The sequence below is a fragment of the Thalassotalea coralli genome (assembly GCF_055786205.1).
Genome location: NZ_JBVVBK010000001.1, coordinates 807,047 through 922,389, shown reverse-complemented (window position 1 = coordinate 922,389; position 115,343 = coordinate 807,047). Strand labels below are relative to the sequence as shown.

Below are 115,343 nucleotides of genomic sequence, written 5' to 3'. Positions count from 1 at the left end.
CAAGTTGCTTTTCTTCTTCACCAATTTCACCGTACATCCCTGAAAGTTGGATCCAGTACTCAGGTTTGCTGTATAAGCGCACCATAGTTTCCATTACTTCCGTCACTTTCTTAGGTTGTTGAAGTTCGTAGTAATTAGCACGTTGTAAAATCAACCAGTTTTCTTTTGGTTGCTCACCTTTTGAGCTAGCAACTTCAATGGCATTTTCTGTAGAGGTTAGCGACTCTTGATACTTTTTATCTTGATAGTACACACGAGCAAACAGCATATGTTGGTCTGCAGAAAGAGGCTTAGTATTTACTTCTTGCCACTGTTTTAAATACGCTAAAGTTTCTCCGTATTTCTCTAACTGCATCGTAAGTTGAGCTAAAGAGTAAAGCGTAGAGATTCGCAAGCTTTCAGGAATCGCTTCTTCTGCGACAACTTTTTCAAAGCTAGCAATTGCGTTTGGCATATCTTCATTGGCGTAGTACATAAAGCCATAGAAGTTCCATAACATAGCAACTTCATAGCTATTCATACTGTCGATACGAGACTTAACTTCGTCTAACACTTTCAAGCCACCAGGTGTATCCCCCGCATCGGCAATTTGCTGTGCTCTAGCAAATTGTGTGTAAACACGGTTTCGCATAGCCGGCACTCGCACCGTCTCTTTTTTCGACGATGCTTGCTCTTGAGCTTGAACCTGACCAAATTCAGGAGACACAACTGGCGCTAAATAAAAACACCCGATTGTTGCTACACATGTAAGAAGTTTTTTCATGCTATCTCCTAAATTATCCGTCAATTTCAAAAGTTATGCGGTTTTGAACACCTGCAACTTCTGTCGCAGTACCATCAACCACGCGTGGCTTGTATTTAAACTTTTTCGCTGCGTCTAATGCTGCGCGGTCGAAAATTCCTTCCGGCTGTGCTTCAACAACAAATGGGTCGCGCACTGAACCGTTTTTCGTTACCGTAAACTCAACGATTACATACCCTTCTATTCCGCGTGATTGTGCACGGCGAGGATAAATAGGCGCCACTTTTACGATAGGCAAATAGTCACCGTCAGCACTGTCTAGGCTTAAACCACCTGACAATCCACCTTCTGCTTGTATCTCAGCAGCAAAACTAGTGCTTACCGCGTTAGCATTAGGGTTAGCCTGTTGCATTTGCGGTTGTTGCATTTGTGGTGGCGGCTCTTTTGGCGTAGGTGGCTTTTGTGGCTTACGCTCTTTCTTTTGCACGACTTCATCACGTTTTAAACGGATGAAGTCAAGCACGTTACCTTTAGGCGGCTCAGTTAAGGCATTATTGCCGCCAGAGATAAGCTTTTGCATACTCCACAATAAACCGATAGTTACTATCACAGCAAAACCAAAAGCTGCTGCGTAGCGTCCTAGGTTATTCATCATCATGGTCTGTTACGCCTCTTCAGCCGCAATAGACACGTCAAATACACCCGCTGCACGAGCTGAATCCATTACTTTGATCAACACATCAGTCGTTGCTTTCTTGTCAGCTTGAATAACCACTGTACCTTGTGGGTTTTCCGCCTTTAAGCGTTCAATGTTTGCTTGAACCGCACGTACATCAACACGACGCTTGTTGATCCAGATTTCACCTTTGTCGCTAATACCAATTAAGATGTTAGCTCGTTCTTTTTTCACTGCAGTAGCAGCTTCTGGGCGATTGACTTCAATACCCGCTTCTTTCACGAAAGACGCAGTTACAATGAAGAAAATCAACAAGATAAAGACAACGTCTAGCATAGGCGTCATGTTGATTTCGTCTTGCTCTTCCTGCTCTTGAAGCACTTTTGCTAATTGAGAACGCATGTTTTAACCCTTTCTTAAATTTGTTTATTAGTGCGCCATTGGCAACGCATCTTCTAATTGCTCAGTTCTGCGTTTTGTTTTGCGCTGTAGCCAGGTCACAATGAAAACACCTGACAATGAGCCCACCATACCTGCCATGGTAGGAATAGTTGCTTTTGAAACACCTGAAGCCATTGAACGAGCATTTCCATGTCCTGAAATCGCCATTACATCAAATACTTCAATCATCCCTGTTACTGTGCCTAGTAATCCAAGTAAAGGACAAAGCACAACTAAACTCTGAATAAGTGCCACATTTTGGTTAAGCATTTCAGTCGCACGCGAGATATTAGCGTGACGAATTTGTTCGGCATTCCATGAGCCGCGTTCGCTGCGATTAAACCACTCATCCACAATGCTTTTCTTCACTGAGCGATATTGCACTAAGTAGAAGTACACTCGCTCAAAAATTAGCAACCACATTAGACAAATAACACCGGCAATGACGGTCAGTACCTGACCGCCAGTGTCAAGGAACTCACGAATGCTATTCATCAATTCGATGAATACAACCATGGTTATGCTCCTTTACGAGAAAGCTCTTCGCTTTCAGAACGCTCAGCAATGATGCCTGCGCTTTGTTGCTGAAGAATATTAATAATGCCGCGACTACGTGTATTCAGTAGCGTTGAGATAAATACCATCGGGATTGCAACAACTAGACCTAGTACCGTTGTAACAAGCGCTTGAGAAATACCACCAGCCATTAGTTTCGGGTCACCAGTACCGAATAGCGTAATTGCTTGGAAAGTATTAATCATACCCGTTACCGTACCTAGTAGACCGATAAGCGGCGCAACAACTGAGATGATCTTAATAATGGTTAAACGACTAGTTAACTTAGGTACTTCAGCTAAGATACGCTCAGAAAGCTTAAGCTCTAACGTTTCAGTATCTGCGTTTTTGTTTTGTTCTTTCACTAACATCACGCGACCTAATGGGTTGTCGTTACGTGCAACTTCTGATTTCAATTGACGCTTAACTTTGTTACCAATCAAGAACAACGCGATAAAGCGCTCAATCGCAATAAGTAAGCCGACTAAACCAATGGCTAAAATTACGTAACCAACAGCACCACCTTGGTCAACACGCTCTTGTGTATCAGGTGCTTGAACTAAAAGGCTCATGATTGAACCGCCTGTAGGGTCCATACCAAAAGCAACGGTTTTTCCTGGGTTGTTTGTTAAATCTTGTGCAGTTTCAAGAAAACGACTTGAAGGTTGACGAATTAGTTCTGCTACAGAGCCTGTTTCATCGATGTATTCAAAGTAACGACCTTCTGAAATCAAGTTAAAGCCACCTACACGAATCAACTCAGCTTGCTGCTTCGAACCATCTGCAGCAACGACTTCACGGGTAAACTTGTGAACTTTACCTGACTCTGTCATTTCTTGTTGAATAGCAAACCATAAGCGCTCAATCTCTTCGATTGATGCAAGCTTAGAGCTAGAACCCATGCTTTGAGCAAACTCATCTAAGAACTCTGTACGACCTGGGATTTGCGCTGAAATAACAGATGTTTGGAACTTGCTACGCGTATCACCAGATACTTGCTGTAACACACCAAATAATTCTTTTAGCTCGCCCATACGCTTGTTAAGGGCTTCAGTACGATTGCCAATTTCAATTTCATTATTTTGAAACTGACCTTCAAGCTGTGTACTTAATTTCACGGCATTATCGCGATTGTTACGTGCATCAGCTAGCATACGATCTTGCTCAGCTTTACGTGAGTTAAACTCAGCTTCACGTTGTTTGTTTTGAGCACTTTGTGCTACTTGGCCTTGTTTTAATTGGTTTAGCAACTCGTCAAGTGTGGTTGCTTCTTGTGCCGCAGCAAAATTGGTAACTACACCAAGTGCTACAACTGACATCAATTTATTTAATGCTTTCATTTCTACAACCTTCACTTATTCTGCAGAGTTTTGTTTAACTGGAACAACAATCATGTCTGGGGCAAGTTCTTTGCGTGCAACACGAAGAGCTTTTGTAATATCTGTGCGATATTCAGCACCTAATTCTTGCCATGAACGAGATTCTTGATCCCAAGCGCCCATGTGCTTTCCGTCACGAGTACGGTAAATGAAACTTACGCGACCAATGCGAAGAAAGTCGACATCGCGCTCTTGACCATTAACTTGTTGAAGTCCGGTATAAGCTTCTAATGTTCTGCCGTACTCTACTTCTACTTGGTAAGCTTCAAGTACACGACGGAATTTTTCTGCTACTGAAACATCAGCACGCTCTAACATTGACTGTAAGTCTGCAATTCGCTTACTGCGCTCTTCCGGAAGAAATGGCACATCTAGCTCAACAAATTTAGCGAGAGTATCTATCATGCGAGCCATTAGGGGTGAAACTTGGCGCTCCATCACACTAACCTGCTCCATAGAAACAGCTAGTTGAGATAACTCCTGTAATTGGTTATCCACTTGCTTTTGCATTTGTTGGTTGTAAACATTTAAGCCATCAATTTCTTTATTAACCGCTTTAAACTGTTGAAGCTTGGTTTGAATTTGTTCGTTGATACGATCAACACGTTGCTGAGACTTGTTTGCTGATTCGTTTATTTTTTTACCAGCATCCACTACCTTGTTTAAGTCAGCATCTTGCGCAGCAAAGCCAGCAAAAGACAAAGATGCCGCACTAAACAAGATGCCTGCCTGTGCCAATTTGGACAATTTCATAGATAAACCTTTATTATGTTTAATTCTGCATTGGTGCAGTTGTTCAAAAAGTTGTACTAATTACCAAGTAAAAACTTTTTGATTGCTAATTTGACCTGGTGAAAATTCTAAAGAGGAATTGTGACAGTTAAGTTTCAATAATATTGCAACTTTATTAAATGACAGAAACGTGACAAATTTCTTACTATAAAGCGAGCTGTAGCAAGAGTTTATAAAGAACTGAGCGATTTACCCTACTAGGAAATTATGACGGTTTTATGTACAACAAATGACAATATTCAAGTTTGCGATAAAGATAATTTTTTTATAAAAGTTGTGCGGATCGCTTAATAATTGCACATTTCAATAACAAAGCTTAAGCTTAGTAAATGGGCACAAGAATGTTTTAGCTGTTGAGGTATGTTGTTAAATAGTTGTCGTTTGTTTTTATTTATTGCTATCTGCTTAATTGGTTTTACTCATCAACAAGTAAAAGCACAAGAACTTCATTTCGCTTCAATTGAACAATTAACAGAGCAAGAAGTGGCGAGAATCGTTCTCCCTCAAATATATGCTCGTCTGAATAAAAATATCAGTATAACGCCATTACCCGCTGTGCGTGCTCAAGAAGAAGCTAACGCAGGAGTTAAAGATGGTGAAATTCTACGAATTTTTAGTTATGGCGCTGAAACACCTAATGTGGTGAGAGTTCCAACACCATATTATTCATTAACGACCGCAGTGTTTGCCCGAAAATCCAGCAAAATAGTAGTACGTAATAAAAGTGATTTAATTAACTATCGCATCGGTCGCGTAAGAGGCGTAAAGCACACTGAAAATGCCACTCAAGGTTTAATAAAAGTTTTCGATAGCCCAAATACTGCTTCTTTATTTTCTCAGCTTGCCCTAGGCAACATCGATATTGCACTAACGAATTATCAAGACGGGTTAAAACTAATAGAACAAAAACAGCTCGAAGACTTAACGGTAGTTAATCACGCTATAGCTTATGAACCTCTTTATCATTATGTTCACAAAAAGCACCAAGATATCGTTACTCCTCTAAATGAACTTTTAAAAGAATTAAACCACTCAGGCGAACTTGCAAAAATGATCAGCCAAGCAGAAAGCATTGTTTATTAACACTAGGCACAGGTAAACTTAGCTTTTTGCACTCGTATATTCGCAACAATGATAACCAACAAAGTCTTTATAATTGGCTTACCTCGTACCGGCACAACGAGTTTGTGTGCATTTTTACTAAATAAAGGGTTTACCGTTGCCCATACCGCTTATTGCCAACAAGCATTTGATAGCGCGCAAGTAATCGCTGACACCCCCATTTTTCATGATTTTGAAAAGTTAGATAGTTATTACCCGAATAGTAAATTCATCTATTTACAACGTAATATTGAGCAATGGCTGCCATCGATAAAACAGTTATTAGCAAGAATGCATGATAATTTATTAAGTGATTCGGGCGGGTTTAACCCAATTATTAAGCGCTGTTATTTATCACGGTTTTCACCCTTTAATTTAGAGAATATTAGCAGTGATACTTTCCTTCGCGATATTTACCAATGTCATCAAGCAGAAGTTCAGCGATATTTTAACGGTAGAGGTTCAGACCTACTGACAACGGATATTTCTACCAGTACTTCAGTAAGCGATCTTTGCGAGTTTCTATCACTTCCAAAAGATAACGCCGCAGTTATGCCGCATATGAACAAAAAAGGAAAAGTGACCGCTTGGAAGGATATCAAGAGTGAACGAAAAATTGCCTCTACACACAAAGGTCGTCCAACCCAGTTAGATTATTTAATATAACAAAAAGGCCCGCTTAAAAAGCGAGCCTTTAATAGTCTTAAGAAAGAGTTTAGAAATCGTACTTATAGCTAATGCTAAATTCAGTACCTACTTCTTTTTGTCTTACAGCGATACCTGACTGAGTCACTTCGATATCTTGGTCTAGAATATTCTTAACCTTGAATTTCAATTGCGAATTAAAATCAGGGTAGTAAGTGTAAACTAAGTCTAGCGCGTGGAACGGTTGCTCCATCGCATCTTCACTACCACCTAGACCTGACGCTAAGATACGCTCACCAAATACGTTATAAACAAGAGAACCTGTATGGTTGCCATTGGCAGCATCATAGTTCAATTGAAGGTTTACCACATACTCAGAGTGACCCGTCATACGCTTAGTTGGGTTAGTTAAGTTACCCGCTAATGCTGGGTCAATTTCTACTTCTGAATCACTTAACGTGATATTACCTGAAGTGAAGAAACCGTCCGCTAAGTAAACTAAATCGTGCATCCACTCGAATTCTACACCGTAAACTTCAGCAGTTTCACCGTTAACAAAAGTCGCTGTATAGTCAGCATCACCTACTTGTAAAACTGTTTCAATTGGCGCAGCTATATCTTTGTAGAAGGCTGCAACTGTAAAGTTATCACCGTTATCAGAGTAGTGCTCGTAACGTAGGTCATAGTTTTTCATTGGGCTACTTTGTAAACCAATACGACCAACAGTGCGAATATCGGTTAACGGGTCGATATAAGCAACAGGTACAACTTCACGTAAGTCAGGGCGCACAATAGTTTCACCATAACTTGCTCTAACCTGATAGGTTTCGCCACCTAAATAAGTAAAGGCAAGTGATGGGAAGTAATCATCTGAAATAATACTACCGTCTTCAATTTTTTCTTCAGAGTAGAAAATATCTAAGTCTTTCTGATTGAAGATTAAGCTAGAAGTACCAATAGACGTTTGTTTAAACTCTTCGTAACGAATACCACCACTAATACGGATTTCGTTGTCGAGGATTAAATCAAACGCACCATATCCTGCGTCAATCTTCTGCGCAGCTAAGTAGTCATCTGCATCTGGTGCAGTTGGCTCATTAAAGTCAGTTAAGATACGGTACTGATCTAAAAATGAATCGGTTAAATATCCGCTATTTTCTAGTGGAGATTGAGAACCATCATTAATCGTAATAGCTGAACCTGTTTTGTTATCTACAGTAAAACTTGACGTGGTGTAATTACGCGCTCTATCCGAAAAATCGTAACCTGCTGAAAATTCTAACTCATAACCATCACCATAAATTGGTAAAGTAAAGTTACCACCGTATGACTTCACATGATCTTCCATATCTGTGTAGTTATAAACGGCACGGTTATCATCACCAGTAATACTAGAGTTCTGATAAACGCTATTTTCATAGTTGTCTCTAAATCTAAAATCTGCAGCAAAAGGAATTTCTGTTTTTGCTTCAGATTCCGTATATTGCCAGTCAAAACCTAACCCGTCTAAATCAACAAATGTATGCTGACCAATGACTTGGTTAACTTGCAATGTACGTTCTTCATAGTTAAAGCTATGTTTACGATCTGCTCGTCCATCCGTTGCGATAGCAAAAACGTTACTACCTGCAGGACTTTCTTGTAAAGACACTTCCACTTCATCTTCGTTATCAACTAGATACAAGTTGTTAAACTCTAATGAGTGGTTATCTAGCTTGTAACCAAAATTAAGTACTGCATTATATGTTTCGTTTTCAGTCGTAACTTGTGAATTCGTCACTGTAACGAAACAAGAGTTAGCAACGTCTTCAGAAGTCGCTAACGACGTAGAACAGTTTTCTTTAAGATCTTGAGAAATAACTGAGGTGTATTTTTCCGCAGAGTCCCACTCATTTTCGTAAGAAAATGATGCTAAAAACCCGATTCGACCACCAAAGTAGTTTTCGTCAAAACTATCGCCAATATGCGCTTTAACATTGTATGTTGGGTCTAAAGACTCTTCTTTGATCGCTAAATCACGAGGTAAAGCCATCAAAAGATCTTGGTTTATTTCGACCGCTTGCTGAGAAACTGTTTGACTATCCGTATTTTGTAAATTATCACGTTTAATAATGTTACTTGTCGAAAAGTCACCGCGATACTGAACAATTGCATCGCTTAGTTTCTGCGGTAAAGAACCGCCAGGACGGTTATAAGTATATCCATCGCTAGCGCTGGTATCTTTAGCAATACCCACTTCAATACTCGCGGTAAAGTCGCTCGGTACTGATTTGGTGCGGATATCGATTGAACCACCACCAAATGCCGCAGGCATGTTTGCAGAAAAAGCTTTCTGAACTGCCATACTTTCAATGATGCTAGAAGGAATAATATCTAAAGGAACAACGTTTCTCGTTAAATCTGGGCTTGGAATGTTAGCACCATTTAAACGAGCACTTGAATAACGCTCACCTAAACCACGAACGTAGATAAATTTGCCATCTACTAAAGTCAAACCAGTGACTCGGCGTAACGCTGATGCAGCATCACTGTCGCCGGTTCTCGACATTTGCTCTGAACCCAATATGTCAGCAACAAATGCTTGGTTTTTACGTTCTGCTACTACAGCCGCTGCGCTACCTTGAAGACGCGTTGCCTTAGCAACAACTTCTTCCATCGCTTGTTGCTCTTCTTCCTGAGCAATAGCCGCACCTGTATAGCTAAACAAACCTAACCCGACAGCAACAGCAAGCTTTTGGAGTTTATATTGATTTGTCATTTTAAAATCCTAATTCAGTATTCAATAAAAAGGCGCCATTAAGTGTGTTGAGGCGCCTTATTGACTATTTGTACTAAGTGATTAGTCGTTGTCAGCTGCTGCTACTGCTGCTTGAACCCACTTGTACCAAACTGAATCAGTGTCTTGGTCTGAAACTGCGCCGATGAAGTTAACTGTATCGAAGAAGTCATCGTTTAGAGCTGATAAGTCGTTTGCTGAAACAGTGATATCAGAAGTTGCAGTATCTGTAGAGAAACCGTCTGCTGATAATACTGCTGCGTTACCACCTAATAACTCAGTAGTACCTGAACGCTCGAACCATGCTTGAGGGCTCATATCTGCAGGCATTTGAGTCTCATCACGGAAGTTAGATACACAAGCTAGAACTGAGTTGTTGAACGTGATTTCGTCAGCGTGCTTTAAGCCGTCTGATTTAAATTCGATACAATCTGTTTCGTTAGTTGAGTTATCAGTTTTAATCGCTAGCGCATTGTAGTAGTTTGTTTTGATACCATCGTCAAACTTGAATGCTTGAGAAGGGTCACCTTCGCGAACTGCTTTACCGTCAGTTGTGATAACAGTAACGTTAGCAATTGTTGGGAAAGAAGCTGGAGCTTCGTCGTAATCAGCACCGCTGTTTTGCTCACCGTCAGTTTCGAAACCATTGTTACCTAAGTAAGCAGTCTCACCTGTACGTGTTGTAACAGTGCCGTGCTTAACAAAGATAAATTGTGCTTTACCCTGCCAACCTGCATCGATATCAACTGCGTCATCTTGTGTTTCAGTAACAGCGATGTGCTTGATAGTTGCTGCACCACCGAAAAATTCTACGCCGTCATCGAAACCTTGATGAATGTGAAGGTATTCAAATGAAGAACCTGAACCTACCGCGTTAAGTGTTAATGAGTTTAAGTCATCGCCTGGCTCGCTACCAATTTTAGGACCTGAACCTGCGTACCAGATTTTAGCGAACTTGATGTTACCGCTACCATCATCATTATTGTTACCACCGAAGTAGCTTAAGATACCTTCAGAGCCAACGTTACATGTGTTAGCCGCACGTTGCGCGTTAGTACATTGGTTAGTAACACCTTGACCATTGATGATAATTCCACCCCAGTCAGCGTATTGTGCGCCCTTACCTTCTAAGTCGTGACGGTCATATGCGAATGCTGAAGTAAAAGTAATTGGCTTCTCGTAAGTACCTACCGCTTGGATTTTTGCACCACGAGCGATACGAATAATCGCTTCACCTGATTTAAACGCGATAGTTGCACCTGGACGAACAGTCATTGTTGGACCATTTTCAGGAATAACAAAGCCTTCGTCTGTACGGCCATCTTTACCAATTAAAAGTGCGTCTTCGAATAAGTGAACACCGCCTTCTGGTAATTCTTCAAACGTTAGGTTTGAAGTGATTTCAATGTTTTTGCTAGCAAATGAATCGTTATATAAACAGTCCATGCCATCGTAAGTACCTTCTACTGTACCTGCATCAGTTTCGTATTTCGCACATTCAACAGGATCTGTAGTACCAGGGTTTGTTGTGTTGTTTGAATTGTTTACACTGTTATCAACACTGTGGTCGTTAACTGTAGGTTCAATTTTAATATCGCCACCACAACCAACTAAAGCTAATGCTAAAGCTACAGTACTTACCTTGAATAGTGATTTCATTTGCATCTCGTTTGCTCCAAAAGAGTATTTATTAATATTGTGTTTTGTTAGCTGCTGAACTTTTTCTTGTCTTTGACTTGTCAAAAAACTTTCATTCAGTCAGCTTGATTTAAAGTTGGGCATATCCTACGGAGCGAAAATGACAGAAATGTTTTAGAAATATGTAATTTTTGTTTCTCAAACATGACAACCAGATGACAACCAAGTTAGGCATTCTGTCTAAAATAAGGTACAGTGAATATTCGTATACCTTTTGTACGCCTAATTAAAATAATAATAAAAGCCTTGTTGGAAGTAGAAATGGCCGAGAACGTTACGTTAGATATAGAAGAGCTTAGAGTGGGCATGTATGTTCAAGATATTATTTTGAAAAACAGCCAACACAAAGTAAAAAACAAAGGAAAAGTGAATTCCGAGCGCACTATTGCTATGTTGAAAAAGCAAGGTGTGGCGCAAGTTGTTGTCGAGTTAACGGATGAACAAGTTGCAGAAAGGGAAAATGCAAAAAATAATCCGCCTATAGAAGAAGTATCTATTGCTGATGAATTCGAACGTTCATGTCAGATTTATGACGATGCCAGCGAAAAAGTGAAAGAACTATTAACTAATTCGGCGATGGATAAACCTTTAAGTCCAGAAGCAATGAATGTTCTTGCTGATGAGATTACCCAATCAGTTATGCGCAATGAAAATGCTATAACAATTCTTACCCGTATTCGAACCAAGCAACATTATCAATGGCAACACGCCATTAATTGTGGTGTGTTAGTGTGCGGCTTTGGCTTGTATATCGGCTTAAAAGAACAAACAGTGAAAGAAATGACATTAGGTGCGCTGTTACATGATATAGGTAATGCAAAAGTCCCTAGGGATCTGCTCGAGAAAAATGAAAAGCTCACTAAAAACGAAATGGACTTGATAAAAAAGCATGTTTTCTGGGGTATTGAAATGGCTAAGCGTGAAGGGTTCTCCAGCCCTGTAATTATCGACATGCTAGTAAATCATCATGAACGAATGGATGGTTCAGGTTATCCACGTGGCCTAAATAAATCTAAATTGTCGAAGCTTTCACGTATGACAGCTATTGTCGATGTATACGATGCAATGACAGGTGATAGAAGCTACAAAAAAGGTGAACTGCCAGGAACTGTATTACGCCATCTTTTGCAAAACCAAGCCCAATTTGACCAAGAATTAGTGCAACAATTTATTAAGTTTATTGGTGTCTACCCTGTTGGCTCACTCGTCATTCTCAGTAATGAAAAGCTTGCGATTGTTACAGAAGGAAACAGAGTTGAGCCGCTAAACCCAGTCGTTAAAGCAATATTTAGCTTAAAATTAGGGCAAAAAATAACACCGGCTGACATTGATTTAAGTACCAGTGATGAGAAAATTGTAGGAATGGCTGAAGCCGATGACTATAACTTAAACATGAACCACATCATTCGTACCATGTTTGGCTAATACTCCACTTTATATACTCCAAATAAACATTGATACTATGGAATTACAATCCCCTTCTGTTCGCTATCAAGCAAGTTACTGTGACTATATCGAATCGCTTGGTAATGAAGAACGCTACCCGTTTACCTTAGATTTACCTCATGAAAATTTTGACCAATGGTTAGCCACTGTTCAAGGTTACTCTCAAGGCCTTAATTTACCCCCTAATGCCGCAACAAACAGCACGCTGTGGCTAATAGAAGATAGCGAAATTATTGGTGTCACCAATATACGCCATCATCTTAACGATGCAATAAAGCACTGCGGAGGTCACATTGGTTTGAGTATTAAGCCAAGTCATCGCGGAACGGGTTTAGGTAAGAAGTTAATGAAACTGTCGATTGAGCGCTTGTTCTCACTTGGCATTAATGAGGTTCATGTTCATTGCTACAAACATAACCCAGCCTCTGCGCAAGCTATAGTTGCCAACAAGGGTAAACTGCATTCAGAATTAGACCTGGATGGCAATATTGTGCAACGGTTTATCGTCGTAAAATAATGCTCTAGCCGTAATCTACCCCGTAAACATTTCATGAGGTTCTTATTTTGCTGTATATATTTTCTGGTTTACCTGGCACGGGGAAATCGACCCTTTCACGCTACTTATCAACAACCATCGCAGGCTCATATTTACGCGTAGATACCGTTGAACAGCAAATGAAAGACTGCGGAAGTGGTAAGATATACGATCAAGGCTACAAGTTAGCTGCCGCTATCGCGACCGATAACCTATTATTAGGATTAAATGTTATCGCAGACTCTACCAATCCAGTCACAGAGTCTCGCCAGTTGTGGCATCAAGCAGCACGCAAAGCTGATGCAAAGTTTGTCGACATTGAAATTATTTGCTCTGACCAAACTGAGCATAAAAAGCGCGTCGAATTAAGAAAATCAGATATTCCAAATCTAACATTACCGAGTTGGGATTCAGTTATTAATCGAGAGTACCATACTTGGACAAGCAATAGACTCTTGCTAGATACTGCTGGAAAAACAATAGCGCAGAGCCAACAAGAATTACTAACGCTGTTAAACATTAATCTCTCGTAGCTCGCAGATGTTCGCTAGTGTGTTAATTCGATTTCCAAGCCTGTAATTTGCGATACAAGGTAGATGGGTTCACCTTTAAACTAACTGCCGCCTCAGAAATATTTCCATGACACGCATCAATTGCTGCTAATATCGCCCTCTTTTCGATATCCGCTAATGTACCTCCTTGATATGGTGCTTGATTATTAACAGACAAATCCGTGGATTCATTATTATTTGCTTCATGATTAGAATAAATAACAAGCTCTCCTAACCCTTGTTCCAGTAAGTCCTTACTTATTTCACTATTCGTCGCAATGATAACCAACTGATGTATCAAGTTTTCCATCTGGCGTACATTGCCAGGCCACTCATAAGTTTCAATGAATGTAGTCGCGGCTTGATCAAAGCCTTTAATATCTCTGTCGTGCTGTTGATTAAACTTCTGTAGAAAATGATTAGCCAACAACATGATGTCTGAATTTCGCGCTGACAGTTTTGGAATTTTTAGCGTCATCACAGCTAAACGATAAAACAAATCCTCGCGGAACTCACCAGATTGCGTCGCTTGGTGTAAGCTCATTGAAGATGCGGACACTAATTGAGCCTTTAATGGAAGAACTTCAGAGCTGCCCAAAGGCGTATATTCGCGCTCTTGAATAACTCTTAAAAGCTTTGCTTGAATTGGCAAAGGCAACGTGGTTACCTCGTCAAGAAAGACTGTACCACTTTTCGCTTGCGCTAGTAGACCATCAAAATCTTTATCGGCTCCGGTAAATGCACCTTTACGATGACCAAATAATTGCGACTCTAACAAATGCTCTGAGAAGTTAGCGCAGTTAAAGGCAACATAAGGGTGCTCAGCTCTGGTACTACAAGAGTGAAGCGACTTAGCAACCAGCTCTTTACCTGTACCTGTTTCACCATGAATAAAGATGGGAACATTAGCGTCGGCTACGGTTTTAATTTGCTCTTTCAACGATAAAATTTCAGGAGATTCGCCAATGAATTTAATGCCTGAATTGTCGTGCTTCACCTCTTGAGTTAAATGGGAAGCGACTAACTCACGAATTTCAGTATTTTTCCAAGGCTTACTTAAAAATTGTTGCACGTAGCCATGGTTAAAACCATCGATAACTACATCAAAATCTTGATAGGCACTCAACAACACCCGATGAATGTTGGGGTGAGACTGAGCGATTTTCCCTAAAAACTCTAAACCGGTCATAAATGGCATGCGTTGATCAGAAATAATCAGTACCGGCTCATCTTCTGAAACCGCTGTTAACGCACTTGAAGGAGATGAAAAGGTTTTAATTTCAACTGGAAGTGACATCAAGGTGCGATAAAGCGCTTGTAGGATCTGCTCTTCATCATCAACTAAATAAATTAAAGGCTGAGACATACTTATACCACTCCTTGTGGTTTGAGTTCAGATGTGACAAACATGATTAGCATGTCTTCTACGTTATCTTGGACTACATTCAACTTCTCTGCGATAGAAGAAGATATTTCAGTGCCTTGCGATAACAGCTTATGACCATTCGCCTTAAACAAGTCGCGCGCTAATATATCGCCAACATTAAGCTGCGAGCATGTTTTCGCTCTTTCTAGCTGAAACTGAGCTTGTTGCTCATAAATATCTCTAAAATGATGAAGTAATTGACTGTCAACCAGCTCTTTGCCCTCAGTTGCTAACCATGAAAAAGCGCGTTCTGCCGACATTGCGGTACCATTAAAGCGACCAAGAATAAGATCATCAAACAGAACAACTAGGCGAAGAATTTTACTCGCGTGTTTTAACGTTGCACTTTGATATTCGTCACAATCAGACTCTGTACTAAAATCACTATTGGCATAACATAAAATAATATCTGCGGCTTCAGTAAACATTAAGACACTGCGAAGTAGTAAGGAAGATTCAACCGCTTGTTTTTGATACGCAAAATATTGCTCAGGCAATTTGTCCGTATTTGCGTTTTCTTCTAACAATGAAAGGTTATTTTTCATGGCCAAACGATAAGTCAAACAAGCTAAAAATAAGTTGTTATGCTCTGCAGACAATAAGCCCGATTCTTCTGCAATTAACTTTGCTTGGTGCGCAATGCGAAACTCATGTCCCGAAACATCTTGTAAATGGTGAGCCGTCACTAAAGGTAAAAGACCGATACATTGCTTAATCGCTTCATGATTTTTTTGAAGTTGTTCCTGAGCAGCCACCTGCTCGTCTAACATTTTGTCAATCACCGACAACACGGTTTTTTGCTCTAAGCGAAGGTTTTCTTTTGCCTTTTGCAGAGACTTAATTTTCTCCGAACGTAACTGCTCAGTTTTGATTTCACTTGCAAGGGCCAACAATTTATCTTTTACATCTTTATTAGACCAAGGCTTGTTAAAATAAGCTGAAACATTAACCTTATTTATCACTTTTTGGGCAGCTTCTACATCAGCATAACCAGTAATTACGCAGCAACGTGTCGCTTTATTTTCATTTCTAATTTTTAAAAGAAAGTCTTCACCTGATATTTGTGGCATTTTCATATCCGACATCACAATATGTGTTGGATGAAGTTCAAAAAATTTTAGGGCTCGAAATGGGTCTGTAAAGCCAAAAACCTCAAAATCTAACGCTAATACCCTTTTAAGCGACTCAATAACTTGAGGTTCATCGTCTACAATGATAATACTTGGACGCATACAATCCTTTTTTACTTTTGAATAAGTGACTTAGCTCTGTCTATACTTAACAAAAGTATAGTGCAAATTATGGATGTCAATATGAAAGGCATGGTTTTTTTAGGTTTCGAGCAATTTGTTATAGATAAATATCAGCTATCAAGTTGGCAAACAGTGATAGACGAAGTAAACCCAGAGAGCCAAGGTATCTATCTGGCTAGCGATTTTTATCCTGACGAAGAGCTGCTCGCTTTGATTACGGCGTTATCTGGCCTAGTTTCAGTAACTCCTGCAGAAATCTTACGACAATTTGGTACTTTTGTGTTCCCAACCCTTTATGGCAGTATCGCAAACAGCTTGCCTGAACAAGATAACTTGTTTGATTTTTTGTTATCTGTCGACAGCGTCATTCATGTACAAGTTAAAAAATCAGATCCGCAAGCATATACACCAACCATGTTTCATGACCAACCAGATGAAAATACCCTACTACTGCGATACTTATCAAAAAGGCAATTATGTCATTTCGCAGAAGGATTAATTTTAGGGGCAGCAAAGCACTACGATACCCAGATATCCATTAATCAGCCGCAATGCACCCACCAAGGTGACGAAGAATGTCTCATCAAAATAGTGAAAAAATAGAACAATACCAACAAGAAATAGCTTTATTAAAAAAGGCGCTAAACAGAGAGCACAAAGCCAGAGAATTATTAGAGAATAAAATAGCAAACTTTGAACAGTCCCAGTTCGATATTAATAAGGAACTGCTAAGTTCGTACGAGAGTGCGAGAATTAGAGAAGTTCAATTACAATTTCTTGCCTTTTTATCAAAGGCAAATATCAGCGATAAATCGTTAAACGAGATTACTGTGTACTTCGCTGATAATATCCACCAGCTATTTAATGGTGTTCATTGTTTATTGGGCAACCAAGTTATCAATGGCAAAATACAATGGCAAATCAAGAAACCTAACCAAGACTGGCAACTAGCGAAACTTCCCGAAAGCTTCATCGCTCAACTCAATCAATCGAGTAAGCCCAACCAGTGGTTAAGATTTAGGTCTAACCAATTTTCTTATCTGAATGAGCATTACCCGAATCAAGTAGTGCTATCGGTAGAGTTTGATGTTAAACAACGCCAAAAAGTTTATATCGTGCTAATTTTAGAGCATTACTGCTATAGCGACGACTTTAAAGACACTCTACAAATCGCCGCTTCGCAATTTGCTAGCATGTTAGAAAAGCAAATTACCGATGCTGAATTAAACTTTAATTATCACAAGCTAAAGTCAACGGTAAAAACACTGAAGAAAACTCAGCGGCAACTTCTTCACTCTGAAAAAATGGCGTCTTTAGGCACTCTAGCAGCAGGTGTTGCGCATGAAATTAACAACCCGTTAAGTTACTTAGCGAGTAATTTAGAAACCTTACAAGAATATTTAAGCGTCATAAATAACGAGTTATCTGAAGTGAGCCAATCAAGCCAACGAGAGCTTTCTTCCAACATAGTGTACATACAAGATGACTTACCTAAACTTATCACCGCCTGTAGTGATGCAACGACCCGTATTTCTGAAATTGTAAGCAGCCTACGAACCTTTTCAAGAAAAGAAGATGACAGTGTCACTGATGTCAATTTAATAAAAGTTATTCATGCTGCCCTAGAGATCGTTAGCAACTCGTTAAAATACAACCATATTGTAGAAGAGAAATATCATCAAGAGGCGCTATTTTGTGTCGGGAATTTTGGTCAACTACAGCAAGTATTTGTTAATTTATTTGTCAATGCTAGCCATGCGATGCCTGATGGGGGCACCTTAAGAGTAACCAGTAGTAGTAATGAAGATCAAATAGTCATTACCGTATCAGACACTGGGATAGGCATGTCCAATGAAACTCAAAAGCACATCTTTGAACCTTTTTACACCACCAAGTCAGAAAATCAAGGCACAGGGTTAGGGCTTTCTGTTAGCTATGCAATTATTTCTAACCACAGAGCCTACATAGATGTAGAGTCTAAAGAAGGAGTGGGAACCTCATTTACTTTGAGGTTCCCAACGGATTAGAGAAAGGCGAATGAGCTGGCTATTTATAATGATGTTAGCTTAGGCGCCGGTTGATATATGTGAAATATACGATGGCGGTTTTCTGTCAACGCGTTCTGTGTCGGGTTTCTAAACAGGATAGAAATCTCAATTTCATCATCATTAAAATCAGAATCTTGGTCACAAAATATCATTGCACTAACAGGGTAAATACCTTTATCAAGTGTTACTTCGCCAGTATGAATACCGTTAGATGCTGAATTGCCCAAGAAACTAATGCGCGTATCAATAACTCGTTTTTTGTTGATAAAAAATCTTGAATAACATGAGCCAATTTTACTCATTCCTTTTTCATTGCGTTGCGCTGAATTTTTAGCGATATTAATTTTAATACCTACTTGATGACGCCCTTTCACTTTATTTGGTAGAAGCCCACTTAGCAAATACATGCTTTTTCTAGGCTCGGCAATTCCATATCTATGATGGCTGGTTAACGAAAAACGCGTTTCATTAAGAACAAAAGTACCTACATCATTTAAGGTGCTGGCTGACTCAATTGAGTCTGGCGCCGGATATACGCGGGTAATCCAACCAGGAAACAAGTTGTTGTTCTGCAATGCCTTTTGTTCCAACTGGCGATAATCGCCCTTATATGGATTTATTGTTCTTAACCACGAAAGCTCTTCTTGGAACTCAACCAATGTTTGATCTTTCGAAGCGATGGTTTTCTCAAGCTTAGCTTTCTGGGCAACAATATAAAAGCCACAACCAATTAGACACATTAACAAGGCAGCAAGTGTTATGTATAAGTACCACTTTCCTTTACGCGTTGCTGTATTGGTAATATATCTGTCTTTGCGATAACTACTAGATAAACTGCTCATCGTTCTTCTCCTGATTTCTTCTGGGCCGATTATTCTTGGCCTATCTTGCCTGCCGATAACTCTTGGCCTCTGTACCGTTGCAAAGAAAACACCAAATTAAATCATGTTAATTTTCATATAGTTACAAAATTCCTTTTCATCATTTTTGCAATTTGCAATGCAAAATAAATACACGATTTGCGTTTTTGCAAAAATCAAATGACAAGAACAAATAAAAGCCTTATTTTTCAAAACCTTATTTTTGGAATGCTGGTTGCAAGGTGTTTAGCGTAAAAGTTCATACCGAGCTAATAGGAGGCGAAGATGATTAAAAAACTATTAATCGCTGTGCTATGCCTGACGATAAGCAATTACAGTACTGCAATAGAAGTTGTTGACGTAGAACTGCAATTACTTATCGATATTTCGGGCAGCGTCGACAGCCAAGAATATGATCTACAAATGCAGGGCTATCAAGCGGCATTTGAGAGCGATACGGTCAGTAACGCTATCATCAATGGCCACCTTGGAAAAATAGCGGTACAAATGATTATGTGGTCAGGTAGAAACCAGCAGCAAGTCATGATTGATTGGACATTAATAGACAGCGTTGAAGCGTCAAACAACTTCGCCGCAACAATCGCTACTCTGGCACGTCCATTTGCAGGAATGACAGCTATTGGTAGCGCAATCGCCTACTCTTACCCGCAATTTGATACCAACGATTATCAAGGTACAACGCAGGTTATCGACATTTCGGGCGACGGTACCAGAAACTCAGGTTTAGCTAACGATGTTGCTCGCGACGCAGCTCTTGCAGCTGGCGTAGATACCATTAACGGTATCGTCATTACTCAAGATTCTAACGTAGTCGATCAGTATGCTGATACTGTTGTTGGCGGAGATACACCATTTCTTTTAGCGCCAGCGACCTTTCCTGACTTCCAATTGGCGATAGAAAACAAAATCGCAGCGGAAATAGCGGGAACGACACCACCGAATGCAGTACCTATTTCTGAGCCAGCTCACGTCACTGTATTAGCACTGTCAATATTAGTAATGTTTCGTAGAAAATTTGTGAAGTAATTTAGGGGATGAATCATGAGATATTTTAATCAAATCGTTGCAATCGCATTATTTGCTTTTACATGCCAACTACACGCTGGAGAAATTACCTTTGAATTTGGACAAGTGACTGTTGATGAAAACGCAGAACCAGTAGGTTTTGAAAAGACCTTATCGATTCCTATCACTAAGCAGGGTCAAAATGTCATGTATGGATTAATCGTTAAGAGCTCTTCTGATCGCGTATTTTCTTTAGACTCTGTACATACTTTGCCAACCCTAACAACACAAACGACTAAGTTGATCGGCAAAACCATCAATGTAAAAACACAAGCGGCGATATTTCTCCGCACTCAATCAAACGACATACCAGGTGAATATCTAATGGAAGTATTCATCGATGGAACGCTTCAAAAGACCTTTAAATATGAACTTGTTGCCAAAAATTAAAACAAAAAAGCCATGCAAAGCATGGCTTTTTTACATCACTCTTAAAATGACTAAGGCATCATAACGTCTTGATCAGCGCCTTCTTTTTCTACTACTTCAGGAATCAAATCTTCTTTTGAAATACCTAATAGTAAAGCTAAAGAGCTGGCAATATAGATAGACGAGTACGTACCGATGAATACACCAAATAATAACGCTGTTGCAAAACCATGAATTAATGCACCGCCTTTAAAGAACAAGGCCAACAATACCAAGATTGTCGTCAATGATGTGATAAAGGTTCGGCTTAGCGTTTGAGTTAATGAGATATTAATCACTTCCTCAGGTCCACCTTCACGGATCTTTCTGAAGTTTTCACGGATACGGTCAGAAACAACAATCGTATCGTTAAGGGAATAACCAATAACGGCTAAAATTGCTGCTAATACGGTTAAATCAAACTCTAGGCCTAAAACAGAAAACAAGCCTAGCGTTAAGATTACATCGTGAAATAGTGCAAATACCGCGCCTAACGCGAAACGCCATTCAAAGCGAAAGGCAACATAGATTAAGATACAAATAAGCGCAGTCAGCATTGCTAAGCCGCCCTGCTCTTTTAATTCGTCACCAACACTCGCACCAACGAACTCAATGCGTCGCATATCCACTTTTTGGCCAGTACCTTGAACTAATATATCTAATATTTGGTTACCTAGCATTTCCGCTTTGATGTCATCGCGTTGTGCTAAGCGAATAACAACATCACGAGAGCTACCGTAAAGTTGTACGACTGCATCTTCAAAGCCATTGCTATCCATTAATTGACGGATCTGACTTAACTCAGCAGGTTGTTCAAAACCAACCTCAATCAAGGTACCGCCAGTAAAATCTAAACCAAAGTTTATTTTATTGGTAAAGAAAGAAACAAAACACGCCATAATAACCAATAAGCTAAGTATCATGGCTGGTTTTCGTAACCGCATAAACTCTACGGTGTTTTTAATTAGAAAAAACTGCATGGTGTTACTCACTTATATTGGAAGTTTTTCAATGCGTTTTCCGCCCCATGCGCCATTTACAAGCACACGAGTTAACACAATCGCGGTAAACATTGACGTGATAATACCGATAGATAGCGTAATCGCGAATCCTTTAATCGGCCCTGTACCTACGGCATACAAAATAACTGCAGCAATTAAGGTAGTAATGTTGGCATCTAAAATGGTAGAGAAAGCCGCATCATAACCCTGATGAATCGCTTGCTGAACAGTTTTGCCATTACGTAGCTCTTCTCGAATACGCTCGAATATGAGCACGTTGGCATCTACCGCCATACCTACGGTTAATACGATACCTGCCATTCCCGGAAGCGTTAATGTAGCGCCAGGAATTAACGACATAATACCTATGATAAGTACTAAGTTAGCTGCAAGAGCAAAATCAGCAATGATACCGAATGCACGATAGTAGATCACCATAAAGACACATACTAAGGCGAAACCAATAACGATTGCCTGAATACCTAATGCAACGTTTTCTGCACCTAATGTTGGACCAACCGTACGCTCTTCTACAATTTGAATTGGTGCAATTAAAGCACCAGCTCGTAGTAGCAACGCTAAGTTATGCGCTTCAGGTTGAGAGTCGATTCCTGTAATACGGAAGCTCTTACCTAATCGAGCTTGAATGGTAGCTACTTGGATAATTTCCATTTTCTTTTCGAAAATAGTGTTACCTTTAGAGTCTTTACGATCTGTCGGCTTGTACTCGATAAATACGGTAACCATCGGCTTACCAATGCTGTTTTTCGTCGCATTGGACATTTTGCTGCCACCTGGTGAATCAAGAGTAATATTTACTTGAGGGCGAGAATATTCATCAAAACTAGAGCCAGCATCAACAATGTGATCACCTGTTAGCATGATGCGTTTTTTCACTAGAGACGGACGACCAGTGCGGTCATAAAGCAATTGTGAACTAGCTGGTACACGTCCATCTAACGCGCTTGCTAAGTCACCTTCTTCATCTAGCATTCTAAATTCAATCGTTGCTGTCGCGTTTAAGATTTCTTTCGCTTTAGCAGTATCTTGAATACCTGGAAGTTCGATGATGATGTTCTTCTGACCTTGGCGCTGAACTAAAGGCTCCGCGACACCTATTTCGTTAACACGGTTTCGAATAATAGTAATATTCTGCTGAAGCGCATATTCACGAATTTCTTTCAGCTTTTGTTCTGTCATCATAATAGACAGAGTCAGTGTTTCATCATTTTCAGTGAATAAGAAATCACGGTAGCGCTTAGAAAGGAAAGATTCACCAGCTTCCAAATCTTCTGCATTACGGAACTTAACTTCAATAGCTTCGCCAGCTTTTTTCACGCTGCGGTAGCGAATTTTTTCACCGCGTAAATCAGAACGAAAGTCGCCAACCATACCGTCTTGGGCTTTTTTAACCGCTTCGTTCATGTCAACTTCCATGGTGAAGCTTACGCCACCACTTAAGTCTAAACCAAGCTTCATTGGCACACCGCCAAGGCTCGCTAGCCAATCAGGTGTCGCAGGCGTTAAGTTCAATGCAACAGAGTATTGTTCGCCTAAATGCCCATCTAGCGTATCTCTTGCTTTTAGTTGATTTTCTGTATCGTTAAAACGAATCAGAATTTGACCATTTTCCAGAGCAATTTGACTGTAGCTAATGCCAGCTTCATCTAATTTTTTCTGCGCTGAATCCAACGTTTGTTGCGTTGTTTCTGCACCACGTAATCCCGATATTTGTACCGCTGGGTCTTCACCATAAATGTTAGGCAATGCATATAAAATGCCTACAGATAAAATGAAAACCACCAGTAGCTTTTTCCACAAGGGTGATTGATTTAACACAATTTCTTCCTATCGCATATAAAAAGACAGGTCCAAGACCTGCCTATAATATTCAGCCTAATTAAAGGTTTTTCATAGTGCCTTTTGGCAACACAGCAGAAACTGCTGCTTTTTGAACTGTTACTTCAGTGCCTTCATTAATGCTAATAACGATGAAATCTTTTTCATCAGACACTTTAGTAATCTTACCAACAAGACCACCTTGAGTTAGCACTTCATCGCCTTTAGACAGTGCAGACATTAAACTTTTATGCTCTTTTACACGCTTTGCTTGTGGACGGTAAATCATAAAATAGAATACGAAACCAAACACAAGAAGCATGATAATCATTTCCATACCACCACCTTGTGCTGGTGCTTGTGCTGCATGTGCAGTTCCAATTAATAAACTCATAGTTTCCTCAGTTTTCTAGTTGTTATCAAAAATTAAACTTGTTCGCTACCCGGAGCCAATGGAGGCACAGGTAAACCGCGTAGCGCATAAAATTCTTCTACGTAAGCGTCTAACTTACCTTGCTCGATGGCATCTCGCAATCCTTTCATCACGCGTTGATAAAAACGTAAGTTATGAATGGTGTTTAATTGAGCACCTAGTATTTCATTACACTTATCTAAATGATGTAAATAGGCTTTGGAGTAATTCTTACAAGTGTAACAATCACACGTTTCATCTAATGGGCCCGTGTCTGTTTTATTTTTCGCATTGCGAATTTTTACCACACCAGTGTTTACAAACAAATGACCATTTCGTGCATTTCTCGTTGGCATCACACAATCAAACATATCAATACCACGGCGAACACCCTCTACTAGGTCTTCAGGCTTGCCAACGCCCATTAAGTATCTAGGCTTGTCTTCTGGAATTAAAGGCGCAGTATGATCAAGAATTCGAACCATATCTTCTTTAGGCTCGCCGACCGATAAGCCACCAATGGCATAACCGTCAAAATCAATTGCTTTTAGCCCTTCTACAGAGACTTCACGTAAGTCTTCATACATGCCACCTTGGACAATGCCAAACAATGCATTTGGATTACCTTGATGGGCATCTTTGCTTCGCTGTGCCCAACGAAGTGATAACTCCATCGAGTCTTTTGCTTCTTGGTGAGTCGCTGGGTACGGCGTACACTCATCAAATATCATCACAATATCTGAACCAAGCTTCGCTTGAACTTCCATCGACTTTTCAGGTGTTAGCATGATTTTTTCACCATTAACCGGCGAGCTAAATTTCACGCCTTCTTCAGTGATTTTTCGCATCGCCCCCAAGCTGAATACTTGGAAGCCACCTGAATCCGTTAAAATTGGCTTATCCCAATTGATGAAGTCGTGTAAGTCACCATGCTGTTCAATGATGTCAGTGCCTGGACGGAGCATTAAATGAAAAGTGTTGCCTAAAATAATCTCAGCACCAATCTCTTCAATTTCCTCACTTTTCATGCCCTTAACCGTACCGTAAGTACCAACAGGCATAAAAGCTGGAGTTTCTACTGTGCCGCGAGCAAAAGTTAACCTGCCGCGCCTTGCTTTGCCATCTTTTACAATAAGCTCATATTGCATGGCTTTTTCTGAAGTTGTTGTCATTAAATTGTCCTCGCCTACCAGCTAAACAGGCCAGCGGCTAAAAGTCGAAAAGCTCTTTAAGCAAGCTTTTTCGTTAAAAACATGGCATCACCATAACTAAAAAAGCGGTATTGCTCTTCTATCGCATGCTGATAAGCAGCCATGATATGTTCGTAACCTGAAAACGCACTCACTAACATTAACAATGTCGATTCTGACAAATGAAAATTAGTTATCAGTGCGTCGACGACCTGAAACTCAAATCCTGGTGTAATAAAGATATCAGTATCGCCATAAAATGCCTGTAACTTACCATGCTCTTCCAGAGATATTTTGGCGGCACTTTCTAAAGAGCGAACACTTGTTGTGCCTACGGCAATCACTTTTCCACCATTGGCCTTTGTACGCTCAATTTGCAACACAACGTCTTCCGGCACTTCGACATATTCAGCATGCATAATATGGTCATTTATATTTTCAACGCGTACGGGTTGAAAAGTACCAGCACCGACATGCAAGGTAACAAACGCTAATTCTGCGCCCTTTGCCTTAATAGCCTCTAAAAGAGAATCGTCAAAATGCAATCCAGCCGTTGGCGCAGCTACAGCGCCAGGTACCTTACCATAAACAGTTTGATACCTTTCTTTGTCACTATCTTCATCAGGACGGTCAATATAAGGTGGTAACGGCATATGCCCGATACTTTCAAGCACCTGCAATACCGATTTATCACTGTGTATTTTAAGTTCAAATAGCGCGTCGTGACGTGTGATCATTTCAGCATCGACTTGATCTTCCAAACGAACAATAGTTCCAGGTTTGAGAGTCTTGCTTACCTTAACGTGAGCTAAGAAACGCTCGTCATCGAGAATTCTCTCTACTAATACTTCAACTTTACCACCCGTTTCTTTTTGGCCAAACATACGAGCGGGGATCACACGCGTGTTATTAAAGACCAATAGATCTCCGGCATTAATTTGCGCCAAAATATCGGTAAAATGTTGATCTTGATAATCACCTGTATCACCATTTACTACCATTAACCGACTCGCTGATCGCTCAGCTTTAGGGTATCGTGCAATCAACTCTTCAGGAAGATTAAAAGAATAGTCAGAAACGCGCTTCATAAAGTTAGAGTATTACTAAGAAAAAAACCGCGTAATTCTAAGGGTAAGCAGCCATTTTGGCAAGTAATCATCAAAGAATAACCAAGCTTATTATTCATACACGTGATAACCATTATTAACAAAAATTAATCTCGTTAGCTCTGCCAATGTTCTAACATAATGAAGAACCTCTGGATTATAGGAAGCCTATGACAAGTCCCTTAACTCAAGCCATCGCCAGAACCATTTTGAACGGTTTTGAACGACACATTCATCTGTTTTTACAAATAACTCACTCTGCTAAAGAACGATTCGAAAAAGCTGACTGGCAGGGCGTTCAATGTGCGGCAAAAGCTAGAACCGATTACTTTGATCTGCGAGTTGAAGAAACCTTGTCCAGCTTGAAAAACGACTTTGCTATTTCCTCGTTAAACGAAAAACTATGGCAAGATGTTAAAGCATTTTATATTCAGCTATTGCAATCTCACCCACAAGCAGAGTTAGCCGAGAGTTTTTACAATTCTGTTTTTTGTCACTTGTTTGAAAGAAGGTACTTTCACAACAGTTTTATTTTTGTCGAATCTCGTTTAGCAATAGAAAGCGCCAGCGAAGAAATTTATACCTGCTATACAATTCAACCACAAACAGTAAAACAAACGATAATCAGTGCGTTAGAAAGCTTTAGCTTCGACAGTCCATTTCCAAACTTAGACCAAGAGATAGATTTACTAGTACAAAAATTTATAGCGCTCAAAACTGAATCACCAATACGTTGGCGCAACCTGCAGTTACAGTTACTTAACTTTGTTTTTTATCGCAATAAGGGGGCTTATTTAATCGGTAAAATATCTTCTGATGAACACTCTACCCCATTTATTATCTCAATTGTTCATCGACAACCTCACGCACTTCATATCGACGCCTTGGTTACCGATACTGAGCAAATGGCCGTTATCTTTGGTTTTGCCCGCGCTTACTTTTTTGTTAATTGTCCTTACCCGACAGCCTTGGTGAACTTTTTAAAAGCACTTATCCCACATAAATCTCGGGCAGATCTTTATTCATCCATTGGCTTTCATAAGCAAGGAAAAACGCAATTTTATCGCGATTTTCTTGAACACTTAGAAAATTCAGACGATCAGTTTGTTTTGGCTGATGGGATAAAAGGAATGGTGATGTCGGTATTTACCCTCCCCTCTTATCCTTATGTGTTTAAAATTATTAAAGATGAGTTCTCGCCAAGCAAACAAGTGACCAAACAAGACGTCAAAGACAAATACCGTTTAGTTAAGCTCCATGATCGAGTCGGTAGGATGGCTGATACCATGGAGTATTCACATGTTGCTTTTCCAAAGAATCGATTTTCAATTGAGCTATTAACAGAACTTCAGCAAGTGGCAGGTAGTAACATTGTTATAGAGGATGAGCTTATTGTAATTCGTCATTTATATATAGAAAGACGAATGACGCCTTTAAACCTCTACTTAGCTTCAGCGAATAAAGAAGAAATAGAACAAGCCATGTATGGTTATGGTGAAGCCATTAAACAATTGATAGCCGCCAATATTTTTCCTGGCGATATGCTATTGAAAAATTTTGGCGTTACCCGACATGGTAGGGTTATATTTTATGACTATGATGAGATTAGTTATATGAACCAGGTACAATTTCGAGATAAACCTCAACCTGAAACCGAAGACCAAATTTACGCCAGTGAGCCGTGGTACAGTATCGAGCCAGGAGATGTTTTCCCCGAAGAGCTTGCCACCTTTGCTCTCGCTAACCCTGTTTATCGACAAGCTTTTATCCTGCATCACGAAAACTTGTTATCTGCCGCATACTGGCAAGAGCAACAAACCAACATTAAAAAGGGACTATTTCCAGATGTATTTCCATACCCAGATACCTATAAACTTCAATCTGTGCAATTAGCCAGCAACAACTGATGAGAAAAATAGCCAAATGCACATATTTTAATCGAACAAACAAAGTTGTTAAAATTATGCTTTACCTTTAATAAAGCATATGTATAATTCGTCTCCGTTGCAGGGGTATAGTTCCAATTGGTAGAACAGCGGTCTCCAAAACCGACGGTTGGGAGTTCGAATCTCTCTACCCCTGCCATTTTCTCTTCTTCCCTTATCTTTTTAAATTCAATTTAATCCAGATCACACTTTATATTGTATATACTCATTGCACTTACTTTGTTTTCATGTTTACATTGAAGGCCGCTTTGTATTAAATACATGGCTTGTAGCGTTAACATCAATGGTAAACAGCTTCCCTAGAAGCCTTTGTAAATAAGGAAATAATGATATTCCTTCTGTGATGTAGACAGTCAGGTAAGGTGGTATGCAAAAAGCACTATCTATAAAAACATTTATTTTTTTCTTCATTATCTCCTCAGTGGCTTATTTACCAAGTCTTGATGCGCAAACGCTCGCTATGCCTGATGAAAATAGCCAGCCAGATCTACGCTTCCAACAAATATTTTTAGACGACTCTTTTACACCGCAACAACAGCGCCGGTTAGGCCAAGCTTTTCTATTCGAATTAGACGAACAAAAATATCCCAGAATATACGCGTTGAGTTTAATTAAGCTGATGCATCTAGCGGCACATGAACAAGACATTCAAGCATTTGAAGAACTAAAGAAAAAAGTCAGTAAATTGTCTTTTTCCCCAGACGAAGACCGCACATTAAATTTCCTCAGCGACATTGCAGAACTTAAATTACGTAAACGCCAACAAATGTTTGTTCTAGCCATCAATTTAGCAAAATCTTTGCAAGGACAATTGTCAGCATTATTAAACCCTAGAATAAGCAACTTGGAAGAGGGACAAATTAGAGTAAGTCATAACGACATTGCTGACCTACACTATTTGTTAGGCCGAAGTTATTATATGACCGCGAATTATGCATCCGCTCACAAAAACTTGCTCATCGCTATGGGTGAATACGAACAGGCCAACAACCTTAAAGGTAGAGCTAGCATTTACGCCAACTTATCTTTGATTAACTGGGCACAACAAAACTTTGAAGGTGCACTAGACTTCACTGAAAAAGCGATAGAACTTTCTCAATTAGTCAATGATCAAACGAATTACTTAAATAACTTGCTTAATCAAGGCACGTATTACAAACACCTAAGACAGTTTGATAATGCCCTAGCCTCATTCAATAAGGCGCTAAACTATAGCTTAATAACACAGCACCAAGACCTTTATAGCCGATTGTTACTCGCAAAAGCTGACACCTTAAAACAAATCGGCGAGTATGCGTCGAGCCAGTCTTTAGTTTTGCAAGCGATAGCACTAAGTAAAGAGGCCGAGAACTTAGTTAATTTTCATATTGCAAATATCTCGTTGGGTGAGCTGTTGATGCAACAGCAGCAGTATGAACAAGCTTTATCACTGTTTTACGCTGCAGAAACTTACTTCCGAAGAAGCCGCCTAGTAAAGCAGGAATCTACGGCATTAAAAGCAATAAGCGATGTATACCGAGCACAAGGAAACTCTGAACAAGCACTGCAGTTTTATCAGCGCTACTCTAAGCTCAATATCGATATGTTAAAACGCGCTCAAAGTGCATCCCTACTCAGCTTAAGTGAGCAATATCAAGCCCAAAGCAGGGAGAAGCAAATTAAACTGCTTCGACAAGAGAAGTTGCTCGATCAAGAAAAAATTCAGCGTACGGAAAACCAACAACAATTTACCATTGCCGCAAGTTTAGGCATCGTCGTGATTCTGTTCCTAGTTTTTAGTCGACATTACAGCCGAAAAGAATCAAAAAAATTACAGGAACACAATGCTGAAATTGAGGCCAATGAAAAACAATTAATGTTGCTTTCTGAAGCCTTCAAAAATACCTCTGATGCTGTGTGGATTGCCGATGAAAACCAAAACATTGTTGCGGTAAATAACGCCTATGTAAAGCATACCCATAGAACCAGAAATCAAGTGCTCGGGCAAAAGATTCGTTTTGCACGAGTAAAGAGTCAGGACGCACAGCTGGTGGATCGTATCTTATTACAAGCAAAGTTGGCAGACACTTGGCAAGGCGAACTGTTTGAACAAAGATCAAACCAGGAAATATTTCCTATTGAGTTAGAAATTGAAACGGTTAAAAATCGCTTTGGTGAGCTAACACATTATTTAGGCTTTTTTCGCGATATTACTGATAGGAAAAAAGCAGAAGAACAACTTTCCAGATTGGCAACCCACGATGACTTAACGGGTCTTCCAAATAGGGCTTTATTAGAACAATTGATTCATCAATCTTGTCTAAACTCCAAGCATAATAATAAACTTCCAGCACTTTTATTATTTGAGATTAATAACTTCAAAAAGATAAACGACTCACTAGGTCATAAAGAAGGCGATAAATTAATTGGAGAAGTAACGACTCGACTTAAATCCAAGTTGTTCAACAAAGACGTTATTGCAAAAATTGGTCACGCTGAGTTTTGTGTTTTAGCAGAACTTAATGACCCGCAACAAAGTGCAGTTAGAATAGCACAAAAAATACTTTCTGCTTTTGACGCACCATTTGAGTTGAATAATACCCCTATTAACGTGAGCGCATGCATGGGGATTACTCTTTACCCTGAAGATGGTGACAATGCACAAGATTTATTGCGAAAAGCAGCGGTAGCCATGTTAGACGTGAAAAACTCTGAAAGTCAGCAGTATCGTTTTTTCGAGCCCAATATGAACTCTCGTGTTACCGAGCAATTGGACAAAGAACAAAAAGTATTGAATGCTATCAATAACGAATATTTTGATTTTCATTATCAGCCAATCGTTGATACCGCCACGTCTTCAATTGCAGGTGCAGAAGCTCTGATCAGATGGATTGAACCAAATGGCGAAGTCTATAGCCCAGCAGAATTTATTCCTATTGCAGAACAAGCTGGATTTATTGAACAAATTGATCGTATTGTTGTTAATAAAGTATTTCAACAAGTCGCTATTTGGCAAAAACAAAACTTTGAATTTGGCACAGTATCGATTAATTTGTCTGGAAAAATGTTCTTAGCCCGTGACGAACTGATCACTCTGTTACAAGCAAAACTAAGTCAATATAAAGTATCGCCTAAGTATATAAAGCTTGAGATAACCGAAGGCATGCTATTGCATGATATTCAACAAGCGATTTATACCATGAATGAAATTAAGTCCTTGGGCTTTCAATTATCGCTAGACGACTTTGGCACTGGCTTTTCTTCGTTGAACTACTTGAAGCAATTTCCCATCGATTTTCTCAAAATAGATCGAAGCTTTATTTCAGAACTACACACGAATGACATTGACCAAAATATAGTGCGTGCCATTATCAATATGGCCCACTCCCTTGACTTAAAAGTTATTGCAGAAGGTGTTGAGCTGAAAGAGCATGTAAATATACTTAGCTCGATGGATTGTCATCATTACCAAGGCTATTACTATAGTAAGCCCCTTGCCGTAAGTGAATTTGAACTATTAGTAAAATCACACATTAACGATACAGAAAACGAATCAATAACCGCAGTTTCGACTAATACCCCTTAACAAGTCACTTGGTGAATATTATACTGACCGTCGTTTAACTTAGGAGCCTTGCTTTGACTTTATCCGCAAGAAAATTTGGCTATTTGCAAGAAATGTCGATTAATCTATATCAGCGAACAGAACTTGCCAATAACGATACGGTTCAAAATGAACCTGATAATAGCCAAGTTCAGCATGACACTCCTAAGGTAGAAATTGAGCTTGCTAACCTCGTAAATCAGATGATATTCAAGGACATTCTCATCGCTTTAAACCTCGACTTAGAAGGCATTCATCAAGTTTCTTCAGACACTCTCGATTGTGGATCATTTATATGGAAATTTCATCACGAAAGTGAATGCTTGTTTGTTAACAATACCGTTGTCACGCCGCCGGTTCAGGAATTAACAGCTTCGCCGAACTTAAAACGAAAACTAATGCAAGGGCTATTCTCTTGGCAATAACCTTTTCTTCTGTCGACAAAAATAAACTCGACCAATTGATGGAAATCGAAAATAACTGCCACTCTCATCCATGGAGTGAGACTACATTTGCCAGTTGTATTGGTGGTCGTTATTTTGGCGCCTGTTTACACGAAAAAGAAATTATCAAAGGGTTTTATATCGGAGAATATATCGCAGGTGAAGCAACGCTTATGGATATATGTGTTGCCCCAAATAGCCAAGGGCAAGGGTTTGGTAAGCAACTGCTGAACCGCTTTACAGAAGAAGCTAAATCTCTAGGTGCTACTCGTCTTTTACTTGAAGTAAGAGCTAGTAATTTGTCTGCTTATTTAATGTATATTAATGATGGCTATGAAGAGATTGCCAGAAGAACAGGATATTACCCTGCAAAAACGGGCTACGAAGATGCTATCGTCATGCATAAGCAACTTTCATAACTATTACGCCAACCTTGGGTTACACTTTTAAACAAACCATTACGCCAATCGCCTAGTTACAATTTCCTTAATTATCTATTCTTGTGAACATTGAAAGGATAACTTGGGATATACATTTATGCGCGTTTCAACTGAAAAACAATTAGCGGCTAAACTAGCTAACAAAATGATAACAGAAATGATGGAATTAACACGATTATCAGCAAATGAATGCCATACTATTTTGTTACGTCAATTTAAACAAGAAACCGCACAACAGCCGATACTTGATGACCAAGAATCTCGTTTTATTGCTGCGATGTTCCATTAATAATTAGTTTCATTAATACAAACAAATTAACTCCCTTGTACGTCGAGGCTTGATGCAAACACTAGGATTATTGACGACAAAACGTACAAACGCTTAATCTCCCTTTGAAATTCCTTCGTTAATTGCTGCCTAATCTAGTAACTTTCGTTATAATGTGCGGCTAATTCAATCCACTATTTTCTTCATTAACGGGTACATTGTATGTCTGTACAACAACAGGAAGTCGATATTCGCCGTACTTTCGCGATAATCTCTCACCCTGATGCTGGTAAAACCACAATTACAGAAAAGGTTTTATTATTCGGTCAAGCACTGCAAAAAGCAGGCACTGTAAAAGGTAAAAAGTCTGGACAACATGCAAAGTCTGACTGGATGGAAATGGAAAAAGATCGTGGTATTTCGATTACCACCTCTGTGATGCAATTTCCTTACGGCGACTGTTTAGTTAACCTATTGGACACCCCAGGTCACGAAGACTTCTCTGAAGATACTTACCGTACATTAACAGCGGTAGATTCTTGTTTAATGGTAATCGACACCGCTAAAGGTGTAGAAGATCGCACCATTAAACTGATGGAAGTAACCCGTTTACGCGATACCCCAATTATTACCTTCATGAACAAAATGGACCGCGATACGCGAGATCCAATGGAAGTGATGGATGAAGTAGAAGACATTCTCAAAATAAAGTGTGCACCAATTACTTGGCCAATCGGAATGGGTAAAGAGTTTAAGGGCGTTTATAACATTTTAGATGACGAGACGATTCTTTATCAATCTGGTCAGGGACATACCATTCAAGAGAAGCGCATTATTAAAGGCTTAGATAACCCTGAGCTTGATGAAGCCATTGGTAATTATGCGGAAGATTTACGCGAAGAATTAGAGCTAGTGATCGGCGCTTCACATGAATTTAATCTAGACGAATTCCTTAAAGGCGAACTAACACCTGTATTTTTCGGAACAGCACTTGGTAACTTTGGCGTTGACCATATGTTAGATGGACTAACAAAATGGGCACCTACTCCATTGCCACGAAAAACAGATACTCGAGATGTAGAAGCTACCGAAGAAAAATTCACAGGCTTTGTTTTTAAAATTCAAGCGAATATGGATCCAAAACATCGAGATCGTATCGCCTTTATGCGTATTGTGTCAGGTAAATACGAGAAAGGCATGAAAATGCGTCAAGTACGCATCGGCAAAGACGTAAAGATAGCAGATGCTGTAACTTTTATGGCAGGCGATCGAGCGAATGTTGAGCAAGCTTTTGCAGGCGACATTATCGGTTTACACAATCACGGTAGTATTCAAATTGGCGATACATTCACTTCAGGTGAAAGTATGAAATTTACCGGTATTCCAAACTTTGCTCCTGAACTATTTAGACGCATTCGATTAAAAGACCCACTTAAAGCTAAGCAATTGCAAAAAGGCTTAATTCAATTATCTGAAGAAGGTGCGGTACAGGTATTCCGCCCGCTAAATTCTAATGAGATGATTGTTGGTGCGGTTGGTGTACTTCAGTTTGAAGTGGTCGTTCAACGATTAAAAACTGAATACAATGTAGACGCAATTTACGAACCTATTAGTGTTGCGACAGCTAGATGGTGTACCGCTGATGACGAGCGAACGCTAGAGCAGTTCCAAAAGAAAGCTTTCGATAATTTAGCATTAGATGGTGGTGATAACCTAACCTATATTGCCCCAACAATGGTAAACTTAAACTTAGCCCAAGAGCGCCACCCTGACATAAAGTTCCATCAAACTAGGGAACATTAGCAGGCTCGATAAAGTGTTGAATATAGGCGATTATCGCCCTTTATGTTCAACACTTTTACGTTTAACCTATGTGTTATACGTTTTATCTAAAAACAGATAGCACAAATAGGCAGCGCTTACATGATGCAAGCAGTTAATAGCAATGGAAGACCAATTAGGTAGAAGATTACATGAAAGTATTGCTGATAGATAATTCAGCCCAGCGTGTTACTCCGCTAAACGATTTATTTAAACAACAGCTTTGCCAAACTGTGTTGGTAAAAGACCCTGTCGCAGGCCTAAAACTTCTACAAAAACACAAATTTGATGTTGTCGTAGCCGCCGATAAACTTGCCAGAACTTCATTAGAGAACCTACTTAAAGCTATTGAGATTAAGTTCCCTTACTTAATACGAATTGCCTGCTTATCTGAATCTAACCCCGCAATAAACCCTATTGCACACTATATTTTTGAAGAGCCGATTGAGCCTTTTGACGTTATTAACACTGTACTTAACTTTCAAAAGAATCATAAGACGATTACCAAAGATGTTGTCGTTAAATCTGTAGCAAAAGTTAAAACGCTGCCTAGCCCGCCTAGGGTTTATATGCAGTTAAACGAGATCCTCAAAAACGCGAACACTGATTCAGAAAAGATTGCAGATATAATTACTCAAGATCCTAGCCTAGTTGCTAAAGTGTTGCAGTTTACCAATAATACGTTTGCTCAATCTGATAAGCCGTTAACCAGTATTAGCGAAGCTATTACCAAGATGGGTGTTGATACATTAAGTTGTATCGTCATGACCGCGGAAATGTTCTCTTATCAGCCAGACATCCCAAACTTTTCTTTGCCAGATGAACAAATGCATGCGTTAGCTACAGCGCGATTTGCAGCGTCTATGGTGCCGCCTCAACTGAAACAAGAAACATTATTGGTAGGCTTATTACACGATATAGGTAAGCTGGTGCTTTTTGAAATCGACAAAGCATTAACCCTTAAATACTTTGAGAATACCGCTCGCAGTAGCGGTGATATTCTGCTTGAAAAACGCATATTCTCAACAGATCACTGTCAAGTTGGGGCTTACCTGCTTCACGTCTGGTGTTTTCCTTATCACTTTATTGAAGCCATTTTGAACCATCACGATCCTAAGAAATTAATGAACAGTGAGTTTGGAATAGCTCAAGCAGTTTACCTAGCCAACACTCTATTAAATGGAAAAGATCCGCATCCAGAGTTTTTAGCTACTTATGAACTCACAGACAGGCTCGACAAGCTTAAAGAAAAAGCATTAAAGTTTAAGGCACTGTGACCTATTAATTGAAAAGGGAAAAGTTTTGTCGCTTCTTGCCAGTCAACATTTTACCGACACACACTGCCATTTAGACTTCCCTCCTTTAATCGGCGCCTTACCTTCGCTATTGCAACAATGTGCACAAGCGAATATCAGTAAAATAGTTATACCAAGTGTCTCTCCTGACAATTGGCAAATGATAATAGACCTTACTAAAACCCAAGGCTTCCCTGTCCAGCTTTATGCTTGTGCAGGTATTCACCCTTGGTATTTGCAAGATTTAGAAAACTCTAGTTTAGAAGAATTAGATAAGTTTATTGAAGCCAATCACAAATCATTGATTGCCATTGGCGAAACAGGCATAGACGGCAAAATCGCAATTGAGCAAGACAACTTAAGTAAGCAAAAAACCTATTTTCAACAACACATAGCCTTAGCCAATAAATACCAGAAACCATTAATTATTCATCACAGACGCTCACATAACGACATTATCGAAGTGATAAAGGCCTCTCCGGTTAAACACGGTGGTATCATTCATGCTTTCTCCGGTAGCTACCAACAAGGGAAAACGTATATCGATGCGGGATTTAAATTGGGCATTGGCGGTACGATAACCTACCCTAGAGCGAAGAAAACCATTAATGCGATAAAGCGTTTTCCGCTTGATGCTTTAGTATTGGAAACCGATGCGCCAGCAATGCCAATTGCAGGTGAGCAAGGTCTTGCCAACAGCCCAATTAAATTACTAGATATATTCGATAAGCTAGTCGAAATTCGCGCAGAGTTTGCAGAAGAACTAGCATCAGCGCTCGAACAAAATGTTAACCACGTATTTTTCCCCACTAACGTACAGTAATGAAACGTTATTTAATACGGAAACCTTGACGACTAAAGCGATTTAACCCCCGCGTTAAGAAAAAGCCAATGACACCAGCCAGTAATAACATGATCCTGACAATAGTATATTGATGCTCTCCATCAGCAAGCTGCTGCTTGGTCATTAATTCACGATTAACTATCAGTCTGATATAGCCATCGGAGCTTTCGGCACTTAAAGGTTTAATTGGCAAGATAAATGGCACAAAGTCACCTTTAGCCTCACTACCTTGACGCTCATTATAATTTACTACTACAGGCAGATAGTTTTCTGTGCTAACAAGCACTTGGCCTGTTTCATCCATAATAGCAACGTTTTCTATCCATGGGATTTGGACGGTTTGTTCTGCTAATTCAATTAACTTATCACGCTGTTTAAACGAAATAACGTTAGTGGCGATCGCTAACTGCGACAAAAACTGATGTGTCGTGTGCTTAAATTGCTTATTGGTAGAGTCTTGGTACAAGTTGTAGCAATACAGCCAGAGTTTTAAAACAACCGTTAATAGCACAATGGCTATAGCTAATTGCAATAATTTATTATAAACCGATGAAAGCTTAGGGTATAAAGTATCTTGAGTTTGTGGCATAAAAACATTCTCGCAGAAGTTAATGACACTATAAAGTGTTATACTCATTTTTCAAAGCTTTAAGGAAGCGCTTGGCGATGTTTGATCGCCTAGAAACAAATCAAGGTTTTATTGTGACAACGCCAGTGAAAATTCTTTCTTTATCTAATAACAGTAACGTTCAACTTTCCGATATATTTATTACAGAGTATGCCAACGGCCCGATAAATTGCCGTTTAACTGACACAGACTTCATTGTAAGTACCCAAAACGATGCAGTATCGCAAGCAGAGAACCAGCAAAGCTTTACTTTCGAGTCAATAGACGAGACAGCAGAACTTATTGTTTTTAATCATTTAACTTTAACTCAATTAAGTACACTTATTGAAAGCGCAAATGTAACCTTAGTATCGGTGACTGAATGTCGTCAAATTGCTAGCACAGCAAGTATTCGCTTTAGCGTTTATTGTGAAGATTTTAAAGAGAGCCAACAAGCGATTAACGCTTGGTGTATTGATAACCAAGTTGAAGCTGGATTAGTTACAAGAGCGCCTTCACTATCAACTCCAGGTCTATTGTTGATGGACATGGACTCAACTACCATAGAAATTGAATGCATTGATGAAATCGCAAAACTTGCAGGCGTAGGCGAACAAGTAGCTGAAGTAACGGAACTTGCAATGCAAGGAAAATTAGATTTTAGTCAAAGCCTTATTCAACGTGTCGGAACCTTAGCAGGCCAACATCAAAATATTCTTAGCCAAGTGCTAGACGAGTTACCTCTTATGCCTGGCCTCATTAAATTAGTCGAAGAATTAAAACAGCGGGGTTGGAAAGTAGCGATTGCTTCTGGTGGCTTTACGTATTTTGCCGACCACTTAAAAAACACTCTACATCTAGACGCAGCTGTTGCTAACGAATTAGAAATTAAAGAGGGAACGTTAACAGGTAAAGTACTTGGCAAAATAGTTGATGCACAAGTTAAAGCAGATACTTTACTTAAGTTACAATCGGAGTTTGAGATTAGTGACCAGCAAACTATTGCGATGGGTGATGGTGCTAACGATTTAGTGATGATGAAAGCGGCGGCCTTTGGCGTTGCCTATAAAGCGAAACCAATCGTCAGCAAACAAGCTGACATTGCAATTCATCATACAGGGTTAGATACCTTGCTTCACTGGTTAAAACTGTAACATCGCACCAGAAACTTATTAAACCGCTCGTTTTACATCAAGGCGTAGCGGTTTAATGCTTCTTCCGTAATATCAAATACTTGAACAACGCCTGCAACACTCCATATCTCTTGCTCTAACTGCTTTCCTCTGTGTATGGCATACGAACCAACGTAACTTAATTCAGGATTTAAGTGCTGCATATCTGGCTCATCTGTACGCGATAACATCACCTGCATACAAAAGAACTCGCCGCGCTTTAATGCCTTGGAAATGAACATTTTTTTCAAAATATCACTTTTTAATTCTGACTCAAGCTTAGTCGTTATCGCCTGATCGACAATTTCATTATCGGGGTTGATGGAAATATACAAGGTATCAACAATAGGAAAATCGTCTGGCTGTAACTTTTTCAAGGTACTATGCATTAAACTAGTTGCCTGTAAATTTGATAGTAAAGGATACAAATTCACATGATTAACCCGCTCACTAAACTGTTTACAGTATCGTAAAAACTTGTGCTCATTAACAGGCGCATTACAGGTCAGCTGCTCCATTTTATAACGGCTTCCACTTGTTTGGATGATCAAGCTCATCACTTGACTACTTCGACTATAAATATTTCTTAGTGCTCGTGCCAAGCCAGGACTTAACATCGCGTATTCATCAGGCGTAAGCTTTTCTCGATTCTTCTCTATAAGCGCCTTAAAAAAAGAACGTCCAATATGTTGATGTTTCTCAACGAAAACTCGTAAATTGAGGATTGTTTTAGCTTTATTAACCCGCATTACTTCATACGGCAACCCTTTTAGCTCGAATGCTGAAGTAATTTTTTGTAATTGTGGGAAGGTAACTTCTACGATATCCCCTTTCATGATTACGACAGACTTTTCCATCTGTAACTTTAATCCTGATGTTGAGAAATCTACCGAAACGCCATTCCAAGATACATCCTGAGCACTTACAACTGCTGGTGTTTTATATTTAAATCTAGGTTCTTGTCGTTGGTTATTAAAATTGATGCCAACATCATCGACAACTAATGGTTCCGCCGAACGTTTATGACCAAAATTTTTCAGTTTAGCAGTATTAATATCTTCAAAAGGCAAGCCTGAATAAAAGTTAGCGATATCTTGCGAATGAATTCGAGAAGCAACAACAAGCATGGTTAAGTTAGACAAGTATCCTTGCACCTCAGACGATACAGGTTGATCTAGGTGTGCATCCTTTTTAGCCAAAGTGTTGGCCAATGTTAACGGCGAATAGCCGTCTTCAGGATTCACATCTGAATACACTAACTGATGAACCGCGAAACTAGGTTTGTTTGCTGCAAATCCCAAAAACTGCGCTTTGAACAAAGGATCATTTGCCAACTGATAAGTATCAGCGGTATAAAAGTAAGACTTCCCTTGGCTGGTATGAATAAAGCTGTACACCAACAATGGGCGATTTTCTTTTTGAAAGGTTTTTAACCTTAATAAACGCTCGGTCGTAACCAAGTAATCTAATGTTGAACGCCTTTTCTCGTCTAACCAATACTGATAAACCGCTTGGCTATTATGACAGGTTAACGCATATCGAGGCTTAACACTGCCAGCCTTATCTTCCATAAAAATAGGAAGTTCATTAGATTTAGGTAATACAAAATGGGCAAAACTTCTCGAAAGCAATGCGTTTATCGTATTATCTAAGTTTATTTTATAACGACGTTTATTACCTTGAATAAACCCCGTTAAAAATTGCCTGAAGCCGTCTCGCGCTTCATCTGCACTATATACGCGCTGGCACCCTACTAATTGCAAACCATCGATAAGTTGAGTATTACGAATTTCATAAACGAAACTTTCTTCTTTACCAAACTGAAAGTCACCTTCAAGGCCGACAAAACGAATTTTTATTAATTTTCTTTTCGGTAAATCAATAGGCTTGGCTAAACGAATTTTACAGCCATTTATACTAATATCTGAGCTGGTCGCATCGACAACTGTGTTATCGTCAATAGTGACCTTTACCGCTACAGCAAAGTTCATTCGCTCTTCGCTGCGATTATAATAAGGACCAAAAGAAGTGTAGCTTGCAGGGTATTGTTTTTTCTCAAATACCTTTCCACCCTCAGCACTAGTGGCAGTATTTTGCTGGGTCAGTTTTTCTTTTTCTCGCTGATAAATAACCCGGAAGTTATTTTCGGTATTCAAAACGGCTTCATAGACACCAAACGTATAGTCACCATATACCTGAACTTTGTCTTCAAACTCTCTGATGGCTATATCATCTAAATAATGCATTCTGCCATCATGATCATATGGGCGACACTCACCATCTACATGACCACGCAAGTCAATCAACCGAGTACATGGAGCGGCTAAACGCTTAAGCTCCATTTTTAATAAAAAACGATCCGTTTTTGGCAAAGACTTAGTCGCAGCCATATATCGAGCTTCAAAATCGTCGTAAGTAACTTGACCATTGAACTCGTCGATAATAGATTTGTATTTAGAAAAATCTTTCGTCATTTAACTTTCTATAACAGAGAAAATACCGTATTTTATAGCTGTATATATTTTCATTATAAATTGAATAACTTAAATGTCATAGACCTAGTTATCCTTAGCTATAAGCGTAACTTATAGAAATACTTCTAGCAATTATCATACCTAACAAGAGAAAAATGGCAAAAAATAAATCTTTATTCGTTTGCACTGACTGTGGTGCCGAGTTCAGCCGCTGGCTAGGACAATGTAGTGAATGCAAAGCTTGGAATACAGTGTCAGAATTCCGTCAGCCGAAAGTCAAAAAGTCAGCCTCAGGCTACACCGGTTATGCAGGCCAAACTGACTCACAAGTTTACACATTAGATTCCATCGATCTCGCAGAATTACCTAGATTCAGCTCTGGTTTCGCAGAGTTTGATCGCGTACTCGGTGGAGGCATAGTTCCAGGTAGCGCCATTCTAATAGGTGGTGAGCCTGGTGCAGGTAAGTCGACACTGTTGCTGCAAACTATGTGTGAACTATCAAAAGATATGACAGCTCTATACATTACGGGTGAAGAATCGTTACAACAAGTCGCCATGCGAGCTAAACGCTTAGGATTAAAGGCTGACAAATTAAAGCTGCTTTCTGAGACTAGCGTTGAGAATATCTGCCATATAGCAGAGCGCGAAAAGCCCAAAATTATGGTGGTAGATTCGATTCAAGTGATGCAAATGGCTGACATTCAATCGGCACCAGGAAGTGTTTCTCAAGTTCGAGAAGCAGCAGCGTTTCTGACTCGGTTTGCCAAACAAAATCATGTCGCAATGATCTTAGTTGGACACGTCACTAAAGACGGTTCGTTGGCAGGCCCTAAAGTTCTAGAGCATTGTATCGACTGTTCAATTATGCTCGAAGGCAGCACAGATTCACGCTTTAGGACACTGCGCGGCCACAAGAACCGATTTGGCGCTGTCAATGAATTGGGCGTATTTGCGATGACAGGCACTGGCTTGAAAGAAGTAAAAAACCCATCAGCTATTTTTCTCAATAGAAGTGACGAACAGTCACCGGGTAGTATCGTCATGGTTCTTTGGGAAGGGACACGCCCACTACTAGTTGAAATACAAGCCCTAGTTGATCATTCCGCTCTTGGTAACCCTCGACGTGTTGCCGTAGGCGCAGAACAAAATAGATTAGCGATGTTGTTGGCGATATTACACCGTCACGGAGGTCTACAAATGAGCGACCAAGATGTATTTGTCAACGTTGTTGGTGGTGTAAAAGTGTCAGAAACGGGTGTTGACCTTGCCTTAGTACTAGCACTTGTCTCTAGCTTTAGAGATCGAGCCCTACCTCATGATTTAGTCGTTTTTGGCGAAGTTGGACTGTCAGGAGAGATTAGGCCAGTACCCAGTGGACAAGAGCGCATCAACGAAGCAGCCAAACACGGTTTTACCACAGCGATAGTGCCCTTTTCTAATATGCCTAAAGATCCTATCGATGGTATGAAGGTTATTGGCGTAAAGAAATTAAGCGAAGCATTAGAAGTGATTTAGTTTGGAAGTTCGCTAGTTCATTAGCGACTTATCAATTTCAATATACGGCGATTAAAAGGGATTATTTTGAACAAACTACTTATTGGTTTTATTGGCATATTATCGTGCTTTCAGTTGATAGCGCATACAAATGAAGCGTTTCAAGGAACTTGGATACTTGTGTCGGGAGAGTATGTCAATCATGAAGGAAAGTTAGTTTCCTATGAAGAGTTGGGCATTACTTCTCAGAAAATAATCGCCGATGGACACTTTAGTTTTGTGTCGATGTCAAACAACAGCTTTTGGGCAGCAGGCACCGGCACATTTACCATTGAAGATAATCAGTATATCGAAAATCTACAAATGGCTTCATTTGCTGTTGAAAACAATGGTAACTACCCTTTCACCTTCAGTTTGATAGGAGATACATGGAAGAATGAGCGCTGGAAAGATGGCAAACGCGTCGAATTTGAAGTGTGGCAGCGTGTAAAATAAATTCACAGCCTCAAAAATTTATGAGTGTTTAAGCTCTTTTTGTACAAAGATGCTGACAATTTCATGATTGTAGAAGGAAAAGAGAAAAACAGCGCTCTTCTACTTTCGACTAAGCAGCTATTTACCCACACTTTACACGCTATTAACCGCACAATGCCCTCCAGTTATCGCCAAGATGTTGACTTTCCTCTGTCTACACACAATGATAGTGTCGGTAAAACATAACTATAAAGAGACATGTTCATGAGAAAATCTTTAATAGCGCTATCTGTTGCGTCAGTTCTACTGACGGCATGCGGAGAGTCAAACAAAGCAAATACAACCTCTACCCCTACAGAAACAAAAAAAGAAGCCACTCAAGTTGCTGCTAAAAAAGCTGAACTTGGTACCTTTGGTGTTGACTTATCTGCTAGAAATGAAGCAATTAAGCCTGGCGATGACTTCTTTATGTATGCAAGTGGTACTTGGTACGACAACTTTGAAATTCCTGCTGACAAAACTCGATACGGTGCTTTCAATGCATTGGCAGAGCGCAGCGAGAACCAAGTAAAAGAAATCATCGATGACGTATCATCTCGCACAGACTTAAACGCTGAAGAGAAAATGGTCGCTGACTTTTACAAAAGCTTCATGGATACAGAGACTATAAATAAGAAGGGTCTTGCACCAATTCAGCCGGTACTTGACGAAATTGCTGCCGTATCATCAGTAAAAGATTTGACTAAGCTATTTGGTGAATCGTGGAAGAACGGTGTAACAAGCCCTCTTAGTGGCGGTATGTGGTTTAACCGTTTAGATCCTAACAAATATGAGATGTCGATTGGTGCTAGCGGTTTAGGTATGCCAGATCGTTCATACTACTTAGTAGAAAGTGAGCGCTTTGAGAAAACACGTAAAGCTTACGTTGCTCATATTGCTGAAATGCTAGCGTTTGCTAACGTTGAAGATGCACAAAAGAAAGCTGAAGCTATTCTTGCATTAGAAACCAAAATTGCCGAAAAACACTGGCCACGTGAAAAGCGTCGTAATCGCGATCTTACATTAAATCAAATTACACGTGACAAGTTGGCAACAGAATACCCTGGCTTTGATTGGGACACCTATTTCGCCGGTACTGAATATAAAGTTCCGCAGCTAAACATGTCTCAACCTGAGCCAATCAAAGACATGATTGCTTTGATTAACAGCGAAGACTTAAACACGTGGAAAGATTACTTAACTTATCACGTGATTTCTAATGAATCAGGTTTACTATCTGAAGACATCTATCTAGCCAACTTTAAGTTCTACGGTACTGAGTTAAGCGGTCAACAAGAGCCTCGCCCTCGTTGGAAGCGCGCTGTTTCTCAAATGTCAGGCACACAATCTTTAGGTTTTGCTATCGGTAAAGTATACGTTGATCGTTACTTCCCTGAGTCTTCTAAGCAGCAAATGGCTGAGCTTGTTGAAAACTTGCGTAAAGCACTTGGTGAGCGTATCGATGGCTTAGATTGGATGGGTAAAGAAACGAAAGTGAATGCGCATGCTAAGTTAGCGGCATTTAACCCTAAAATCGGTTACCCAGATGTTTGGCAAGAGTTTGATGGTTTAGAAATCTCTGCTAACGACTTGATGCAAAACATCAAAAACATGCGAGAATTTTTCCATGCTGACAGCGTTGCAAAAGAGCTTGAGAAAACAGATCGCAACCGTTGGGGTATGACGCCACAACGCGTAAACGCATACTACAACAGTTCATTTAATGAAATTGTATTCCCTGCGGCAATTTTACAACCACCATTTTTTGATCCAAACGCAGATCCTGCTGTGAACTACGGTGGTATCGGTGCCGTTATCGGTCATGAAATGGGTCACGGTTTTGACGACCAAGGCTCTAAATCAGATGCTAACGGTATTCAACGCAACTGGTGGACAGACGAAGACCGTGCTGCATTTGATGCAAAAGCAGACGCACTTGCAGAGCAGTACAGCAAGTACGAGCCTATCCCTGATAACTTCGTAAACGGTCGTAACAGTCTTGGTGAAAACATCGGTGATGTTGGTGGTATCGCTATGGCATATCACGCTTACAAACTAAGCCTAAATGGTAAAGAAGCACCTATCATTGACGGTTTAACGGGCGATCAGCGTTTCTTCCTAGCATGGGCGCAAGTATGGAAAGAAAAGCGTACTGAGAAGAGTATGCTTAGCCAGTTACGTGCAGGTACTCATGCTCCAGGTCGTTTCCGTGCACTTGCACCAAGAAACCACGATGCATGGTATAAAGCGTTTGACGTAAAAGAAGGCGATAAGTTGTACATTGCTCCTGAAAAGCGTGTTCGTATTTGGTAATACGACAAATTCAGTGACTTGTTCACAAAATAACAAAAAGGCTGCATTTGCAGCCTTTTTTAGTTTAATCTTTGATTAGATTGATTATTTTCTAATTTTTAGTGTCCGGTATTCGAAATTGACGTGCGCGTAAACTATGTACAACGCCTTTATTTCGCTGTTGTTAATTTGATCACAATTAAAAGCTCACCTTTAATAGAAAGAACCTGGTCGTTTTCAATCTGAACTAACACACCTCTATCTACAACTTTAGAGCCAGCTTCCATGATTATTTCAGTTTTTGATAACACTTTTTGCTCGTCAGTAATATCAGGTGCATAAACAAATAAAACTTCACCTTGCTCAAGCTCCGTATTAATGGATAGTTTCTTCTGAGTAACCAAAGTATGCACTTCTTGTTCGTACACGCCCTCTTTAGTCATTAAGTTTAAATCAAGGATCTCTCCACTCGACAAGCGGCCTAGTGTTTTATTGCCACCGTCAAAGCATGAATACTGTAAAAGATCATCTAGACTATCAACACGAGTAGAGTCGGGTGATTGATGTGTTAATTCAATGCCATTACCCGCTATTAAAAATAAGGTTCTGTCTACACCAGAAAAATCTGAGAATACGCCATCTTCGCTAACAGTCGCGATACTTAATCGCCAATCAAAGTCATTTAGCGTTGAACCTTTACTAATGGCAAGTTCAGTGGTGACACCTTTACCATTTTTCCATGGTGTCGTCACAAACCTATCTTTACCGATAATATCAATCATATTGAAAACTTATTAGTAGACTGTAAAAAGAAAAAGCCAGAATTAATCTGGCTCATAATCTAAATTAGCAGATAACCAACGCTCGGCCTGCTCTATCGTCATGTGCTTGCGCGCCGCATAATCAAGTACTTGATCTTTCGCCACCTTAGCGACGGCAAAATACTTGCTATCAGGATGAGCAAAGTACCAGCCGCTAACCGCAGCGCCAGGCCACATCGCATAACTAGAGGTTAAGCTCATCCCAATGTTTTCTTCCACATTCAGTAGTTCCCACAAAAGTCCTTTTTCTGTGTGATCAGGACAGGCTGGGTAACCAGGCGCTGGACGTATGCCTTGATATTGTTCACGAATTAATGCTTCGTTATCAAAAGTTTCATCGGCAGCATATCCCCAATAGTCTTTACGAATACATTCGTGTAAATACTCTGCTGAGGCTTCTGCTAAACGATCCGCCACCGCTTTAACAAGTATGCTGTTGTAATCATCGTGCTGCGCATCAAACGCTTTGGCTAACTCGTCGACACCAAAACCAGCAGAAACCGCAAATGCGCCCATGTAATCATTTATACCCGTGTCTTTGTTAGCAACATAATCTGCTAAACAGCGATTGAACTGACCAGCTGGTTTTTTACTTTGTTGACGCAGTTGATGCAGACGCATTAACTTATCTTGTTTGGCTTCGTCTGAAAATACCACTAAATCGTCTTGTTCACTATAAGCAGGAAATAATCCGAATACCGCTTTCGCTTGCAGCTTCTTATTAGCGATAATATCGTCAATCATAGCATTGGCGTCATTAAACAACTTAGTCGCTTCTTCACCAACAACTTCATGTTTCAAAATCAGCGGATATTTACCAGATAGCTGCCAAGTCATGAAAAATGGCGTCCAATCTATGTAGTTTCTCACCACGTTAAGATCAAGTTTTTCTAATACTGTAACACCTAATTTATTCGGCTTTACCGGTGTATAGTTTTCAAAGCTAAGTGGTACTTTGTTAGCGCGCGCATCTTCTATAGTAATTAAACTAGAGCGTGGGCCCTTTTTGTAATGGCGTTCGCGAACACGCTCATACTCAAGATCTTGGCGCTCAACAAATGCTGGTCGTAATTCATCAGAAAGTAAGCTACTTACCACTGAAACAGAACGAGAAGCATTGGCAACGTAAACCACAGGCTCTTTATATTGATGCTCAATCTTAACGGCAGTATGTGCCTTGGAGGTTGTCGCGCCACCAATTAATAGCGGTAAGTTAAAGCCTAATCGCTCCATTTCCTTCGCTACATGTACCATCTCATCTAAAGACGGAGTAATTAAGCCTGATAGGCCGATAACATCGACTTTCTCTTCTTTGGCGACTCGTAAGATATCTTCACAAGATACCATCACGCCTAAATCGATAATTTCATAGTTATTACACTGCAGCACAACACCTACAATGTTTTTACCGATATCGTGAACATCACCTTTTACTGTTGCCAACAAAACCTTGCCGTTTGAGCTCGCTTCAGTTTTCTCCGCTTCGATAAATGGTTGTAAATGAGCAACAGCCTGCTTCATTACACGTGCCGACTTAACCACCTGAGGCAAAAACATTTCGCCAGCACCAAAAAGATCGCCAACAACATTCATACCATCCATTAACGGGCCTTCAATAACCTCTAATGGACGGTCAGCCGCTAAACGAGCTTCTTCGGTGTCTTCAACGATAAATTCATTAATGCCTTTAACTAATGCGTGCTCTAATCGCTTATTAACAGGCAATTCGCGCCACGCTAAATCGGCCTTATTATCTTTAGTGCCACCTTGGCCTCGATATTTCTCAGCGACGTCAAGCAATCGTTCTGTTGCACCGTCATCGCTATTTTGAATAACGTCTTCCACGGCTAGTCTTAACTCATCAGGAATGTCTGAATAAATCGCTAATTGACCAGCATTTACGATACCCATATCCATGCCATTCTTTATTGCATGATAAAGAAACACTGCGTGGATTGCTTCACGTACAGGGTTGTTACCACGGAATGAGAAGGATACGTTAGAAACACCACCGGATATCATCGCATGAGGTAAATTTTGCTTAATATCAGCAACGGCATCAATAAAGTCCACCGCATAATTGTTGTGCTCTTCGATACCTGTCGCTACAGCAAAAATATTTGGATCGAAAATAATATCTTCCGGCGGGAAGCCTATTTCATCCACTAAAATATGATAAGCGCGCTTACAAATTTCGTATTTACGTTCGCGAGTTTCTGCTTGGCCTACTTCATCAAACGCCATCACGATAACTGCAGCACCATAGCGTCTTAACAATTCGGCTTGATGCCTAAAAATTTCTTCACCTTCTTTTAAAGAAATAGAGTTAACAACACCCTTACCTTGAATACATTTAAGGCCTGCTTCTAAGATATCCCACTTAGAAGAATCAAGCATGATAGGTACTTTGGCGATCTCAGGCTCACCAGCAATCAGGTTTAAAAACTTAACCATAGCCGCCTTAGAATCAAGCATACCTTCATCCATGTTGATATCGATGATTTGAGCGCCGTTTTCAACTTGCTGTAAAGCAACAGCAATAGCTTGGTCATAATTCTCTTCCGTTATCAGTCGACGGAAAATAGCAGAGCCAGTGACATTGGTGCGCTCACCAACGTTAACGAATAATGTATCTTCTTGAATAGTTAAAGCTTCTAAACCAGACAGACGACAAGCAATTGGGCGAGCTTCAATTACGCGAGGCTTCACGTTAGCAACGGTGTCAGCCATGCCACGTATATGTTCAGGTGTCGTACCACAACAACCACCTATAATGTTCAAAAAGCCAGACTCTGCCCACTCTTGAACATGTATATTCATATCTTCAACACTAAAGTCGTATTCACCAAAAGCATTCGGTAAACCAGCATTAGGGTGAGCCGACACAGCAAAATCACTAATACGTGCCATCTCTTGAACATATTGACGCAATTCAACCGGACCTAAAGCACAGTTCAAGCCAAATGAAATAGGCTTAGCGTGGCGCAACGAGTTATAAAAACCTTCTGTTGTTTGACCTGACAGCGTGCGACCTGAAGCATCAGTAATTGTGCCAGAGATCATTACTGGAAGTTTTTCGCCCAGCTTTTCAAAGACAGTTTCTACTGCAAATACAGCAGCTTTGGCATTTAACGTATCAAAGATAGTTTCAATCAGAATAATATCCGATCCACCTTTGATCAGGGCTTCAGTTGATTCTATATAGGCAGTAACAAGTTCATCAAAGTTAACATTACGAAACGAAGGATCGTTTACATCAGGTGAAATCGAACAAGTACGGTTTGTTGGCCCTAAAACACCAGCAACAAAACGCGGCTTTTCAGGGTTCTTAGCGGTAAACTCATCTGCAACCTCGCGTGCTAACTGAGCAGCAACTAAGTTTATGTCAGCACTTTGTGCTTCCATATCATAGTCAGCCATTGCAATCGTTGTAGCATTAAAGGTATTGGTTTCAATAATATCCGCACCAGCTTCTAAGTACTCAGCGTGTATCGCTTTAATAATATCTGGCTGCGTAAGAACCAACATATCGTTATTGCCTTTGACATCTAAATGCCAATCGGCAAACTGTGTGCCACGGTAATCTTGTTCTTCTAATTTATAGGCTTGGATCATGGTGCCCATCGCACCGTCCAAAATTAAAATCCTGTTTTTTAACTCTTGCTCCAAGCGTTGATAGGATGCTGATTTATTCATACTGCTGCTCTTGATAAAATTTTTAAATTAACTGCTTGGGTGAATGGCCTGAATATTATCGGCATCCAACTTATATGGTGTTATTTGATAAACGTAATAGTTCAGCCAATTAGTAAATAATAGACTACCGTGACTGCGCCATGAACTATAAGGTGTATTTTTCGGATCGCCTTCCGGATAGTAATTTTCAGGAATTTTGCTATCTAAGCCCTGACTAATATCTCGATTATATTCATCGTCTAAAGTATTAGCGTCGTATTCCGGGTGACCTGTTAAATACACTTGTTGTTTGTTCTCACTGACAACTAAGTAAACGCCCGCATCTTTAGATTCCGCCGCAATTTTTAATCCTGGAACAGACAAGTAATCTTCTCTATCTATAAAGCCATAACGAGAATGCGGCACATTGAAGATACCGTCAAAGCCACGAGTAATTTGTGATTTGGGATCACTTGGACTGTGTTGATACACACCTGATAGCTTTTCGTCACGTAAATGACGGCGTAAGCCATAATGATGATAAAGCGCTGCATGTGCAGCCCAACATGAAAACATGGTCGAGGTTACATTTTTCTCAGCCCAATCGAAGACTTCACAAATTTTGTCCCAATAGCTGACCTTTTCGTAATCCATTAATGCCAAAGGAGCTCCTGTAACGATCAAGCCATCATATTGTTTATGTTTAATGTCATCAAACAAACAATAGAAGTTATCTAAATGCTCTTTTGGCGTATGTTTAGACTCATTAGAGTGAATACGAACGAATTCGATATTAATCTGCAACGGTGTATTAGATAACATCCGGCAAATCTGTACTTCAGTTTCAATTTTATTCGGCATCAAGTTTAAGATCGCCACTTCCATTGGGCGAATTTCTTGATTCGCCGCTCGGTGCTCAGACATAACGAAAATATTTTCGTTATCAAGTACTTGCAATGCTGGTAGTTGATCTGGAATTTTAATTGGCATGTGCTGCCCTCTCTTGACGCTCTCTTTAGATCATTACAATAAGGTAATGCTCTCCTTACGATAGCAGCTAATGTGCCTTGGATTTCTAGATATGTCAACTTCTAAACGTATAGACGTCTAAAACTTTTAAATATAAGCTGAGTAAAATTTCTATAACTAGCTTAGAAAGTGAAAAAGAAAGTGTATTTTTCAGGTATAAAAAAACAGCGTGCTAAGCACGCTGTTTGAAATGATAAGATATAGTAACCAGCTAGAGTATTAATAATACTCTACATTAACCTTTACGAATTACTCTGTAACCGCTTCTTCTTCCTCGTTACTTTCTACATTTTTAGAAAGGAACATTTCACGTAAACGGCCATCAATTTCGTTAGCCATTTCAGGATTCTGCTTTAAGTAATCAACTGCTTTAGCTTTACCCTGACCAATACGGTCACCATTGTAGCTATACCAAGCACCTGCTTTTTCAATCATCTTGTTTTGAACACCAAGGTCAATTAACTCACCGTAGCTGTTAATACCTTCGCCATAAAGAATTTGGAATTCTACCTGCTTAAATGGCGGTGCAATTTTATTCTTAACAACTTTAACACGTGTTTCATTACCCACTATTTCATCGCCAGTTTTTACTGCACCGATACGACGAATATCTAAACGTACTGACGCATAGAACTTAAGTGCATTACCACCAGTAGTTGTTTCAGGGTTACCAAACATAACACCAATTTTCATACGAATTTGGTTAATGAAAATCATCATAGTGTTTGATTGCTTTAAGTTACCCGTTAGTTTACGCATTGCTTGCGATAACATACGCGCTTGCAAACCTACGTGAGAGTCACCCATGTCACCTTCAATCTCTGCTTTTGGTGTAAGTGCCGCTACCGAGTCAACTACGATAACGTCTACCGCACCAGAGCGTGTTAACATGTCACATATTTCTAATGCTTGCTCACCAGTATCAGGCTGTGACACTAGAAGCTCATTAATGTTTACGCCTAATTTTTCTGCATAGATTGGGTCAAGTGCATGCTCGGCATCAACGAAGGCACACACTTTGCCGTTACGTTGCGCTTCTGCAATGACTTCTAACGTTAATGTTGTTTTACCACTTGATTCTGGACCGTAAATTTCAACAACACGTCCCATTGGTAAACCACCAGCACCTAGCGCAATATCAAGACCTAATGAGCCAGTTGATATTGTCTCAACGTCCATGCTGCGGTTCTCACCCAACTTCATAATTGAACCTTTACCGAATTGACGTTCAATTTGACTTAGGGCAGCTGAGAGTGCTTTTTCTTTATTACCGTCCATTTATTGCTCCAAAAAATACCGAATAATGCGTTAATTGAAACCAAGTATACTGTATGGTCGTACAGTATCAAGTGTTTTTTTACTGTATAAACTCATTAACCACTAACTAACTAATATATAAAGATATTTACACACCACACCACCTGTACAAAGTTTAAACAGAGATAAAACTACTGTATAAATTAAATAAAAGAGTGATCATCAAAGGGCTTCTCGGCATAATAACGACATAACAGCAAACTATGCCTTTTACCGGGTAACAATAAACACCAATATAAATGACAACAAAAGATACAAGCCTTAGCACGCACACCCCAATGATGCGTCAGTACCTCACTATTAAAGCTGAATTTGAACACATTTTATTATTTTATCGAATGGGCGATTTTTACGAGCTTTTCTATGATGATGCCAAAAAGGCCGCCGACCTATTAGACATTTCACTGACAGCAAGAGGCAAGTCAGGCGGTAACGCGATTCCGATGGCCGGTGTTCCTTATCACGCTGTTGAAAGCTATTTAGCAAAATTAGTGCAGCTTGGTGAGTCTGTCGCAATCTGTGAACAAGTAGGAGATCCGGCGACAAGTAAAGGGCCAGTTGAGCGTAAAGTTGTTCGTATTGTTACTCCCGGAACGGTTAGTGATGAAGCGCTCTTAACTGATCGACAAGACAATTTATTAGTTAGCATATTCGAAGACAAAAGCGGTTTCGGCTTAGCTTATTTAGACATGGCCAGTGGCCGCTTTGTTATCGTAGAGCCAACTACTGGCGAACAATTACAAGCTGAATTGCAACGCTTATCCCCTGCCGAATTGCTTTATCCAGAATCTTTTTCAAAACCAGAACTTATTAATTCGTTAAAAGGCTTGAGAAGACGTCCGGATTGGGAATTTGATAAACAAACTGCACATAAAGCGTTAACCCAGCAATTTTCTACTAAAGAGTTATCAGGGTTTGGTGTCGATGGTATGGAGCTAGGCATCGCTGCCGCGGGTTGCTTGTTGCAATACGTTAAAGATACTCAACGTACCGCTTTACCCCATATTCGTTCAATTATTGGCGAATCAAGTCAACAAGGTGTAGTACTTGATGCTGCGACTCGTCGCAATCTTGAATTAACGGTTAACTTGCAAGGCGAAGTCAACAATACTTTGGCAAGTGTGTTAGATCATACATCAACACCTATGGGGTCGCGATTACTAAAACGTTGGCTGCATTTCCCGTTAAGAGACGTCACTACGTTAACAAATAGACAAAATGCTATCGCGTCGTTGTTAGACAACGACATTTATTTTGAAATAAAACCGTTGTTAAAGTCTATCGGCGATATCGAACGTATCATTACCCGAATTGCTTTGCGCTCCGCTCGCCCAAGAGACTTTGCTCGTTTGCGTAATGCTCTATATGCTTTGCCTGAGCTTCAACAAAATTTAGTTGATTTAAACACGCCACTCATTGGTGAGTTGGCTCAAAACATTCTTCCTATCGAACATCTAGCTGATTTACTTGATAAAGCCATTATCGAAAATCCGCCAGTCCTTATTCGAGATGGCGGCGTTATCGCCCCTGGTTATAATGCAGAGCTAGATGAACTTCGAGATTTAAGTCACGGCGCCAATGAGTTCTTACAGCAACTAGAGGAAAAAGAAAAAGAACGCACCGGCATCTCAACATTAAAAGTGGGCTACAACAAGGTTCACGGTTTTTTTATCGAAGTCAGCAAAGCTAACTCAGGTAATGTTCCAGACGAATACATCAGGCGCCAAACACTTAAAAACAATGAGCGATACATAACGCAAGAGCTTAAAGTTCACGAAGAAAAAGTTCTTACCGCACAAAGCCGATTTTTGGCATTAGAGAAAAAGCTGTACGATGAGTTGTTTGATTTAGTTCTTCCAGATCTAGCTCGGTTACAACAACTAGCGGAGTCGTTAGCGGAATTAGATGTTCTTGCTAATTTTGCTGAACGCGCGGAAAGTTTGAACTATGTTAAGCCAATCTTAAAAAATGACCCTGGCATTACTATTGAAAACGGCCGTCACCCTGTCGTTGAACAAATGACAGAAGACGCTTTTATTGCCAACCCAGTTGTGCTTACTGAAAGCAGACGTATGCTCATTATTACCGGCCCTAACATGGGGGGTAAGTCTACTTATATGCGTCAAACCGCGCTAATTGTGTTGTTAGCTCATATCGGTAGCTTCGTACCAGCAGATGGAGCAGAAATCGGCATAGTTGATAGAATATTTACCCGTATAGGCGCTTCAGATGACTTAGCAAGCGGACGTTCTACCTTTATGGTAGAAATGACGGAGACAGCGAACATTCTGCACAATGCCACAGACAAAAGCTTAGTACTGCTTGATGAAATCGGTCGAGGAACGAGTACCTATGACGGTCTTTCACTCGCTTGGGCATGCGCTGAAATGCTAGCGATAAAACTTAAAGCCTTTACGCTATTTGCCAGTCACTATTTTGAGTTAACCATGTTAGCAGATTCAATAGACTCTTTAGCGAATGTACACTTAGATGCGCAAGAACATGGTGATGACATCATTTTTATGCATGCGGTACAAGAAGGTGCGGCAAGCAAGAGCTTTGGCTTACAAGTAGCTCAGTTAGCAGGCGTACCTAAGCCTGTCATTCAACGCGCCAAACAACGCCTGTCTGAGCTTGAGAGTCAGCAAAATAGCGCAAATAAACCTATTATCAGTGAGTCACCGTCGTTTGAGCAATTATCACTCGTTGACACTTTGCACCCAGTTGTAGATCAATTGTCTGAGACAGATTTAGACGATTTATCACCTCGACAAGCGCTTGATTTACTATACGCCTTGAAAGCCAAAATTTAGTGAGCAGATTATCAAGATCAAAAAACCAGCTATCTAGCTGGTTTTTGTTTTTGGGGTGTATTAGTGAGTTGTTTAGTCTATGAGTTTACGCTTGGAAAAGCGCCTCTATCGACAAGTCTTGAGCACTTAAAATATCACGTAAACGCTTCAAGGCTTCTACCTGAATTTGACGTACTCTTTCACGAGTAAGGCCAATTTCAACGCCAACGTCTTCTAAAGTAGCAGCTTCATAGCCTAGTAAACCGAAACGGCGAGCTAATACTTCACGTTGTTTTGAATTTAATTCATTCAACCAGTGAACAATACTATTTTTAATATCATCACTTTGTAGGTTGCCTTCTGGCCCTTGTGATTTTTCATCTGGGATAACGTCCAATAACACTTTGTCTGATTCGGTTCCAAATGGAGTATCCACAGAGGCGATACGCTCGTTCAGTCTCAACATTTTCGAAACATCAGCGACAGGAACATCAAGCTCTTTTGCGATATCTTCAGCAGTTGGCTCATGGTCTAAACGTTGCACCAACTCTCTTGCTGTACGCAAATAAGTGTTAAGCTCTTTCACCACATGTATTGGCAAACGAATAGTGCGTGTTTGATTCATAATCGCACGTTCGATAGTTTGGCGAATCCACCACGTTGCATACGTAGAAAATCTAAATCCTCGTTCAGGATCAAACTTTTCAACAGCACGGATCAAGCCTAGGTTACCTTCTTCAATCAAATCTAGAAGTGGTAGGCCTCTGTTGTTATATCTTCGTGCAATTTTAACGACTAGACGTAGATTACTTTCAATCATACGCTTGCGTGCGGCTTCGTCACCTTTTAAGGCAAGGCGAGAAAAGTAGACTTCTTCTTCAGCTGTTAACAATGGCGAGAACCCTATTTCTCCCAAGTAAAGCTGTGTTGCGTCTAAGTTGGCTGGAACTTCCTCTTGTAACTTATCAAAGACTTCCGAGTCTTTTGTGTTATCAGCTACATCATCGATAACTACGTCTTTTAATTCTTTTTCTATGCTCATGCTATATCTCCCATCATTAGCTAAGCTGAATTGACTAAATTAAATTTTCACGTTAACTCCAGTTGTTTTTATGTTTGTTATTATCTTCTCGGCAGATACTTCAGAGGGTTTACAGGTTTGCCACGAAAGCGAACTTCAAAATGAAGCATGACTCTTTCAGCATCTGTGCTACCCATTTTAGCGATAACTTGCCCTGCTTTTACAGTTTGCTGTTCCTTGACCAAAATGCGTTCATTGTGCGCATAAGCTGTTAAATAATCATCATTGTGTTTAACAATAATTAACTGCCCATAGCCTCTTAACACATCTCCGGCATATACCACCTTGCCGTCAGCTGCTGCTTTGACCGGGTCGTTTCGCTTACCTGCGATGTCTATTCCCTTATTACCTTGTTTTTTAGTAGAAAACTTAGCGATAAGCTTACCACTAGCAGGCCATAACCAACGCTTAACTTTTTGCGAAAATGTGGCCTGTTGTGTAGAAGACTTTTTGGTTGTTTTTTGCCCTCTTACATTTCCACCATACTCCTGCTTTTTTGTTGATGCAACAGGTTTTTTTACAACTTTTGGCTTAGTGTTTTTACTCTGATTGTTAGAGGGTTTATTTTTACTCGCGTTCAGCGATTTTTTAGTTAAAAATAATTTTTGTCCTGGGTAAATTTTGTAGGGTGCAGTTATTCCATTCAAATTTGCTAGCGTACGTACATCCAAGCCCGCTCGCCAGGATATTGAATACAATGTTTCTCCCTTTTTCACTGTATATTTCGTCCCCTTTAAGCTATTTCTAACTTGTTTACTCAGTGGAACTGAAGCAGAGGCATCAACCACAGGTGCAGGCGCATTATTAGAAGAACACGCAGAAACCAGCAGCAAAACGCAAACAATAAAGTAATGAGTATAAGGTCCTTTTAGGCTCATCGACAGGTATTACCTAAGCATAAAATATAGAACAACGATAATAGCAACTAACGCCCAACCTAGAACATCAACCCACTGTCTGAGTTTATGTTCCATTTTTTCACCGCCTAAATAAATTAACCCAGCAACTAAGAAAAAGCGCATGCCTCGACCAATAGCTGATGCAATGAGAAACGGTAAAAAAGCCATTTGTAAGAAACCGGCACTAACGGTAAAGATTTTATAAGGAATAGGAGAAAAGCCAGCAATAAAAACGACCCAAACGCCCCATTCTTTAAACCAATTAACCGCTAAGTCAAAGGTTTCTTGCTTGCCCCACTCAGTTATCAGTGGCTGTATCCAAGGCTCAAACATGTAATAACCTAATGCGTAACCAGCAACACCGCCTACAACGGAAGCAATAGTGGTCAAACTCGCGTAAAACCATGCTTTACGGCGCTCCGCCAATACCATAGGTGCAAGTAAAACATCAGGTGGGATAGGAAAAAAAACAGATTCAGCAAATGTTAATGCCGCTAGTATTGCAGGCGCAAACTTATGTTTAGCCCACTTTAAAGTCCAATCATAAAGTGATGTAAATATCTTCACGAAATCGCTCCAGGTACGAGAGGCACAAAGCGAACAGCTTCGATTTGTTGTTCGATAAACTCGTCACCATTTCGACGAATTAGCTTTAAAATTTGTGTTTGTTCGCCAACAGGAACAACTAAGCGTCCACCGTCAGCGAGTTGCTCAAGTAAAGCTTCTGGCACGCGACTAGGTGCAGCCGTTACTATGATAGCTTCAAATGGTCCTTTACTGTTCCACCCTTTCCAACCGTCGCCGTGCTTCATAGAAACGTTGTGCAAATCAATCGATTGCAATTTGCGTTTAGCTTGAAATTGCAACGACTTTATACGCTCAACAGAAAATACTTTTTGTGTTAACTGCGCCAATATAGAAGTTTGATAGCCTGAACCTGTACCAATCTCTAAAATACTGCTGGGAACGCCGTCAGCAAGCAACAACTCCGACATTTTTGCCACGATATACGGCTGTGAAATGGTTTGCCCTTGACCTATTGGCAATGCGGTATTGTCATAAGCTTTGTGTGCTAAGATTTCTGGTACAAATATATGTCTTGGACTACGAGCAATTGCTTGCAATACCTGAGGGTTGGTAATCCCTTCATTATGTAATTTCTGCGCCAGCAATTCACCACTACGTGTAGATTTACCACCTACTCTGTGTCCTACTCTGACTGTCATACTACTCTTCTCTTAAATTAAAATCGCTAATCCACTCAGTGATTTTGTCCATGCTGTTGTAAGCCGTCATATCTACTGTAAGCGGTGTAATTGACGCATATCCTGACGCCACGGCAAAAAAATCTGTACCTTCACCTGCGTCGAGTTCTTCTCCTAAAGCACCATACCAATAGATATCTCTATTCCACGGATCTTTACTTGCTTGCATAGTTTCGGCTTTATGACGATGCCCTAACCTTGTTACTTGAATACCTTTTAGCTCATCGAGCGGTAAATCAGGTACATTGATATTAATAATTTGGTCGGCAGGTAAAGGATGTTGTTGCAAGCGTTGAATAAATTGTGCTGTAACTACAGCGGCAGTTTTAAAGTGCTTTTGCTCTTTGCCAACAAGCGAAACGGCTACGGCAGGCATGCCCATATGACGTCCTTCAGTAGCAGCTGCAACCGTGCCAGAATACAAAGTATCATCACCAAGATTAGCCCCGTGATTAATACCGGCGACAACTAAATCAGGCAGCGGTTTAACTAACTGACTAATGCCAAGATGTACGGAGTCGGTTGGCGTACCGTTAACTGAATAAAAACCATTTTCTAATTGCTGGGCACGCAAAGGGTTTAACAGGGTAAGAGAGTTACTTGCACCACTGCAGTTTCTATCTGGCGCTACAACCTCAACATCCGCAATTTTAACGAGCTCATCATATAAAGCTTTTATGCCTTGAGCATGCACTCCATCATCATTGCTCAATAATATTTTCATTTTGTTTAACGCTCCTGCACCTGACGAACGGTTAAATCTTGATAATCCACAAGCTCACGTAATACCGATGTTGCAAAACACCCCGCCGGTAAATCAAACGCTATTGTGGCGATAGATGCATCTAAAGACAACTCTAACGCTGGGTTGTTCAAATTTAATCTAATTTTACGGCGTTCTTGCTTTAAACCAAACTTAACAAGCCCAAGGCAAAAAGCCTCTGATTGAGTGGCAATACTGTTTTCCAGCTCTGCCACTGCACCTTGAGTTTTTACTTCTCCTTTGCCCCACATAGGTGCAGTAATGTCGATGTCTTTTTCTTCAAGGCGCTGCTGCGCAGCAACCAAGTCGTCATCAGGGGAAAATACAGATTGGCTACCTGACAACATCATCATGTCGCCAAGTTCTACGGTGGAAAACTTGTTTTGCTTGATTCTCGCATCGATTACCTGATTAAAAATATGGGAACGCGCAGCCGACAAGTACATGCTGCGCTTTTTCTTATCTTTAACTCGCTTTCCAGCAAACATCTGTTCGGCTTTGACTAAGTTGTTACCTTCAATACCAAAACGTTGTTCACCAAAATAATTAGGAACTCCTGAGGTTACAATTGCTTGCCAACGGTTTTCAAGCTCGTCTAAGTTCGACACATCTCGAATAACTAATTCAAATCTATTTCCTGAAAGCGCACCAATTTTTAGTTTTTTGTTGTGACGTGTATGTTGAAGTATCTCTACACCTTCACATTCAAAGCCTTCTAAGCTAGCTTCCTGCCCAGGCAGGTGCGCACTAAACCATTGCTCAGTAACCGCAAACCTGTCTTTCATGCCAGCATAACTGACCAACATATCTTTAATTTGAAAAAACTGCGCCAGCTGACGAGCAACATAAGCAGTATTACAACCCGTTTTTCTAATGTGTATGAAAAGGTGCTCGCCTTCACCAGTTGGCTCAAAAGGTAAAATCTCGAAGACTTTAAAGTCTTCTTCAGAGCTACGAATATTCCCTTTTACCGCAGGTTTGTTATGTAAATAAGCTAATTCTGTCATCTAAATTTTTTGTAATAACACTACTGCGTGTACTGCTATCCCTTTTTTCTCACCAACAAAGCCAAGCTTTTCAGTTGTCGTTGCCTTTACGTTTATTTGATCGATATCACACGATAAGTCTTCTGACAAACAAGAGCGCATCGCGAGTAAGTGCGGCGCCATTTTAGGTGCTTGAGCAGCAATAGTTATATCAGCATTTCCTAAACAGTAGCCTTTGTCATTCATCAAACCGACCACATGTCTTAATAATATTCTGCTATCAATATTTTCATATGCGCCGTCAGTATCAGGAAAATGATTGCCAATATCTGCAAGGCATAACGCTCCTAAAATAGCGTCACATAAAGCGTGAATTGCAACATCGCCATCAGAGTGTGCCAGGAACCCTTGCTCATATGGTATTTTTACGCCACCTAATACAATCGGGCCTTCACCACCAAATTTGTGTACATCGTAACCATGCCCTATTCGCATGATGACTCCTTTATTTGTCGAAGAATAAACTCAGCCATCGCTAAGTCAGCGGGTTGAGTTACTTTTATATTATCTGCTCTTGCAGAAATAAGCTGGACCGGTAAGCCAACGAACTCCATAGCAGACGCTTCGTCTGTCACCAAGAAGTCGCTCTCCAGCGCGGATTTAATCGCATTTTTTAGTTCTAGCGTAGGGAAAAGCTGTGGAGTCAATGCATGCCATAACTCTTCTCGATCTACCGTTTCTTTTATCTGGCTAACCTTATCCCCTTGAAACCCTCGTTTCATGGTGTCTCTAACGGGAGCCGCTAAAATCCCCCCTTGATTAGCACTAAGACACTGGTCGATCAACGTATTTAAGTCTTCTTGTGTCAAACAAGGCCTAGCAGCATCATGAACTAGCACCCAAGGCACAGCTTTACTGTCGATTAGCTCAATACCATTTAAAACAGAGTGAACTCGCTCTTTTCCGCCAGAAACAACGGCAACACGCTCGTTGTCCAAAAGCTTTGTATCAGAAAAATATTCATCTTCTGGGCTAATCGCGATAATCACTTTTGAAATTGCAGGGTTTGCGAGCAATACATTGACGGTATGAACTATGATCGCCTCGCCTAATAGAGGTAAGTATTGTTTGGGACAATCGCTTTGCATGCGTTTACCTACTCCAGCAGCTGGCACTACCGCAGCGATTTTACAGTCGTTGTGTGACATTAACCTAAGTTAACCTTCGTTCTTTTTATTTTTGTTAGGTACAATTCTAAAAAAAGTTTCGTCTTTTTTAATCATTCCCAACTCATTTCTTGCACGTTCTTCTATCGCTTCAACACCTGACTTTAAATCATCGGTGTCAGCATATAAAAGCTTGTTTCTTTGCCTTAACTTATCGTTTGTGTTTTCTTGGCGAGCGATATCCTCTTGCAAGGCAAGATAATCAGGAACACTGTTTTTGCCAAACCACAAGCGGTATTGCAAAAGTACAAGAAACACCAGCAACAAGCCGGAAATAACGCGCATTGAAAATATCGGTAAATTAATCGTTAGCAACTATTATAAGTGCGTGATCCTAAGTGTAAACCTAGAAGCCGTATTAATCGCGATTTATTAAGGCAGGCTGTTTGAAATTGCGCCAATTAATAGCACATGACAACAATAGCTCACGTAACGTAGGGATTGTTGGATTAGTTTTATGATTGTTGATCCAAGTGTGACCAGTACAAGCTGCTGTCATTACTCGTTTATTTGGTTTTAATAACCTTGCTTTACTATTACCGGCCTCATTTCCTAGCGAAAACCAACCGTAAATATTTGTACGAAATCTATTATTTTCGATATCAACTCTATCGATAGAATCTAATACGATATGTGTATTTACCGCCAGTGGAATAACCAAGCCATTTGATAAAGGGGTTTTAGCATACCACGTATTTACTTCGTCAATATCTTGACCAGACAAAGGCATGCTTGCACTTTGTTTCGATGACCATGTAGCATTTTGAATATCTAAGTCTAATGGTGTATTCGCTTGCAACATTGAATTGGCTGTGCGCTTTATATAATAAGGCAAACTCTTGATCCGCCCTTGAATGGCCTGTGCAGAGCTAGTTTTAGCTTGAACAAGATGAGAAAGCTCTCTTTCGTACAAAGCACAACAAAGCTCCGCAAACTCACCTGAATGCGCTTTTTCTTCCTGCCAAAAAGAAGTTTGCTCTGTCATGAACGATTATTTTTACTACTGCCACTGCTCGTACTTTAAGCATATTATATTGCAGACGAAAGATAAACGTTTACTCAAAAGTTTAATAGTTTCAACAAAATAGCCTGTTAACATATCCCCCTTATTTGTTTTACACTATGACTATTAACAATAACAGACGATAGGTACCTCATGAACCAAGATGCTACCGCTACACCAAGTAATACTGAACAATCTACTAGCCTAGACCCCACCCTGCTCCTTAAAGATGAAATTGACTTGATTGGTCAGGCTTATCAAATTACTGTCGAATTTTTTACCAATTACACTTTCCAGCTAATTGGCGCCATTATTATCTTTGTTATTGGCTACATCATTGCAGGTAAAATCGCCTCGTTAGTTCTTAAAGTATGTGAAAAACATAACCTTGATATTACCTTAAGCCAGTTTTTATCTAACACCGCTAAAATGATTATTGTGGTGTTAATTACCATAGTGGCTTTAGGTAAACTGGGAATTAGTGTTACTCCGTTTATCGCTACCATAGGTGCGGTTTCACTTGGGGCAGGTTTAGCCTTGCAAGGGTTGTTAGCCAATTACGCGGCTGGTTTTAATATTATTATGATCCGCCCTTTTGTTGTCGGCGATACCATTACGGTGCAAGGCGTAACTGGCGTAGTAAAAGAAGTGCTTCTTGCTTACACCATTATCACTGATGAAGATAACGTATCTATAACCATTCCAAACAAGCATATTGTTGGTGAGGTACTACACAACTCTAAACATGACTCTCTTTTAGAGTTAACAGTAGGCATTGCTTATAAAGAGGATCCTCTAAAAACGATAAGCTTGCTAGAAGACGTTATTCAAGATCTTGGTATTGTGAGTGAAGCAAGGGAACCACAGATTGGTATCGATGAATTCGCCGATAGTTCAATCAATATCGGCCTTAGAATTTGGACGCCTACTGAGAGCTTGTATGAATCAAAATATAAAGCCAACAAAGCGATTTATTTAGCACTACAGAAAGCCAATATTGAAATTCCATTCCCACAACGCGATGTACATTTGATTTCATCAAATGAGCAAATGGCATAACGTCAATATAAAAAAACGCCGCAAAATAAATAGCGGCGTTTTTTTATCGCACAGCTATATCATTATTTATTACTTGGAGCGCTAGGAGTTGCGGAGGCTTCAGCCTCAACTATTTCTGAGTCTTCACTTGAAATAGCATCTTGTTCTACTGTCTTTATTTCTGATTTCCACTGTAAGTCAGGAAGTCCTTGAAATACATTGTTCGCGATTACATGGCTAACAGCACCTGCATGATGCCTATTTGCCCAAATAACTTTACCTGTAGTCGTTTCAACAATGGCAACATCAATGAATGCACCTTCCATCGCTTGAACTGGTACTACAGCCCCCATAGTCAGCACGCCGACCAAGACACTGGCGGCAACATCTTTAGCTACCATACCGCTTGATTTTTCAAAACCCGACATATGCATAAGAAGCACAGCGTCTGCACCGGTTTTTTCCTGAATTTGATTCAAGACACTTCCCAAGCTACTCTGGAAGCGAGACTTTTGTTTTTCAGGAATAGCAGCTTTTTGATACATCTCACTTTTTGCTGTTTCCCACGCCTCTTTGGTTTGCGTAATTGCATAAGCAAATGTTTCATCTTGAGCTATCGCTTGTTCAAAATCAAAGTCAATTACTTTCAAGTTTTCAGCCTTGAGTTTTCTTGTAGCCACATCAGTAATGTTCTTTTTAATCTGTAAAGACTTCTCTTCTAAGATCTCATTTTCACCATCAAAGGCTATCAACTCGATTTCTACATCTGCAGGAACGACTACGATAGTCTCAACCTTTTTAGCAGCAGATTCAAAATCTTGGTGGTGTCTAACTGTTGTATTAGAACAAGCGCTCACTAAAATCACAGATGCAACGATCCATAAACGAATGATTAATTTCATATTTCCCTCTTTAATATTGTTTTTGTAGTTTTAGGCTGTGTTTTATCAAAGCCTTATTAATAGTGATTCTATGTATTGTCTGTCAGTTAAATTTGAAGACTGTAGGTAAGAAGTTAATTTCTCTTTTGCTAATTCTTTGTTGCCCTGTTCAATAGCCAAAAGTCCTTGGCCTCGAATAGCGAGTGAATAATTAGAGTTCAAAGACAAAGCCTGTTCATATGAACGCTGAGCAGTAGACAAGAACTCCTCTCTTTTGGCTCTAAGTTCAGCTGTTAATTTGCCGTCATTTTTTTTATCGTATAACCATGCATACTCTTTAAGATGCGCTTGAGGCTCAACGGCTTTTCTTCTGCTAGACTCTCCAACATAGTAGTGAAGACTATATGAATCAGGGAATTGAATAATCGCCTTGTCGCTGAGTCTATGTGCCAGTTCATATTGCTTGGTACGTAACAGTGCTTCTATTGATATGCTCAGCATTTCTTCTTTTAAAGCGAGAAATTGCTGTTCTTGAATAGCTATACTTTCTTGGCTCTGTTTAACAAAAGTTCTGTTTTTAGAGAAATGAGTTTTCTGACTTATATTTTTTGCGCGAGCTTCTGCTGTTGGATGAGAACTCCAAACAGAATAACCCACTGATTTAGCACGCATCATATCAAGAAGTTCAAAACTTGCGGAAAAGTGCTCAAAATTGAATCCAGCTTTGCTAGCCAGCTCGAACCCGTACATATCTGCCTGATTTTCTTGATGTCGGCTAAAAGAGGATAGCTCTGAGATAGCAGCGAAATACACTAGCCCTGTGCCAAAGGTTACAAGATCTAATACATGAGAAGTTACAATGGTATTTTTTCTATCAACTAACGACAGCAAACCGTCACGTTTGATAACGTGAGCAATTTCGTGACCTAAAATAAAAGCGAGTTGGTCTACATTGTCTAACGCAGCAATCAAGCCAGCGTTGAGGTATATATTTCCGTTTGGTAATGCGAACGCATTGACACTTGCGTCTCTAAGTAAGTAAACATTAATTGAAATTAAAGAGTGTTCAAACTCAGGGCGAACCAGTGACGTTAATGATTCTAGAATATGAGCGTTTTCGGGGTTTCTAATAACCCTACCTTGATTTATCAACTTGCGATGTAATTTGTCAGACTTTTTTATTAAAGAAAGCTCTTCCTTTGAAGGTTGGCTTGTGACCCTTTCGTTAGTTAACGGTAAGATTTCTGATTTTTTAATCGTACTATTACAGGCAGGCAATAAAAGTATGGCGAGAAAAGCCCAATTCCATTTGGTATGTATCATTTTTTAATTATTTATTTTTATTATTTGTTGAACACTTTACCAAAAACCAACAAACGTGTCCCAACAATTTTGGAATATAATATTAAAAAAGTATAAATTTATGAGCTAGTTAGAGCATCTACACCTATTTTTATCCAACTATTTAACGCTAAAGGCAGTTTATAAAAACAACTTTCTACTATTGCGGTAACAACGAATCGCAAATAAAAAAGCCACTACAATGAGTGGCTTTTTCAACCTTATAGAGTCTATTAATAATGAGGATTTTGACGCTAGTTCAAGGAAAAAGCGCGCAGTTGACTAATGTCAATGAGCACTTTTGACGATGAAATAGCTTCAAAAGACCATTATCTAAAATCTATTGGCCTTTAACTTCTGATAATCCATTGAAAATAGCTTTGTCACCTAAGTACTCTTCAATGCGTAACAACTGGTTATACTTAGCTACACGGTCAGAACGACATAAAGAACCTGTCTTAATTTGACCAGCAGCAGTACCCACCGCTAAGTCAGCAATTGTAGCGTCTTCTGTTTCACCAGAGCGGTGAGAGATAACTGCAGTAAAGCCAGCTTCTTTCGCCATGCGAATTGCTGCTAACGTTTCAGTTAAAGAACCGATTTGGTTAAACTTAATTAGAATTGAGTTACCAATGCCTTGCTCGATACCGCGTGCTAAAATTTTCGTATTAGTAACGAATAAGTCGTCACCTACGATTTGTACTTTATCGCCGATAAGGTCAGTTTGGTATTTGAAGCCATCCCAGTCTGACTCATCTAAGCCATCTTCAATTGACACGATTGGGTACTGCGCACATAACTCAGCTAAGAAGTCAGAAAATTCGTTTGATGAATATTTCTTACCTTCGCCAGATAAGTCGTAAATGCCTTCTTCTTTGTTGTAGAACTCAGATGCTGCACAATCTAACGCTAGAGTTACGTCTTTACCTAACTCGTAACCAGCAGCTTCAGTTGCTTCTTTAATGACAGCTAACGCATCAGCATTAGACTCTAAGTTAGGCGCAAAACCACCTTCGTCACCAACAGCAGTATTCATGCCTTTTGCAGAAAGTACTTTTTTCAATGCGTGGAAGATTTCAGCACCCATACGAAGTGCTTCTTTAAAGCTTGGTGCGCCAACTGGCTGAACCATGAATTCTTGAATATCAACGTTGTTATCAGCATGCTCACCACCGTTTAAGATGTTCATCATAGGAAGTGGTAAAGAGTACTGGCCTGGCGTGCCGTTAATGTCTGCAATGTGTTCGAATAACTGAACTTTCTTTTCCATCGCAGCGGCTTTTGCGTTTGCAAGAGAAACAGCAAGAATAGCGTTAGCACCAAATTTTTCTTTATTTTCAGTGCCGTCGAGGTCAATCATCGTTTGGTCAATCGCTGCTTGGTCAAGCGCATCTTTGCCCACTAACGCTGCTGCTATGTCGTTGTTTACTGCAGCGACAGCATTCAAAACACCTTTACCTAAGTAACGTGCTTTGTCACCGTCACGTAATTCTAACGCTTCACGAGAACCTGTTGATGCACCAGAAGGAGCACAAGCACGGCCCCATGCACCTGATTCAAGAAATACGTCAGCTTCTACAGTTGGATTACCACGTGAGTCCATTACTTCACGGGCAATTACTTTGCTAATGTTCGCCATTTTTTTTCCTCTGAACTTGTTCATTTGAGCGAATGAACAATTGCTACTTTATTTAGCTTGCGTTAATGCAAGTATTTAAAACACAAAACCGCAGCGACTAGGCTGCGGTTTATCAATTTTTAGTCGTTCGACTCTGGCTTGCTGTGCTCATATGCTGCTGCAACAAAACCTTCGAACAACGGGTGACCATCTCGTGGAGTTGAATTAAACTCAGGATGGAACTGCCCAGCAATAAACCAAGGATGATCTGGATTTTCAATCACTTCAACCAAAGTTTTATCGGTAGATAAACCGGAGAATACTAAACCAGCTTTGCTGATTTGCTCGCGGTAGTTATTATTTACCTCATAACGGTGGCGGTGTCTTTCATAAATTGTTTCACTGCCATATACGTCACACGTCTTGGTACCTTTCACAAGGTGACACAATTGTGAACCTAAACGCATAGTGCCGCCTAAGTCAGAATCTTCGTCGCGGTACTCTACTTGACCTGCTTCATCTAACCATTCGTTAATTAAACCTACGACTGGATGAGGTGTTTCTGGGTTGAATTCAGTACTGTGTGCATCCTCTAAACCGGCAACATTTCTGGCAAACTCAATTAATGCCACTTGCATACCTAAACAGATACCTAAATATGGTACTTTGTTTTCACGAGCATATTGTGCCGCTAAAATTTTACCTTCAACACCACGCTCACCAAAGCCACCTGGTACTAAGATTGCGTCTAAGTTTTCTAAAATGCCAGTGCCTTTTGATTCAACATCTTGTGAATCTACATACTGAATTTTAACTTTTAACTGGTTTTTAAGGCCAGCATGCTTAAGTGCTTCGTTAACTGACTTGTATGCATCTGGTAATTCAATGTATTTACCAACCATACCAATTGTGACTTCACTAATTGAGTTCGCTTCTTGGTAAAGCACTTGTTCCCACTCTGATAAATCAGCTTCCGGAAGATCTAAACCAAAGCGCTTAGCAACTAGTTCGTCAGCACCTTGCTCTTTTAACAATGCTGGAATTTTATAAATAGAATCAACGTCGCGCATAGAAATTACTGCACGTTCTTCCACGTTACAGAATAATGCAATTTTTCCACGTTCATTGTTAGGAATAGTATCTTCACTGCGACATACAAGTAAGTCAGGGAAAATACCGATTGAACGTAACTCTTTTACTGAGTGTTGCGTTGGTTTCGTTTTGATTTCACCTGAAGCAGCCAAGTAAGGTACAAGTGTTAAGTGCATATACATAGCACGGTCACGACCTAATTCAGTACCTAATTGACGAATCGCTTCTAAGAATGGTTGCGACTCGATGTCACCGACCGTGCCACCAATCTCAACCATGGCGATATCAGCACCTTCTGCGCCTTCAATGACACGGCGTTTAATATCATTGGTAATGTGTGGAATAACCTGAATCGTTGCACCTAAGAACTCACCTTTACGCTCACGCGCTAAGATATCTTGGTAAATACGACCTTGAGTAAAGTTATTACGTTTGGTCATTTTGGTGCGAATGAAGCGCTCGTAGTGACCTAAATCTAAGTCAGTTTCTGCGCCATCTTCAGTAACGAATACTTCACCGTGTTGGATAGGGCTCATCGTCCCTGGGTCAACGTTAATGTATGGATCGAGTTTAAGCATTGTGACCTTTAAGCCACGAGCTTCAAGAATTGCTGCTAATGATGCTGCTGCAATACCTTTACCAAGAGACGATACAACGCCACCTGTTACGAAAATATATCTAGTTGTCATGCGTTACCCAGAGTCAGGAAAATTAGAAAAATTTGCGTTTGTGTATTGAGTTAGGCACGAAAAGAATAAAGACATGCCGCCTCAACAAGACGGGAGAGCATTATACGCAAAACCCACACCAACAACAAGCCAAAGTTACCATCAATGTATAGAAAATAGCTTAATTTTTTAAGACGTAAAGCTTGACCTAAAAATAGCGCAAACTAACATAGTCTCTATTAAATTATTTATGTTGAGTACAATCATGACGAGTAGTCAGTTTAACCAAGTCATCCAGGCTATTGATGAAATAAACAAACAAGACCCAAATACTACCGAAATAAACAACCAAACATTCGCTAATGAGTATCTGTATAGTGAACGTATGACTGCTTGTTTGAATCAGTATTGGCCTGATGCAAACGATTACTTAAAAATTGCCGTACACGCTCAGCATATAAAAAGGTGGCATATCGCCAGAAGCGAATACCCAGAGGGTAAAAAAGGTTATTTAGATTGGCGTAAAGCTTTAGGCATATTTCATGCTGAGCTAACCGCTGAAATTATGGCGAGCCATGGTTTTAGCGAAGAAGAGGCTGACCAAACCAGCGCTATTATTAAAAAGACCAGCTTAAAGCGAAACAGTGACAGCCAAACTTTAGAGGATGTTGCTTGTTTAGTTTTTCTTCGTTATTACTTTGAGCCGTTTGCAGCCAAGCATAGTGACGAGAAAGTGATTAGCATAGTACAGAAAACGTGGAAGAAAATGTCTGAACGTGGGCATGAAATAGCGTTAACATTCACTTTACCCAAACATTTAGGTGAATTAGTAAATAAAGCACTTGCATAACAATAACTTGCAATTAAAGAGTTTGGATAGCGTAGCGTCTAAACTCTTTGCCTATAAATCATATTCTTAAACCATTTACATTAAATTGGTATTATACGTTTTTATCATGCGACTTTTCATCGGCTGTCAATTCCGGCACTCGATAGTTTCCGTCCGATACCGGTAATCGAGCAATAAAGATAAAAGGACCTGCCACCAAAGCCACAACAAGTACCTTTAACCAAAGTGCTTCCATGACGTAAGCAGACCAACTCGCGGCTAACGCAATAGAAACGAGCGCGCAAATTTTACCTTTTTTAGGAATGCTTCGAGTTGCTTGCCAATGATATATTAAAGGGCCAAATACTTTATTTTGTAATAGCATGTTATATAAGCGCGGTGACGACTTTGCAAAGCACGCAGCAGCGACCAGTAAAAATGGTGTCGTAGGCAGTAAAGGAAGGACAGCCCCTAGTGCAGCTAAGCCAACAAAAAATATCCCTATTATTTTTAACAGCATGGCATTTGTTCATTTACTTCAAACATGAGCAAAGTATAGCAACCCACACTGTTATTAAATAGTCGCTTTGACGCTAATTTTTTAGCGGTATACGCTCACCGCTTAGAGTTACCCGCCACTTACCTTTTTCGTCAACAATGAGTAGCTCTCCATACTTTCCTTTCTTAATACTTGAGTCTATTGCGATAACTCTTCCTTGGTGCTTAGTCAGCACCTCTTTTTGTGAGGTATGCCCAACCACTAAGTGGTCAATATCAAAATGTTTTAACAACAAATCTATTTCATTACTTGTTGCGCCTTCATCTTTAAAGTATCCGCGATACCATATTGGCCCACCACTTTTATGTAAAAACTTGGCAAACCCTTCTCTAGATTTGGCCAATTCATTTTCAACTAAATGCTCTTTAAATACCGAATTAATGGTTTTTAAAGTCACTTTTTTATTGGCAAATTCAGGATGAAAGCCACCATGAGCGAATAACATATTATTTATTTTTACCAGTACGGGCTTGCTGCGAAGCCATTCCCCTAATACAGTTCCATCCTTAAACAGCGCATCAAAAGGCTGCTCAAATATTTGCTCGACTTGCTTATATTTAGGGTGTAAATACCTTAAATCACCATTGAGAACCATGACTTCATGGTTGCCAAGCAATAAGTGAAGTTTTCCTCCCGCCTGTTCTGCTTGTTTCTCTAATTCATAAAGAAACCATAGAATCTCAGTGACCTTATCACCGCGATCAAAAATATCACCGGTAATAACAAAGTGCCCTTGACCAAACGACCATTGGCCCTTGTCATCGATTACACCGCTTACCTTTAACAAGCTGAACATCAAATCATATTGACCGTGAAAATCACTTGTCGCTGCGATTGGTTCATCTGTTGTAAAGTTTAATACTGACTGTTCATCAAATGCCACACTATGTAATTCAACATCTTGATGACAAGAAACGGTCCTTTTCTTTTGTGACTCAGACACCAACTCTTGGAGTATAACTTCGTTGTTAACGATGCACTTTACTTCTAAATTGTCGTTGTTTTTACTTATATATGGACCGTCTGAAACTTTTAGTGGCCATGATGTGGCAGATATAACAGAGGAGTTGAATATGGTCGCGACAACAGCCACGGATAAACAGTAAAGTTTTTTGCGCATCTTAGTTAAATATCCTGTAAAAAATTCACGTCCATGTGAAGCATTTTTGCTGCAAAGTCCTTATTGCACAAGGCTACGTCCTTGTAGATAAATCAAAGTCCAGAGAGATAATTTCTCGATAGTCGAGTTAATTAAAACGATACTTCTGCGCCAGCGAAGAAGAATCGTCCCATGCCTCCACCATACTGGCTGTCATAATTTCCTTTACCACCAATAATGAATGGGCCATTGTTATCGAAGATATTCTTAACACCACCAAATAGCTTTAACTCAGTTGTTTCGCTAATATCCATTTTGTAATTAACAGATAGGTCATGCTTGGTGTAAGAACCTAAGTCATTAAAAGCTAATGGCTCTGGGTTAGTAATACATTCGTCACTACCTTCTAAACAACGTTCAGCATTAGCTGCCATATCGTCCTGCCAATCTTCGTAACGAGATTGACTCGCCATGACGCTTGAGCGGAATTTAGTACTCCAGCGAATACGCCATGCATCTTTATACCAAGTAAGAGACGCAGAAGCTTTATCTTCAAAGATGTCATTAGCTAACACACCTTCGTAATAAGTAGTATAAGGGCCGTCAGGCGATTGTGCCGTTTGTGAGTATTCGATTACATGAGTAAAGTCTGCTTTAAGCTTTAAGCGACCGTAATCTTCAAGATCGTAACGATACTCCATAGCAACGTCGTAGCCTTTAGTGCGAATTTCGTCAACGTTATAAGAGCGTTGCATTATTTCTTTAATGCTACCTTCACTATTACGTGAGATATCGTTACAGAAAGGGTTGTCAGGGCCGTAATCAAGCGAAGAGTCATAACAAAACTCGATAATGTCTTCATTACTAAATTGCGAAATTGCATCAGAAATTTGAATGTCGTAAAAGTCGACAGCCATTCTAAAACCGTCTAAAAATTCAGGTGCGATAGTAATACCAAAGGTGTACGTATCGGCGGTTTCTTCATGTAAGTTTTCGTTACCAACATTAGGTGAATAACCATTGTTTTCATCGTTGAACTCACCTTCTAACGCAATAGCATCAGCAATAGTTGGTTCTAGTCGACAGTTATCATGACCAGCGCCATCTGAAGTCGCTGTAACGCCATCACAAATATCATCGAAACTATCGTAATCACCTCTAGGTGGCGACATTAGCTCAGTGATAGTAGGCGCACGCTGTGCCCTAGCCCAGTTAGCTCTGATCAAGTAACCGTCTGTTGGTTCCCAAAGTAAGCTAGTGCGGTAACTTTCAACAAGACCAGTACCGGACCAGCTGTAGTCAGCAACACGGGCAGATACTTCAGCCGTTAAGCTTTTTGCATATTCTTCGTTAACAAGTAATGGAAATGCAGCTTCTGCAAAGGCTTCATAAACGCTTACATCGCCTGAAAAAGTAGGAACATAGTTAAAAGAAATACCACCTTCTTTTGCGCCACCGCCCGCTTCAACGCTTTGCTCATCTTTGCGATATTCAAAACCAAATGCTGTTGCTACAGGACCCGCAGGCATTTCAAATAAATCGCCCGCGATATAACCGAGTACAGTCGTTTGCTCAATGTTAGTGGTAATGCTTGGGTTTGCACGAATATAGTCTGCAGCTTCAGGGGTAATAGAGCCTTCGCCAAATAAATTTAACGGCACACAACCATCGGCACGCGCTTGGGCGTCAGCACATTGAATAGTCACGCCATCAGCAGCATATTCAGCATCTAATGCGTATGCGGCTTTAATGACATTTATCTCGTTTAGTCTAAGTTGCTTCTGTTCAAATTTACCGTAGCCTACGGATAAATCCCAATCCCATTCACCGTCAAAAGCGGTGCCTCGGATACCTGCCCAAGAACGAACTGTGGTACGTTCGTTATCTGTAACAATATTGCCAACTTCAGCAAAGTTTCTATCCCACTTGATCCCCTTGCTGCTCGCTTGTTCGTAAATTTCAGTAGGCACGTAAGGGTTATCTTTTGGAATTCTACCGATACACGTTTCACCAAACTCACCAGTTGCTGGGTTATGCGTTAAGACAGAATCACACTCGTCTTCACTTTCTGGTGCTTTATCATTCACCGACTTGTTTGAAGAGTACTGAACTTGGAAGTAAGCTTCTAAATCATCGTTTAATTCATAATCGACTTTGAAAGCTGCAGTCGTTGCCTTATCAGGTACTTTTAGCATCACAAATTGATTAGTGTTGATACCGTAACGTTCTTCATGCCAATCATTTCTTAGTCCATTTTCGTCATACCAAAAACCAGAATCAGGGCGATAGCTGCTACTTTCGTCAAAAACGCCTCCTGGTATTGAATCACTTAAACTGCGCCAATCTGCTTGCGTGATATCGCGCATACATTGAAAGTTATTCTCTGTGAGCATCATGTTACACATTTGCTCGTCATCGTAAGTCCATGCGTCTTGTTGTTGCGCGCGTTTTCTATCCCAAAACGACAGACCTTTTTGTTCTTCGTAACTTCCTGAGAAAAAGAAATAGCCTTTGCCTTGGTTAAATTCACTACCATAATCAAGGTCAAAAGTGTATTCATCACCACCACCATCGTGAGTGGTACCACCGCGTACTTTTATTGATGCGCCTTCTTTATCCTGTTGCGTGATAATATTTACCACACCAGCAACCGCGTCTGATCCATAAGCAGCAGAAGCACCACCAGTGATCACTTCAACACGCTTAACCATACCAGAAGGGATTGTACTTAAACTGACGTAATTACCGCTATAACTATTAGAAACAACTCGACGGCCGTCGATTAACGTTAAGGTACGGTTGGTACCCAACTCGCGAAGATCTATCGTCGATAAGCCAGTATTTTGAACACTAGATTGTGAGTTAGAGTTACTGCTGCCTTCTGATATTTGTGGTAACTCATCAACAAGAATTTCGGATAAAGAGCCAAGTCCTGTATCTTCAATAGCATCTTGTGTCATTGTTGCTAATGGTGTAGCTACACTAAAACTGTCTCGGCGTAAGCGCGAACCTGTAACAGTAATTTTCTCTGTTTTATCTTTTTTTGCCTGAGCTTGCTCAGATGATGTGTTGGCTTCTGTTGTTGAAAGCGACTTTTTTTCTACCTCTGCCAAGTCTTGTTCGGCATATGCTATTGGGGTAGCAGTTAAACTCGCGCTCAACACAGCCGATTGAATCGACAATGTAAGCAAAGATTTTCTCATGTTGTTTCCCTTATGATTTAAGCAGTGTCAAAACAGCAACGATTGTTTACTTTTATTTAAAAGTCAGACTGGGTGACTTACAGTTACTGTTCGAATACAGGCGTTTTCTCGTTTTTGTTACCTGCCCTTTGTTTTTATAAAATCGATTGCAGAACAACAATCGTTTGGGAGTCTTTTCTACATCTATTTAACATCTATTTATATTAAGCAATAAAATTCAATAACTTATAAAGTACAATTCGAATTATAGTTTTAAATAATCTCATGTTGATAGCAAATTGTATCTAGCAGAAAACACGAGAATATGGCATTGTATCAAGGCATGTAGATAGCTATTATCAACGTAAAAAAGACCAAGCGGTCAACTAAAGAAAAATAACTAAATATTTCCCATACAATGAAAGAACAGCCTTCATACCGAATAGGTTCACACAAAATAATTCCGATGGAGAATGCTATAGAGTATTCAACTGGTGAAAAACAAACGATCCAACCCAAGTTTGTTGAATTGTTAACTTACTTGGCTGACAACTACCCAAGAATAATTCCACGAGAAGAGTTAATAGAACATGTATGGCAAGGCAACCAATACGTCGGCGAAAAAGCCTTAACCAATGCGGTTTGGCATTTGAGGCAACTCTTTAAACAAAGCGATGAAGACCAAGAGTTTATCGAAACAATTCGCAAGGTTGGATACAGACTAAAAATAGCGCCTCAATTCGAACAAGCAACACTTGAACCGACAGAAGAAACACCCCAAGATAAATTCGAAAAGCCCAGTCATCGCCGGCCTGTTAATATTTTATTACTGTTGTTCATTGGCGTTATTACGGTTTATTTTATGGCAAAACCTAATAACCCGGTCTACCAACCACAAACGATAACACCAATAACTAAACTTCCCGGTAGCGAGTTGTTTGCTGCTCCTTCGCCAAATGGTCAGTTTATCGCATACAAATGGAATGATGGGCACGATAAAAACCATTTATTTGTGACAGACAGACAACAACCGTCTTTACCCCCCAAGCAGCTAACTTTTGGCGACGACTCTGTCGGTCATTCCGTATGGAGCAAAGATGGTGTGTATTTGTACTACTCACAAAAAAACAAAGCCAAAGGCTACTGCCAAATTATTCAATTGAATGTTCAAACCCAACAACAGCGTGCTGTCATTGACTGCCCTACCAAAGGTGGCTATTACTACTTAGATATATCACCTGATAATAAAACCTTAGCTTTTCACGGCTTTCGAGAACCCGCCGATAATAGCGGTATCTATTTTTTCGACTTAACGTCTGAAACTGCACAACCAGTGCGCTTTTCTTGTGCCCACCGTTGTGGTTATAAAGAACGAGATGTCGCTTTTTCACCTGACGGAAAATATGTCGCTGTATCACGTCGCTTCAATCGCTTTAAAGAAGATATTTTCTTGGTCAACCTAAACACAAGGGAAGAGACACGTTTAACTGATAACGAAGAAGATATTGTCGGTTTCACTTGGCACCCTGACGGTGAAAAACTCATTTTTGCCTCACAACGATCTGATACTCGCGAAGGCTTTATCGTTGACATTGAATCAAAGAAAATAACGCCTTTGAACATATCTGGCTTTAGTTATCCAGCTTTTGTTACTCAAACAAGAGAGCTGTTTTTTCAGCAAAGAAACGAGCGCTATTTTATTTCTGCTCTGCCGCTAGATGAGCAAGGGTTATCTTCTCCCTTCCCGGTACTCGAATCTGAATTTAGCCACCACTCTCCTCATTATTCAGCCAAGCAAAACAAGTTTGTTTACGTCTCTAATGAATCAGGTTATTACGAAATTTGGTTAATGACTGCTGATGGCCAATCTCGAGAAAAACTCACCTCATTGGAGTTAGGTGTTAGATATCCGAGATGGTCGCACGATGGTGAAAAAATTGCCTTTTTGGCCCCTGTAGCTAATGAACCAGAAAGCGAACGCATTTACATTTACGATTTAAATTCTCGCCAAGTTAGTATTGTGCCTAGCCCACATAAAAAGCATAACAGGCCTACATGGTCTTGGGATGATAGCGGCATCATTTCGGCTATTTATGAAAGCGAATATACTGATTTACACCTAATTGACATAGAATCAGGTAACAGCACGCGACTTACCTCAAACAGCGCACGCTTTGGTGTAATGACGTCTGCAAACACGATGATTTTTGCAGGTGTCGCGAAAGGACTATGGCAAATGACTCTAGAGAATAACGCCTTAACTGAATCAGAGCCTCAAAAGCTTATTGATAGTAACGACTTTAGCGCAGTGTATTCTTGGGCGTATTTGGATAACAGCATATACTTTCGCAAAAAATTTAGTCGCTATAACGTGTTAGCAAAGTATGATTTACGCACGGGTGAAAGCAAAAACTTGATAAAGTTACCTAAACAAGCGTTAGCTTCTAGCTCAACTATGACGGTGATTCCTGAAAACCAGCAGTTATTATTTACTCAAGCGAAATCGCCGCAGTCAAATATAAAACAGCTAAATCATCCTTTGCTCCAGTAAACATCAGAGCTGATTAATACAGCAAGCAAAGCATAGCCAAGCTTGCTGTATGTAACCGTCTACTACTAGCGTTCAGTGTTCCAGTTAAAAAAGTACGCACCTAGCACTAGAAACACAACCGACATAATAGCCATTACACTTAAGTGATAACTAATATCAGCCAGTGTTGCTCCTTCAGTAATTATTTTACGAGCACCAGTAACCAAATGCGTTAACGGCAGAATGTCTGCAAATTGCTGCAGGGCTTTGGGCGCACCTTCTAAACTAAACCAAACACCTGAAAGCATCATCATTGGCCAAGAGGCTAAGTTAAGAAGGCCACCTGTAAGCTCTTCACTTTTGGTTCGTGAAGCAACAAGAAGACCTAAAGTAATTAAACTAAATGCGCCGAGTAAACCAACAACAAACAAGTGCCAATAACTTCCCAACATGTAAAAATCAAAAAAGAAGTTACAACCAATGTATATTAATGAAGATGTCGCCATCACGATAAAAGCGCGAGAAACCATTTGCGCAGTAACAAATTCAAAAGCCGTTAAAGGCGTAGCCTTTAAACGCTTAAGAACTGAATTCTTGCGATAGCGAACAATTACATAGCCTACCCCAAATAAGCAACTAAACATCATATTCATGCCTAAAATGCCAGGAAGTACCCAGTCAACGTACCGTATTTTTTTGCCACTAGCGGTTAATTTTTCAAACTCACTATGGGTAGCGAGTAATAGTTTTTCGACAAAATAACCGTTCGGAGAATCACTATTTACCCAATATTTTTCCTCTTTAAAATCAATGAGTAAATCAATACTGTGTTGCGTAAGCTTTTGCTCACCTTTGGCCTGGTCTTGATAATCAATAAAATCAATAAACTTAGTCGAAACAAACTCAGATGATGCGTTTTCTAGATCTATAACACCAACTTTGTAAGCGGACTTACCTTCCCCAGAAAAAGCAAACGATAAAACCACAAGCAAAATGACTGGGAAAGCAATACTCCACCCTAAGGAAGACTTGTCTCTAACAAATTCAATATTTCTTGCTTTAACCACAGCTAAAAAACGTAATAAATTCATGTTACTCCCTCAGCGAGTGACCAGTAAGTTTCAAAAACAAATCATCAAGATTAGCCGATTTAACCTGTAAATTTTCTAGCGGAACTTGTTTTTCGATAAGTAGCGACATCGTTTGCTCAACATTAGTTGTAGCAATACGCACTCGCTGCGCTTCTTGTAACCATTGATGCTTTTCGATTAAAGATGCAGGCACTTGTTCTGTGGGCAAGTAAATACTCAATCCAGAAAAGTGTTCAGCTAATAATTCGCTTGGCGAGCCTCTTGCAATAATTTTACCGTGATCCATTATGGCAATATCATCACAAAGTTGCTCTGCCTCATCCATATAATGTGTCGTCAATACAATGGTTTTATTACGCTTCTTAATATTGTTAATCAACTGCCAAAAATTACGCCTTGCTTGAGGGTCTAACCCTGTTGTAGGTTCATCCAGAAAAACAATGTCAGGGTCATTAATCATAGCGATCGCTAACAATAGGCGCTGTCTTTGCCCGCCAGACAATAGCCGATTGTCTTTATCTAAAAACTCACCCAGATCACATACCGAAATTAACTCATCAAGCGGGACTGTTTCGCGATATAGAGAAGCAAAAAGACCTAATGTTTCTTTAACCGTTAAGAAATCTTGTAAAGCGGTATGTTGAAATTGAATACCGATTTGTTCTGAAAGCGGCTTGTCGTCAGAAACATTTTGGTATTTTATCTCTCCGGAGCTTGGCTTAATGATGTCTTCTAGCATTTCAATTGTCGTTGTTTTTCCAGCACCATTTGGACCTAACAAGCCAAAACACTGCCCTCTTTTAATTGAAAAGCTAATACCGTCTACGGCTTTTACTTTGCCAAAAGCTTTCGTTAACGATGTAACATCGATAACTTTCTCTGTCATTTTTGCACTCCTTAGTTAGCTTATTTATTTTCTTATACCCAGCCCTATTTTCATACTAAACATACAAAACCAACAAATAATAATAATTATCATTTGCGTTTAAATGATAGTTTGCTACATTTTGTACATAACATGAAACCCAATAGGAGTAGTAATGACTTACCGTCAACTTTCTCAAGACGATAATGATATGGCAAAAGTCGCAATATCTAAACAACTACTTACGCAATTGCTTATCCAAGGACATATTCACGGTGAACAATGTTTGTGCCTCAATAGCACGGCAAAAAGCACCATGTGGAAAGCGTTACTTTCGAGTATTGAACAAAGCGGATAAAACAAGAGTGAATGATTTAACGGCAAAAGACATCAAGCAATTAGAACAATGGTTAACAGTGTTGTTAGCAGCTTACTCAACTAACCCTACTGTAGGTTTGGCTAAAATTATACATCATCATGTTGAGAGAATTACTTTGTCTAACATCGACAATAACGACAGTGTTAAGAATATTCGCACTTGCTCCGCCCTTAAATATTGGCGTTGGCGGAGTTGCTTATAGTCAAGCTAAGTTTACTTTGCTCGCTTTGTTAATTTAACTCGGAAAGCGCAATGTATGCTTCTCGAAGCGCCGATGCTACCTGTTTCTTTCCTGTTAACCGCCATTTTTGAGCTAATGATTTATCATTTAGTTGCAAAATAAGTTTGTCAGCTAATAACTGTGCAGGTTCTTTTATCGCCATTTCTTTAGAAGCGTTAGCTAACAGCGTAGTAAACCATTTGTTTAATGCATATGCACTTTGTGCAAACTGACAGTTTCCTTTTTTAAACGCTTCTAACAAGCGTAACTCTTGCTGCTTTAATTCAACCTCAGCGTTGTTTCCGATAAGTAAGCTTAAAACTAACTGAGAATGCATATCTTGGTGATACCTTGGGATGTTAAATGCTAACGACTCATCAAAATGGTTCATCAAAGGTGCAAAAACGCCTTTAGCTTCATCAAATAAAGGGTTTAACATAAGTACACTGAACTCACCGCTTGCATTATCTTTATTTACCCCTAAACGCACGGGACGGAAGCCATTATCGGACCAAAAGTGATACAAAGAAGCAGACAAGCCAAAGCTTGTTCCCAATGTATGAACCTCTGATTGCCGTGCCTGCTCGTTAACAAAATTAAGTAACTGAGAGCCAATTCCCAACTGCTGATATTCAGGCACCACAGCAATACGCATTACCCGCCAATATTGCCATTCAAATGCTTCTTGGAATGCTAAATGTCTCAATAGAGACTGAGGAATAAACTGGTTTTTTAACTGCGACTCACTAGCAATTACTTGTTCGCTTCGCTGCTTAGATAAGCTTACACTGGATTCACTATTTCCTTCTTCAGCAATCAAAGCAACCGCTAATATATTGTTAAAGTTCGCCTCATAGCCAACAAAAATGTAAATACTTGGGTTATCGAGTAATAACTTGAGATCACTTGGAGAAGTTTGATAATGAGCCGTTACTAAAGTCGCAAACACTTGCTCAAGTAAAGCCTTGTCATTTAACAACTCGTGCTGTTGCACTTGTCTGAAATTGATTGAGTTTGGCGAAATGCCACTTTCTCGCAATTGCTGGCAAATTGCCGTTTTTGCCGAAAGCAAAAAGGCATCAAAGGTAAATTGTTCCAATGGATCGCCTTCTCTCCACCTAATTGGAGACATTAAATGCAATTCACTTGTTTGCTTGTTATTTTCTTTTAGCTCTTTAACAAATTTATAAGTAAAGCCCCTTCCTGCCCCTTCGTAACCATGCTGAGTTGTAGAGAAAACAAGGCGCGAGAATTTTTGCGTTAATTGTTTTAGCAAATAGATAGGTATCGCTGCGGCTTCATCCACAAGAACCAAACTTGGACTAGCCATGTCGTTAAACTCGCCTTTTAATAAAACATCGATTGGCATATAGCTAATAAGGTGCTGGTCAACTTCAAAACGTGTTCCCTTTAGCTTTCCTTCTGGAAAAAGTCGTTGTAAATGAAAAAATAAAATATCAACTGCAAACTGGTTAGGTGCACAAATTGCGATACTTTGTTTCTTGTCAACAGAGTTAAATAGTTCATTGCAAGCTAGAGCTAACGCAGTTGATTTCCCACGACCACGATCTGCGGTTATTACCAGAGGCCGTTTGCTATGGCCAGTGGCGACTTTTACGATTGCCTCTACAGCGCTTTGTTGATCTTCAGTCAGTGCGCCATATTTTCTGGAAGTTTTCTGTTTAGTACCTATTTTATTCGAACTTTCGTCAAGCAAATTAGGAAGCTCAACCGGTTGCCCCTCTTTTATAGAGACGACGCTTTGTGAGCTATTTACTTGTTGCCAAATATGCTGGATAAAAGGGTCAGGTGCATGCTGCTGATACTCAGATGGCAGCCAAATTAACAAACCTCCTACTTTCAAGGTTCCTGATAACGCCGCAAAAGCATCCGGGTGGAAAGCATCATCGTCAAACACCACGAGATTCGTTTCTCTTCCCAAGTGATGGCGATAATTTTTAGCTACGCATAGGCAACCATCAATGGCTTGATTCCAAGACAGGCCGATGAATCGTTCACTCAATAAACCTTGATATGACGACACAATGAATTGTGTTACAGAAAGTTGAAAATCACGCTCACCAGCTACAATGACTAAACGCCTCTGCTGAAGTTCCGTTAATTGTTCAATAAAAGACACTATATTCTTGAGCATGAATTTCTCTAAATCTAAGACACTAAAATGATTTTTTCTAAACTTTGATAATTTTATCAGGCAAAGTCAAAAAGCTGAACTACACTTATTCACGGGGCACTTTTTAAACAAAATTTAACATTTCTTGATTAAAAGCTTGTTTTAAATCAACGAAAATATAACAAAAACAAGAAATGATATATACAGAGCAAATTAAGGGTAACTGGCATGCAAGAACAAGAACTTGAAAGTAATGCCAAAAAGCATGAAAGGAATGTATTTATATTTCTCGTTGTCTTTTTGGCCCCGATATTATCTGTAATCATTGTCGGTGGTTACGGGTTTATGATTTGGATTTCTCAAATTATTTTTGGTCCACCTGCAAGCTAGGCTTCTTCAATGGCAATGGTGGAAAATCCATCACGCAGAAGGCTTTTTCGTGGCAATTTTGCAAAGCAAAAGCCTCAATTGCGTTTACCTTGGATAAAAAGTGAAAAGCATTTTATTGAACATTGTACTCAGTGTTCAAAGTGCATTGACGCATGTGAAACGTCTATTATTAAGCACGACGATTCGGGCTACCCATCAATAGACTTTTCTAAAGATGAATGCACTTTTTGCATGGCCTGTCACGATGTTTGCGAACAACCTTTGTTTCAAGAGTTATCAGAGCGCTCTGATCAAGCTTGGGTGGCAGCGATAGCGATAGACGAGAGGTGTTTAGCAGCAAACGATATTTATTGTCAAAGCTGCCAAGATGTCTGTGATCAAAGCGCAATCAGCTTCCAATATACTAAGGGCGTTATTCCACAACCTGCTCTTGATTCTTCCGCCTGCAACTTTTGTGGTGCTTGTATAAGTACTTGCCCACAAGATTCAATCGAAATAACACCTGAAAAATTAGAAAAAGAGGTGATTAATGGTTAACTCGGAAACAGTATCAATTTACGAGCCGCAAAAAGATGTTCCTTTAAAAAGTGACGAATATCACGTTGCCAGCTTTGTTGCTCACGCACAGCTTGATTTAGTTGATTTGGTTAAATCTGATATCAGCCAAATAGACGGAGCAGAAATCCATGCCGATGACGGCAATGGAAAAATCGTTTTTACTATTGAAGCCTCGAGCCAGGGGCAAATCGGCGCTTCAATTGACCAACTTAAATACCATACCGGCTTGTATAGCCTTTCGCCGGTTTACCATCAATTTGTTACGGAAGAATAAGGTGACACCATGAGCATTAATCGCAGAGAATTTATAAAAGCTAATGCGGTAGCAGCTGCTGCAGCCGTTGCAGGAGTGTCTGTACCAGCATCAGCTTCCAACCTAATCACTAGCAGTGACATTACTAAACTGAAATGGGACAAAGCTGCATGCCGCTTTTGTGGTACAGGCTGTAGTATTAACGTTGGCGTAATGGATGGTAAAGTTGTTGCTACTCATGGTGATATCAAGTCGCCTGTTAACAAAGGCTTAAACTGTATTAAAGGCTACTTCTTATCGAAAATAATGTACGGTAAAGACAGGCTTACAACTCCATTGCTACGTATGAAAAACGGTAAGTACGACAAAAATGGGGATTTCACACCAATCAGTTGGGATCAAGCTTTCGACATTATGGAAGAGAAAGCAAAGAAAACACTCAAGGACGTTGGACCTACAGGCGTTGGCATGTTTGGTTCAGGTCAATGGACTGTAATGGAAGGGTATGCTGCTGCTAAGTTGTACAAAGCAGGTTTTCGTTCAAACAATATTGATCCTAATGCTCGTCATTGCATGGCTTCTGCTGTTGCAGGCTTTATGAGAACGTTCGGTATCGATGAGCCTATGGGTTGTTATGATGATATCGAAGCGACAGACGCATGTGTGTTGTGGGGCTCGAATATGGCAGAAATGCACCCGATTTTATGGACTCGCATTACTGATCGTCGATTAAGTGCACCACATGTGAAAGTTGCGGTATTGTCTACGTTCAGGCATAGAAGTGCAGATCTTGCTGACAACAGCATGATCTTTACCCCGCAAACTGATTTAGCCATTCTTAACTACATTGCTAACTACATTATTAGCACTAACCGCGTTAATAAAGATTTCGTTAATAAACATACGAAATTTAAAATGGGAAACACAGATATTGGCTATGGATTACGCCCAGAACATCCAAAAGAAAAAGCAGCAAAAAACAACAATAAAGCAGGTGGCGCAAAAGAAATAAACTTTAGCGAATATGCCAAGTTTGTTAGTACTTATACTGCTGAATATACATCTGAGCTTTCAGGTGTACCTGTAGATAACTTAAAAGCTTTGGCTGAGCTTTACGCTGATCCAAAAACTAAAGTCTGTTCATTCTGGACCATGGGCTTTAACCAGCATACTCGAGGTGTTTGGGCAAATAACCTTGTTTACAATATTCACTTACTAACAGGTAAAATATCAACGCCAGGTAACAGTCCTTTTTCACTGACTGGTCAGCCTTCAGCTTGTGGTACTGCTCGCGAAGTTGGTACCTTTGCTCACAGATTACCGGCTGATATGGTTGTAGCAAACAAGAAGCACCGCGACATTTCTGAGAAAAAATGGAAAATCCCAAGTGGTACTATCCCTCCTAAGCCTGGCTACCATGCGGTATTACAAAACCGTATGCTTAAGGATGGAAAACTTAACTTCTACTGGGTTCAATGTACAAACAACATGCAGGCTGCCGCAAATTTAAATGAGGAAGGCTACCCTGGCTACAGAAACCCTAAAAACTTTATTGTGGTTTCAGACCCTTACCCAACGGTTACAGCTCAAGCTGCTGACTTAATTCTTCCTACTGCTATGTGGGTCGAAAAAGAAGGTGCCTATGGTAATGCTGAGCGTAGAACACAAGTTTGGTATCAAATGGTTGAAGCTCCAGAAGGGGCAAAGTCGGATTTATGGCAATTGGTTGAATTTTCAAAACGCTTTAAAACTGACGAAGTTTGGACTAAAGAGCTACTTGACAAAAATCCTGAATACAAGGGTAAAACACTGTTTGACGTATTGTATGCCAACGGTCAAGTAAACAAATACAAGTTAGATGAAATTCCTGAAGATAGACTTAATGATGAATCACGCCACTTTGGATTTTATCTGCAAAAAGGCTTATTTGAAGAATATGCAAGCTTTGGACGTGGAAAAGCTCATGATTTAGCGCCTTACGACAGATACCATCAAGAACGAGGATTACGTTGGCCTGTGGTTGATGGTAAAGAAACATTATGGCGATTTAGAGAAGGCTCTGACCCATATGTTGAAAAAGGAACCGACTTCCAATTCTACGGCCACAAAGATAATCGAGCTGTTATCTTCGCTTTACCGTATGAGCCGCCTGCTGAGGTTCCTGATGCAGAGTACGACTTATGGCTTTCTACAGGTCGTGTACTTGAGCACTGGCATTCAGGCTCAATGACGCAGCGTGTACCAGAATTGTTTAAAGCGATGCCTGATGCGCTCGTTTATATGCACCCTGACGATGCCAAAGAGCGAAATATGCGACGTGGCGATAGAGTAAAAGTTATTTCTCGTCGTGGTGAATGTGAGTCACGTATAGAAACAAGAGGAAGAAATAAGCCACCAAAAGGCTTGGTTTATGTTCCTTGGTTTGATGCTAGTCGCTTAATTAACAAAGTTACATTAGACGCAACAGACCCTATCTCAAAAGAAACTGACTTCAAAAAATGTGCAGTTAAAGTGGTTAAGGCCTAAGGAGATGACGATGAAATACTTTAAAAGAATAATCATGACGGCTAGCGTTTTAACAACTTTGGTTTTTGGTAATGTTATAGCTGATGACGATATAGCAACACTGCGAGGCAAAGCAATTCCAGAGCAAGCTAAAACCAATCCGATCCCTAAGATCATCAATGATGATATTAAGCAAGCTCGAAATTATCCGATGCAACCACCACTAATTCCTCACAAGATCAGGAATTATGAAGTTAACTTAAACACCAATAAGTGTATGTCTTGTCACAGTCGTCATCGCACTGAAGACTCACAAGCGCCTATGGTGAGCGTTACTCACTATATGGACCGTGATGGAAACTTCTTAGCGGAAATCAGTCCTAGACGTTATTTTTGTGATCAATGCCATGCAACTCAATCAGACATTAAGCCGTTGGTAGAAAACACTTTTGTCGACATGCAAAAACTGATGAAAGCTAAAACCACTGAAAGTAACTAGGAGTTTGCGATGAAAGAAACAATTAAAGCAGGCTGGAGAACCCTCAAAAGACCTAGTGCTTATTTCAGTTTAGGCTTCTTGGTCATCGGTGGTTTCATAGGTGGTATCATTTTCTGGGGTGGTTTTAACACGGCTCTTGAAGTGACTAACACCGAAGAGTTCTGTATTTCATGTCATGAAATGGAAAACAACGTTTATGAAGAAATGAAAACAACCATTCACTTCTCTAATCGTTCGGGCGTTAGAGCAACTTGCCCAGATTGCCATGTTCCACATGATTGGACCAACAAGATAGCGCGAAAAATGCAGGCGTCAAAAGAAGTCTGGGGAAAAATATTCGGTACAATTAATACTCGAGAAAAATTCCTCGCTAATCGTAAGCGACTCGCCCAACATGAATGGGCAAGGTTAAAAGCTAACGACTCCTTAGAGTGTCGTAACTGCCATAACTTTGATTACATGGACTTTACCGCGCAAAGTGCACGTGCATCTGCTCAGCACTCTACGTCACTCGCTAATGGCGACAAAACTTGTATTGATTGTCATAAAGGTATTGCCCATCAACTTCCTGACATGGCAAACGTAGAAGGCTGGTAGTTTTAAAACCCTATTAAACAATAGGCGATTGCAACTGTTTGTAATCGCCTTTTTTATTTTCATCCAACATTCATTTGACCAAATTTACTTCTTTGCCTATTTTGAAAGTGTGTAGTGAAAATTCACTCCTGTTTCCAGATGGCTTGCAAAGAGGTTTCGCACATGTCCTACGACAATTTAGATGGCTTAGATAACAGCGCTAAAAATACTTTAGATGACGAAGCAGATGTAAATATTGCACCGAGTGAAGATAAAGATCCTAAAGTAAGAAAGCGCATCGACGAGTTACTAGAAAAAAAGCGATTACGTGCCTTACTTGATGACAGCGAAGACTGGGAAGTTTAGTCGCATTACTTAGTTTAAATCAAAACCATTCGACAATATGTGAACCATCGATATTAAATTATCGTAAGACTTGCTACACTCTCCTCAAAATTTTAAAGCAATGACAAGATCATGACCTTTTTAGAAAAGTTACGCTGTTTATTTACTTTTGGTCAGGGAGTCGCCCTACCGTTACCGCAACTCTCTGAAAGTAGCTCTCCATATGAACTATTTGAAAGTTGGTTTGAAGACGCCAATAAATCAGGGATTTTATTACCTGAATCCATGTCGGTGAGTACAGTAAATAGTGATGGGCAACCTAGCTCACGTATGGTGTTACTAAAAGATTTCGATGAGACAGGCTTTGTTTTTTATACAAATTACGGCAGCAGAAAATCCAGTGACTTAGAAAATAACGGTAAAGTGGCATTGCTATTTCACTGGAACGTCCTACAACGACAAGTACGTATTGAAGGCACGGTAGAAAAAGTGTCAAAGCAAACGTCAGAAAAATACTTTCATAGTAGAGACCGCGGCAGCCAAATTGGTGCCTGGGCCTCAAAGCAGAGCCAAGAGATTCAGACCTATAATGAACTAGCTGAGCACGTAAAATATTACGAAGAAAAGTTTGAGGGACAGCCTGTACCTTTACCGCCATTTTGGGGAGGCTTTAAAGTGATACCTCACCACATAGAGTTTTGGCAAGGACGTGCAAGTCGATTACATGACAGACTATGTTTCGATAAATCAGACGACAAATGGCAAACCAGTAAACAGTTTCCGTAAGCTGCCAATTCAGTCGAACACTTACATTGAATAAAAATAAAGGCTTGCAATGCAAGCCTTTATTTTGGGTTATTCTCAGAAGCAATTATTAGCTACTAGCTTCATTTTCTTCTACAGGCGCCAGACCTTCTTCGCCAGCAAATTTATCCACCCAAAGCGCGATAGCACCATCGCCAGTAACATTACATGCAGTACCAAAGCTATCTTGTGCCATATAAAGAGCAATCATTAACGCAAGTGCTGCATCAGTAAAGCCAAGCATACTCGCTAATAAGCCTAGTGCTGACATTACTGCGCCGCCCGGAGCACCAGGAGCAGCAATCATAGTTACGCCCAACATCAAGATAAAACCAATCATAGCACCAATGCCTGGAAGCGCTAAATCAGGCGTTAATAACATGACTGCTGTCGCACAGGTAACGATGGTAATTGTAGAGCCACTTAAATGAATAGATGCACAAAGTGGAACAGTAAAGTTAGCCACGCCATCACTCACTTTATTGGCTTTGTTTGCACGTAACGACACAGGGATTGTTGCCGCACTCGACATAGTTCCTAACGCAGTGAAATAAGCTGGCATCATATTTTTAAGTAAGAATAGCGGTGACTTACCAACTGCTGTACCGGTAATAACATACAGCACGGTAATCCAAACCCAGTGCATAACTAAAGCAAGGACTAATACAACACCAAAAGTTTTAAGCGTACTAAACACAGAGCCGTCTACTGTCATCTCAGCAAACACACCGGCAATGTAGAATGGCAATGCTGGGATAATCACCTTGCTCAAAAGCATTTCGATAATATCTTTCGCTTCGTTCAAGTTAGTTCTAAGTGACGTTGCATTGGTGGCACTAATACCTATGCCGAAAATAAAGGCAATAGTAAGCGCTGTCATTACATCAAATAGCGGCGTGACTTGTAATTCAATAAAGCCTTTTAATTTTTCACCCGATGCATTTTCAACTAAGTTTTCAGCGGTTAACCCAGGAAGAACGTTGCTCGCTACGGTATACGCTAAGATGCCTGCGACTATTGTAGAGCCGTAAGCAAGCCCAACAGTTTTCCCTAGCAACGAGCCAGAGCCTTGTGGTAAAGAGGCAATACCACTAGCAATGTAAAATAAAATGATAAGTGGGATGGTGAATTTAATTAACTGACCAATTAAATCTTTGGCAGTGAACAGTAGTTGAATAACAAATTCTGGCGCGAAAAAGCCAATCAACATACCTGCCGCAATACCCGCGATCAGTTTAATGACGAGATTCATATTAACTCCGATTATTATAATAATTTAAGAGATTAGCCTGTAACACCAATTACATTAAATTGGTGTTAGCCAATCGATGAATTTATTCTAACCTGACTCGGTATTTTCAAGCCAGTAAACATTTACCGTAACTGTTCGTTCTCTTTCTACAAATGGCTGACAAACGAAGTAGCCCGCTAATCCTGCGAACTCACCATCTACATATATTTTAGGGGTGCGAATTCGCTGCCAACTTGGTATGCCAAGTTCTTGAAAAACTTTTTTAAGCTCTCGGCTTTTCTGGCGATAATCCGGCAAACATTTAGGGTTGTCAGCTTTGAAGCTTAAAATTACCTGCTCGCAATTTAAAACTATACGTAGTGGCTTTCCTATTAATGTTGACCCAAGCTTCTCTGGTAGCTCAACTGTCGAAAATAACACAGTACCCAAGCTATCAGGTAATTCAACGCAAACCTCCGTCTCAAATGCCAAAACATTTACATCGACAGAGAATTCCCAGCCAGAAACGTCTTGAAATTCGGTTGTTAGTTGCAGATACGATTTCGATTCCCGTAACCACACTTCACCTAATTTAACCTGTGCCTGCCCGCTTTGCGCCTTTAACTGCGAGTACAACTGTTCAAGCTGTGCCAAGGACGGCATTAATTTGTTATTTTCTGCTAAAAAGCGCCTGATCACTTGCTTAAACACTGATGGAGGTAGTTTTTTTAACTCCGAAAGCGCTAGCTGGTGCCTAGACACCCAACATGCTTGATACTGGCTTTGCAGCAAATCGTCAATTAACGCTGCGCTATCTCGACAATGCGAGGCAGAACGTGACACAGCTTTGGCAAAACCAGGCCAACGTTCACTTAACAAAGGTAAAATTTCTTGCCTTAAAAAGTTACGATCAAACTGTGTATCAACATTAGAATCATCTTCTACCCAGTCTAGGCCATGAGCTTTAGCAAAAACTATGACGTCAGCTTTACTCACTGATAATAATGGACGAAAAAGTTGTTGTTGTTCACTCCCAAAAACCATCTGCTCTGACATCGCGGACAAGCCCGTTAAGCCAGCGCCACGTTTAAGGGCAAGCAAAAATGTTTCTACCTGATCGTCTTGATGATGTGCCGTGACAATAACAGCGTTTGATGGTGCCAATGCTTCCAGCGCATTATATCTAGCAACCCTAGCAATGGCCTCTAAGCTTTGGCGTGCTTCTTTCTCAAGCGTTACCTTTTGGCAATGAAAAGGAATACCGTATTGCTGACAACTCTTTCTAGCGAATTCTTGCCATTCTTCCGCGTACTGGCTTAATCCATGATTAACATGACATGCACTAATATCTAACTGTGGATATTGCTTTTTAAGTTGTGAAAGTGCAAACAGAAGTACCTGAGAATCGACGCCGCCAGAGTATGCGAGCCAAATAGGTTTATCTTGAAAGGGTAGAAGTTTTTCTTGAAGAGTAGAAAGTAAGTCCACAATAAAAAATGGCTTGAATATCTCAAGCCATTCTCATCAATTGATTAACAGTAGCCGTATGACATTAAGCGTTGATAACGCTTTTCAATCAGCTCTTCGTCAGACAAGCCTTCTAATTCTGCTAAGTTAGACTTCAATGCTTGCTTTAACATAGCTGCCATTTGGTCTACGTCACGGTGTGCACCACCCATAGGCTCTTCGATAACGTTATCAATTAGTTCTAACTCTTTGATGCGGTTTGCCGTAATACCCATAGCTTCTGCAGCTGTCGACGCTTTCTCAGCCGTTTTCCATAGAATAGACGCACAACCTTCTGGTGAAATTACCGAGTAAGTTGAGTATTGAAGCATGTTCACGCGGTCACCAACACCGATAGCTAGTGCACCACCTGAGCCGCCTTCACCGATCACAGTACAAATAACAGGAACGGTTAAACGTGCCATCACTTGTAGGTTCTTCGCAATCGCTTCACTTTGACCACGCTCTTCTGCACCAATGCCAGGATAAGCACCTGGAGTGTCAATGAAAGTGATAATAGGCATTTTAAAACGCTCAGCCATTTCCATTAAGCGAAGTGCTTTGCGGTAACCTTCTGGACGAGGCATACCAAAATTACGCTTAACTTTCTCAGAGGTAGAGCGACCTTTCTGATGACCAATAACCATAACAGGACGGCCATCTAAGCGCGCAGTACCACCGACAATAGCTTTATCGTCTGCATATGCTCTATCACCAGCAAGTTCATCAAATTCAGTGAAAATACGTGACAAGTAGTCTTGCGTGTAAGGGCGTTGCGGATGACGAGCAACACGAGCCGTTTGCCAAGGATCTAAGTTGTCAAAGATCTTCTTAGTTTGCTCTTTATTTTTCTCGCGAAGTTGAGCAATTTGCTCTTCTAAGTCTAAGTCGAGCTCTTGACCTGTGTTGACTAATTGTAACTCTTCAATTTTGGCTTCAAGCTCAGCAATCGGCTGCTCGAAGTCTAAAAAGTTTAATGACATCTGTTTAACTTACCTATGTTTTAAATTCGGTTTTAAATACGGTTTCAAATTCTGTTCTAGTTCGCTGTAATCTAACCGACAAGTTTGATTAAACTCGCAAGCGATAGCGACTTTCATCACGCTTAAGACATTTTAACTAGTATCTTAAAGCACAATGTAATTAATTACTTAAATTGTAAGGCAATATTCTCATCACCGAGCACTGATTTCAATTGATTTAACAGCTTATCTGATGGCGTCACTCGCCATTGAACGCCCAATTCTAGCATAGCTTTCGCTTCTTCTCGCTGATAAAAAACGCGTACAGGACAAGTCCCGTCTTTGTATTCCGTTAGTATCTGCTCAAAAACATCAATAAAATCATGACCTATCGCACTTTTGTCGACTTGAACGTCCATGGAGGTGACAAAATTTTCGCGAGCTTCAGTAATGGTCATAATATCGCGGGCGGTCATTGTATTACCTCCAGAGTAATCATCAAAGCTGACCTGTCCGCTACAGACTAAAATACTGTCAGTAACTAACATCTCAGCAAAGCGATCATAATCATCTGGAAATAGCCTTACGTCCATGCGGGCACTTTTATCGTCGAGGGTGACAAGTGCCCAGCGACGACCGCGCTTATTTACTAAAACACGAACACCAATCACTAAACCAACTGCTGTTGCAGTGCGATCTTTGCCTGTTGGCGTCATGCCTACTAAACGGCTCGAAGCGTACTTTTTAATTTCTTTTAAGTAACGATTTATTGGATGACCTGTTAAATACAAGCCTAAGGTTTCTTTTTCACCATCCAGCCATACTTCTTCTGGCCACATAGGTACATCTTTAAAAGACTGACGAGTATCTTCTGGCTCTTCATTAATCAAACCAAATAAGTCATCTTGACCAATCGCTTGGGCTTTGTTGTGTTGCTCAGCAGCTTTAATCGCTTCTGGCAAGGTTTCGAACAATGCAGCTCGATGAGGGCCTTTATCAGTTTTAGGGCCAAGTGCATCCATCGCGCCTGATTTAATTAATCGCTCTAGCACGCGTTTATTGGTTTTCTTTAAATCGACGCGCGCACAAAAATCGAATAAATCAGCAAACGGGCCGCCTTCTTCTCTTGCTTGAATAATAGCTTCAATTGGGCCTTCACCAACGCCTTTCACAGCACCAATACCGTAAACAATTTCGTTGTCATCATTAACAGTGAATTTGTATAGTCCAGAGTTCACATCAGGCGGTAAAAGCTTGAGGCCCATGTTGTTACATTCATCTACTAGCGTAACGATTTTGTCGGTGTTGTCCATATCAGCAGACATTACCGCTGCCATGAATGGCTCGGGATGATGCGCTTTCATCCATAATGTTTGATAAGAAACTAACGCGTAAGCTGCAGAGTGCGACTTGTTGAAACCGTAACCGGCGAACTTTTCAACCAAATCGAAGATTTTCATGGCAAGTTCGCCATCAACACCCTGCCCTATTGCGCCCTCTTCGAAAACGGCACGCTGTTTCGCCATTTCTTCTGGCTTTTTCTTACCCATTGCACGACGCAACATGTCGGCGCCACCTAATGAGTAACCAGCAAGTACCTGAGCGATCTGCATTACTTGCTCTTGGTACAAGATAATACCGTACGTAGGTTCAAGAACAGGTTTTAACCATTCATGTTGCCACTGCTCATCTGGATATGAAACTTCTTCACGACCATGCTTACGTTCGATAAAGTTATCTACCATCCCTGAGTCAAGTGGACCCGGTCGGAACAAGGCTACCAGTGCGATAATATCTTCAAAACAGTCAGGCTTTAACTTTTCGATAAGCGCTTTCATTCCTGACGATTCCAGCTGGAAAACCGCGGTTGTTTGCGACGCAAGTAAAACTTTGAAAGACGCTTTGTCATCTAATGGAATTGCCGCGATGTCGATTGGCTCTTTGCCCGCTTTCAGTAGCTTTTCATCGGCCATTTCAATAGCCCACTGCAAAATAGTCAGTGTTCTAAGACCTAAGAAGTCAAACTTAACAAGACCTGCATCTTCAACGTCATTTTTATCAAATTGGGTAACAGGGTTTTTACCTTCGTCATCACAATAAAGCGGCGCAAAATCAGTAATGGTTGTCGGCGAAATTACAACACCCCCCGCGTGCTTACCGGCGTTTCGAGTCGTACCTTCTAAAATACGACACATATCGATAAGATCTTTTACTTCCGAATCTTGCTGATAAACCTCTGGCAGCTTAGGCTCCACTTCAAAAGCTTTTGCTAACGTCATACCCGGATCGCCCGGAATGAGTTTAGAAATACGGTCAACAAAACCGTACGGATGGCCTAACACACGGCCCACGTCTCGAATAACGGCTTTTGCCGCCATGGTACCAAAGGTAATAATTTGTGATACCGCATCACGACCATAGAGCTCAGCGGTATGATCGATAACCTCGTCTCGACGATCCATACAAAAGTCGACGTCGAAATCAGGCATAGAAACACGTTCAGGGTTAAGGAATCGCTCGAAAAGTAAGTCAAACTCTAACGGATCAAGATCGGTAATTTTAAGCGCATAAGCAACTAAAGAACCCGCACCTGAGCCTCGCCCTGGTCCAACTGGAATATTGTTATCCTTACTCCACTGAATAAACTCCATTACGATCAAGAAATAACCTGGGAATCCCATGTTATTAATAACATCGAGTTCAACTTTTAAGCGTTCATCGTAAGGTTTACGTATTTCGGCAAAATCATCTGCATCTTTATCAAATAAGAACTCTAGGCGTTCTTGCAAGCCCTCTTCAGATACTTTGACTAAGAAGTCTTCTATCTTCATTCCTTCCGTTGGAAAGTCTGGCAAGAAGTACTCCCCCAAGCGCACCGTTACATTACAGCGCTTAGCTATTTCTACACTATTTTCGAGAGCTTCAGGGATATCAGCAAAAAGCTCGCACATTTCTTCTTCTGTACGCAAATATTGCTGATTGGAATAATTTTTAGGACGACGCTTATCATCTAAAGTAAAACCATCATGAATAGCGACACGAATTTCATGAGCATCGAAAAACTCTTCAGAGAGGAATACAACTTCGTTTGTCGCAACAACAGGCAATTGCTGTTCTTGTGCAAAAGCGACCGCCATATGAAGATAATTTTCTTCGTTTTCGCGACCCGTTCTAATAAGTTCAAGATAATACCTATCAGGAAAATGCTCTTGATAAAATGACGCCAACTGCTGAGCAAGTTCATTGTTTCCCTTTAGCAATGCCTTACCAACATCACCGTCTTTCGCGCCTGAAAGAAGAATTAAGCCTTTGGCGTATTTAGCTAGCCAGGCTTTATCGATAACTGCCTTGCCTTGAACGTGACCACGTAAGTATGCTTCAGAAATAAGTTCAGTTAAGTTTTTGTAGCCATCGTTATCTGATGCAATTACAACAATGCGAGATAGCTCGTCTTCAAGCTCATCGCAACGCATCCAAAAATCCGTACCGATAATAGGCTTTATCCCCGCGCCGTGACACGCGTGATAGTATTTAACTAGACCACATAAATTGGTTTGGTCTGTAAGCGCAATGGCTGGCATTTTTAGCTCTTGCGCTTTAGCTATAATGGGTTTGACTTTATTCAAACCATCAGACATAGAAAAGTCACTGTGCACCCTAAGGTGAACAAATTTAGGCGGAACAAATGGGATTTCTGACGTTTCTATTTCTTCTGTCATAATAATTTTTATTTTTCTAATACAGCAGCGACAGGCTTAAAGCTTTTACGATAACAATCTAACACGCCATGTTCGACAATTTTTTCTAAATGAAGTTTCGTTGGATATCCTTTATGACTAGCAAAGCCGTATTCAGGATGTTGTTCATCTAAAGCTATCATCTCATGATCACGAGCTACTTTTGCCAAAATGGATGCTGCACTTATTTCAGCAACACGCGCATCACCTTTGACCACTGGCTGACTTTGAATATTTCCATCTGCCCCAACAAAGGTGGGCGTTCTATTACCATCAACAAGCACATGATCTGGTTCTACTTCTAAGCCCAATACCGCGCGTTGCATCGCAAGCATAGTGGCGTGAAGTATATTTAACGTATCGATTTCTTCAGGTGTTGCCCGTTCAACGCACCACGCTATCGCCTTTTCTTTAATTTCTTCAGCAAGTGCCTCTCGCTTTTTTTCAGACAACTTTTTAGAATCCATCAAACCTTCAATGGGATTATCTGGATCTAAAATAACCGCGGCAGTCACCACATCACCAACTAAGGGGCCTCGCCCCACTTCATCGACACCTGCAATACGATAAGCAACGGGATATTTAAATGGAGGTAGTTCTTTTTTAGCCGCTGGCATGAGCCACCTCTTTAGGTTTTAGTGCTGCTGGCAATAAATCGATTACGGCATTAGCCGCTTGTTTACTTGCGTCTTGACGAAGTGCTACGTGAATATCGGTAAAATCTTGGTCGAGTTGTGATTGATCTTGGTATAAGCGTTCTTTAATCAAAGGTACGATATTGTCCGCTGTGACTTGACCTTGTAAGAGCTCCGGCAATAGCTCTTTGTCGGCTAACAAATTAGGTAAGGAAAACCACTTCACATTCACAAAACCTTTAAACATATGATAAGTGAGCGGATTAAATTTATAACATATCACTATAGGGCGTTTAATGAGCGCAGCTTCTAACGTTACTGTACCAGAAGCACTTAACAAACAATCACTTGCTGCCATCACTTGCTGTGTTTTTCCAGTAAAAATCTGAATATCTAACTCAGGCGCTATACGTTGCCACTGCTCAGTGAACTGTTTAGTTCGCTTGTCACTCACCATAGGCACTACAAAGGATAAACTCTTGTCTTGTGCATATAGTCTTTTAGCAGTTTCAAGAAAAACTGGAGTTAATCGCTTTAATTCACCGCCACGACTACCAGGCATTAACGCTAACACTTTATCAGTTGTCGTAAGCCCGAGTTCAGCTCTAGCTTCTTGTTTATCAGACGTCATGGCGATATCGTCGGCTAAAGGGTGGCCCACGAAAGTACAAGGCACCTGATGCTCATCGTAAAATTGTTTTTCGAACGGCAATAGACTTAGCACCATGTTAGTGGCTTTCTCGATGGTAAAAACGCGTTTTTTACGCCATGCCCAAACACTAGGGCTAACGTAATGTACTGTATTGATCCCCTGTTCCTTTAATGGAAGTTCTAGCCTTAAATTAAAGTCTGGGGCATCAATGCCAATAAAGACATCTGGTTTGTTCTGTGTAAAGTGATCAACAAGTTGATCACGAACATGAAATAGCCGACGTATACGCCCTAGCACTTCAAAAATTCCCATAACAGCTAATTCTTCCATATCAAATAAGCTGTTAAAGCCAAGCGCTTTCATTTTAGGACCGCCAATGCCAACAAACGTAGCATCGGGGTAGTGTTTAAGAAGTTCGGTCATTAGGCCTGCGCCTAAGGTGTCGCCAGAGTGCTCTCCGACGACTATACCAAATGTAGGATTGGTATCTTGCATGTTATGCGTTTCCATTAGCAAGAATTAGCGAATAATGCCTCTGTCAGAGTGGCGAATAAATTCTACAAAGTGCTGAACTTCAGCAACATCCGGGTATTCTTCATCCAAAGACGCTGTTGCATCTTCAACGGTAAGACCATCGCGATAAATTTTTCTGTAAGCTCGTTTAATTAGTCTGATAACGTCGCTACTAAACCCTCTACGTTTTAACCCTTCTGAGTTAAGACCATAAGGTTTTGCAACATTGCCAGAAGCCATTACGTATGGAGGGACATCTTTTAGAATAAGCGACGTAGCTGCGACAAAGCTATGAGCACCAATTTTACAGAACTGATGAACACCTGATTGCCCACCTAAAATGGCATGATCGCCAACATGAACATGGCCAGCAATTGATGCATTATTGGCTAAAATACAGTTATTCCCAACAACACAATCATGAGCAACATGGGTATACGCCATAAATAGGTTATTACTACCAATTATGGTTTTGCCCTCATCTTGGATTGTTCCTCTATGAATGGTACAACACTCTCTGAAGGTATTGTTGTCGCCTATGATAAGTTCAGTCGGCTCACCATCGTATTTAAGATCTTGACAATCTTCACCTATAGTAGCAAATTGAAAAACTCGATTTCCTTTTCCCATTTTCGTCGGTCCATTGACGACTACATTCGGACCAATATGACAATTATCACCGATTTCTACATTGGCCGCGATATAAGTCCATGGACCTATTGTGACGTTGTCGCCAATAACCGCGCCCGGCTCAATAATTGCTTGAGGGTGAATCAAATTCTTTGCTCCTATCTTTACATTTTACGTCGTGCACACATTAAGTCTGCACTACAAACTACTTTACCGTCTACTCTTGCTTCGCCATAAAACTTCCACATACCACGACGCTCTTTAACAAACTCAACGTGCAAGTGCATGGTATCGCCCGGTAAAACAGGTTGTTTAAACTTGGCATTATCTATAGAGGCAAACAGATACATTTCATCTTCTTCTCTAGCTTCAGTACTTTTGAAGCCTAAAAGGCCTGTTGCTTGCGCTAGCGCTTCTAAAATCATTACCCCTGGGAAAATAGCGAGCTCAGGAAAATGACCAGTGAAAACAGGCTCGTTAATGGTAACGTTTTTAATAGCATGCAGCGTTTTACCTGGTTGGTAATCAAGTACGCGATCAACTAGCAACATAGGATAACGATGTGGGATAAGTTGACGAATTTCTTCTACATCTAAAGTATTTTTCTGTGCGTCCAAGTGTCTTTCCTTATAGGTTATTCTCAGAACTGTCGTTAAGTTTAGCGGTTAAATCAGCTAAACTTTTTTCCAATTCTTTTATTTTAGCATTAGTTGCGTCCAGCTTTCTAATCCTTGCGTTAGTTTTATGCCAATCTTTATTTGGCTGACATGGCATACCCGATGAATAAACACCTGGCTTATCAATTTGTTTTGTCACCATTGTCATACCTGTAAAGACGGCACCATCTGAAACAGAAATATGACCATTAATACCAACTAAACCAGCAATAGTACAGTTTTTCCCAATCGTTGTACTACCAGCAATAACGCTGCATGCGGCCATGGCTGTACCTTCACCAACAACAACATTATGGGCAATTTGAATTTGATTATCTAAAATAACGCCATCGTGTATTTCAGTATCACCTAAAGCACCTCTGTCTATAGTTGTACTTGCACCAATTTCAACGCGATTACCAATAACAACACGACCAAGCTGAGGAATTTTGTGCCACTTACCTTGATGAGGTGCATAGCCAAAACCATCAGAGCCTATAACGGTGTTTGCTTGTACTAAACAGTCTTCCCCAATAATCACTTCATGGTACACCACTACATTGGCCCACAACGCAGTATTTTTGCCAATTGTCGTGTCTTTACCTATGAAGCAATTAGCACCAATCGTTACACCTTGTTCAAGTCGTACACCTGACTCAATCACAGTGTTTTCACCAATAGACACACCCGCTTGCATTTCAACGCTTGGATCAATAACCGCAGAGCTAGCAATACCACTTGAAGGTTTAGGTGTTGTGTCTAGCAACTGAGCAACCATGGCATAGCCTAAATATGGATTGTCCATCACTAAAGCATTTGTTGGGCACTCATCAAGGCAATCTGCGGGAATAATTACGGCTCCAGCATTGGTAGAGCTCAATTGTTGTCGATATTTGCTGTTTGAAAGAAAGGCGATATTGTCTTTTGTGGCACTCGCTAGCGTCGCAAGTTTATCAACAGTTATTGTTGAGTCGCCGTGTACTTCTGCACCAATATGCTCAGCAATAGCGGCAAGAGAATATGTCATGTTATTTACCCTAGTGGGAAGTAAAACTTTTTGTCTATTTACAGTATAGGTGACTATGTATTATACCTAGCACAAGATCCAGAAAAGCCCTGAAATTATCAGAGCTTTTCTTTCACATTAAGCGGATAAGTTCGTTATTATTTTAACTTACTTACTTGCTCAACTACCTTTGAGGTAATAACCGCATCAGGCTTAGCGTACAGAACAGAGCTTTGCTCTAGCACTAAGTCGTATTTATCTTTTGCTGCGATACCGTCAACAGCTTGACGAATTAATGCAACTAATTTGTTCGTTTCTTCATTTTGACGAACACCAGCTTTTTGCTGTAACGCTTGTCCCTTTGTTTGGTAAGTTTGGTAAGCTTCAGCAATCTTCTTATCAAGATCTTCAACTTCTTTCTTACTCATTATCGCTGAGTCACGCTTTTTCTTCTCTTGGAAATATTTAATGTCTTTTTCCAGTTGAGTTAGTTCTGCACGTGCATCTTTGAATTCTTCTTCTAGCTTTTGACGAATATCATCTGCTTGAGGAATAGTTGCCATAACTTCTTTAAAGTTAACAACAGCAATTTTTTGATCCGCTGCTAATGCGCTTCCAGATAAAAGAGCGCTTGAAGCGACAGTTGCTAACGCAACAGATTTAAATAACTTTTTCAATGTTTTCTCCTAAATTCTTCGACGCACCCGTCAATAATAATTTAAATACGTTTCTATAATTGTTCTAAAATGTTTTACCGATGTTAAAGTTAAAGAACTTAGTATCATCGCCTTCTTCTGTTTTTAAGGTTTTAGCTAAACTAAATATCAAAGGCCCCATCGGTGATAACCACTGTACGGATAAACCTGCAGAAGCTCTGAATCGACCAGGATCAGAGTAATCTTCAATTTTTGCAAACTCTTTATCCGCTAAATCGCGATAATCGTCAACACTAAATTCTGTATCCCATACACTACCAGCATCGACAAACAGGCTAGATCTTACACTGTTGGCAAAACTTTCATCTAAGAACGGTGTAGGGAAAATAAGCTCAATACCGGCTATAGCTAGCGCATTACCACCTACCGAACGTGTCGATATTTGTATTACATCATGATCAGGCCCTAAACAGCAACCACCAGTGCCAACGGGATCAGGTGTACCTGGAATTTGCGTTGGATATCTATAAATTGCTCTCGGACCTACGACGTTAGTTTCAAAACCTCGTAATGTATCTGAGCCACCACCAGCGCGGAAGTTCTCCCAGAATGGTAGCATTTGATCGTTACCATTTATGTCGCCATAGCCGTTACCATAGCCTAAACGGAATGATGTTTTAAAGCTCCAGCCTCGAGCAATTGGGAAGTACCACTTGGTATCAAGATTAGCTTTAAAATAGCTAGTATCTGAATTAGGCGTCGTAGCTTTAATACTAAATGTTTGTTGCGAACCTGCAGTTGGGAAAGTACCACGGTTTAAAGTACTTCGTGAAATAGCACCAGTAAGTTCAATATTATCAAACGCTAAACCAGCATCAGGGTCGTTAGGATCAGCATATAACTCATAAAACTTTTGAATTTGCTCGTAAGTACTCAGTTGAGTAATTTCGTTATGTCTGTAGCCGACACCAAAATTCAGTCTTACATATTCATTGATAGGGAAACCTAAGTTTAGGTTTACACCGTATGATTTGTTATTGTATTGAACAAGGTTTGCGCTATCAGCGTCAAATTCATTATAAGAAATGCTTCCACCCAAAGATATCGCATCCTTGGTAAAATACGGATCTGTATACGAAATATTTAAAGAGCGAGAGTAAACATTCGTATTAACGCTAAAGCCAACTCGATTACCTGTACCCAAAAAGTTATTTTCCTGAATACCAGCATTTAAACTCAGTTTTGTCGAATCACCATAACCAATACCAGCAGTGAAAGAGCCTGACGGTTGCTCTTTTACCGTGTATGTTACATCGACTAAGTCTTCTTCACCTGGAACCTGAGTAGTTTCAAATTCAACGTTCTCCATATAAGGCAATCGTTGTATCCACTGCTTAGAGTTTTCAACTAAACTGTTAGATAACCAAGCACCTTCCATTTGACGTAATTCGCGACGAAGTACGTTATCAGCAGTAACATGATGCCCTTTGAAATTAATACGATTTACGTAAATACGTTTTCCTGGATCGACAGAAATAGTTAGTTTTACTGTTTTATCTTCTTCGTTAATTTCTGGAATGGTCTTCACTTGAGGGTAAGCATAACCAAATCGACCTAAAAACTGGCTAATTGCTTCTTCGGTATAGGTAACCTCTGCACCATTGTATAACTTCCCACCTCTTAATGGGTTAATAGCACGAATAGTTTTTTCAAAGTTACCCATGTTGCCGATAAACTCAACGTCGCTAACTTTATATTGCTCACCTTCAGTTACGTTTAAGGTAATATAAATAGCTTCTTTATCTGGCGTCATCGAAACTTGGGTAGAGTCTACTTTGTAATTGAGGTAACCGCGATCCAAGTAATAGCTTTCAATGGTTTCCATATCGCCTTCCAAGGTTTGCTTTTGATAGCGATCTTGCGCCATAAAGTTCCACCATGGAGAGTCAAATGTTAACTCAATCTTATCTAGCAGCTCAGCGTCAGTAAACGTTTCGTTACCAACAATGTTGATACGTTGAATCGCTGCAGCTTCACCCTCTGTAAAAACAAGTTTCAGGTTAACGCGGTTTCTCGGTAAACGCGTGATTTCTGTGGTAACTTTTGCATTGTACTTACCAACACTGTGATAGAAATCTTCTAACCCTTGCTCAAGAAGTGTTAATGTTGTTCGGTCAAGCGTTTCACCAACACGAATATTTTGCCCTTCAAGACTCTCGACAAGCTGCTCTTCTTTAATGTCTTTGTTACCGTCAAAAGTGATTTCGCTTATCGTTTCTCGCTCTTTCACTTTAAAAATAACGGTATTCCCGTCACGATAAACAATAATATCGTTAAAGTGACCAGAGCCATATAGAGACTTGATTGACTGAGAAATACGAAATTCCGTTAAGGTATCGCCTACATTAAATGGTATATGTGTAAGTGCCGCACCTAAGGCAACACGTTGTAATCCTTTAACCTGAATGTCTTCAACTTGAAATTCTTGTGAAGCTTCGGCTTTCGCCCCGAGTGTTGCTAACATTACCGCGAATGCTATTTTTTTCATCATCATAAAAAATTAAACTTAACTACTTTTTGTTATTTATAATCGCGATAGATCGTTAAACAATGCGATACTCATCAACCCTAATAGCGCTAGTGTACCAAATTTAAACCCTATTTCTTGTACTTTTTCTGAAACAGGCTTACCGGTAATAAGCTCTATAAAGTAATAAACTAAATGGCCGCCATCAAGTACTGGAATAGGTAAAATGTTAATTATTCCCAAATTAATACTAATTAGCGCCAAAAAGCCTAAAAAATAAACAAAACCATACTCTGCATGGTCTCCTGCACCTTGTGCAATTGCGATAGGACCACTTAAATTTTTCACTGACACGTCGCCAGTAATCAATTTACCTATCATATCGAAACTTAGCGCGGTTAACTGCCATGTTTCAGCTAACGCTTCTGACATTGCGCCAATAACGCCATAACTCAGTTCTATTCTGTGATTTTCAGGTAAAGGCTCTGCTTTAGTAAGCACCCCCAATACGCCAATAGTTTCACCATTTACGGTAGTACTTTTAGGTGTAACGTTTATGTTTACTATATTGCCGTTACGCAATACCCCTAACTCAACGGTTTGCTGTGGGTATTTTTGAACCTCTTTAGTAAACGTTAGCCAATCATCTTTTACTTTTACACTGCCAACATAAATTGGTTTATCACCAATTTTTAGTCCTGCTTTTTCTGCCGCACTTCCTGGACGAACTTCACCGATTTCATGCAACAATTCACGTTGGTAAGGCACTAACCCAAGGCTTGCTAAAGCAGATTGCTTTTCCGGCGCAAACTCCCACTTCCTTGTATCTAAATGAAAGACACTCGCTGAGACTGAATCAGGCACCTTAGCGCTAATTTCAAGTTGTTCTGCACCAATGTTCGCCACAATAGCTAAATTTACATCTTGCCAGTCCTTTACCTCTTTTCCTGACACTGCTGTAATTTCAGCACCTTGCATCAAGCCAGCTTTCGCGGCGATAGAGTCTTGCGTAACATTGCCTAAAATTGGTTTAACACTCGAAACGCCAATTAGGAACATGAGATAAAAGGCAGCAATAGCAAATATAAAATTAGCTAAAGGACCAGCTGCAACTACGGCAATTCGCTGTGTTACTTTTTTCTTATCAAACGCTTTATCTTTGTCTTCTTCAGCAACGTCTTCAATGCGCCCGTCAAGCATTTTTACATAACCGCCTAATGGTATTGCCGCCACGACAAACTCTGTACCGTGCTTATCTACTTTACGCCACAAAGGCTTACCAAAACCGACAGAAAAGCGATGAACCTTAATGCCATTTTTACGAGCAACCCAAAAGTGGCCATACTCGTGGATAGTCACTAAAATACCTAACGCAACAACAAAGGATGCAAAATTCCAAATAAACTCAAACACAACTAGCTACTCAACTCATTGTCTGCATCTTGCATAACGCGGTTATTCTTAATTAAACTTAAAGCAAACTCTCTCACTTGTTTATCAAGAGATAATACTTGCTCTATTGTTTCTACCCTATCTGAGACAAATTTATTCACAGAAGTTTCATTTATTTTGTAAATATCAGTGAATTTAATTTTTTCGTTTAAAAATGCTTCTACGGCAATTTCATTGGCGGCGTTTAACGCAGTGCAAGCTGCCTGCCCTTGCCTGCACGCTTCAATACACAGTTTTAAGTTAGGGTAGCGAGCATAGTCTGGCTGCTCAAATTCGAATGATTTAATATTGAAAAAATCCAACGGTTCGACACCTGCATCAATTCGTTCAGGAAACGCTAATGCATGAGCAATCGGTGTACGCATATCAGGGTTCCCCATTTGCGCTAGCACTGAACCATCGCGATATTGCACCATTGAGTGGATTGTACTTTGCGGATGTAACACCACTTGAATATCGTCAGGAGAGAGGTTAAACAGCCATTTGGCTTCGATAAATTCTAGGCCTTTATTCATCATGGTCGCTGAATCTACCGAAATCTTTCTGCCCATATCCCAATTAGGATGAGCACAAGCTTCATCTGGCGTTATCGAATCAAACTCAGCTAAAGGTTTAGTTCTAAAAGGACCGCCCGACCCTGTTAATAAAATCTTAGTTACTCCATGCTCATCAATATTATCGAAAGCAGCATTTTCTTGCATTTTTTGCGGCAAACATTGAAAGATAGCGTTATGTTCACTATCAATTGGTAATAATTGAGCTGAAGATTCTTTTAGCGCATCGATAAATATTTTACCCGATGTTACTAAGGTTTCCTTGTTGGCTAATAACACGCGTTTATTTGCTTTAATGGCGGCCAACGTAGGCAATAAACCACTGGCACCGACAATGGCGGACATCACTGTATCGACATTATCTAGACTTGCGATATCAGACAGGGCTTGCGAGCCCGATAATACCTCGATAGAAAGATCTGTTTGATTTAATTTAAATTGGAGTTTAGATGCAGCATCAGGACAAACCATTACTACAGTTTCAGGTTTTACTGTCAGGCACTGTTTAAAGATAATATCGACATTAGTGTTAGCCGCTAGAGCAACTATCGAATATTTATTAGGGTGACGAGCAACTACGTCTATCGTACTTTGTCCGATAGACCCTGTTGCACCTAAAATAGCGACACGATTTACTTTAGTCACTTACGACCAACCTAGTGTCGCATAACAAAGCGCAAATACAGGTGCGGTAGCCGTTAAGCTATCAATTCTGTCTAGAACACCGCCATGGCCCGGTAAAATTGAGCCGCTGTCTTTAATACCGGCCTGGCGTTTAAACATACTCTCGTTTAAATCACCCAGTACAGAAATAGTCGTAATAAGTGCAGTAATTCCTATAGCTAACAAATACTGCTCATTATTCCATGCTAATAAATAGCCAGCGATAGAGGTAAGAATGCACGCAAATATAACACCGCCGATAAATCCTTCCATCGTTTTACCTGGGCTAACGTTCGGCATTAACTTGTGTTTCCCTAACGATTTACCTACAAAGTAAGCGCCAATATCAGCACTCCAAACCATAATAAACAACGCCATAATAAGCTGCGCACCATGGTAAGGATCAGAAGCATAATGATCGCCACGCAACACCATAAAGGCTAACCAAGTCGGTACTAACGTTAACCAACCAAATACTCCTCGAACTGAGCGATGACTAGACCAAAACTTGCTATACCTTGGGTAAAGGAATGTTAATGCGGCAGATAAGGCCCACCAAGCAATAGCTAACCACAGAATGTACGTTACATATGGGTGAAGCTTGCTGGGTGCTACCCAAACATTGCTTAACGGCAGTAAGTACCAAAGTGCAGCAATTAATCCAGTCGTTGCGACAACAAACGCTATTCTTCTACGTTTGTTTTCAAAACCCATTAAAGGGCCCCATTCCCAAGCACCAATTGCCATTACGGCTAGAATAAATAACGCGAATTGCTCTAAAGACATATAAAATATCGAGCCAATCGCCAATGGCGCTAAAACCAAAGCTGTAATAATTCGTTTTATTAACAAAGGATACCCTTTTATAAAAATAGTTTGTGGAGATTTCCTACTTGTTCTTTACTTGATCACCGGTTTGACCAAAGCGTCTTTCCCTATCACCAAAACTTGCCAACGCTTGGCTAAAAGCTTCTTCTTTAAAGTCTGGCCATAGCGTGTCGGTAAAATAAAATTCTGCGTAAGCTGCTTGCCAAAGCAAGAAATTACTAATGCGGTAATCACCGCCGGTTCGAATTAATAAATCAAGTTCAGGTAGGTTACCCAAACTCGTATGTTGATGAAACACACTTTCATCAATTGCATCAACAGCTATGTCACCGTTAACACTTTGTTGGGCGAGTTGTTGGGCTGCGTTGACTATATCCCATCGACCACCATAATTCGCAGCTACTGAGAGTACCATTGAGCCATTGTCTTTGGTTAACTCTTGTGCTTGTGCGATTTTTTCCTGCAGGCTACTTGAAAACTTTGACAAATCACCTATTACCTGAAAGCGAATATCATTTTTATGTAGTTTTTTCACTTCGCGAGTTAGCACTAACATGAATAAATCCATGAGCACACTAACCTCTTTTTCAGGACGACGCCAGTTTTCACTGCTAAAGGCAAACAGAGTTAACGCTTTTACCCCTTTTTTACGAGCCGTTGATACTACAGCGCGAACTGATTCAACACCGTTTTTATGCCCAACAACACGTGTTTTACCACGTTGCTGCGCCCAACGACCATTACCGTCCATAATAATGGCGACATGCTCTGGTACTGTTTGAATCTGGCAGCTATTTTCTGTTTGTTGACCCACAAAAAATTCCTTCATGCATAAAATAATAAAAAACGCCGCAGCCCTCACTGCGACGTTGTTATTTTCCTAATGGAATTAAATTTCCATTAACTCAGCTTCTTTGTCAGCTAAGATAGCGTCAACTTGTTTTACATAATTGTCGGTAATTTTTTGCACTTCATCTTCCGCTTGGTGCATTTCGTCATCACTAATCTCTTTTTCTTTATTAAGAGACTTAATGTCTGAGTTAGCGTCGCGACGAATGTTACGGATAGCAATTTTGCCATTCTCTGCTTCACCTTTAACAACTTTTACTAAATCTTTACGACGCTCTTCGGTCAATGGTGGTAAAGGGATACGAATAAGCGTGCCTTGAGAAGACGGGTTTAAGCCTAAGTCTGACGCCATAATGGCTTTTTCAACTGCAGCAATCATACTTTTATCAAATACCGTAACAGCGATAGTACGTGCGTCAGGAATAGATACGTTACCTACTTGATTTAACGGCGTGTCTACACCGTAATACTCAACCGAGATGTTGTCTAATAAAGAGGTGTGAGCGCGACCAGTTCTAACTTTGTTTAAATTGTTTTTAAGTGCGTCAATGCTCTTACTCATACGCTCTTCAGCGTCTTGTTTAATTTCTTCTATCACAATGATATTCCTTAACGTTTCTCGATTATGCTAAATTTTCTGCGTGATCTATGGTCGTGCCTTCTTCGTCACCCATAATCACTGCTTTTAATGCACCTGGCTTATTCATGTTAAAAACACGAATTGGCATACTATGGTCACGAGCCAATGTAAATGCAGCCAAGTCCATCACTTTTAATTCTTTTTCTAAAACTTCTTGGTAAGTTAAGTGTTGGTATAACTCTGCTTCAGGATTTTTCACCGGATCATCAGAATAAATACCGTCTACTTTAGTTGCTTTAATTACCGCGTCAGCTTCAATTTCGATGCCGCGTAAACACGCAGCTGAGTCGGTAGTAAAGAACGGGTTACCAGTACCAGCACTAAAAATAACAACACGGCCAGATTTTAACAAGCTAATTGCTTCCGCCCAGTTATAAGTATCACAAACACCAGCAAGATCAATGGCTGACATTAAACGAGCATTTACAAATGCACGATGCAGTGCGTCACGCATTGCAAGGCCATTCATCACAGTTGCTAACATACCCATCTGGTCACCAACCACTCGGTTCATACCAGCTTCAGCAAGACCAGCGCCACGAAATAGATTGCCGCCACCGATAACTAACCCTACTTGAATGCCCATTTCTACAAGCTCTTTAATCTCTTGAGCCATGCGATCTAAGATTTTTGGATCGATACCAAATCCCTCTTCGCCCATTAAGGCTTCACCACTTAATTTTAAAAGGATGCGTCGATATGTAGGTTTAGGATTGATGCTCATACGATTTATGGTCCTGTTTTGCGCTATGGAAAATGTTATTAGGCATAGCAGCGCTAGCCGCGCGCTATTTTACTCGTTTTTTTCCAGTATCTAAAGGTTAAATTTGTATGATTGGCAGCAATAAACAAATTTGCTGTCAATTTACACTTTTTATGTCGATTAAATAAGTGAGTAATTTTGATAAAACAAAGGGAGTGTCGAGCTTTTTTACAATTAGAGTTTTAATACTAATCTAACCTATTGATTTTATTTCTCCGGAATATTGCTTGCATAAATTTCGCATTAACAGGGAAGGCATATCATTACAAGTTCATTCAACATGTTGGAGAATTTACCAATGAAAAGATTTCTCTTTTTATTACTACTTATGTCCACTCATGCGAGTGCAGGCTTAATCACAATTCAAAATGCCGGTTTTGAAACTCCGGATATAGGTGGAGGTAGTCAAGTTTGGTCATCAATTACCCCTCCAGGGTGGTCCGACATTCCCAGTGGACAAGCAGGCTTAGCCTTTGGTGCAACCTTAATTCACGATGCAGCAGAAGCTCGAAGCGGTAATCAGTTCTTACATTTTCAGGTTAACAATGCGTTTGGCAACAAACGCGTATTACAAAACTTGAGTGAGAACTTAATGTTCGGAAATGTATATAGCGCCTCCGTTTGGCTGGGCTTTGGTCCTAATAGCACCAATGCAACTCAAACAGGTTCGATTAGATTAACAGCTGGCGGTCAAGCTTTAGCAACAAATACGTTAACCCTTTCAGATAACCGTTCAAGCAAAGAATGGTTTTTGCTCACCGTTTATTACACGCCTACAGCAGCGGACTTAATGCTTGGGCAAACTTTAGGCATTGAACTCTTTCGTTCAAGTGCTGGGTTTTCAGCCGACTTCGACGATGTTAGCGCCAGCTATAGGAGCCTGCAGACGATTTCAGAGCCTAGCCTTTTATTTACTCTGTCGCTAGCTTTGCTATTATTTAGATGTCACCAACGTAAAACATCAAATGTTGGCTAATTATTCTAAAACAAAAAAGCCACTCAACAGAGTGGCTTTTCAATAGTCTTTTTCTAAATAATTCGGTTTAGTTCAAGGCATTTGAGCATTTTACCTTTTACGAGAAAATGGAGCATACTCAAGTATGTGCCCTAATATAAAACCGCCCTCTCGGACGGTTTTTAGAATACTTTTTTTAAGCTAAACAGTTGATACTTAGTCAAGGCGATTTATTCGATTAACGCTCAATTAGTCACTTCACACTGAAAACAAAAAAGCCACTCAACAGAGTGGCTTTTCAATAGTGTTTTTCTAAATAATTCGGTTTAGTTCAAGGCATTTGAGCATTTTACCTTTTACAAGAAACTGGAGCATACTCAAGTTTGTAGACCAATAAAAAAACCGCCCTCTCGGACGGTTTTTTAGAATACTTTTTTAAGCTAAACAGTTGATACTTAGTCAAGGCGATTTATTCGATTAACGCTCAATTAGTCATTTCACACTGAAAACAAAAAAGCCACTCATCAGAGTGGCTTTTCAATAGTGTTTTTCTAAATAATTCGGTTTAGTTCAAGGCATTTGAGCATTTTTCTTGGGGAGCATACTCAAGTATGTGACCCGAGAAAAAGCGGATAATAACGCCGAAATAAGCCAAATTATGACGAAAAAATTATTCGCCTTTAGCAGCTGCGATTTGCGCTTCTACTTCAGCAGCAAAGTCTTCTTCTTTCTTCTCAATACCTTCACCTACTTCTAAGCGAACGAATGTAGAAACAGAAACACCTTTCTCTTTTAACACGTCACCAACTGTACGCTTTGGTTCCATGATGAATGCTTGACCAGTTAAAGAGATCTCGCCAGTGAATTTCTTCATGCGACCAGTAACCATTTTCTCAGCGATTTCAGCAGGCTTGCCTTCGTTCATCGCGATGTCGATTTGGATAGCTTTCTCTTTTTCAACTACGTCAGCTGGTACATCTTCAGGGTTAACGTACTCTGGCTTAGAAGCAGCAACGTGCATTGCAACGTGCTTAAGTGTTTCAGCGTCACCTTCACCAGCAACTACAACACCAATGTTTGCACCGTGCTTGTAAGAAGCTAAAGTAGCACCTTCAACATAAGCTACGCGACGAACGTTGATGTTCTCACCGATTTTAGCAACTAAAGCAACACGCTCTTCTTCAAACTTAGCTTGTAAGTCTTCGATAGAAAGCTTGTCTGCAGCAGCAGCGTCAGCAACTTTGTTAGCGAATGCTAAGAAGTTGTCGTCTTTAGCAACGAAGTCAGTTTGACAGTTAACTTCTACTAAAGCGCCATCTTTAATGATGATTTGACCTTCAGCAGCGATGTTACCCGCTTTTTTAGCAGCTTTTGCTTGACCAGACTTACGCATGTTTTCAATTGCAAGTTCCATATCACCGTCAGTTTCCTGAAGTGCTTTCTTACAATCCATCATGCCAGCGCCAGTGCGGTCACGTAATTCTTTAACTAATGCAGCAGTAATTGCCATGAGTTAATTCCTCAAATATTCGAATAAGTGTCATTATACTGCCATAAACGTGTTAACAATTTATGGCAGTGATACAGTAGATAGGTCTGAATTATTCAGCTTCTACGAAGCCGTCTTTTTCAGCTTGAACAACGATGTTTTGTTCGCGGCCTTCAACAACAGCGTTAGCTGCTGAATCAGTGTATAGGCTTACTGCACGAATCGCGTCGTCGTTACCTGGAACGATGTAGTCTACGCCGTCTGGGTTAGAGTTTGTATCAACTACAGCGATTACTGGAATACCTAGGTTGTTTGCTTCTTTAATAGCAATGTGCTCGTGATCAGCATCAATGATGAATAGTGCGTCTGGCAAACCACCCATGTTTTTGATACCACCTAAGCTTTTCTCAAGCTTTTCCATTTCACGAGTACGCATTAACGCTTCTTTCTTAGTTAAAGCTTCGAAAGTACCGTCAGTGCTTTGTGCTTCAAGGTCTTTTAAACGCTTGATTGATTGACGAACTGTTTTCCAGTTAGTCAACATACCACCTAACCAACGGTGGTTAACGTAGAATTGGTCACATTTTAAAGCAGCTTCTTTGATTGAATCACTTGCAGCGCGCTTAGTACCAACGAATAAAACTTTACCTTTCTTAGAAGATACACCTGATAAGAAAGCTAGAGCGTCATTGAACATAGGAACAGTTTGCTCAAGGTTGATGATATGAACCTTGTCGCGAGCACCGAAAATGAACGGCTTCATTTTTGGGTTCCAGTAGCGAGTTTTGTGACCGAAGTGAACACCTGCTTTAAGCATGTCACGCATAGATACGTTTGGCATAATATTTTCCTTTTGGGGTTAAGCGTTCATACACCCAATATATTCGACCCTAACCTGCTACAAATGAGCTTAGTTGAGCACCCCGATATATCTTTTTAGATGTATGTGAGTTTATATTTATGCTGATTATTCAGCACTACGTTTAACTAAAATTACCGACGATTAAAATCAACAGTCAATTTTAGCGGCGCACTTTATACCATAAAGTCGCTTTATTAACCAGCTTTTAATGCCTTTATCTGATAATTTAACAATAAATAACTGACGAGCGGGTAAGAGTAAGCTAAAATCTCGTTTCAAATATTTATCCTGACTAATTCATCCAGATTAGTTCAACCTGTGTTTAGAGCGAAAATTATGTCTACCGAAGTGTATTTTATTTACGACAGTCATTGCCCTTGGAGCTATGCTTGCACCCCTTTAGTTGTAGCAATTAACAAAGCATTTCCCGAAATTAAAATACACTTGATGCATGCAGCTCGCTTTGACGGTGAAGCAGGCGTAGAACAAGAGACATTAGCTGAAGTTCAATCATTATCTGATGTACCATTTTCAAAAGCCTATTTAAGCTCAGCACAAGAACCTAAAGACTCAACGCTTGCTGCTAACCTTTTAAGCTGGGTTGAGCAAAAGTCTCATAAGCACAATTTGCCTCTATTACAAGCTATGCAACAAGCACATTTTATTGACAATAACGACTTAACAACGAAGCAAGATGTTGAAGCCATTGTTAATAACCTAAAACTTTCAGCGCCGGGTAAGTGTTTACAAGTTGAGAAATTTACTAAAGATGCAGAATATGCTTTAGCTGATTTAGCTGAACTTCAAGAGATGATTGGAACCGAAGCAATTCCTGCGCTTTTATTAGCAAATGAAGACGAATTAGTGATGCTTAATCATAATTTATACATAGGTAATCCAGCTAAAATTGTTGAAGCTATAAAACTAGAACTAAACACTTAGTTTAATTATTTCAAGGTGGAGGAATATGCACTTTCCTTCACCAAATTGAATAAAGTAAAACACCTCTATTCGCCCTGTTATTCCCTTCTATCTTTTCTAACATTTACTTACATAATCTAGACATTTTTTCTATTAAGTTATCTGGTAACTCATTTAAAATACGCCTGTTTTTTAGCTTTAGTGCTATGTTAGTTAGCACGTAACCAAGGAATTTAAGGTGAAAACACTTTCTAAAATCGTATTCTCAAGTATTTTCTCAGTATCTTTTTTATTTCCATCATCTCTACACGCAGAAGAACAAGCCATCGCAGACGATCTTCCGTTTAATGTTTACCTCGGTGTAGGAGGATTTGGCGATACCAGTAACGACAGTAGCGGATTAGCTGCAATAACAGGATTACGTTATAGCTTTACTGAAAATATCAAAGCTGAAATTGGCTATAATACTTCAGGTTCATTTAATTTATTTGGCTTAAATGGCGAAGATAAAATTTCTATCGAAGATCATTCAGGTTTGTCTGCTTCTTTAGGTTACTTTCATCAAATCAATAACCGCCACGAATTGTTTGCAAGTTTAGGTTACCTTCATGCAGACGTTGATTACATCGAAGATCTAGGAATATTTGAAACGACTGAAAATAAAAGTGAGAGTAGCTATCTTTTCAAAGCTGGCTGGCAGATGACATTCGATAACAAGGTAACTTTAGGTGCGCAATATAACCGCTATGAATTACTAAATATTGATATTAATAGTTATTTTGTCACCTTGGGCTACTCATTCTAAGGAACGTTATAATCAGGCGAACTCCCCTAATAAGTATAGGAGCAAGCAACCTACCGTTTGCTCCAACTCTCTTTCCTCTCTATTACTCTGGCAAACCTTTTCCTCATCTCTCGCCTTGTGATGTATATGACCCTCTTTACAAATAGGCTTTGATTCATTTGGTCGTAAAGCAATACCATTTCAAATTAACCGGCCAACCTGTACGTGACTATTTACAAATTATAAACAGTCAAAACACATAATTTTAAAATTCAACTTGACCCAAACACGAGCAATTCGCTACATTTTTGCTCAAAAATACAACAAGTTTAATACAGGGAATAATCGTGTCTAAATTACTCGCTACTATCATTCTTTCGATAGCTGCCCTGCTGCTATCATCATTTGCTGTTGTTACGAACGCTAACGAACAAAGAATTTTCACTCAAGATGTGGATACTTTTTGGTTAGCTTACGATGAAATTGTAAAAACAACTGACAGAGAAAAACAAAAGCAGTTGTTCAAAACTCTATACTTAGATAAAGGGACAATTGGGTTATCTAAATTACAACGCGCTAGAACCTATACCGTTGACGAATATGTTGATGCTATCAACAACTACCCTAAGTTCTGGCAAGCGATTCGAAAAGAAACAGCGAATATAAGCTCCCTTGATAATGAACTAAACAGTGCGATTGCTAGGTTTAAAGAGTTTTACCCTGGGTTGAAGCCTGGCAATATCTACTTTGCCATTGGTGCTCTAAGAACAGCTGGAACCCTACTTGAAGGGGATATATTGATTGGAGCAGAATTAGCGTTTGCCACTAAAGATACCCCTACATTAGAGTTTCCAAAAAGGCTGTCCAACCTGCCACCTTATTTTGCAACAAACCCCAAAGATGGTGTCGCGTTTCTAAATATTCATGAATATATTCACACGCAACAAGTTTCCTCAATTGGCTATAACTTGCTCGCTCAAACAGCGTTAGAAGGCTCAGCAGAGTTTTTAACGGAAAAAGTACTCAACGTAAAATCGCCTAACCCTCAAATTGAATTTGGTCGTACGATAGACGCCAAAATTAAAGCTGCTTTTGAAAAAGAGATGTTTTCTCTTTATTTGACTAACTGGATTTGGAATTCGCCCGATAACGAATTTGGTATGAGAGATCTCGGCTATTATGTGGGTTATCGCATTGCCGAAAATGTATATAATTCGTTTGAAGACGAACAAGAAGCTGCCAAATATCTAATTGAGGTGGATTACAACAATGAAGAAGAGTTAATAAAGTACGTTGAACGCTCTAAATACTTTACTACACCATTGGCAACACTTAAGGAGCAGTTTGAATCAGAACGCCCGGAAGTTACCTCTGTAAAAGAGGTATCACAAAACGAAAATTTGGTTGGCGTTAAAACATTAACCGTTAACTTTTCGAAACCTTTAGATCCAAACTTTAGACGATTTAACGTAGGTCCTAAAGGTATGGAACACCTAATAGAGATTATTAGTTTCGAAGGCTTTAGTAATGACAATAAAACGGTACAAATAGGTATAAAGCCTCTCGAAGCCAATAAGCATTATCAATTAGTGGTAACTGACTGGTTTCGTACTAAGTCGGGTCATCAGTTAAAACCTTACTTAATTGATATTCAAACAAAAAGCTAACATACGAAGGCTTACGAACCAGCGAACGCCATAGAACCGATAATTGGCGTTCGTTCACTGAATCCTTATTCTCTCTATTTTTTAACCACTAAAAACAGGCCGACAACAACTAAAAGCGCACCAATAACACGATTAGGCGTAATATCTATTTTTGGATACGCTAGCCAGCCATTTTGATCAAATAGTAAGGAAGCTGATATTTGACCAACGACTATAGATACGGCTAACACAAGCGCACCCAGTTTAGGCGCTAAAAATATCGACATAGCGATATTAAAGGCTCCTAACACACCACCTAGCCAAGCCCACCAAGGAATATTGGCGATTGAATTAGCTTTAAACCAAGGTTCACCTCGAGTAAATGCTATCGCTCCCAAGACTATGGTGCCAATAAGAAAGGAAATAAACGCTGCTTGAATGGGGCTACTAAGCGCTGTTCTAAGTTGGGCGTTAACGCCCGCTTGAGAAGCCAATGAGACGCCAATTAAGATACTAAGAGGAAGTAAAAAGTACACACTTGAATGAGTCATAATGGGTTCGACCTATAAGTTCCAAGTTGTTAAAAAGACATTTTACAGATATTTATTGTTAAAGAAATGAAACTTTTGATTATATAAGAGTATGTTTGGCTATTACTCTTATAAAAGAACACTATGTTTTCCATAAAAAAACAGCTTCCGATTGGGAAGCTGTTTTTATTTTAGATAATTTATAGGTAAAGAATTACTAACC

At 40.1% G+C, this 115,343-nt stretch carries 102 protein-coding genes and 1 tRNA gene (1 of these 103 cut by a window edge); 41 read left to right on the top strand and 62 right to left on the bottom strand.

Annotated elements, in window-relative coordinates; all coding sequences use genetic code 11:
- The 6 genes in view from ACOB80_RS04130 to ACOB80_RS04105 are tightly spaced (at most 27 nt apart) and all read right to left on the bottom strand, a layout consistent with a single transcriptional unit that may run on beyond the window.
- On the bottom strand, window positions 1–763 hold the 5' portion of the coding sequence (locus tag ACOB80_RS04130; RefSeq protein WP_473164536.1) for a tetratricopeptide repeat protein. Its footprint begins 533 nt before the window's first position; 763 of the gene's 1,296 nt are visible here — the first part of the coding sequence; its start codon is at window positions 761–763; the stop codon falls past the left edge of the window.
- Window positions 764–776: 13 nt separating this feature from the next.
- Window positions 777–1,400 carry an energy transducer TonB gene (locus tag ACOB80_RS04125; protein ID WP_473164535.1) on the bottom strand — a complete coding sequence of 208 codons (624 nt, stop codon included), beginning with the start codon at window positions 1,398–1,400 and terminating at the stop codon, window positions 777–779.
- Window positions 1,401–1,406: 6 nt separating this feature from the next.
- Entirely contained in the window at window positions 1,407–1,820 is a 414-nt protein-coding gene (locus ACOB80_RS04120; protein ID WP_473164534.1) for an ExbD/TolR family protein, read from the bottom strand.
- 27 nt (window positions 1,821–1,847) lie between these two features.
- Window positions 1,848–2,375 (bottom strand): MotA/TolQ/ExbB proton channel family protein, encoded by a 528-nt coding sequence (locus tag ACOB80_RS04115; protein ID WP_473164533.1) that lies wholly within the window; start codon window positions 2,373–2,375, stop codon window positions 1,848–1,850.
- Window positions 2,376–2,377: 2 nt separating this feature from the next.
- Window positions 2,378–3,754 carry a MotA/TolQ/ExbB proton channel family protein gene (locus tag ACOB80_RS04110; RefSeq protein ID WP_473164532.1) on the bottom strand — a complete coding sequence of 459 codons (1,377 nt, stop codon included), beginning with the start codon at window positions 3,752–3,754 and terminating at the stop codon, window positions 2,378–2,380.
- 15 nt (window positions 3,755–3,769) lie between these two features.
- The gene (locus ACOB80_RS04105) at window positions 3,770–4,546 is read right to left on the bottom strand and encodes a DUF3450 domain-containing protein (protein ID WP_473164531.1); all 777 of its coding nucleotides are present in this window, start codon (window positions 4,544–4,546) and stop codon (window positions 3,770–3,772) included.
- Window positions 4,547–4,945: 399 nt separating this feature from the next.
- On the opposite strand from ACOB80_RS04105, the gene ACOB80_RS04100 reads away from it, so the two are divergent.
- Both ACOB80_RS04100 and ACOB80_RS04095 read left to right on the top strand, forming a co-directional pair.
- Window positions 4,946–5,668, top strand: coding sequence for a substrate-binding periplasmic protein (locus ACOB80_RS04100; RefSeq protein WP_473164530.1), 723 nt, complete (start codon window positions 4,946–4,948; stop codon window positions 5,666–5,668).
- 48 nt (window positions 5,669–5,716) lie between these two features.
- Window positions 5,717–6,352 carry a sulfotransferase gene (locus ACOB80_RS04095; RefSeq protein WP_473164529.1) on the top strand — a complete coding sequence of 212 codons (636 nt, stop codon included), beginning with the start codon at window positions 5,717–5,719 and terminating at the stop codon, window positions 6,350–6,352.
- A gap of 49 nt (window positions 6,353–6,401) precedes the next feature.
- Here the strand turns inward: ACOB80_RS04095 and ACOB80_RS04090 are convergent, their stop codons facing one another.
- Together ACOB80_RS04090 and ACOB80_RS04085 are read right to left on the bottom strand one after the other, a co-directional pair.
- Window positions 6,402–9,089 carry a TonB-dependent receptor plug domain-containing protein gene (locus ACOB80_RS04090; protein ID WP_473164528.1) on the bottom strand — a complete coding sequence of 896 codons (2,688 nt, stop codon included), beginning with the start codon at window positions 9,087–9,089 and terminating at the stop codon, window positions 6,402–6,404.
- An 81-nt stretch (window positions 9,090–9,170) separates the two neighbouring features.
- The gene (locus tag ACOB80_RS04085) at window positions 9,171–10,772 is read right to left on the bottom strand and encodes a beta-helix domain-containing protein (RefSeq protein WP_473164788.1); all 1,602 of its coding nucleotides are present in this window, start codon (window positions 10,770–10,772) and stop codon (window positions 9,171–9,173) included.
- A 294-nt stretch (window positions 10,773–11,066) separates the two neighbouring features.
- On the opposite strand from ACOB80_RS04085, the gene ACOB80_RS04080 reads away from it, so the two are divergent.
- From ACOB80_RS04080 to ACOB80_RS04070, 3 genes are read left to right on the top strand one after another with little or no spacing between them, the layout of a single operon-like run.
- Window positions 11,067–12,230 carry an HD-GYP domain-containing protein gene (locus tag ACOB80_RS04080; protein WP_473164527.1) on the top strand — a complete coding sequence of 388 codons (1,164 nt, stop codon included), beginning with the start codon at window positions 11,067–11,069 and terminating at the stop codon, window positions 12,228–12,230.
- Window positions 12,231–12,267: 37 nt separating this feature from the next.
- Window positions 12,268–12,768, top strand: coding sequence for a GNAT family N-acetyltransferase (locus ACOB80_RS04075; protein WP_473164526.1), 501 nt, complete (start codon window positions 12,268–12,270; stop codon window positions 12,766–12,768).
- 47 nt (window positions 12,769–12,815) lie between these two features.
- Window positions 12,816–13,319, top strand: a complete 504-nt coding sequence (locus tag ACOB80_RS04070) for a P-loop nucleotide/nucleoside kinase family protein (protein ID WP_473164525.1) — start codon at window positions 12,816–12,818, stop codon at window positions 13,317–13,319.
- Window positions 13,320–13,341: 22 nt separating this feature from the next.
- Here ACOB80_RS04070 and ACOB80_RS04065 read toward each other — a convergent pair whose 3' ends face one another.
- Both ACOB80_RS04065 and ACOB80_RS04060 read right to left on the bottom strand, forming a co-directional pair.
- Window positions 13,342–14,703, bottom strand: coding sequence for a sigma-54-dependent transcriptional regulator (locus ACOB80_RS04065; RefSeq protein ID WP_473164524.1), 1,362 nt, complete (start codon window positions 14,701–14,703; stop codon window positions 13,342–13,344).
- Between the two features lie 2 nt (window positions 14,704–14,705).
- Complete coding sequence (locus ACOB80_RS04060; protein WP_473164523.1) at window positions 14,706–15,995, bottom strand: response regulator; 1,290 nt, start codon at window positions 15,993–15,995, stop codon at window positions 14,706–14,708.
- A gap of 81 nt (window positions 15,996–16,076) precedes the next feature.
- On the opposite strand from ACOB80_RS04060, the gene ACOB80_RS04055 reads away from it, so the two are divergent.
- On the top strand, window positions 16,077–16,619 hold the full coding sequence (locus tag ACOB80_RS04055) for a heme NO-binding domain-containing protein (protein WP_473164522.1): 543 nt from the start codon (window positions 16,077–16,079) through the stop codon (window positions 16,617–16,619).
- The gene (locus ACOB80_RS04050) at window positions 16,592–18,043 is read left to right on the top strand and encodes a sensor histidine kinase (RefSeq protein WP_473164521.1); all 1,452 of its coding nucleotides are present in this window, start codon (window positions 16,592–16,594) and stop codon (window positions 18,041–18,043) included. Before ACOB80_RS04055 ends, ACOB80_RS04050 begins: the two co-directional genes overlap by 28 nt.
- 23 nt (window positions 18,044–18,066) lie before the next feature.
- Here the strand turns inward: ACOB80_RS04050 and ACOB80_RS04045 are convergent, their stop codons facing one another.
- Window positions 18,067–18,906 (bottom strand): hypothetical protein, encoded by an 840-nt coding sequence (locus tag ACOB80_RS04045; RefSeq protein ID WP_473164520.1) that lies wholly within the window; start codon window positions 18,904–18,906, stop codon window positions 18,067–18,069.
- A 303-nt stretch (window positions 18,907–19,209) separates the two neighbouring features.
- Between ACOB80_RS04045 and ACOB80_RS04040 the strand changes: the two genes are divergently transcribed.
- Together ACOB80_RS04040 and ACOB80_RS04035 are read left to right on the top strand one after the other, a co-directional pair.
- Entirely contained in the window at window positions 19,210–19,971 is a 762-nt protein-coding gene (locus ACOB80_RS04040; protein WP_473164519.1) for a DUF1194 domain-containing protein, read from the top strand.
- A gap of 15 nt (window positions 19,972–19,986) precedes the next feature.
- Window positions 19,987–20,400: a hypothetical protein gene (locus ACOB80_RS04035; protein WP_473164518.1), complete on the top strand. Its 414-nt coding sequence runs from the start codon at window positions 19,987–19,989 to the stop codon at window positions 20,398–20,400.
- A 50-nt stretch (window positions 20,401–20,450) separates the two neighbouring features.
- Here ACOB80_RS04035 and secF read toward each other — a convergent pair whose 3' ends face one another.
- The 5 genes from secF to queA all read right to left on the bottom strand — a co-directional run bounded on the left by secF (window position 20,451) and on the right by queA (window position 25,948).
- Window positions 20,451–21,398: a protein translocase subunit SecF gene (gene secF, locus ACOB80_RS04030; RefSeq protein ID WP_473164517.1), complete on the bottom strand. Its 948-nt coding sequence runs from the start codon at window positions 21,396–21,398 to the stop codon at window positions 20,451–20,453.
- A 12-nt stretch (window positions 21,399–21,410) separates the two neighbouring features.
- Window positions 21,411–23,258 carry a protein translocase subunit SecD gene (secD, locus tag ACOB80_RS04025; protein WP_473164516.1) on the bottom strand — a complete coding sequence of 616 codons (1,848 nt, stop codon included), beginning with the start codon at window positions 23,256–23,258 and terminating at the stop codon, window positions 21,411–21,413.
- A 61-nt stretch (window positions 23,259–23,319) separates the two neighbouring features.
- Entirely contained in the window at window positions 23,320–23,652 is a 333-nt protein-coding gene (gene yajC / locus ACOB80_RS04020; protein ID WP_473164515.1) for a preprotein translocase subunit YajC, read from the bottom strand.
- A 32-nt stretch (window positions 23,653–23,684) separates the two neighbouring features.
- Entirely contained in the window at window positions 23,685–24,818 is a 1,134-nt protein-coding gene (gene tgt, locus ACOB80_RS04015; protein WP_473164787.1) for a tRNA guanosine(34) transglycosylase Tgt, read from the bottom strand.
- An 80-nt stretch (window positions 24,819–24,898) separates the two neighbouring features.
- Complete coding sequence (gene queA, locus ACOB80_RS04010; protein ID WP_473164514.1) at window positions 24,899–25,948, bottom strand: tRNA preQ1(34) S-adenosylmethionine ribosyltransferase-isomerase QueA; 1,050 nt, start codon at window positions 25,946–25,948, stop codon at window positions 24,899–24,901.
- A 188-nt stretch (window positions 25,949–26,136) separates the two neighbouring features.
- Here queA and aceK point away from each other — a divergent pair, with 188 nt between their 5' ends.
- The 9 genes from aceK (at window position 26,137) to ACOB80_RS03965 (ending at window position 36,585) form a co-directional block, all read left to right on the top strand.
- Window positions 26,137–27,873, top strand: coding sequence for a bifunctional isocitrate dehydrogenase kinase/phosphatase (gene aceK / locus ACOB80_RS04005; protein ID WP_473164513.1), 1,737 nt, complete (start codon window positions 26,137–26,139; stop codon window positions 27,871–27,873).
- Between the two features lie 101 nt (window positions 27,874–27,974).
- Window positions 27,975–28,051, top strand: a tRNA-Trp gene (locus ACOB80_RS04000).
- A gap of 228 nt (window positions 28,052–28,279) precedes the next feature.
- Window positions 28,280–31,477: an EAL domain-containing protein gene (locus tag ACOB80_RS03995; protein ID WP_473164512.1), complete on the top strand. Its 3,198-nt coding sequence runs from the start codon at window positions 28,280–28,282 to the stop codon at window positions 31,475–31,477.
- Between the two features lie 53 nt (window positions 31,478–31,530).
- Window positions 31,531–31,920, top strand: coding sequence for a hypothetical protein (locus ACOB80_RS03990; protein WP_473164511.1), 390 nt, complete (start codon window positions 31,531–31,533; stop codon window positions 31,918–31,920).
- Window positions 31,911–32,357 (top strand): ribosomal protein S18-alanine N-acetyltransferase, encoded by a 447-nt coding sequence (gene rimI / locus ACOB80_RS03985; RefSeq protein WP_473164510.1) that lies wholly within the window; start codon window positions 31,911–31,913, stop codon window positions 32,355–32,357. The genes ACOB80_RS03990 and rimI overlap by 10 nt, the downstream gene beginning before the upstream one ends.
- Before the next feature lie 118 nt (window positions 32,358–32,475).
- Window positions 32,476–32,667: a hypothetical protein gene (locus tag ACOB80_RS03980; protein ID WP_473164509.1), complete on the top strand. Its 192-nt coding sequence runs from the start codon at window positions 32,476–32,478 to the stop codon at window positions 32,665–32,667.
- A 201-nt stretch (window positions 32,668–32,868) separates the two neighbouring features.
- Entirely contained in the window at window positions 32,869–34,449 is a 1,581-nt protein-coding gene (prfC, locus tag ACOB80_RS03975) for a peptide chain release factor 3 (RefSeq protein ID WP_473164508.1), read from the top strand.
- A gap of 170 nt (window positions 34,450–34,619) precedes the next feature.
- Window positions 34,620–35,744: an HDOD domain-containing protein gene (locus tag ACOB80_RS03970; protein ID WP_473164507.1), complete on the top strand. Its 1,125-nt coding sequence runs from the start codon at window positions 34,620–34,622 to the stop codon at window positions 35,742–35,744.
- Window positions 35,745–35,769: 25 nt separating this feature from the next.
- Window positions 35,770–36,585, top strand: a complete 816-nt coding sequence (locus ACOB80_RS03965) for a TatD family hydrolase (protein ID WP_473164506.1) — start codon at window positions 35,770–35,772, stop codon at window positions 36,583–36,585.
- Between the two features lie 7 nt (window positions 36,586–36,592).
- On the opposite strand, the gene ACOB80_RS03960 is transcribed toward ACOB80_RS03965, so the two are convergent.
- Window positions 36,593–37,195: a hypothetical protein gene (locus tag ACOB80_RS03960; RefSeq protein ID WP_473164505.1), complete on the bottom strand. Its 603-nt coding sequence runs from the start codon at window positions 37,193–37,195 to the stop codon at window positions 36,593–36,595.
- 77 nt (window positions 37,196–37,272) lie between these two features.
- Here ACOB80_RS03960 and serB point away from each other — a divergent pair, with 77 nt between their 5' ends.
- Window positions 37,273–38,367, top strand: a complete 1,095-nt coding sequence (gene serB / locus ACOB80_RS03955; RefSeq protein ID WP_473164504.1) for a phosphoserine phosphatase SerB — start codon at window positions 37,273–37,275, stop codon at window positions 38,365–38,367.
- A 32-nt stretch (window positions 38,368–38,399) separates the two neighbouring features.
- On the opposite strand, the gene ACOB80_RS03950 is transcribed toward serB, so the two are convergent.
- Complete coding sequence (locus tag ACOB80_RS03950) at window positions 38,400–40,859, bottom strand: PilZ domain-containing protein (protein ID WP_473164503.1); 2,460 nt, start codon at window positions 40,857–40,859, stop codon at window positions 38,400–38,402.
- A 155-nt stretch (window positions 40,860–41,014) separates the two neighbouring features.
- On the opposite strand from ACOB80_RS03950, the gene radA reads away from it, so the two are divergent.
- The 4 genes from radA (at window position 41,015) to ACOB80_RS03930 (ending at window position 45,181) form a co-directional block, all read left to right on the top strand.
- Complete coding sequence (gene radA, locus ACOB80_RS03945; protein ID WP_473164502.1) at window positions 41,015–42,376, top strand: DNA repair protein RadA; 1,362 nt, start codon at window positions 41,015–41,017, stop codon at window positions 42,374–42,376.
- Window positions 42,377–42,442: 66 nt separating this feature from the next.
- Entirely contained in the window at window positions 42,443–42,850 is a 408-nt protein-coding gene (locus ACOB80_RS03940; protein ID WP_473164501.1) for a hypothetical protein, read from the top strand.
- Between the two features lie 63 nt (window positions 42,851–42,913).
- Entirely contained in the window at window positions 42,914–43,075 is a 162-nt protein-coding gene (locus ACOB80_RS03935; protein ID WP_473164500.1) for a hypothetical protein, read from the top strand.
- Between the two features lie 18 nt (window positions 43,076–43,093).
- Entirely contained in the window at window positions 43,094–45,181 is a 2,088-nt protein-coding gene (locus tag ACOB80_RS03930) for a M13 family metallopeptidase (protein WP_473164499.1), read from the top strand.
- A gap of 149 nt (window positions 45,182–45,330) precedes the next feature.
- On the opposite strand, the gene ACOB80_RS03925 is transcribed toward ACOB80_RS03930, so the two are convergent.
- From ACOB80_RS03925 to recA, 4 genes are all read right to left on the bottom strand, one after another.
- On the bottom strand, window positions 45,331–45,942 hold the full coding sequence (locus tag ACOB80_RS03925) for a HutD/Ves family protein (RefSeq protein ID WP_473164498.1): 612 nt from the start codon (window positions 45,940–45,942) through the stop codon (window positions 45,331–45,333).
- A 42-nt stretch (window positions 45,943–45,984) separates the two neighbouring features.
- Entirely contained in the window at window positions 45,985–49,677 is a 3,693-nt protein-coding gene (metH, locus tag ACOB80_RS03920; RefSeq protein WP_473164497.1) for a methionine synthase, read from the bottom strand.
- Between the two features lie 27 nt (window positions 49,678–49,704).
- Window positions 49,705–50,646: a homoserine O-succinyltransferase gene (locus tag ACOB80_RS03915; protein WP_473164496.1), complete on the bottom strand. Its 942-nt coding sequence runs from the start codon at window positions 50,644–50,646 to the stop codon at window positions 49,705–49,707.
- Window positions 50,647–50,934: 288 nt separating this feature from the next.
- On the bottom strand, window positions 50,935–51,963 hold the full coding sequence (gene recA, locus ACOB80_RS03910; protein WP_473164495.1) for a recombinase RecA: 1,029 nt from the start codon (window positions 51,961–51,963) through the stop codon (window positions 50,935–50,937).
- 278 nt (window positions 51,964–52,241) lie between these two features.
- On the opposite strand from recA, the gene mutS reads away from it, so the two are divergent.
- The gene (mutS, locus tag ACOB80_RS03905) at window positions 52,242–54,815 is read left to right on the top strand and encodes a DNA mismatch repair protein MutS (protein WP_473164494.1); all 2,574 of its coding nucleotides are present in this window, start codon (window positions 52,242–52,244) and stop codon (window positions 54,813–54,815) included.
- An 85-nt stretch (window positions 54,816–54,900) separates the two neighbouring features.
- Here the strand turns inward: mutS and rpoS are convergent, their stop codons facing one another.
- From rpoS to ACOB80_RS03855, 10 genes are all read right to left on the bottom strand, one after another.
- A complete protein-coding gene (gene rpoS / locus ACOB80_RS03900; RefSeq protein ID WP_473164493.1) occupies window positions 54,901–55,836 on the bottom strand; it encodes an RNA polymerase sigma factor RpoS in 936 nt (311 codons plus the stop codon).
- An 80-nt stretch (window positions 55,837–55,916) separates the two neighbouring features.
- On the bottom strand, window positions 55,917–56,753 hold the full coding sequence (locus ACOB80_RS03895; RefSeq protein ID WP_473164492.1) for a peptidoglycan DD-metalloendopeptidase family protein: 837 nt from the start codon (window positions 56,751–56,753) through the stop codon (window positions 55,917–55,919).
- Window positions 56,754–56,762: 9 nt separating this feature from the next.
- Window positions 56,763–57,341, bottom strand: coding sequence for a YqaA family protein (locus ACOB80_RS03890; RefSeq protein WP_473164491.1), 579 nt, complete (start codon window positions 57,339–57,341; stop codon window positions 56,763–56,765).
- On the bottom strand, window positions 57,338–58,000 hold the full coding sequence (locus tag ACOB80_RS03885) for a protein-L-isoaspartate(D-aspartate) O-methyltransferase (protein WP_473164490.1): 663 nt from the start codon (window positions 57,998–58,000) through the stop codon (window positions 57,338–57,340). The genes ACOB80_RS03890 and ACOB80_RS03885 overlap by 4 nt, the downstream gene beginning before the upstream one ends.
- A 1-nt stretch (window position 58,001) precedes the next feature.
- A complete protein-coding gene (gene surE / locus ACOB80_RS03880; RefSeq protein ID WP_473164489.1) occupies window positions 58,002–58,763 on the bottom strand; it encodes a 5'/3'-nucleotidase SurE in 762 nt (253 codons plus the stop codon).
- A gap of 5 nt (window positions 58,764–58,768) precedes the next feature.
- Complete coding sequence (gene truD, locus ACOB80_RS03875) at window positions 58,769–59,809, bottom strand: tRNA pseudouridine(13) synthase TruD (RefSeq protein WP_473164488.1); 1,041 nt, start codon at window positions 59,807–59,809, stop codon at window positions 58,769–58,771.
- Window positions 59,810–60,283, bottom strand: a complete 474-nt coding sequence (ispF, locus tag ACOB80_RS03870) for a 2-C-methyl-D-erythritol 2,4-cyclodiphosphate synthase (RefSeq protein WP_473164487.1) — start codon at window positions 60,281–60,283, stop codon at window positions 59,810–59,812. It abuts the gene before it with no gap.
- Window positions 60,274–60,996, bottom strand: a complete 723-nt coding sequence (gene ispD / locus ACOB80_RS03865; RefSeq protein WP_473164486.1) for a 2-C-methyl-D-erythritol 4-phosphate cytidylyltransferase — start codon at window positions 60,994–60,996, stop codon at window positions 60,274–60,276. Before ispD ends, ispF begins: the two co-directional genes overlap by 10 nt.
- A 9-nt stretch (window positions 60,997–61,005) precedes the next feature.
- Window positions 61,006–61,299, bottom strand: coding sequence for a cell division protein FtsB (gene ftsB / locus ACOB80_RS03860; RefSeq protein WP_473164485.1), 294 nt, complete (start codon window positions 61,297–61,299; stop codon window positions 61,006–61,008).
- A gap of 73 nt (window positions 61,300–61,372) precedes the next feature.
- The gene (locus ACOB80_RS03855) at window positions 61,373–61,999 is read right to left on the bottom strand and encodes a hypothetical protein (protein WP_473164484.1); all 627 of its coding nucleotides are present in this window, start codon (window positions 61,997–61,999) and stop codon (window positions 61,373–61,375) included.
- 171 nt (window positions 62,000–62,170) lie between these two features.
- Between ACOB80_RS03855 and ACOB80_RS03850 the strand changes: the two genes are divergently transcribed.
- On the top strand, window positions 62,171–63,076 hold the full coding sequence (locus tag ACOB80_RS03850) for a mechanosensitive ion channel family protein (protein WP_473164483.1): 906 nt from the start codon (window positions 62,171–62,173) through the stop codon (window positions 63,074–63,076).
- 62 nt (window positions 63,077–63,138) lie between these two features.
- On the opposite strand, the gene ACOB80_RS03845 is transcribed toward ACOB80_RS03850, so the two are convergent.
- From ACOB80_RS03845 to pyrG, 4 genes are all read right to left on the bottom strand, one after another.
- Complete coding sequence (locus tag ACOB80_RS03845) at window positions 63,139–63,957, bottom strand: hypothetical protein (protein ID WP_473164482.1); 819 nt, start codon at window positions 63,955–63,957, stop codon at window positions 63,139–63,141.
- A 45-nt stretch (window positions 63,958–64,002) separates the two neighbouring features.
- Window positions 64,003–65,259, bottom strand: coding sequence for a M48 family metalloprotease (locus ACOB80_RS03840; RefSeq protein WP_473164481.1), 1,257 nt, complete (start codon window positions 65,257–65,259; stop codon window positions 64,003–64,005).
- A 358-nt stretch (window positions 65,260–65,617) separates the two neighbouring features.
- Window positions 65,618–66,916 (bottom strand): phosphopyruvate hydratase, encoded by a 1,299-nt coding sequence (gene eno, locus ACOB80_RS03835; RefSeq protein ID WP_473164480.1) that lies wholly within the window; start codon window positions 66,914–66,916, stop codon window positions 65,618–65,620.
- Window positions 66,917–67,035: 119 nt separating this feature from the next.
- Entirely contained in the window at window positions 67,036–68,676 is a 1,641-nt protein-coding gene (gene pyrG / locus ACOB80_RS03830; protein ID WP_473164479.1) for a CTP synthase, read from the bottom strand.
- Window positions 68,677–68,920: 244 nt separating this feature from the next.
- On the opposite strand from pyrG, the gene ACOB80_RS03825 reads away from it, so the two are divergent.
- Window positions 68,921–69,505 carry a DUF4202 domain-containing protein gene (locus tag ACOB80_RS03825; RefSeq protein WP_473164478.1) on the top strand — a complete coding sequence of 195 codons (585 nt, stop codon included), beginning with the start codon at window positions 68,921–68,923 and terminating at the stop codon, window positions 69,503–69,505.
- Window positions 69,506–69,596: 91 nt separating this feature from the next.
- Here ACOB80_RS03825 and ACOB80_RS03820 read toward each other — a convergent pair whose 3' ends face one another.
- The 3 genes from ACOB80_RS03820 to ACOB80_RS03810 form a co-directional block, all read right to left on the bottom strand.
- Window positions 69,597–70,004, bottom strand: coding sequence for a YbaN family protein (locus tag ACOB80_RS03820; protein ID WP_473164477.1), 408 nt, complete (start codon window positions 70,002–70,004; stop codon window positions 69,597–69,599).
- 73 nt (window positions 70,005–70,077) lie between these two features.
- Complete coding sequence (locus ACOB80_RS03815; RefSeq protein WP_473164476.1) at window positions 70,078–71,163, bottom strand: metallophosphoesterase; 1,086 nt, start codon at window positions 71,161–71,163, stop codon at window positions 70,078–70,080.
- A 131-nt stretch (window positions 71,164–71,294) separates the two neighbouring features.
- The gene (locus ACOB80_RS03810; protein WP_473164475.1) at window positions 71,295–74,345 is read right to left on the bottom strand and encodes a TonB-dependent receptor domain-containing protein; all 3,051 of its coding nucleotides are present in this window, start codon (window positions 74,343–74,345) and stop codon (window positions 71,295–71,297) included.
- Window positions 74,346–74,790: 445 nt separating this feature from the next.
- Here ACOB80_RS03810 and ACOB80_RS03805 point away from each other — a divergent pair, with 445 nt between their 5' ends.
- Window positions 74,791–76,875, top strand: coding sequence for a winged helix-turn-helix domain-containing protein (locus ACOB80_RS03805; RefSeq protein WP_473164474.1), 2,085 nt, complete (start codon window positions 74,791–74,793; stop codon window positions 76,873–76,875).
- Between the two features lie 65 nt (window positions 76,876–76,940).
- Here the strand turns inward: ACOB80_RS03805 and ACOB80_RS03800 are convergent, their stop codons facing one another.
- Both ACOB80_RS03800 and ACOB80_RS03795 read right to left on the bottom strand, forming a co-directional pair.
- Window positions 76,941–77,945: an ABC transporter permease gene (locus tag ACOB80_RS03800; RefSeq protein WP_473164473.1), complete on the bottom strand. Its 1,005-nt coding sequence runs from the start codon at window positions 77,943–77,945 to the stop codon at window positions 76,941–76,943.
- Between the two features lies 1 nt (window position 77,946).
- The gene (locus ACOB80_RS03795; protein ID WP_473164472.1) at window positions 77,947–78,831 is read right to left on the bottom strand and encodes an ABC transporter ATP-binding protein; all 885 of its coding nucleotides are present in this window, start codon (window positions 78,829–78,831) and stop codon (window positions 77,947–77,949) included.
- Between the two features lie 154 nt (window positions 78,832–78,985).
- Between ACOB80_RS03795 and ACOB80_RS03790 the strand changes: the two genes are divergently transcribed.
- Together ACOB80_RS03790 and ACOB80_RS03785 are read left to right on the top strand one after the other, a co-directional pair.
- Entirely contained in the window at window positions 78,986–79,168 is a 183-nt protein-coding gene (locus tag ACOB80_RS03790) for a hypothetical protein (protein ID WP_473164471.1), read from the top strand.
- 7 nt (window positions 79,169–79,175) lie between these two features.
- Window positions 79,176–79,391: a hypothetical protein gene (locus tag ACOB80_RS03785; protein ID WP_473164470.1), complete on the top strand. Its 216-nt coding sequence runs from the start codon at window positions 79,176–79,178 to the stop codon at window positions 79,389–79,391.
- 28 nt (window positions 79,392–79,419) lie between these two features.
- Here the strand turns inward: ACOB80_RS03785 and ACOB80_RS03780 are convergent, their stop codons facing one another.
- The gene (locus tag ACOB80_RS03780) at window positions 79,420–81,564 is read right to left on the bottom strand and encodes a GNAT family N-acetyltransferase (protein WP_473164469.1); all 2,145 of its coding nucleotides are present in this window, start codon (window positions 81,562–81,564) and stop codon (window positions 79,420–79,422) included.
- 207 nt (window positions 81,565–81,771) lie between these two features.
- Between ACOB80_RS03780 and napE the strand changes: the two genes are divergently transcribed.
- The 8 genes from napE (at window position 81,772) to pdxH (ending at window position 87,455) form a co-directional block, all read left to right on the top strand.
- Window positions 81,772–81,933, top strand: a complete 162-nt coding sequence (napE, locus tag ACOB80_RS03775; RefSeq protein ID WP_473164468.1) for a periplasmic nitrate reductase, NapE protein — start codon at window positions 81,772–81,774, stop codon at window positions 81,931–81,933.
- 9 nt (window positions 81,934–81,942) lie between these two features.
- Window positions 81,943–82,470, top strand: a complete 528-nt coding sequence (gene napF, locus ACOB80_RS03770) for a ferredoxin-type protein NapF (protein WP_473164467.1) — start codon at window positions 81,943–81,945, stop codon at window positions 82,468–82,470.
- A complete protein-coding gene (locus tag ACOB80_RS03765; protein WP_473164466.1) occupies window positions 82,463–82,765 on the top strand; it encodes a chaperone NapD in 303 nt (100 codons plus the stop codon). Before napF ends, ACOB80_RS03765 begins: the two co-directional genes overlap by 8 nt.
- A gap of 9 nt (window positions 82,766–82,774) precedes the next feature.
- On the top strand, window positions 82,775–85,270 hold the full coding sequence (gene napA / locus ACOB80_RS03760; RefSeq protein ID WP_473164465.1) for a nitrate reductase catalytic subunit NapA: 2,496 nt from the start codon (window positions 82,775–82,777) through the stop codon (window positions 85,268–85,270).
- Window positions 85,271–85,280: 10 nt separating this feature from the next.
- On the top strand, window positions 85,281–85,748 hold the full coding sequence (locus tag ACOB80_RS03755) for a nitrate reductase cytochrome c-type subunit (protein ID WP_473164464.1): 468 nt from the start codon (window positions 85,281–85,283) through the stop codon (window positions 85,746–85,748).
- A gap of 9 nt (window positions 85,749–85,757) precedes the next feature.
- On the top strand, window positions 85,758–86,345 hold the full coding sequence (locus ACOB80_RS03750) for a NapC/NirT family cytochrome c (protein ID WP_473164463.1): 588 nt from the start codon (window positions 85,758–85,760) through the stop codon (window positions 86,343–86,345).
- A 162-nt stretch (window positions 86,346–86,507) separates the two neighbouring features.
- Entirely contained in the window at window positions 86,508–86,690 is a 183-nt protein-coding gene (locus ACOB80_RS03745; RefSeq protein ID WP_473164462.1) for a PA3496 family putative envelope integrity protein, read from the top strand.
- A 111-nt stretch (window positions 86,691–86,801) separates the two neighbouring features.
- Window positions 86,802–87,455 (top strand): pyridoxamine 5'-phosphate oxidase, encoded by a 654-nt coding sequence (pdxH, locus tag ACOB80_RS03740; RefSeq protein WP_473164461.1) that lies wholly within the window; start codon window positions 86,802–86,804, stop codon window positions 87,453–87,455.
- A gap of 88 nt (window positions 87,456–87,543) precedes the next feature.
- Here the strand turns inward: pdxH and ACOB80_RS03735 are convergent, their stop codons facing one another.
- From ACOB80_RS03735 to pyrH, 17 genes are all read right to left on the bottom strand, one after another.
- Window positions 87,544–88,725, bottom strand: coding sequence for a dicarboxylate/amino acid:cation symporter (locus ACOB80_RS03735; RefSeq protein WP_473164460.1), 1,182 nt, complete (start codon window positions 88,723–88,725; stop codon window positions 87,544–87,546).
- Between the two features lie 87 nt (window positions 88,726–88,812).
- The gene (gene tilS / locus ACOB80_RS03730) at window positions 88,813–90,192 is read right to left on the bottom strand and encodes a tRNA lysidine(34) synthetase TilS (RefSeq protein ID WP_473164459.1); all 1,380 of its coding nucleotides are present in this window, start codon (window positions 90,190–90,192) and stop codon (window positions 88,813–88,815) included.
- A gap of 44 nt (window positions 90,193–90,236) precedes the next feature.
- Window positions 90,237–91,193, bottom strand: a complete 957-nt coding sequence (accA, locus tag ACOB80_RS03725; protein ID WP_473164458.1) for an acetyl-CoA carboxylase carboxyl transferase subunit alpha — start codon at window positions 91,191–91,193, stop codon at window positions 90,237–90,239.
- A gap of 164 nt (window positions 91,194–91,357) precedes the next feature.
- Window positions 91,358–94,891, bottom strand: a complete 3,534-nt coding sequence (gene dnaE, locus ACOB80_RS03720) for a DNA polymerase III subunit alpha (RefSeq protein ID WP_473164457.1) — start codon at window positions 94,889–94,891, stop codon at window positions 91,358–91,360.
- 8 nt (window positions 94,892–94,899) lie between these two features.
- Complete coding sequence (gene rnhB / locus ACOB80_RS03715; RefSeq protein WP_473164456.1) at window positions 94,900–95,526, bottom strand: ribonuclease HII; 627 nt, start codon at window positions 95,524–95,526, stop codon at window positions 94,900–94,902.
- Window positions 95,513–96,691, bottom strand: coding sequence for a lipid-A-disaccharide synthase (gene lpxB / locus ACOB80_RS03710; protein WP_473164455.1), 1,179 nt, complete (start codon window positions 96,689–96,691; stop codon window positions 95,513–95,515). Before lpxB ends, rnhB begins: the two co-directional genes overlap by 14 nt.
- Window positions 96,692–96,715: 24 nt before the next feature.
- Entirely contained in the window at window positions 96,716–97,486 is a 771-nt protein-coding gene (lpxA, locus tag ACOB80_RS03705) for an acyl-ACP--UDP-N-acetylglucosamine O-acyltransferase (RefSeq protein ID WP_473164454.1), read from the bottom strand.
- Between the two features lie 17 nt (window positions 97,487–97,503).
- Entirely contained in the window at window positions 97,504–97,956 is a 453-nt protein-coding gene (fabZ, locus tag ACOB80_RS03700; RefSeq protein ID WP_473164453.1) for a 3-hydroxyacyl-ACP dehydratase FabZ, read from the bottom strand.
- Window positions 97,957–97,966: 10 nt separating this feature from the next.
- Entirely contained in the window at window positions 97,967–99,022 is a 1,056-nt protein-coding gene (lpxD, locus tag ACOB80_RS03695) for a UDP-3-O-(3-hydroxymyristoyl)glucosamine N-acyltransferase (protein WP_473164452.1), read from the bottom strand.
- A gap of 137 nt (window positions 99,023–99,159) precedes the next feature.
- On the bottom strand, window positions 99,160–99,678 hold the full coding sequence (locus tag ACOB80_RS03690) for an OmpH/Skp family outer membrane protein (protein WP_473164451.1): 519 nt from the start codon (window positions 99,676–99,678) through the stop codon (window positions 99,160–99,162).
- Between the two features lie 64 nt (window positions 99,679–99,742).
- A complete protein-coding gene (gene bamA / locus ACOB80_RS03685; RefSeq protein ID WP_473164450.1) occupies window positions 99,743–102,211 on the bottom strand; it encodes an outer membrane protein assembly factor BamA in 2,469 nt (822 codons plus the stop codon).
- Window positions 102,212–102,241: 30 nt separating this feature from the next.
- Window positions 102,242–103,597, bottom strand: a complete 1,356-nt coding sequence (rseP, locus tag ACOB80_RS03680) for a sigma E protease regulator RseP (RefSeq protein WP_473164449.1) — start codon at window positions 103,595–103,597, stop codon at window positions 102,242–102,244.
- A gap of 2 nt (window positions 103,598–103,599) precedes the next feature.
- A complete protein-coding gene (gene ispC, locus ACOB80_RS03675) occupies window positions 103,600–104,835 on the bottom strand; it encodes a 1-deoxy-D-xylulose-5-phosphate reductoisomerase (protein WP_473164448.1) in 1,236 nt (411 codons plus the stop codon).
- A complete protein-coding gene (locus ACOB80_RS03670; protein ID WP_473164447.1) occupies window positions 104,836–105,705 on the bottom strand; it encodes a phosphatidate cytidylyltransferase in 870 nt (289 codons plus the stop codon).
- 37 nt (window positions 105,706–105,742) lie between these two features.
- Complete coding sequence (gene uppS, locus ACOB80_RS03665) at window positions 105,743–106,495, bottom strand: polyprenyl diphosphate synthase (protein WP_473164446.1); 753 nt, start codon at window positions 106,493–106,495, stop codon at window positions 105,743–105,745.
- Between the two features lie 75 nt (window positions 106,496–106,570).
- Window positions 106,571–107,128, bottom strand: a complete 558-nt coding sequence (gene frr / locus ACOB80_RS03660; protein ID WP_473164445.1) for a ribosome recycling factor — start codon at window positions 107,126–107,128, stop codon at window positions 106,571–106,573.
- 25 nt (window positions 107,129–107,153) lie between these two features.
- The gene (gene pyrH, locus ACOB80_RS03655) at window positions 107,154–107,894 is read right to left on the bottom strand and encodes a UMP kinase (protein ID WP_473164444.1); all 741 of its coding nucleotides are present in this window, start codon (window positions 107,892–107,894) and stop codon (window positions 107,154–107,156) included.
- Window positions 107,895–108,231: 337 nt separating this feature from the next.
- On the opposite strand from pyrH, the gene ACOB80_RS03650 reads away from it, so the two are divergent.
- Window positions 108,232–108,909, top strand: a complete 678-nt coding sequence (locus ACOB80_RS03650; protein WP_473164443.1) for a hypothetical protein — start codon at window positions 108,232–108,234, stop codon at window positions 108,907–108,909.
- A gap of 649 nt (window positions 108,910–109,558) precedes the next feature.
- On the opposite strand, the gene tsf is transcribed toward ACOB80_RS03650, so the two are convergent.
- A complete protein-coding gene (gene tsf / locus ACOB80_RS03645) occupies window positions 109,559–110,398 on the bottom strand; it encodes a translation elongation factor Ts (protein WP_473164442.1) in 840 nt (279 codons plus the stop codon).
- Window positions 110,399–110,489: 91 nt separating this feature from the next.
- Window positions 110,490–111,218, bottom strand: coding sequence for a 30S ribosomal protein S2 (gene rpsB / locus ACOB80_RS03640; RefSeq protein WP_473164441.1), 729 nt, complete (start codon window positions 111,216–111,218; stop codon window positions 110,490–110,492).
- Window positions 111,219–111,575: 357 nt separating this feature from the next.
- Here rpsB and ACOB80_RS03635 point away from each other — a divergent pair, with 357 nt between their 5' ends.
- From ACOB80_RS03635 to ACOB80_RS03625, 3 genes are all read left to right on the top strand, one after another.
- Entirely contained in the window at window positions 111,576–112,181 is a 606-nt protein-coding gene (locus tag ACOB80_RS03635; protein ID WP_473164440.1) for a hypothetical protein, read from the top strand.
- A gap of 217 nt (window positions 112,182–112,398) precedes the next feature.
- Window positions 112,399–112,965, top strand: coding sequence for an outer membrane beta-barrel protein (locus ACOB80_RS03630; RefSeq protein WP_473164439.1), 567 nt, complete (start codon window positions 112,399–112,401; stop codon window positions 112,963–112,965).
- A 326-nt stretch (window positions 112,966–113,291) separates the two neighbouring features.
- Window positions 113,292–114,611: a hypothetical protein gene (locus tag ACOB80_RS03625; protein WP_473164438.1), complete on the top strand. Its 1,320-nt coding sequence runs from the start codon at window positions 113,292–113,294 to the stop codon at window positions 114,609–114,611.
- A gap of 74 nt (window positions 114,612–114,685) precedes the next feature.
- Here ACOB80_RS03625 and ACOB80_RS03620 read toward each other — a convergent pair whose 3' ends face one another.
- Window positions 114,686–115,141: a DMT family transporter gene (locus ACOB80_RS03620; RefSeq protein WP_473164437.1), complete on the bottom strand. Its 456-nt coding sequence runs from the start codon at window positions 115,139–115,141 to the stop codon at window positions 114,686–114,688.
- Window positions 115,142–115,343 lie beyond the last annotated feature (202 nt).

Excerpts from the sequence above, each read along its gene's own strand:
- ACOB80_RS04125 (WP_473164535.1), bottom strand. The coding sequence starts at position 1,400 with ATGATGATGAATAACCTAGGACGCTACGCAGCAGCTTTTGGTTTTGCT.
- ACOB80_RS04120 (WP_473164534.1), bottom strand. The coding sequence starts at position 1,820 with ATGCGTTCTCAATTAGCAAAAGTGCTTCAAGAGCAGGAAGAGCAAGAC.
- ACOB80_RS04115 (WP_473164533.1), bottom strand. The coding sequence starts at position 2,375 with ATGGTTGTATTCATCGAATTGATGAATAGCATTCGTGAGTTCCTTGAC.
- ACOB80_RS04110 (WP_473164532.1), bottom strand. The coding sequence starts at position 3,754 with ATGAAAGCATTAAATAAATTGATGTCAGTTGTAGCACTTGGTGTAGTT.
- ACOB80_RS04105 (WP_473164531.1), bottom strand. The coding sequence starts at position 4,546 with ATGAAATTGTCCAAATTGGCACAGGCAGGCATCTTGTTTAGTGCGGCA.
- ACOB80_RS04100 (WP_473164530.1), top strand. The coding sequence starts at position 4,946 with ATGTTGTTAAATAGTTGTCGTTTGTTTTTATTTATTGCTATCTGCTTA.
- ACOB80_RS04095 (WP_473164529.1), top strand. The coding sequence starts at position 5,717 with ATGATAACCAACAAAGTCTTTATAATTGGCTTACCTCGTACCGGCACA.
- ACOB80_RS04090 (WP_473164528.1), bottom strand. The coding sequence starts at position 9,089 with ATGACAAATCAATATAAACTCCAAAAGCTTGCTGTTGCTGTCGGGTTA.
- ACOB80_RS04085 (WP_473164788.1), bottom strand. The coding sequence starts at position 10,772 with ATGCAAATGAAATCACTATTCAAGGTAAGTACTGTAGCTTTAGCATTA.
- ACOB80_RS04080 (WP_473164527.1), top strand. The coding sequence starts at position 11,067 with ATGGCCGAGAACGTTACGTTAGATATAGAAGAGCTTAGAGTGGGCATG.
- ACOB80_RS04075 (WP_473164526.1), top strand. The coding sequence starts at position 12,268 with ATGGAATTACAATCCCCTTCTGTTCGCTATCAAGCAAGTTACTGTGAC.
- ACOB80_RS04065 (WP_473164524.1), bottom strand. The coding sequence starts at position 14,703 with ATGTCTCAGCCTTTAATTTATTTAGTTGATGATGAAGAGCAGATCCTA.
- ACOB80_RS04060 (WP_473164523.1), bottom strand. The coding sequence starts at position 15,995 with ATGCGTCCAAGTATTATCATTGTAGACGATGAACCTCAAGTTATTGAG.
- ACOB80_RS04055 (WP_473164522.1), top strand. The coding sequence starts at position 16,077 with ATGAAAGGCATGGTTTTTTTAGGTTTCGAGCAATTTGTTATAGATAAA.
- ACOB80_RS04050 (WP_473164521.1), top strand. The coding sequence starts at position 16,592 with ATGTCTCATCAAAATAGTGAAAAAATAGAACAATACCAACAAGAAATA.
- ACOB80_RS04045 (WP_473164520.1), bottom strand. The coding sequence starts at position 18,906 with ATGAGCAGTTTATCTAGTAGTTATCGCAAAGACAGATATATTACCAAT.
- ACOB80_RS04040 (WP_473164519.1), top strand. The coding sequence starts at position 19,210 with ATGATTAAAAAACTATTAATCGCTGTGCTATGCCTGACGATAAGCAAT.
- ACOB80_RS04035 (WP_473164518.1), top strand. The coding sequence starts at position 19,987 with ATGAGATATTTTAATCAAATCGTTGCAATCGCATTATTTGCTTTTACA.
- secF (WP_473164517.1), bottom strand. The coding sequence starts at position 21,398 with ATGCAGTTTTTTCTAATTAAAAACACCGTAGAGTTTATGCGGTTACGA.
- yajC (WP_473164515.1), bottom strand. The coding sequence starts at position 23,652 with ATGAGTTTATTAATTGGAACTGCACATGCAGCACAAGCACCAGCACAA.
- tgt (WP_473164787.1), bottom strand. The coding sequence starts at position 24,818 with ATGCAATATGAGCTTATTGTAAAAGATGGCAAAGCAAGGCGCGGCAGG.
- queA (WP_473164514.1), bottom strand. The coding sequence starts at position 25,948 with ATGAAGCGCGTTTCTGACTATTCTTTTAATCTTCCTGAAGAGTTGATT.
- aceK (WP_473164513.1), top strand. The coding sequence starts at position 26,137 with ATGACAAGTCCCTTAACTCAAGCCATCGCCAGAACCATTTTGAACGGT.
- ACOB80_RS03995 (WP_473164512.1), top strand. The coding sequence starts at position 28,280 with ATGCAAAAAGCACTATCTATAAAAACATTTATTTTTTTCTTCATTATC.
- ACOB80_RS03980 (WP_473164509.1), top strand. The coding sequence starts at position 32,476 with ATGCGCGTTTCAACTGAAAAACAATTAGCGGCTAAACTAGCTAACAAA.
- prfC (WP_473164508.1), top strand. The coding sequence starts at position 32,869 with ATGTCTGTACAACAACAGGAAGTCGATATTCGCCGTACTTTCGCGATA.
- ACOB80_RS03970 (WP_473164507.1), top strand. The coding sequence starts at position 34,620 with ATGAAAGTATTGCTGATAGATAATTCAGCCCAGCGTGTTACTCCGCTA.
- ACOB80_RS03960 (WP_473164505.1), bottom strand. The coding sequence starts at position 37,195 with ATGCCACAAACTCAAGATACTTTATACCCTAAGCTTTCATCGGTTTAT.
- serB (WP_473164504.1), top strand. The coding sequence starts at position 37,273 with ATGTTTGATCGCCTAGAAACAAATCAAGGTTTTATTGTGACAACGCCA.
- ACOB80_RS03950 (WP_473164503.1), bottom strand. The coding sequence starts at position 40,859 with ATGACGAAAGATTTTTCTAAATACAAATCTATTATCGACGAGTTCAAT.
- radA (WP_473164502.1), top strand. The coding sequence starts at position 41,015 with ATGGCAAAAAATAAATCTTTATTCGTTTGCACTGACTGTGGTGCCGAG.
- ACOB80_RS03935 (WP_473164500.1), top strand. The coding sequence starts at position 42,914 with ATGATTGTAGAAGGAAAAGAGAAAAACAGCGCTCTTCTACTTTCGACT.
- ACOB80_RS03930 (WP_473164499.1), top strand. The coding sequence starts at position 43,094 with ATGAGAAAATCTTTAATAGCGCTATCTGTTGCGTCAGTTCTACTGACG.
- ACOB80_RS03925 (WP_473164498.1), bottom strand. The coding sequence starts at position 45,942 with ATGATTGATATTATCGGTAAAGATAGGTTTGTGACGACACCATGGAAA.
- metH (WP_473164497.1), bottom strand. The coding sequence starts at position 49,677 with ATGAATAAATCAGCATCCTATCAACGCTTGGAGCAAGAGTTAAAAAAC.
- ACOB80_RS03915 (WP_473164496.1), bottom strand. The coding sequence starts at position 50,646 with ATGCCAATTAAAATTCCAGATCAACTACCAGCATTGCAAGTACTTGAT.
- recA (WP_473164495.1), bottom strand. The coding sequence starts at position 51,963 with ATGGACGGTAATAAAGAAAAAGCACTCTCAGCTGCCCTAAGTCAAATT.
- mutS (WP_473164494.1), top strand. The coding sequence starts at position 52,242 with ATGACAACAAAAGATACAAGCCTTAGCACGCACACCCCAATGATGCGT.
- rpoS (WP_473164493.1), bottom strand. The coding sequence starts at position 55,836 with ATGAGCATAGAAAAAGAATTAAAAGACGTAGTTATCGATGATGTAGCT.
- ACOB80_RS03895 (WP_473164492.1), bottom strand. The coding sequence starts at position 56,753 with ATGAGCCTAAAAGGACCTTATACTCATTACTTTATTGTTTGCGTTTTG.
- ACOB80_RS03885 (WP_473164490.1), bottom strand. The coding sequence starts at position 58,000 with ATGACAGTCAGAGTAGGACACAGAGTAGGTGGTAAATCTACACGTAGT.
- surE (WP_473164489.1), bottom strand. The coding sequence starts at position 58,763 with ATGAAAATATTATTGAGCAATGATGATGGAGTGCATGCTCAAGGCATA.
- truD (WP_473164488.1), bottom strand. The coding sequence starts at position 59,809 with ATGACAGAATTAGCTTATTTACATAACAAACCTGCGGTAAAAGGGAAT.
- ispF (WP_473164487.1), bottom strand. The coding sequence starts at position 60,283 with ATGCGAATAGGGCATGGTTACGATGTACACAAATTTGGTGGTGAAGGC.
- ispD (WP_473164486.1), bottom strand. The coding sequence starts at position 60,996 with ATGTCACACAACGACTGTAAAATCGCTGCGGTAGTGCCAGCTGCTGGA.
- ftsB (WP_473164485.1), bottom strand. The coding sequence starts at position 61,299 with ATGCGCGTTATTTCCGGCTTGTTGCTGGTGTTTCTTGTACTTTTGCAA.
- ACOB80_RS03855 (WP_473164484.1), bottom strand. The coding sequence starts at position 61,999 with ATGACAGAGCAAACTTCTTTTTGGCAGGAAGAAAAAGCGCATTCAGGT.
- ACOB80_RS03850 (WP_473164483.1), top strand. The coding sequence starts at position 62,171 with ATGAACCAAGATGCTACCGCTACACCAAGTAATACTGAACAATCTACT.
- ACOB80_RS03845 (WP_473164482.1), bottom strand. The coding sequence starts at position 63,957 with ATGAAATTAATCATTCGTTTATGGATCGTTGCATCTGTGATTTTAGTG.
- ACOB80_RS03840 (WP_473164481.1), bottom strand. The coding sequence starts at position 65,259 with ATGATACATACCAAATGGAATTGGGCTTTTCTCGCCATACTTTTATTG.
- eno (WP_473164480.1), bottom strand. The coding sequence starts at position 66,916 with ATGGCGAACATTAGCAAAGTAATTGCCCGTGAAGTAATGGACTCACGT.
- pyrG (WP_473164479.1), bottom strand. The coding sequence starts at position 68,676 with ATGACAACTAGATATATTTTCGTAACAGGTGGCGTTGTATCGTCTCTT.
- ACOB80_RS03825 (WP_473164478.1), top strand. The coding sequence starts at position 68,921 with ATGACGAGTAGTCAGTTTAACCAAGTCATCCAGGCTATTGATGAAATA.
- ACOB80_RS03820 (WP_473164477.1), bottom strand. The coding sequence starts at position 70,004 with ATGCTGTTAAAAATAATAGGGATATTTTTTGTTGGCTTAGCTGCACTA.
- ACOB80_RS03815 (WP_473164476.1), bottom strand. The coding sequence starts at position 71,163 with ATGCGCAAAAAACTTTACTGTTTATCCGTGGCTGTTGTCGCGACCATA.
- ACOB80_RS03810 (WP_473164475.1), bottom strand. The coding sequence starts at position 74,345 with ATGAGAAAATCTTTGCTTACATTGTCGATTCAATCGGCTGTGTTGAGC.
- ACOB80_RS03805 (WP_473164474.1), top strand. The coding sequence starts at position 74,791 with ATGGAGAATGCTATAGAGTATTCAACTGGTGAAAAACAAACGATCCAA.
- ACOB80_RS03800 (WP_473164473.1), bottom strand. The coding sequence starts at position 77,945 with ATGAATTTATTACGTTTTTTAGCTGTGGTTAAAGCAAGAAATATTGAA.
- ACOB80_RS03795 (WP_473164472.1), bottom strand. The coding sequence starts at position 78,831 with ATGACAGAGAAAGTTATCGATGTTACATCGTTAACGAAAGCTTTTGGC.
- ACOB80_RS03790 (WP_473164471.1), top strand. The coding sequence starts at position 78,986 with ATGACTTACCGTCAACTTTCTCAAGACGATAATGATATGGCAAAAGTC.
- ACOB80_RS03780 (WP_473164469.1), bottom strand. The coding sequence starts at position 81,564 with ATGCTCAAGAATATAGTGTCTTTTATTGAACAATTAACGGAACTTCAG.
- napE (WP_473164468.1), top strand. The coding sequence starts at position 81,772 with ATGCAAGAACAAGAACTTGAAAGTAATGCCAAAAAGCATGAAAGGAAT.
- napF (WP_473164467.1), top strand. The coding sequence starts at position 81,943 with ATGGCAATGGTGGAAAATCCATCACGCAGAAGGCTTTTTCGTGGCAAT.
- ACOB80_RS03765 (WP_473164466.1), top strand. The coding sequence starts at position 82,463 with ATGGTTAACTCGGAAACAGTATCAATTTACGAGCCGCAAAAAGATGTT.
- napA (WP_473164465.1), top strand. The coding sequence starts at position 82,775 with ATGAGCATTAATCGCAGAGAATTTATAAAAGCTAATGCGGTAGCAGCT.
- ACOB80_RS03755 (WP_473164464.1), top strand. The coding sequence starts at position 85,281 with ATGAAATACTTTAAAAGAATAATCATGACGGCTAGCGTTTTAACAACT.
- ACOB80_RS03750 (WP_473164463.1), top strand. The coding sequence starts at position 85,758 with ATGAAAGAAACAATTAAAGCAGGCTGGAGAACCCTCAAAAGACCTAGT.
- ACOB80_RS03745 (WP_473164462.1), top strand. The coding sequence starts at position 86,508 with ATGTCCTACGACAATTTAGATGGCTTAGATAACAGCGCTAAAAATACT.
- pdxH (WP_473164461.1), top strand. The coding sequence starts at position 86,802 with ATGACCTTTTTAGAAAAGTTACGCTGTTTATTTACTTTTGGTCAGGGA.
- ACOB80_RS03735 (WP_473164460.1), bottom strand. The coding sequence starts at position 88,725 with ATGAATCTCGTCATTAAACTGATCGCGGGTATTGCGGCAGGTATGTTG.
- accA (WP_473164458.1), bottom strand. The coding sequence starts at position 91,193 with ATGTCATTAAACTTTTTAGACTTCGAGCAGCCGATTGCTGAGCTTGAA.
- dnaE (WP_473164457.1), bottom strand. The coding sequence starts at position 94,891 with ATGACAGAAGAAATAGAAACGTCAGAAATCCCATTTGTTCCGCCTAAA.
- rnhB (WP_473164456.1), bottom strand. The coding sequence starts at position 95,526 with ATGCCAGCGGCTAAAAAAGAACTACCTCCATTTAAATATCCCGTTGCT.
- lpxB (WP_473164455.1), bottom strand. The coding sequence starts at position 96,691 with ATGCAAGATACCAATCCTACATTTGGTATAGTCGTCGGAGAGCACTCT.
- lpxD (WP_473164452.1), bottom strand. The coding sequence starts at position 99,022 with ATGACATATTCTCTTGCCGCTATTGCTGAGCATATTGGTGCAGAAGTA.
- bamA (WP_473164450.1), bottom strand. The coding sequence starts at position 102,211 with ATGATGATGAAAAAAATAGCATTCGCGGTAATGTTAGCAACACTCGGG.
- pyrH (WP_473164444.1), bottom strand. The coding sequence starts at position 107,894 with ATGAGCATCAATCCTAAACCTACATATCGACGCATCCTTTTAAAATTA.
- ACOB80_RS03650 (WP_473164443.1), top strand. The coding sequence starts at position 108,232 with ATGAAAAGATTTCTCTTTTTATTACTACTTATGTCCACTCATGCGAGT.
- tsf (WP_473164442.1), bottom strand. The coding sequence starts at position 110,398 with ATGGCAATTACTGCTGCATTAGTTAAAGAATTACGTGACCGCACTGGC.
- rpsB (WP_473164441.1), bottom strand. The coding sequence starts at position 111,218 with ATGCCAAACGTATCTATGCGTGACATGCTTAAAGCAGGTGTTCACTTC.
- ACOB80_RS03635 (WP_473164440.1), top strand. The coding sequence starts at position 111,576 with ATGTCTACCGAAGTGTATTTTATTTACGACAGTCATTGCCCTTGGAGC.
- ACOB80_RS03620 (WP_473164437.1), bottom strand. The coding sequence starts at position 115,141 with ATGACTCATTCAAGTGTGTACTTTTTACTTCCTCTTAGTATCTTAATT.